Below are 92,016 nucleotides of genomic sequence, written 5' to 3'. Positions count from 1 at the left end.
TTGTTCATGGAATTTCCTTCGGAAAAATGCAGACAATTGCGCGTAAAATAGGGAGAGTGGGGGCACACTTGCAAGGGTGTGAATTCATTCATAGTGGCAGACATGCGCAACAATCATCGCCAAAGCCCGGAAACCAGCGACTCAGAGCTTGAAAAAAAGCCCGCAGGAAACGCGCGCTTTTCCCATCAGCGCGATAAAAAGTCGAAAGATCAGAAGCGCGAACCCAAACGCCCGCGCAAGGTCACCCGCGACTATCTGATGAATTACGCCACCTGGTATCTCGAACGCTTTGCCGCCTCGCGCGCCCGCCTTGAAACCCTGATGCGCGGCAAAATCCGCCTGTCCATCGCCGAATACGGCACCGACCCGGACGAAGCTGTCGAATGGATGAATTCCGTCCTGTCGGCCTGTGAAAAGGCCGGCTTCATCAATGACGATGCCTATGCCAAGGGCCGCGCACGATCCCTGCTTAGGCGTGGGAAGGCGCTACGCGTCATCGCAGCGGACCTGTCCGCGCGCGGCATCGCCAGCGACCAGATCGATGCCGCCTTGACCGCGCTTAAGGCGGAGGCCGATGACGCCGCCTATGAAGAAGTCCGTGGCACAGATCCCAACATCGCCGCCGCTGCGGCCTATGCCCGCCGTCGCCGTCTTGGTCCATGGCGCCGCCCCGACATTCGCGAAGAAAAACGCGACAAGGATATGGCAGCCCTTGCCCGTCAGGGCTTTGGCTATGACACCGCAACCCGCATCATCAATAGCGAGATCGAGGAACTCGAAGACCTGCTCTCGATGATCGACGGGATTTGATTGTGCTCCCAAAGACCGCTATCAAGGAACAAATCCATTTTGATACGGAGACCCAACCATGATGGTCCGCATCTATCACAATCCGCGCTGCTCGAAATCGCGCCAGACCCTCGCCATGATCGAAGAACAGGGCATCACGCCCGATGTGATTGCCTATCTCGACACTCCGCCGACCCCGCAGGAGCTCTCAGGCATCCTTGATATGCTGGGTATGAAACCCGAAGACATCCTGCGCAAGAAGGAAGCAAAGGAAGAAGGCATCGCCGATCTGCGCGGCAATGAGCTGATCGAAGCCCTCTGCGCCCATCCGCGCGCCCTTGAACGCCCGATTGTCGTCAATGGCGACAAGGCCGTTCTCGGCCGTCCGCCGGAAAACGTTCTGGAAATTCTGTAACACCACCATCAACAGGTTCCCGCCTTCGCGGGAACGACGGACAATTGGCGTCATGCCCGCGCAGGCGGGCATCCAAGCAGCGCTAAAAACAAACGATCTCAAACGCCTGTGCCCACCCGGCACGGGCGTTTTTCGTAATTAATAAAAGTCGAACATCCCCAGACGTATTATGTCTTGCGCAGAAAAACATGCATGTACCTGTGGGGAGGTCGTCGATGATTGCTGCTTTTGCCCTGATCCTTGTCTGCCAGCTGTTTGGCGAGGTGGTCTCGGAACTGTTTGATCTGCCAGTACCCGGACCGGTGATTGGTCTGGTGTTGCTCTTTGTCGGGCTTCTGATCAAACGCAACCCACCCAAGGTGCTGACCGATGCGGCTGACAATCTGCTAATCCATTTTTCGTTGCTGTTTGTTCCGGCCGGCGTCGGGGTTGTGACCCAGATTGATCGCCTTAAGGGCGACTGGCTGCCGATTGCAGCGGCCCTGATCGTCTCCACCCTGCTTGCCATGGTGCTGACCGCCCTTTTGATGTCGAAACTCCTGCCCAAGGCCAAACCGGGCGAGACGCTGGAGGACGGGCAATGAACGAGACCGATATCACCCAGCTTTGGGTTTACCTCTCGGCCAAGCCGCTGACGGGCCTGACCATCACCCTTGTCGCCTATGCCATCGGCTTCTGGCTGTATCAGAAAAGCGACCGCAACCCGATCTGCAATCCGGTGGTGATCGCCATCGCCCTGATTGCCATGTTGCTCAAAGTCACCGGCACGCCCTATGCGACCTATTTCGAGGGCGCGCAGTTCGTCCACTTCCTCCTCGGCCCGGCCACCGTCGCCCTCGCCGTGCCGCTGTTCCGGCAGACCGAAACGCTGAAACGCGCGCTCCCCGTAATTGCCTTTGGCGTTCTGTTCGGATCCCTGGTCGCCAGTGCCAGCACGGTCATTCTGGCCTGGGCACTGGGCGCAAGTCCCGAAACGCTCGCATCGCTTGCCCCGAAATCGGTCACCACACCGGTTGCCATGGGCATTGCCGAAAACATTGGTGGCGTCCCAGCCCTGACCGCTGTCTGCGTGATTGCGACGGGGATTGTTGGGGCCACCCTTGGCCCGATGGTGATGAATATGGCCCGCCTCAAAGATTGGCGTGCACGCGGCTTTGCCATGGGCGTTGCATCACACGGCATCGGAACCGCGCGCGCCTTTCAGGTCAATGAAACCGCCGGTGCCTTTTCCGGCCTCGCCATGGGACTGAACACGCTGGCCACTGCACTGACCATCCCGTTCCTGTGGCACTGGATATTCGGATAGACAAAAAAGGGTGGGCCCAGCCAAGCCGGACCCACCCTTTCTGCTCGTATCCCGCCAAAGCGGGTCGTTGTGATCAGCCTGCGCGCAATTGCGACAGGAAGTCCGAAACGGTTTTTTGCAGACCATCGATCTGCTTGGCCAATGCGCCAACATTCTCATCAAGTTCACTGGCGGCAGCACCACTATTGGCAGCAGCTTCATGAATCTCGTTGATGTTGGCGACGACCTCGGTGGATCCGGACGATGCACTGGTCGCACTGTTGGCGATTTCATTCACGGCCGAGTTCTGTTCGCTCACCGCAGATGAAATGCCCGCAGCGATGTCGTTGATCGACGAAATCGTATGCGTGACCTTCTCAATGGCATCGACCGTAACCTTGGTCTCGTCCTGAATGGCCCCGATCTGCTGGGCAATTTCATCAGTCGCCTTGGCCGTCTGGTTGGCAAGGTTTTTGACCTCTTGCGCAACAACCGCAAAGCCCTTGCCGGCTTCACCGGCACGGGCCGCCTCGATCGTGGCGTTCAGCGCCAGAAGGTTGGTCTGGGCAGCGATATCGTTAATCAGGCTGACGACCTGACCAATACGTTCTGCTGCCTCGGCCAGACCGCCGACCATTTCGTTGGCACGCGATGCTTCACCCACAGCGGTTTCTGCAATCGCAGTCGATTCACGAACCTGATCACCAATGCCGCTGATCGACGCGGTAAGCTCCTCGGTCGCGGCTGCAACCGTCTGAACGCTTTGCGCCGAATTGTTTGCCGCTTCGGACACACGCTGGCTCTGGCTCAGCGAATGGTTTGCCGACTGACGCATCAGTTCGGTCGATTTCTGCATGCCGCTGGAAGACTGGCGCACAGAAGCCACGATTTGACCAATCGACTGTTCAAGTTCATGAGCCAGACGGTTGCGCTGATCGATACGCTCTTTTTCAGCACGCTTTTCGGCTTCGGCACGCGCGGTTTCTGCCTCGCCGATTTTCTCGGCCGTTTCACGCCAGCGCAAAAGACCATTGGCGATCAGGCCAATCTCGTCCTTGCGTTCGGTAAAGGAAACTTCCTCGGAAAAATCACGTTCCACAAAGCGCGAAATGGTCTGGCCAAGTTCATTTAGCGGACCAAGCTGCCAACGCAGCAACAGGAACAGCAGAACCGCAGAAACGATGGCAACGATCACACCGACAATCGCGATACGTGTTTCAATCTCGCCCGCAACCGCAGCGACCTCAGCCTTTTTGATGCCGACATAAAGAATACCAAGCGTATCACCTGACGGCGATTTAATCGGCGAATACTGGGTTACATACTGCGTGCCAAGAATAAGCGCTTCGCCGCGGAACGTATTGCCCGACATGATCGGCTCATAAGCGGCACTGCCCTTGCCCAGCATCGTACCCACAGCACGCTGGCCGTCCGGCTTGATGATGTTGGTTGAAACGCGGACAAAGTCCTGCTCTGCCGGGACGAAGGCAAACACGGTTGCCGTCTGGCCGGTGGCAGCCCCGATGGAATCGATCAGTTCGTGTGACGACAGATCGGGAATTTCCGGGATCACCAGATTGGTGGTTTCACCATCTTCGGAAATTTTCATGGAAAATTCGGGATGATTATCCTGCAGGATCGTTGCGGCGACACGCAGGTTCAGCTTCTGGGACTCCAGGCTGTCGCTTGCGACCTTGTCGTCGATGCTCTGCATGATCAGCAAGCCCAGAAGCACGATGCCGCCAATCAAAATGGCGACGGCGGCCAAAGCCACCTTCAAAATCAAACTCTTAGACATTCTCTCTCCCTTCGACCTGGCCCGGTGACACAATCATCGGCCGTCCCGAATAGCTCCCCTAAGAACGCGCGCGGGCTGCCCGAACTTAGAACGATTATATTGTATTAAATACCACAAATTGAACTTTCGTATATAGGGAAACTTTGACCCGCGTTTTAACCCTATCCGATTAGAACAAAAGGGAACTCCAGACATCTGATACCGGAACGTAGGAATTCCAGTTCAAACACGCCTATTCTTTGGTGGTGCTTTTGATTGATATGGTGATTGTCAGAAGATTTACGCGAATATTTTTCGGCCTCCTTTCAACATCACCACAACCTTACATAGAACATCTTTCATTTTCGTAAACCTCGTCAAATAAACTAAACCCGCCAAACATCACTTTCGTGTGTTTGACGGGCTTCTCGGGGAAACTGGCAAGCGGCGTTTCAGGCCGACATTGGCTTTGGGACAGGTTTGCGCAGGCGCAATCCGTCACGGATATTCAGACCGATCAGACCGATATTAACCGCACCAGCCAGAAGCTCGATCCCCTGGATGGCGGCGAACAAGCCATCAAACCGGCCATGCTGCGCGAAGACGGCAAGGCTGATGGCTGCGGGCACCAAGATCAGGATGCCGTTGGCCGCGATCAGCTTCATGCGGCGTAATTTTGTCTGCAAAATTCCCGTCGGTTTTCCGCCAGACAGGGCAAAACCCGACCCGCCCGTGGTGATCAGGGCGGGCACCAGCCCGAAAAGGCCCCAGGCAATCGCGGTTTTCACCAGCACGATCTCGCTGATGTTGCCGCGCAGTTCGACGATGATCGTCGCCAGCCAGAAGCTGGCGATAAAAACAAGGGCGGCCGCGCCCGCCAAGCGATGCAGGCGTGACAGCAGGGAACGATGGGATGTGGACATCGAAATCTCTCTTTTACGATGGGTGATTACGATGTGGCGCCACACATTGTTTGTGACCTTGGCAAGGACAGTTCAGGTACATGGTGTTTGCGAGAAAACACTCGCGACCATTGATGTCATTGCGTAAGGTACAGGAATTAAATAGCACGCTATGTTTTATATAGCAAGCTATGTATTCTTGATATTGAGAAACCACCATGTCGCTAAATCGCCACCAGTCCGCCGGATACATGACCAACTGGGCCGCCCGTCTGTTTGCCCGGGCGATTGACCAAAAGCTCAAGCCACTGGGGTTCAGTAGCGGCTATTTGCCGGTGTTCTTCGCCCTTGCCGATGGCGGTGCGCGCACGCAAAAGCAACTGGCCCGCGATGCCGGCATTGAACAGCCGACCATGGCCGCAACCCTGAACCGCATGGAACGTGACGGATTGATCACCCGCGAAAAGGATTCTGAGGACCGCCGTGTCACCCATATCCGCCTCAGTCCAGAAGCACGCGAAAACGCTAAGGACATTCAGGCCATCGTTGATCAGGTCAACGAAGCCGCTCTTTCGGGGTTAAACAGTCTGGAACAACGGGTGTTTCTTGATGCGCTGGGCAAGGTGACCACGTCCCTTGCCAAGGCCGAGGACGAGGACGACCCCAAGCCTGACGATCAGTAATCGACCTTGACGAAATAAAGCCCGTCGGCCGGGGCTGTTGGTCCGCCAGCCGCACGGTCGCAGGCCTCAAGCGCATGTTTGACATCAATCGGCTTCCAGCTGCCCTTACCGACCAGCACCAAGGTCCCCACCATATTGCGCACCTGATGATGCAGGAAGGACCGGCTTTCGGTATGCACCCGGATTTCCAGCGGGTTTTCGATGCCGCGCGTGACTTCAAGCTTTTCCAGCGTCTTGATCGGGCTTTTCGCCTGACACTCGGTCGCGCGAAAACTGGTAAAATCAAACGTCCCGATCAGATGCTGGGCCGCTTCATTCATCGCATCAACATCCAAAGGCTTATAGATGCCCCAGGCCAGCCCCGCCTCAAACGTCAGCGGCGCACGGCGATTGATGATGCGATACATGTAATAGCGTTTCTTTGACGAAAAACGCGCATGGAAGTCTTCCGTGACTTCCTCGCATTCCTTGATCGCCACCGGATCGGGTTTGAGGTGATGATTGATCGCGTTCATTACTGCTTCGGCCGGGTAATATTTTGGCAGATCGAAATGCACCACCTGCCCCAGCGCATGCACCCCGGCATCGGTCCGGCCCGAAACATAGACGCGCACAAACGCCCCGACGAATTTTTCGATCGCGGTCTCAAAGACCTTTTGAACCGAAATCACTTCGTCCTGGTACTGCCAGCCGTGATACGGGCGGCCATCATATTCGACGGTACATTTATAGCGCTGCATGGCCTGCTTATAACCGGGCTTTCAAACGAAAACGAGGGGCAATCATGCCCCTCGCTTGTCTCTCCACAATTGCTTGCGGAAACTTACTTCACGCTGTCGCGGTCAAAACCAAGACGCAGACGAAGGGCATTCAGTTTGATGAAGCCTTCTGCATCCCGCTGGTTATAGACGGTGTCGGCTTCGAACGTGACATGCTCTTCGGAGTAGATCGAGTTCGGCGACTTGCGGCCCGTCACGGTCACGTTGCCTTTGTACAGATCAAGGCGAACAACGCCGTTGACGGTACGCTGGGTTTCGTCGATCAGGCGCTGCAGGGCCTGACGTTCCGGCGACCACCAGTAACCGTTATAGATCATCTCGGCGTAACGCGGCATCAGCTCGTCTTTCAGGTGACCTGCGTTACGGTCAAGGGTGATGCTTTCCATTGCACGGTGCGCAACCGACAGGATGGTGCCGCCCGGGGTTTCGTAAACGCCGCGCGACTTCATGCCAACATAACGGTTTTCAACCAGATCAAGACGACCAATGTCGTTCTTGCCAGCAACATCGTTGAGCTTGGTCAGCAAAGTGGCCGGGCTCATGCGTTCGCCATTAACAGCAACCGGGTTGCCCTGCTCGAACTCGATTTCGATCGTGGTGATCGCATCGGGTGCGTTCTGCGGCGATACGGTGCGCTCGAACATTTTCTCGTCCGGCTTGACCCACGGATCTTCCAGCGCCTTGCCTTCATAGGAAATGTGCAGAAGGTTGGCATCGGTCGAATAGGGCGGCTCATCGCCACCAAGCTTGTCGGCCGAGATCGGGATCTGGTGATCGCGTGCGAATTGCAGAAGGGCGGTACGCGAGTTCAGCTTCCATTCACGCCACGGCGCGATGACCTTGACGTTCGGCTTCAGGCCATAATAGCCGAGCTCGAAACGAACCTGGTCGTTGCCTTTGCCGGTCGCACCGTGGGAAACGGCATCTGCACCGACTTCCTCGGCGATTTCGATCTGGCGCTTGGCAATCAGCGGACGCGCGATCGAGGTCCCGAGCAGGTAAACACCTTCATAAAGGGCGTTGGCACGGAACATCGGGAAGACGAAGTCGCGGACGAATTCTTCGCGCAGATCGTCGATGAAGATCTGTTTGACGCCGAACATCTCTGCCTTTTTGCGGGCCGGTTCCAGCTCTTCGCCCTGGCCGAGGTCGGCGGTGAAGGTCACGACTTCGCAGTTATATTCTTCGCGAAGCCATTTCAGGATGATGGAGGTATCCAGACCGCCTGAATAGGCAAGGACGACCTTTTTGACCTGATCGCTCATGGGAGTGACGCCTTTCTTCTTCCGATGTAATGCAGGGCGCGGCACCAAACGCCTGCGTCCTGTCGGGGCTGCAACTCATCTGTCGCAAATCGCCCCTAGACCTTGAGCGCGGAGTATAGGAAAACACTACTAAGGGGCAAGACCCAAGATGGGCTTGGCTCCAAAAAGGCACAAAAAGATCGCACTTTTTGCCAAGCTTTTGGAAAAATCCGCGCCGAATGATCAAAAACATCGAAGAAACCGAGATCGATCTGCCCAAAATCGGCCCGTTGCCGGTCCGGTTGCGGCCAAGTGCGCGTGCGACGCGACTCAAACTGCGCATTGATCCGAGTTTTGACGGGGTGGAGATCGTTGTGCCCAACGGGGTATCGCGCAAAACCGCGATTTCGATGCTCCACCAGCATGGCGACTGGGTGACTGCCCATATGCAACGCCTGCCCGAACGGGTGCAATTTGCCCCGGGCGCGTGGATTCCGTTTCTCGGTCACGATCACGCCATTCGCGCTGTCCCCGATGCCAAGCGCGGAGTCTGGGTCGAGGCCGGTGTCATCTGGGTATCGGGCCAGCCCGAACATACCAATCGCCGGGTGACGGATTTCCTTAAAAAGCAGGCCAAGCTTGAAATCGCCCCACGTGCGCACGCCTATGCCGAACAGATCCGCAAGAAGGTCAATCGCATTTCGCTGAAAGACACGCGGACACGCTGGGGCAGTTGCTCATCGTCAGGCAATCTGTCGTTCAGCTGGCGGCTGGTGCTGGCACCCGAAGATGTGCTCGATTACGTTGTGGCGCATGAAGTCGCGCATTTGCAGGAACTTAATCACTCCGCGCGCTTCTGGGCCGTGGTCGAGGATCTTTATGGCCCGTCGAAAAAGCAGCAGCACTGGCTTAAGAAAAACGGCCCGGCGCTGCATCGCTTTGGTGCTGGAAGCTGAGGCAACGCAAATGATGCTGATCCCCTTGGAAACCCTTGCAATTTTTGTCCCGACGGCCTTGGCGCTGAACATGACGCCGGGCAATGACATGCTGTTTTGTCTGGGTCAGGGGATCAAATCGGGACCAATGGCTGGCAATGCCGCAAGCTTCGGGATTGCAACGGGGGCGCTGATCCACACAGCCCTGGCCGGGCTTGGTTTGGCGGCCCTTGTGGCGGCCCATCCGGTCGCCCTTGATGTGCTGCGCTGGGCCGGGATTGCCTATCTGGTGTGGCTGGCGATCGGGGCGTTTCGAAGTGCTGATCAGCACCTGAAACCCGCACAAACCAAGCGTTCCAGCGCACTCACAGCGTGGCGCGACGGGATTGTGGTGAACTTGCTGAACCCCAAGATCATTGTTTTTGTGCTGGCGTTTATTCCGCAGTTTGTCGATGCGGCGCGCGGGTCGGTTTTGGTGCAGTTTCTGATTTTCGGGCTGATTTTAAATATTGGCGGGACGATCATTAATTGTCTGGTCGGCAGTTTTGCCGGGAAAATCGGGCAGGTTTTGTCGCGATCTGCCAGGATTACCCGCGCCTTTCAGATCGCCACCGGATGCATCTTTTTGGGGCTTGCAGCCAAGCTTGCCTTTGACCGGAAATAATGAACAATAACGGCCATTATTCAAATTCAGTGAATAATGGCCGATTTCCACCCATCGCGGCAAAACCGGCCAAATCAAATCCTCATACAATACAGCCGCTGGCACGGAGATTTGGCAATTCGGCACGCAGGAATGCGAGGAAGCTTTTTTCGACCGCACTCAGTTCCCGTGAGGACGTAAACAGCGCGACATCCCATTCGATGGTGGGCGTCAGGGTGCGGGCAACCACCTTGTCGGTGTCAACCAGAAGGGCTGCGAAGGGATCACTGACCGAAATGCCGACATTGCGTTCGACAAGACGCGAGATCGTGCGGATCGTGCGGGCCTCGACGGCGATTTTGCGCGGCCAGCCGGCAATCTGGAAAATATAGTCGATCTTGGTGCGAAGCGGCGATCCGATGGACAGTTCGACAAAGTCCTCGCCGCGCAGCAAATCGATATCGATGGTTTCAAACTTCGAAAGCCGATGATCGACCGGCATCAGACAGACCGCGCGTGATTGCGCCAAGGGCGTGATCACAACATCCGGGTCCTGCAGATCAAGGGTAATGCCAATGCCAAGATCGCACTGCCGGGTCGAAATCATGTCGAGCATGCCTTCAAGGCCCGTATCGGTAATACTGATCGAAACGTTGGGGTGGGTCTGTTTGAATTTTGCCACAACATCAAGAAGATAGGTGTCGACATAGATCGGCTGGGCGGCGATGCGGATGGCACCGAGCTGATCATTGGCAATCGCACGCGCCTGGGTTTCAACTTCGCGAAAGGCATTAAGCGAGCGAAGCACAGTTGCGTGAAACTGCTGGGCCTCACTTGTCGCGATCAACTGATTGCGCTTGCGGGTAAACAGCTCAAACCCGACGGATTTTTCAAAATTGTTGAGGAGCCGGCTGACCATCGGTTGGCTGATATTCATCGCCTGCGCTGCACCCGTCACAGAACCGTGGGTCATAAAGGCATTGAAGCTTTCGAGTTCGCGCAGTTTCATCGTGCTTTCCCAAATCCGGATTTTGTCGGCAATCGACCGCTCAGTATGTAATTTAGTTATACTGGAATTAATTTTTTGCGTCACCGGTTATGGTTTGTCTATGCAAGAAGGCAGAAAAACAAAAGACAGAGTGAAAACCAGTCTGAGCTTCGGCAATCCTGCCACCACCATCCAGGGAGACATGAAAATGTTTCAACAGCTCAAGAAAGCAGCCGGGATAGCTGCCGCGATCCTTGCGACCACAACCATGATTTCGACCGCCCAGGCTGACGCCTATCCTGAAAAAGCCGTGACGCTGGTCGCACCTTATGGTGCTGGCGGTGCATCTGACCTGGCAGCCCGTGCGCTGGCAGAGACCGCAACCAACTATACCGGCGGTCAGCCGGTTGTTGTTGTCAACAAGACCGGTAATGGCGGCATGAATGGCGCGCGCTTCGTTTCCGAAGCCGACCCGGATGGGTATACCCTGCTTCTGTCGCGTGTTGGCATGGCGCTTTATCCGGCCGTTTACACCGACAGCCCGGTTGGCTGGGATGCCTACACCTTCCTTGGCATGCTTGAAGCAACCCCGATGATCCTTGCGGTCAACGCCAATTCCGACATCCAGACCATCGACGACCTGATTGCCAAAATCAAAGACAGCAATGGTGCCACCACCTATGCCGCATCCGGCCCCACCGCGATTGACGGCTTTACCGTTCAGGCGCTTCTGTCTGACGTTGGTCTGGACCCGCTGACCGCTTCCACCCTCGTGCCATATAAAGGCGGCTCTGCACTGGCCGCTGCCCTTCTTGGCGGTCACGTTGACTTCCTCGCCATTGCCGCGGGTTCGCTGATGCCGCATATCGAAGCCGGTAAAATGCGTCCGCTGATGGTCTATTCGCCGAAACGTATGGCAGCCCTGCCGGACGTTCCGACCGCAAAAGAACTGGGTTATGCCCAGGCCGGTCAGGTTGGCGGCTGGAGCGGTCTGTATGCTCCGAAAGGTCTTCCGGAAGACGTTGTTGCCAAATGGACCGAGATCCTTGGTCAGGTTGCAACGGATGAGCAGTGGCTTGACCTTGCAGCCAAGCGTGGTTCGACCTCGATCATCGGTGATGAAGACCCGGCAGCCTACGTCAAGAGCCAGTTCGAGCTCTATAACGGCATGGCCAAGAAGTTCGGCTACATCCAGTAAGCTGACGCTTTTCTAGCGTCGTTTAATTCAGACTTTTGATGCGAGACGGAACCATGAACCAAAATCGCGATTTTTATGCCGGACTGGTGGCCACGGTGTTCTTTGCCGTCATCCTGTTCGTTCTGATCCCGATCTATGTGAAGGTTCCGTCTTTCATCCCGGGCTTTGCCCCGCCGCCTGACATGTGGCCGCGCGTGGTCGCGATTGTCGGACTGGTGATGGGGGTTCTTGCCCTTGTTCTTTCCTATCCGAAGATGCGTGAGGCCAGCCGCAATCAGGTCGAGGGCCTTGGCAACCGTATCCTTGGCAACAAGACCCATCTGATGCGCTTTGGCGCGGTGCTGATTTTGTTTGCCGCCTTTGTCTATGGCATGCCGCTGATCGGCTTTGTCCCGGCGACGGTTTTGTTGCTTGGCGTGCTGTTCATCATGACGGGCAATTTCGAACGCAAATTCTGGATGATCGGCCTTTCGATCATCTTCCCGGTCTTGCTTTATCTGCTGTTTACCAAAGTCACACACACGCCCTTCCCCGAAGGCAAGCTGTTGTCTTTCAGCCTTTCTGACCTCGTAACACTTTAACCGAGAGCCCCAACCGTTATGTGGAATGAATTGCTTTATGCCTTTGAGGCGGTCGCGACCCTTCCCAACTTTCTGGCGATGTTTGCCGGGATCTGGGCCGGTGTGATCATTGGTGCCATTCCGGGCATGACCGGAACCATGGCCGTGACCCTCGCGCTACCATTCACGTTCTATCTGTCGCCGGTCACCAGCATCCTGCTTCTGGTTGCGCTTTATAAGGGCTCGACCTATGGCGGGTCGATTTCGGCCATTCTGATCAAGACGCCGGGGACTGCATCAGCCGCCTGTACCGTCCTTGATGGTTATCCGCTGGCACGGGCCGGCAAGGGTGGCAAGGCGCTGAACATGGCGCTGATTTCAAGCTGCATCGGCGACTTTATTTCAAACATTTCGCTGTTCTTCCTGGCCATTCCGCTGGCGACCTTTGCGCTGCGGGTTGGTCCGCCGGAATTCTTCATGCTGATGGCGTTTTCACTGACCATCGTTGCAAGTATTTCCGGTCGTTCGCTGGTTCTGGGGATCATTTCGGCCTGTCTTGGTCTGCTTCTGGCAACCGTTGGCGAGGATATTTACGGCTCCTACCGGTTTGCGCTTTCCGAGGACATGAAATCGGGTCTTGGCATGGTGCCGGTTCTGATCGGTCTGTTTGCCCTGCCCGAACTGATCAAGATGGTGGTGTTCCGCCCGGAAGATAATGCAGATGCGATGAAGCTTGGCGATAACCGCCTGACGCTTTCGGAGTTTCGCGGATCAATCAAATCGATCTTTCGCGGGTCCCTGATTGGCGTGATCCTGGGCGCGATCCCGGGTATCGGCCCGTCGACGGCTGCGTTCTTTTCCTATAGCGAAGCGCGCCGGACTTCGAAAAATGGCGACAAGTTCGGCGAAGGCGAGATCGAAGGTATTGCCGCATCTGAATCTGCCAATAACGGGGCGTGCGGTGCGACCATGATCCCGCTTCTGGCGCTTGGCGTGCCGGGCGATGTGATTACCGGTGTGATGCTGGGCGCGTTTATGATCCACGGCCTGACGCCGGGACCGCTTCTGTTCCAGAATAATCTGGGCGATGTCTATGCGCTGTTTATCGGCATCCTGTTTAGCTCCGTCTTCCTGTTTGTTGCTGGCAAGGCGACGGCGGGGGCGTTTACCAAAATCTCGCGCATTCCCCAGACGCTGCTTTTGCCCTGCATTCTGATCCTGTGCGTCTATGGCATCTATTCGATCGGGGCGAGCCCGTTTGATGTCACCGTCCTTCTGGTGATGGGTGTGGTCGGCTTTGTCATGATGTTGCTGAACATCCCGGCAGCGCCCTTCCTGATCGCCTTTATCCTTGGCCCGATGTTTGAAGACAATATGCGCCGCTCGCTTGCGATTTCGCGCGGTGATCTTGGCGTCTTCTTCCAGTCATGGATTTCCTGGGGCTTCTTTGCCCTGACCATTCTGTTCGTCACCCTGACCATTCGTCGCGAATGGAATAAATGGCGCAGCAACCGCAATGCCGATACGGCATCTGCGTCCTAATTCGAGCAAAAAAGAAGATAATAATGTCCAAGCCAAACATGTCCCGTCTCCACAATGCCATTGATCTGCTTGGCAAACTAGTGGCGTTCGACACGACCAGCAAAAACTCCAATCTTGGTCTGATCCATTTCGTCCGTGACTATCTGGCCGATTACGGCATTGAGTCGATCCTGATCCATGACGAAACCGGACAGAAGGCCAACCTTCTGGCGACCATCGGTCCCAAAGGGGTGCCGGGCATCGCGCTTTCGGGTCATACCGATGTGGTGCCAGCGCTTGAAACCACGTGGGAAAGCCCGGCGTTTGAGCTGACCGAGCGTGATGGCAAGCTTTATGGTCGTGGTGCGGCAGACATGAAGGGCTTTTCGGCCTGTGCGCTGGCGATGATCCCGGAACTGGTCAAGCGTGACCTTGAAATCCCGTTCCATCTTTGCCTGTCCTATGACGAGGAAGTCGGCTGCATCGGTGTCGGATCGATGGTCGACCATCTGGCTGCGATGGATACGCCACCGCGTCTGGCGGTGATTGGCGAGCCGACCAACATGAAGGTTATTAATGGCCAGAAGGGCAAATATTCCATGCGGGTTGGTGTCACGGGTACGGCCGGACACAGTTCCTTTGCGCCCAATCACGTCAATGCCATCGAATATGCATCGCGTGCGATTAACCTGATTGCCGAGCAGGCCCGAGAATTTGAAGAAAACGGCCCGTTTGATGAAGACTTCACCGTGCCGCACAGCACGATGCTGACCACCACCATCAGCGGCGGAACCGCGACCAACGTCACCCCGGAATATTGCGAATTCACCTTTGAAATTCGCCATCTGCCCGACCATGACGCAGAAGCGGTGATTGCAGGCCTGCAAGCCACGATCATGGACACGCTTGATGCCGAAATGAAGGCCAAGGCAGATGACACCGGCTTTAGTTTCGAGAAGATCTTTTCCTATCCGGGCATGGGTGATTGCACCGATGCCGAAGCCTTTTCCTATGTCAGCAACATCATCCCGGAAATTTCGGGCAAGGTGTCATATGGCTCCGAAGGCGGCGTATTTGAAAAGCAGGGCAACATCCCGTCAATCATTTGCGGCCCGGGCAGCATCCGGCAGGCCCACAAGCCCAACGAGTTCATTGAAATTTCGCAGATCGAGGAATGCCTTGAGTTCCTTGACGCGCTCACCAATCAGGCCATCGCGGCCTGATATCTCACCATGACGAAGCGCCACCCGCACCGTCAGTCGGAATCCTGCAGCCCGTCTCCCTTACCGATGCTGCGTCCCGAGGGTTCTGACAGGTGAGAAACTCCCGACCACATCCCCCCCCCGATGTGGTCAAAGCAAGCCAAACTTGAAGACCGGCTCGATTTTCGATGCCGGTCTTTTTTTGTGCTGTTCTGAAACGTCATTCCGGGCGAAGTGGAGCGTAGACCCGGAATCCATGCAGCGTTGCAACCGTCGTGGATTCCCGCATTCGCGGGAATGACGGATGGGGCGGCGCTGAGCAATCGGTAGAACGAAAACAGGCGGTCCGAAGACCGCCTGTTGTTTTGCCAAAGACACTTGAGGTGCCTTACTGCTTGGTATTGCCCGAACTGTAGCCGGCGGTGAAGTCGCGCCAGCTGTCGTCTTCGCCGATCTTTTTGGAGCGCGCGAGGGCTGCCTTGCCAAGGGATCGGACCGGGATGTTCTGGTGGGCGTGCAGCATGAAGTCGCGCCACAGGGCGGCCGGAAGGCCGCCGCCGGTGACCTGTTCATCCATCGGGCTGCCATCGTCATTGCCCATCCAGATGCCCGCGACCAGATCGGAGCTGTAGCCGATGAACCAGGCATCGCGGTAGTCGGATGTGGTGCCGGTTTTACCGGCCGAGGGGCGGTCGATGATGGCGTTGCGGCCGGTGCCCTTGGAGACAACGGCGGCCAGCATGTTGTTCATTTCCCCGGCATGGAGCGGGTTCATCAAACGGACCGGGAAGTCGTCAGAGCGTTCATAAAGCACTTCGCCGCCCTTGCCGGTGATCTTGCTGACCGCGTGCGGGAAGACGGCAAAGCCGCCATTGGCAACAATCGCATAGGCACCGGTGAGTTCCAGCATCGAGACTTCGCTGGTGCCGAGCGCAAGGCTTGGTTCCGGTTTGAGTTCGGACGACACACCCATGTCGCGCGCCTTTTTGATGACCTTATCGAGGCCGACTTCAAGCGAGAGCTGAACCGCGATCGAGTTGTTCGAGGTTGCCACCGCATCGCGGATCGACATGGTGCCATGATGCTTGCGATCGAAATTGCGCGGCTCCCAGCCGTCAATGACGATCGGTCCGTCGCGCATCCAGTCGTTCGAGCTAAAGCCGTTTTCAAGCCCGGCGAGATAGACAAACAGCTTGAAGACCGAGCCCGGCTGACGGCGGGCCTGTGTCACGCGGTTATACTGGCTTTCGTAGTAATCACGACCGCCAACCATGGCACGCACTGCGCCATCGGGCGTCATGGCAAGCAAGGCCGCCTGACCGACATGGTGTTCCTTGGCGCCGTTACTGGCGAGTGCACGCAGAAGGTTTTCTTCGGCAATGGCCTGAAGGCGGGAATCAAGGGTGGTGTGGACCAGAAGATCCTGATCGACATAGCCGACATAATCACGCACCCGGTCGAGCACCCAATCAGCGAAGTAACGCACACCCGGCCCCGACTGGGCCGAGCGGGCGGTGCGGACACGGGTCTGTTTGGCGCGTTCGGCGCGCGCCTTGGTCAGCGCGCCGGTTGATGCCATTGCTTCCAGCACGATATTGGCGCGTTCGGCCGAAAGCTTGGGATCGACCATCGGGTTATAGCGACTTGGTGCCTTGGGCAGGCCGGCCAGTACGGCAGCTTCATAAAGGTTCAAGCGCCGCGGGTCGGTGCCGAAATAATGGCGCGCGGCGGCATCGATGCCATAGACGCCCGAGCCGAAATAGATGCGGTTGAGATAAAGCGACAGGATTTGCTGCTTATCGAATTTGAATTCCAGCCAGAAGGCCATCAGGACTTCTTCGATCTTGCGGCCAAAGGAACGTTCGGGTGACAGGAACAGGTTCTTGGCAAGCTGCTGGGTGATGGTGCTGCCGCCCTCGGCAATGCGGCCAGCGGTCAGGTTGGCCCAGGCCGCGCGCATGATGCCGAGAATGTCGATCCCGAAGTGATCATAGAAACGGCGGTCTTCGATCGAGACAAAGGCCTGTCCGACATATTCGGGAAGATTGCGGACCTCGACCGGATTGCCATAACGATCGCCATAGGCCGCCAGGTTCTGACCATCGATGCTGATGACACGGATGGAGGGTTTGCGTTCGCTTGCGACGTTGAAGCTGACCTTGTCAGGCAGTCCATAGCCATAATAGGCGATGACACCGCCGCCCATGACGGTGAGCCAGATGGTGCTGAGCACAATGAATTTGGCGATGGCTTCGGGCCCCGGGATCATATCCCCCAGGCGGGCAAAAAGACTGCCGCCCTTCTTGCCCGAGCTGCTGACGCGCTTTTTGGGCTTTTTGGAGCCTTTTGATCCCTTACGGACACTTTTTTGTCTTTTGAATTCTCTTTGCGCCACAAACGCACCTATCGGTCTGGTCCGGTCTTAGCGCACGCCAACCTGCCCGTCATCGAGTCCGCAACCCCAATTTGCGTCCGACAGGCGTTCGCGCCGCTTTTTCCGGCGTATTTAAACTTTTATGTCCCAACCGAGGAGGGAGTCCCCCGTCTCCCCGTTTTGCGACGGTTTTATCCGTTATTATCAGTTTGCATTTTCACGTAGCCCCATCTTCCACAGGTCCTTGACGCCATCGCCTTCGCGGCGGCGTTCAGACGATGCACGGACCATGGAACGGATGGGAAGACCATCATGCGCTTCCAGCATAAATAACCGCCACAAAGACGCAAGTTCTACCTCACCGCGCACGTCCATTCGCGAGTAGTCGTCATTACCCGACCAGACGGTGGTGATCAGATCAGACGAGAAGCCGGTATACCAGGCATCGGTACGCCCACCGGCAATCGTGCCATAACCGGCAAAGGGCCGGTCGAGACGCACCTGCGGGTCGGTGACACTGGCAAACAGAACGTAGGATCCCTGAATGGCCTCGTCGGTCAGGCGTTTTTCCTGAACGGGATCGACGCGCTGATAAAGTGGCTCGGCATAGTCATCACCGGTGTAGGAGACCTTGTTGATCAGGGTCATGAAGGCCGGTTTGCCGGAATTTTGCGGCAGGGCATGGATTGCTGTGACATCGGCGATGGTCACCGGGTCAAGGCCGACGACGGTTCGGATATCGGTCGAAAGCGGGCTTTTGATGCCGATATTGTGGGCAAACTCGCGAACATTCAAAAGACCGAAATGATCGGCCAGACTGGTCGGCACCGTGTTGACATCACGCACGAAGGCTTCGCGCAGGGAAATCATGCCCTGATATTCATGATCGGGGTTGATCGGCCGCCAGCCACCCACCGCCATGCGGTTATCACGCACCCATTGCGACGGATCGCTGTTTTCATTCATCGCATAGTAATAGGTCGCGATCTTGATCATCCGCCCGGCAGAACGGCGGACTTCGGTCACGCGGTTGCGCTGAAACGGTGAATAGCTTGATCCGCCGATAAGGGCGCGAATGCGGCCCTCCGGGCTTATCGACAGAAGGCCGGTTTGATCGGCCCCGCGCGGCTCCATACGGAGTTTGGCGACTTCGGGCACGATTTCCTGGGCCAGATTCTGGATCGTCCAGTCGATGCTGGTGAGCACATCAATATCGCGGCTGCTATAGCCGACAATGTCGGCGACTTCTTCGAGCACCATGTCAACGACATAGCCCGACAGGACGTTTTCCTCGTACTGGACGTCGAGTTTCGGTTCCAGCAAGGTCAGGGCGGAAACGCGGTCGGCCTCGATAAACTTGTGCTGCCCCATCCGCGCCAAAATCTGGTTGGCTTCTTCGGCGGTTTCGCGCGGATAATACAGCGGATTGAAAGTTTCCGGATCGCTGATGGCGGCGGCCAGAACGGCGGCCTGATGCAGGCTCATGCGTTCGGCCGGGCCGCCATACCAAAGTCGGGATGCCGCCGAGATGCCAAAGATGCCGCGCCCGACATAGCTGCGTTCAAGATAGCTGCGCAGGATGGTTTTTTTGCTAAAGCTCCAGTCCAGCCACAGGGCGACGAGGAATTCCTGCATGTGGCGGCCGGGGCCGCTATCCTTGCGCTTAAAGAAGCTGCGCGCGACCTTCATGGTGATGGTCGAGCCGGGTGCCTCGCCGGTGCTGAAAATGCGGGCGAAATCAGCGCCCGAGACGCCGAAATGATCATAGAATTCCGGATCGGCGGCGGCGACAAAGACGTTCTGCACCCGTTCGGGCAAGGTGGTCAGCGAGACGTCCTGACTATAATGGCCCTTGATGGTTTCAAGAAGCGCGCCGTCATAACCCAGAATGCGGACTTCGGGGCTTCGGACCATATTGCGGCTGAGATCAAGGTTGGACTTGATCGAAAAGATGATGCCAAAAAGGGTAAAGAAGACGACCGCGAAGCTCAGCCCGTAAATCGCCATGCGCTTGCGGCGCTGCCATTTGCGGAGCTCGCGCAGTTCCTTTTCGGCGATGCGCTTCATTGCCATCTGGGCGGCTGTTCTGCCGCCTGAGCTGTTTTCGCCGTCTTCGTTTTCTTCTGCCACGCCGCGTGTCCGTCTTTTAACCGTGTTTGTCGTGTTCTCTGACAGTAAAGCGCCAAGCTGTTAAGAAAGTCCTTTTAACCATACAAACGTATGGTGATTTAAGGCCTGTCGTTTGTTTGCCCCTGTCAGGTTATCGCGACCATAGCGAAGCAAAAGGGGTGGTGCTGTGATGTATGATATGGCTGCGCAAATTTTGCTTGCCAATTTGATCGCCGAACGCCAATAGTTTTTCCACGGGCAGGCGATGGCGTCGCCAGCGTGGCATTGATTGAAGCACGCGCCCAACCATCACCACACATATCCTGAACGCCGGGATCTTGCTTTGTCGCTGTTTGCACAAGGGGAGGTCTTCGTCCCTTGTGATACGCAGCGCGTAAAAGAAGGAACGCGCTTATGGATCGCCCAGAATTTTACCGTTTCCACCAAGGTGACCGCGTGCTGCCGTTCGAGGCAGCGGAATATGATGCCCGTCTTGCGGGTCTGCGCAAGATCATGAATGACACCGGCGTTGAGGCCTGTGTTTTCACTTCCATGCACAACATCGCCTATTACTCGGGCTTCCTTTATTGCGCCTTTGGCAGGCCCTATGCGCTTGTCGTCACTGCCTCTGAAAGTGTCACCATCAGTGCCGGGATTGATGCGGCCCAGCCGTGGCGGCGCTGCCATGGCGACAACATCACCTATACCGACTGGGCGCGAAACAATTACTGGCGCGCCATCCTGTCTGTGACCGGGCCTGGCAAGGTGATCGGCTTTGAAGGCGATCATATCAGCCTGGCGCAAAAGGCGCTTATGGATGAGTTCCTGAAACCCGCCAGCAGCAAGGACATTGCACCGGCCACCATGCGCCAGCGCATGCACAAGTCGCCTGCCGAGATCGCGCTGATCCGTCATGGGGCGCAGGTCGCCGATGTCGGTGGCTATGCCATCAGGGATGCGATCAAGGAAGGCGTGCGCGAAATTGACGTTGCCATGGCCGGACGCGATGCGATGGAACTTGAAATCGCCAAGCGGTTCCCGAATGCGGAATATCGCGATACCTGGGTCTGGTTCCAGTCGGGCATCAATACCGACGGGGCGCATAACCCGGTGACTGCAAGGAAGCTTGAGCGTGGTGATATCCTGTCACTCAATACCTTCCCGATGATTTCGGGTTATTACACTGCCCTTGAGCGTACGTTGTTCGTCGGCGAAGTCGATGACGCCAGCCTGAAAATCTGGGAGGCCAATGTCGCAGCCCATGAATATGGCATGAGCCTGCTCAAGCCCGGTGCGTCCTGTGCGGAGGTCACGCAAAAGATCAACGCCTTCTTTGCCGAGCGTGATTTGCTGCAATATCGCACCTTCGGCTATGGCCACAGCTTTGGCGTGCTGTCGCACTATTACGGCCGTGAGGCAGGGCTTGAGCTGCGTGAAGATATCGACACGGTGCTTGAACCCGGCATGGTGATCAGCATGGAACCGATGCTGACGATTGCCGAAGGCAACCCGGGGGCCGGCGGATATCGCGAGCACGATATTCTTGTGATCACCGAAGACGGCAATGAAAACATCACCGGCTATCCGTACGGGCCGGACTTCAACGTTGTTGGATAAGATCAAACAAGGAAACGGGTCCATTTCGGACCCGTTTCCGGATTGAGCACGCCTCGGACAGGGAGACGAGACGGGTAAAACCGAGCGCACCCAATCCAGTCACTGTGGATTGGCGCTTAAAGCCGTAACACTCGTCCTGAGCGCCCCGAAATCATGGCTTGGGGGCATCTGACCAAGGGTTTCAGGCCCGACATCAGCCAGTTTTGGCTGTTTTCTGTCCTTGTCAGAAATTACCGCCTGCTGACCATAGAGTTGCCAGTCAATGGCAAGATCGGGATCGTTCCAGGCGATGCCGCGATCATGTTCCGGGCTGTAATAGTTCGACGCCTTGTACATGACGTGGGTGTCGGGCTGCAGGGTTTTGAAACCGTGCGCAAAGCCATCGGGGATCCAGAGCTGGTACCAGTTTTCTGCGCTCAGCTCGATCTTGATGTGCTGGCCAAACGTTGCTGATCGTGGCCGGATGTCTACTGCGACATCAAGGATCGCCCCCTGTGTCACACGGATCAGTTTGCCCTGGGCATAGGGGCTGGTTTGGAAATGCAGGCCGCGAATGGTGTTGATCGGGATGCTGATCGACTGGTTTTCCTGCACAAGATCGATATCCCCGACAACGTCGCGAAAATCATCATGGCGGAAGGTTTCGGCGAAAACACCGCGCTTGTCCCGATGCCGGGTGGGGATAAACAGAACCGGACCTTCGATATCAAATTCGTCAAATTCCACAGGCATTGTTCATTACTCCTTGATCGAGATCGGAACACGGATCAGCTGGCGCGGCACACGCCACCGGTCCTTGTAGGGTTTGGGCACAAGACGGACGAAAACCAGTGATGCATTGTCATCAACCGTGCCAAACAGACGATCGGTGCTGTCTTCATCAATGATGGAGGGATAGGCGACAAAGGGGTCGCCATCGCCGGCATCGCGCCTGAGCGGTTGTTGATAGAGCAGTTTGGGCTCTGACCAGTTTTTCAGATCCGTCGAGGTCGAATAGAAGAACCCGGCAATGTCGGGTTCGCCCTTTTTGCGAATTCGGTGGAGGTAAACCGTGATGAAGCTGTTGGTGGCTTCATGGCGCACCAAGCCGCGGATCGATGACACACCAGCCGGCCCGACCCGGGCACATTCGGTTTGGCGCACCGACCATCCCTGATCGGTCAGGGTTGCGGCCAGCTCGAAATCCGAGCCGTTCCAAACATCCCATTGTTTGGGGTCATCAATCGGGGCGCGCACCAGACAATTGCGCGAGCCTTCCCAGTTATCCGCGCGACGCCAGACAATGGCGTAATAGTAGTTCTGCCAAGGGATGATGTTGGTCACGGTGACATAGCTTGGCGCACGTTTGCGATCATCGCGATAGGGTTCAGGTGGTGGAAACGGCGCGTGATGGGGCGGATTACCGAGATACTCAAAGGTCTTGCCACCATCAGAGGATTTCAGCGTCACCAGACCGTTGATCCAGCAATCGGTGCGTTTGGTGCGGCCCTTGCACGGCATGTCATGGCGATAGGGCATGAAACTGGCACTGCCCAAGGCATAGACATTGCGCCCGTCGCGGGTATAGATCGCCTGAAGCCAGGTGCGGTCATCAAGAAGTTCCGGCACCGCCTTGCCCGCCGCCTTGAAGCGGCTGTCGCAATCGGGCTTGAGGCTGTTAAAGCCATAGCCGACAAAGGCGCGGTTCTGAAAGTTCGGCGCAAACAGAACCATTTGGCCCTGATCATTGCGAAAGGCACGTGCTGGCGAGTCAGGCAGATGATGGTGGTCGCACCCGGTGACGTCACTATCAAAAATGATGGTTTCCGGGCCCGAGACAGTGACCTCGGCGGCCCATAAATCCGGGTTCCAGCCAAACATTCCGCCGACCGACAAACCGATCAGGAATGCCGACAGTCCTGTGATGCGTTTTGATAAGTGCCACTTTTGCAATATCTCGCCCGCCACGGTTGGTAGTGGAATGTGGAAATTTGGTGCGTGGCGTTACTGGGGGTTCCGCCACGCACCAGACAGCAAGGTCACGCCGCCTCTGCGACGTATGGGGCCGGGGTACTGCCCAGACGGTGTGCCATGCTGTTTTCTTCAAGGAAGTTTTTCAGATCGCCAAAACGCTGCTGATAGCTTTTTTCGAACAGGTCGAAATCAGCATTGTCCCAAGCTTCCTCGAAGGAGAACTTGTCCATATAGCGCCCGTCGACATGGGGAATACCCAGCGTCTTGACGAATTCGCGGGTCCGCGTGTCATAGGTAATGTAAAGCGCTGGAACCTCGTTGGCCAAAGCCAGCAAATTGCCATGCAGGCGATATCCCGTGACCGCATCAAGGCATTGTTCGGCGCGTTCAAAACCAGCGACACTTTCAAACACCGAAAGCGACGATTTATAAAGCGACAGCAACGGGTCCCTTGGCCCGTAAAGCCATTTTTCCGCGATCAGTTTCTGAACCGCCTGATCCATGATCTGGTCATAGTTTTCGACCTGTTTGGAACGTGCGTAATAGATCTGCTTTTCTTCAAGCTCGCCCGCACAGAGGATGTCGGTGTCATAGCGTTCGGCAAGCGTGCGGAGCACGAAACGTTGCTGGGTATGGAACCCGTGGGTCTTGCGGCGCAGGGTAAAGCCAAGTTTACCGATCGAGGCTGCATCGACCCGGCGCAATTTCAGTTCCGGTTTGCAATGACGGAACGCGGTCGGACAGCCAAAAATACGGACATTCTTGATGCCGATCGAATTCAGCGCCTTTTTCGACAGATTGCCGCGCACACCAATGGATGCGGAGCGATCGGCAACCAGTTGCAAGAACCGACGGGTCGATTCATTGACATATTCGTCGGAATTGTCTGGCACCTGAACACCGATGCCAAAGGCGATTACCGGCACCTTGGTCTTTTCNAGAACNGCNGTNATCGGNTCCCATTGNCCATTGGTGTTGATATAGTTCGACCCGCGCAAAAAGATGTAATCAAGCNGNTTNATCTNTTCGATCNGGGTTTCCGANANATTGCCGTCTGCNGGCACATANATCGGGAANAGNTCCGANTANTCAAGGATGCGCAGNGACGAGTCATAGACAAAGCAGTCACCAATATTGGTGAANANCGTCTTTGCCTTTTCNGGNNCATTATAGGTGTGGGTGACNACACCCAGATTGCCTTCGACGCGGCCCGCAGGCATCAGCACGCCAATGNGCGGCTTGCGCCCCNCGGTTGGGAGTTTCGGTTCCATCATNNATCTCCTGCTGGTGGTTCGNGTCATTTTTGACGTTGGTTCGAACCNTTGCTCGTGTTTGGNAATGCAGGTCTTGCGATNTGTGCCTAAGCCGCNNTGACTTCGCGGGTTTTAAGGCTTTGTTCCCAATCAAGNGCNTGGCGNACGATGNCNTCNAGATCATCATGAACCGGGACCCAGCCCAGTTTTTCNCGAATNCGATCNGCACCNGCNACNAGNGNNNNCGGATCACCCGGGCGGCGTTCNGCCAGATCNACGCTGAAATCNACACCGGAAACCTTTTTGACCGCACCGATCACTTCACGCACCGAGAAGCCGCGACCATANCCGCAATTCATCACGTCGCTTTCGCCACCNCGNTCNAGATATTCAAGNGCNAGGACATGGGCATTGGCGAGGTCGGANACATGGATGTAATCGCGAATGCAGGTGCCATCCGGGGTTTGGTAATCNTCGCCATAAATGGCCATTTGCGGGCGGACACCTGTTGCGGTCTGGCTGGCGATCTTGATCAGATGGGTTGCCTTGCGCGATGTTTGNCCNGCACGNCCTTTGGGATCGGCCCCGGCAACATTGAANTAGCGCAGCGCGACATANTTNAAATCATGGGCAATNGNNGCGTCAGCCAACATCTTTTCGGTCATCATTTTTGANGTGCCNTAAGGCGAGATCGGNTTGAGCGCGAANTCCTCGTTAATCGGGGTGGCNTTTGGTTCGCCNTAAACNCCNGCNGTCGAGGAAAAGATGAANTGCNTNANGCCGCTATCNACNGCCGCCTGCAAAAGCGCNCGCGAATTGACCGTGTTGTTGCGGTAATATTCCAGCGGATAGATGACCGAGTCCGGTACNATGATCGANCCGGCGAAATGCATGATNGCTGTNACGTCATGTTCATCGATNANGCGNCGNACCAGATCTTCGTCGCCGCAATCACCTTCAACAAANGCNGCCCCGGCNGGTACNGCCCATCGATGNCCCTGNNTNAGATTATCNAGCACNACNACATCGCGCCCACCATCGAGAAGGGCCAGTGCTGCGTGACTACCGATATATCCTGCGCCACCTGTTACAAGTACAGTCATTGCCGTGTCTCCTTATNGATGTTGCCTGTTGCTCNTCAGGCTGATCTTTGGAAGTANCNGCGTCTGNCNNNTCCGATCCGGAACAGCCAGACGGCAGTACCGGATGTGATCACGCGACCTTNCGTTGCGGNTGCGTGTCAGCTTTCATGACATCGANCATCTTGTGGTCGATATTGTTCTCGGTCAGGAACNGCGCCATTTCGCGATAGGTCTGGAACCAGGCGCGGTTGAACTTGTCGAACAGGTCCTGATTCCAGTAATCCTCAAGCACGAATTCCTTTTNNGAGAACACGTCATAGGACGGGATCTGATAGGTTTCGGCGAATTCGACGGTGCGGCTGTCATAGGTGAAGTAAATCGACGGAACACCGTTTGACAGCGCCATCAGNTTGCCGTGCAGNCGNTANCCCAGCACGCAATCCTTGGTGCGCACCAGNTCNTCGTAATCNGANACNACATCGGAATAGAAAAGNTTCTCGCGATAGAGNCGTTCCATCGTGTCNTCGAGATACCAGTTCTTGACCCAGTCGTTGTTTTTNAGCGCCTGCATGGCTTCTTCACGCTGGNTGTTGCTGCCAAAGACCAGTTTCTTTTCTTCGGGNTCGCCCTGCGCCATCAGGGTGATGTCATCAAACCGGCCNGCCAGATGTTTGACCAGATCGCGATGGAAGGTCAGNTANCGNTTGATGTCCTGCGCNTAGGCNGGGGANACTTCACGACGNAGGGTAATGCCGACATTCTTCACNCTATCAAGGGATGGCAGTTTGATGCGCATGTCGGGATTGTTTTGCCGGAACGCGGTCGGGCANCCGACAATACGNACATTGGTAATGCCAAGNTCCCAAAGAACCTGTGCGGTATANGCNCCGCGCACACCGATGGATGTGGTGGANTCGGCCATCATGCGCANAACCGTNTTGGTNTGTTCNGANAGCTCGATCTTGCCTTTGACCGGCGCCTGCGCNCCGATNCCAAAGCCCAGAACCGGTAATTTCAACCGTTTGAGGACATCAATGGTGTTGCGCCAATCCATGTCGGAATGGATGTAGTTCGANCCGCGCAGGAAGACATAATCATATTCNTCGCGAAGGCGNTCGATGTCTTCCATNTTGGGATCGGCAATCGGCAGAACGCCAAGTTTGTCGTAATTCATCAGCTTGAGNGATGAGTCAAAGACAAAGGCATCACCNATATTGTGGTAGTGATTGATGCTCTTTTGAACATCCTGATANTTGTACCATCGGACGCAGTCGTGGTCGTAGACTTCGCCNGACGGGATCATTACGAGAACGCGCGCCATGTTGTCTCTCCTTGGTTGANCACGTTTTTGTTCTGAATTCATGCCGTGCTNGCCACGGTTTGCGGGCGCGCNGCCTTTGCAGACATNCGGCGCNCTTCCAGAACCTCCCGATACTGCGCGAGATGTTGCTCGGCGCATTCCTGATAGGTCNTCACGCTNGGTATTCCCTCGCGCATCNGATCCCANATCTTGTTGTCGCTAAGNACTTCGATCATCCGNTCGGCAAGGTCTTCGGCACTTCCGACCCGGAAATGCAGACCNTTCNCGCCATCGGTGATTTTTTCGGCCATGCCGCCAATGTTNGANCANATCATNGGCCGCCCGTGGAAGAAGGCTTCCTGGATCACGACNGGCGAGTTTTCCCACCAGATNGATGGAATGATTGTCCAGTCGGCGAGCTCCATCAGCTTGGGCATTTCGGTATTCTGATAGGCGCCNTAAAANCGCACNCGNTCGCCNGCCTTTTCNATCAGGTCATGGACCTTGTCCTGATANTCCTTGGGTTGGCGATCAAGGTTGCCGCCAAAGATCATNAGCCNCGCATCATCNCCCCAGATTTCATCAGGNACNCGNCCGACNGCATCNAGAAGNATGTCAGCNCCNTTGAACATCGTGAGCTGCCCGAAAAAGGCAAAGCGCGACCGNCGNGGCTGGGTTTTGGANAGCGGGCGNTCNTTGGCNCGNTGATCGATGTCGAGACCATTTTCGATCACCGACATNTTTTCGGCCTTCATGCCCCAGTCNATGAAACGGTTGGCAAGGAATTCACTGGGCGANACATAGTGATCNGCCAGTTCCAGCATNGCCTTGATGAAGCGTTCGCGCCGAAGNAATGATGCNGGNGAGATATTCGGGAANCAGCCNTTGCAATCAATCGGGCTTGCNCGGTTNCACAGCTTGGTTCCGCCGCTTTTGATCATCTGCCCGTGATTGTGGCAGATCGTCAAAAACTCGTGGAAGGTNAAGAAAATCGCGGTTTCCGGCAGTGCTTCNCGNATGGCATAGATGGTTTCNAGCCCAAGCCCGAGATAGTGNTGGAAATGCACCACATCNGGTTCGTAATCCTTCACAAAGCGCAGGAAATCNCGGTCAATTTCATCGGTNCTGCCNTTNGACAGNAGGAAATGATCNTAGTTTTCCGCGTGATANAGGATTTCNTTNTCCTTTTGACGCAGGCTCATCAGGGCCGAGGCCCCNTGACGCGGNACNGGNTTGCCAACGCGNGCCAGATAGAAGCTTTCGACCCCNTCAAGNGCNTTCANCCCTTTNTGCAGGTTNTAGGAGGCCACTTCGGCCCCGCCCAGCGAGATGCTGGGATGGCCGTGCGAAATAACGAGGACNCGTAAATCAGTCGACGGCATTGTTGTGGCTCCGCAANTTTGAAACGACCAANGACCAGCGGCGATCAAACGCCCAGCGGTCAAGACGATTGGAAAGTTCCTCCCAGGCAGGGGCTNTGCTTATGGATTGTTCGCTGCCCAGTACTTCGACATCGGGGATCCAGTAGGATGGNGTGCCCGCCATGCGCAGTTTGAGCGCAAGGTCGAGGCTTTTTTCCGCCGGCCCGATATAGCCACGGGTAAAGCCGTTGCTGTCCTTGAAGGCCTTGCGCGGCAGAATGCAGCATTCCAGAGTGCCGGCGCTGACTTCGCTGGGTTCGGCATCGGCAAGCACCGCACACGGATAGCCGACATAGCGGTCCGACAGATATTGTCCGCCATTGGGATCGCTGTTGATCCAGGTCCCGGCCCAGCGAACAGAATCGTCTTCAAACAGAATAGTTGGCGAGACGAGAACCTTGCTGCCGCGTTTGGTGTAGGCCGCAAGCAACTGATCAAACCAGCCATCATCGCGCGGCAGAATATGTGCCGACACCAGCCCGACTGTTTCGGCGTTGGTCGCATCCACACCGACTTCGAGCGCGTCGCAATAATCTTCGACCCCTTCGGCGAAAACGATCCGGGTATTGAGTTTATAAAAGGCCGCAAGGCGCAGGATTTCGCTGCCGACCTGATCAAAGCTTTCGACCGGACCGGCAATGACGATCGGCAGATGACGGGTCGCGCTATCAAGCCCAAGAAGGGCAATGGTGACGCCGATATCATTGATCGTGTCATCCACCCCGACCACAAGTGTTGCCGGCGCGTCTTCGTCAAAATCGCCGATATCGTGAATATCGACCGCATAGGGACGCTGTGTTGTCATGGCCTGCAACATCGGGCCGAATTGACGTTCGATGCTGTTTGATGCCGTCACCGAGCGCGGATCAAGCGAGGGCAAAACCCGTGACAGGGCCTGACGGGCTGACGCCCGTGTGGGGTTCAGCGGACAGTAGGCCGGGAAAGCATCCGTGATGCCCAGTTCAAGATAGGTTGCCTGATCGGATGGCGGGGTGGCTTCCAACGGACAAAACACCAGAAAGCCGTGATTATTCCGGGCCGGGTTCATGGCCGAAAACATCGGATCATTGGCAAAGGCATTGGTCACATCGGCGCGTGACTGCCGCGTCCAGTGATCGTCAATGCGCACGAATTCACCGCCGACACGCAGCGACACATTTTCAACAGCGCGGTCAGGATCAAGCATCCAGCCGGAAATCAATATTCCGCTGCCTTCGATCAGGAGAGAAAAATCAATTCCGATGCGGACCGGGCGATCAAGCTCCGACACCGTGTCGCGGCCATCAAAACGATGTGCGGCCATTTTAAGGGTATGCAGGATTTTTTCCGGTGCCCGCACACGATCAAGAACCGAGCGAATATGGGCTGGCACATCGGGTGGCGCGACCAGAACGCGTTGCTGGTAAACTTCAATCGAGTACCAGGTTTCGCGCCCGCGGAAGTAAACCCGTTTGAGTTTTTTCGGATTGATCTGCTTGTTCCCAAGCAACAGGCCAGTGACACCGGACGCCTCGTCGCCGAGGTCATCGCGCTGGAAATCCGCACTGGTCAGTTCCGCCAGCACGGGTGCTTCTTCCAAGGCGATGACACGGGTGCGCCCGGTGGGGAAGCCGCTTGACCAGCCCTGAATATAGACATCGCCTTCTTCAAGCCCGCCCAACACTTCGATGAAGCCGTTGCTGCGCGCTGCACTTTGCACAAGTGCGGCCACCTTGCTGAGGCGTTTTTTATCCGGGTCACCGGCAAGCAAAGCTTCGATCAAGCCATCAATCACGGTGGCAAATGCCGGGCCGGACTGATCGGCGACAGCGGACAGGACCGCTTCGATGCGTTGCTGACGGTTATCAATCCGGTATTCACGCGGTTTGCCAGCCCCGCTAAACAGGGCGGTTTTCAAACGGCGCGCGGTGACATCCTTCATCGGCAAAAGGGCAACAAAACCATAGGTATTGTCGGGTTCCGCATCGTGGCGGCGCCATGAAATGATGGATGCCTGAACTTTGGCGTCGGACTGGCTATTGAGGTAAATATCAATCGTCGCTGGCAGGGCATTTCCCACCCCGACCATCAGTGCGAGACCATCATCGACCAGGGCGGCGACAACAGTTCTGCCATCGAGTGGCATTGCATTTTGTTCTGTCATAGCCGGGCCTCCTTGAATTTACGCATGTGCTTTAACGGGACTGCTTGCCACATCACGGGGATCACCAGACAAAGGCGCCGATTGCCAATCCGGCCGTCACACCGATCAGGCAGGACAGGACCAACAAAGGCGTTTTGAGTTCATTGGTGTGGCGCGCAGTCAGGACCGAAAGCCGTTCGTCAAACCCGCCCAGCGATTTGTCAAAGCGCACCAGAAAGACTTCGAGTTCATCGACCCGGCTTGAGAGTTCGTCCTGACCGGAACGCACCAGTTTCACGCCGGCTTCGATGCCATCATCGGCGGATGCCAATTCATCCATGCGTTTTGATGCGCTGACCAAACGTTTGGCGGCTTCGCGCTGACCGTTTTGCAAGATGTGCTGTGCGGCAAGCAGGCGATCCAATCGGTCCAGAATCTTACCCAGCGGGGCGTTGAGTGCGGTGTGCGCTTCCTGTTCGCTTTGGGTCGGGATGCGCAGCGTGATTTCATCCTTGGTGCCGGGCATGACGGCACAGACCGACAGGCTTTCGACACTGGCAACCGCGGCATCGGGCAATTCGACCTCAAACGCGTGTTTGCCATCGCCAATACCATTGCGGCGCAGATCGACGCGTTCATTTTCAGCCGTCTCGCGCAGAAGAGCATGACCGTTCAGGCGAACAACCACCTCGATCCTTGCATCCGGGCTTTGCGGCGACCAGACCCAGCCATAGAGGCGGTTCTGATCAATCGCATCGACCCGCCCTTCGAGGGTTGGCGCCGGTTGTTCTGCGTCTTGCGCACCTGTTGACGTCGGAGTCGGCGTCGGGGTTTCTTCCATCGTCTGTTTTTCGGCAACAGCCATAGCGGCCTCCTTGTTCAACGTCAGGCGGCAACAAAATCAGGGCGAACCATCCGGCGGATCATCGCCAGATATTCCTGGGCGACATCATCGATCCCGGCCGGAGGGCGGACATGGCCGGACAGTTTTTTCCAGAGTTTCGGATTGGTTGCGCAGTCCTTCATGACGCGGGCAAGCTCGGCCGGGTCATCGGGGCGGACATGAAGGCCGTCATGGCCATTGCGCACCATTTCGGCCATGCCGCCGATTGAACTGGTGATCACCGGGCGGCCATGCTGGAAGGCTTCCTGAATGACCAAAGGCGCGTTTTCCCACCAGATCGAGGGCACAACGACCCAATCGACCCGGGCCATCAGATCGGGGATATCTTCGCGTTGATAGGCGCCGATGTGGCTCACCTGCGGGCCGCTTTGTTCGACCAGATCAGCAATGCGGGTGGTGAATTGATCGGTCTGATACAGGGCGGCACCATGGATGCGCAGATTGAAATCGACCTCGCCTGCCGCAAGGATACGTCCGGCTTCAAGCAGGACATCCGCGCCCTTCCACGGGTTGAGATTGCCGAAATAGCCAAAGACATTGGGCATCCCGGCCGACCCGATATCGCGTTTGGGCGCGGCGGGCACAGTTGGCCGACCATTGTGGATGACCGAGATCCTGTCAGGATCGATGCCCCAGTCGATATAGCGATCACGCAAAAACTCGCTGGGCGAGATGAAATGATCGACCACGCGCAGGTGATTGCGCAGATTGACCGCACGCATCGCGTGCTGATCAGGGGTAAAACCATCAAGCCCGGACAAACGCCCGATGGCGTCGGCCTTGGTGTAGCGGGTCTTGGTCGCGCGATGGATCATCAGACCGTCATTCGGGCAGATCTGATAATAGTCATGCAGGGTCATGACGATCCGGCAGTTCGGCAGAACACGGCGGATCAGCATCGGCAATTCGATGCCCCACAGCACCAGATGATGAATATGCACCACATCCGGGGCCCAGCTTTTCAGAAGGCGTGCGAAATCCGGGGCCACCGCATAAAGATCGGTCTGCGACATGTTGAAGCGATCAAAATGCCCGGCCCAGAACAGCATTTCATCACCAGCATCATTGATCGCCTGGAAACTCGTGCCCGGGCGGCGTTCACGATGAACATCGTTGGTCGCGCCGATGAAAAGCGCATCGCATTCCGCACGCTTGTAGGCATGAAACAGGTCATGGGCGAAGATTTCAGTCCCACCCGGATGCAGATCGGGATGATTGTGGGCAAGCACCATTATCCGCGGGTTCATGAGCTCCTCCGTGGTTTCTGGGCAATCAGGAAATCCTGGTAATGGGCAGAAGCAACACCACGCCATGCGCCAAAGCTTTTGGCGTGGATATCGAACCCGGCATTCGTCAGGGCACCATCCAGAAAAACATCATCAATGCCGACGGCCGCCATCGGGTTTTCACCGCGCAGATGCCAGCAAGGCTGGCCTTCGGCCTTTTCGAAGCCCTTGAGGCGGGCATCGCGGTCAGGATGCGAGGGATCGTCATCTTCGCGGATGACAAAAGCGGTCAGAAACAGCCGCCCGCCCGGGCGCAGCACACGAAAGACCTCGGAACAATAGGCTTCGATTTCGTCTGGCGGCAGGTGGGTTGCCACCGAGATCATTGCAGTGAAATCGAATGTTCCGTCCTGAAAAGGCAGTCGCATGCTGCGCCCGCTGATTTCGCCTTCGGGGTTGTAGAGTTCATTGCGGATGTCCGAACATTCAAACCGGAAATTCGGATAGGCAGGCGTGATGGCACGTTTGCACCAGTCAATGCCGCCGCGCACCGGATCCATGCCGCGATAGATCGCCTTTTCGCGGTTCAGGAACTGTGTCAGCGGGACGGCAATGCGGCCGATGCCACAACCGATATCAAGAACATCCTCGGTGGTTTTAAGCCCGCCCATGCGGACAAAATGATCCAGGAATTCCGCCCCGATGGCGCGGTAATCGCCATCGCCGACAAAGACGTCTTCTTCGGGCGGGATCGGCAGAAAACGGTTAGCAATGACCTGTTGGCACAGCCATGCAAGATGGGTGTCGGCCATATCGGATGTCAGTGGGGATTGGTGGTCGGACAATGCAAGAACCTGACTCATGCCGCTTCTCCGTCAGGGTTTTTTTGCGATCGGTATTGCGGCACACCGTTGGTGTGAAGGTCTTCGAGCGCATCCGCCCAACGCGACGCATGCAGCCAGGCGTTATATTCGGCAGCGACACCGCGCATGTAGTCGACATGGGTGAAGATGGATTTGCGCTCAAAATGATAGAGGCTGACATCAGGGACGTATTTGATGTCGAAATCGGCCTTGCGAATTTTCAGGCAAAGATCGCTGTCTTCGTAATCGCCAATGACATAGTCCTCGGTAAAGCCGCCGACCGCGTCAAAGGCATCGCGATGGATCATCATGCAGGCGCCGGTGACACCGGGGACCGAGCGTTCAATATTGGCGTCCCTGAACTGGTCGGGCATGCCTTTGTGATAGTGGTAGTTCAGCCATTTGCCGCTTTCATTGCGAGCAAAATACATCCCGGCATGCTGGATCGAGCCATCTTCAAACAGAAGTTTCGGACCGACGACTGCGACCTCGTCCGCGCCACCGAGTTTGGAGGCCATGCCTTGCGCCCAGCCGGGTGTGTGGGGGATGACATCGGAATTGAGCATGGCCAGAAAATGACCATGCGCCTGTTCTGCCCCGGCATTGCACGCCCGGGCGTAGCCACCATTGCGCGTCATCACCACTAGGCGCATCGGGATGCCATAGAGAACATGCAGACCGCGCAGCAAATGTTCGCATTCTTCGGCCTGTTCGGGGGAATCAAGGACAAAGACCAATTCACAATATTTCGCGACCCAGTCGTCACAGGCAAAGGCACCCACTTGGGCGCGCAGGAACCCCAAAACACGATAAAGCGGCACAATGATCGAGACGTCCGGATCGTCGTGCGGGGTGCCGATTTCAATCACCCGGTCAACCTTGGCCGATGCCATCAGTTTTTGCTGCAGATCCCCAATCACAGGTGCGAGGCAGTGTTCGATAATGTCGGCGGTCAGGTGTTGTGGGGGGACGGCGCGCAGGATGCGTGCGCGCGCCTCGGCCGGGTCAATCGGCTGGGCCGGCGGGACCATCAGATGCCGGTTACCTGATTTCAGGCGCATCAGGCTTCTGGGCTGCAGGATCGGCACCGGGCTTTGGATATCCTGATAGAAGCCGACAAAGCCGGTCGCCGGAACGGTGCGGTCATCATCCTGCACATTGCCCTGATAGCGATAAAATCCATCCCCGAACGGATGAGCGATACCGTTGCTATCAAGAAGATCGATGCTGGCAATCATATCGACCGGATCGCGATACCAGCCCCCAATCAAGGTGCCGCGTGCGGTCGTGACCGCAAGATCGACTTCACCACTGGGAAGCGATCCGCCACCCGATACACGCTGGCTTGAGAGCGGACAGCGCAGCTGGAATTCAATCGCAGCCTTGCTGGACTTCATGTCAGAACGTGCCAGCGCACCAATGATGTATTCGCGCAAATCGGCATCCGACTTGCCCTGTTTTTGCCACCAGCGGGCCAGCGATGGCAGGCTTGATGCATCGGGCAAATGGCGCACAGCAAGGGTGCGCACACCGGTCACAACCAGATAGGCCCCGGCTTCGGTGCTTGCCCGATCGGCAATCATATAAGCAAGCTTTTGCCCGCGCGGCCCGGTCTGACTGATATGGGGGAGCTGTGTCAGACGCTTGAACCCGGACGGGGCACCAATGAAGACCGCCTCGATATCGTTAAAGGCATCGGGCAATGCCGCGGCCAGCAGTATCTTTTCATCGGACAGTTTTGCGACCGCCTTGGCCGGCTTTGGCCGGTCGATAATCTCGGCGACGAGTTGACGCAGGAAGCTGTTGTAGCTTTTGGACAAGCGCAACCGGAACAGGCTTGCCCACATCCCCAGAAGGGTCGACACCAACGACAAGCGCCCGGCAGGCGTCACGCCGTTCAAAAGCGTTGATGCACTGGCGAATTCAAAATCGCCATCGGGGTCAATTGTGATCTCGTCCTTGCGGCCAAGCGTTCCGGCCTCGGCCAGGATTGTGACCGGTTCATCTACCGGGCGGCGGATGACGCGCAGCAATCGGGTTCCGCCCCCGTCAAGCGGCAGCCGCAATGTGGCCTGCGGCGAAATCGCAGCACCATCAATCGTTTCAAGCTTGGGAACTTCCCACAAACGGGTGGGCGTATCCCAACTCAACAACAACGTATCAGGGTTCAGCAGGCAAACACCGGGCGCTTCGCCGGTCGTCCGCACTGCATCGGACGAGGCAAATTCAAGCATGACATTCTTTCACTTACTTGAAGATCAGGACGGGTCGCCCGCAGCCGAAGCTGCGGACGTCCGCATTGGATTACTGAACGCTAAAGAAGCTGTCCGGATCGTCCTGGATGTCTTCTGCATTGACATTGTTCAGGGTGATGGAATCCCCATTCCCAAGGTCAATGACAGTGTTGGCGCCAACTTGCGTTGCACGTGCAGCAACGTCATCGGCACTTTCGATGCCGGTGTCGTTGATATTGCTGCTAATGGAAAGCATGTCCTCGCCAGCCTGGAAGTCGAGCACGACATCGTTGCCGCCGCCGCCAGAGAAGACAAAGGTATCTGCGCCGGAACCACCGGACAGAACATCGTCCCCTGCACCGCCTTCGAGGACATCATCCCCGGAGCCGCCCAAGAGAACGTCGTCACCTTCGCCACCCTGGAGAACATCGTTTCCAGAACCGCCAAGCATGACATCATCACCGGCACCGCCGAGCATGATGTCGTCGCCACCGCCGCCGATCATGACGTCATCGCCAGAACCGCCGTCGAGAACATCGTCACCAGATCCGCCAAGCATGATATCGTCACCCGATCCACCTGACAGAACGTCTTCGCCAGAGCCACCTGACAGCAGGTCGCTCCCGGCACCTCCGATCAGTGCATCGTCACCCGATCCACCAAACAGAAGATCATCACCTTCGCCACCAATGGCAACATCGTCGCCTGATCCGCCGAACAAGGCATCATCGCCTTCTTCGCCGAACAGAACGTCGTCATCACCTTGTCCGAAGATTGTGTCGTCTCCGCCACGTCCAAAGATGACGTCACTGAAACGAGATCCGAGAAGCGCATCATCAAAGGCGCCGCCTTCGAGAGTTGCCATGTAATCCTCCTTCGTGTCCCAACATTAATGACATCGCGGGGATGTTTCCCTCACGAGAGGATGGCCGTTCCCTCTGGACGTTCTGAGTCCCGTGGAAAACGGCCACTCAGAAATCCTATATTTTTTTACTTTCTCATTGGAGGGTATTGTCGTGTTTTTATTTTGTCAACATTATGACTTAGTTTGATATTTATTGTATTTACTACGAAAATACTAGTTCTACTTTATTTATTATTTACTTCAAAATTCGATCTATACTTGAAAAGAAAAGGGCCAACCCGGCGAAAAACCGCGATTGGCCCTGAGTTGGATCCGCGTTACGCGGGGGAGGATTACTCTTCGCGGAAGGCCTTTTCCATGCTTTGGGTGATCGGATCGATCAGGTAATCGATCGCCTTGCGCGGTGTTTTCAAAACCAGAATATTGGCCGGCATACCCGGACGCAGATTGATGTCGTCATGTTTTGCCAGCTCGGCCGGATCAATGGCCGCACGCACGATGTAATAGGATGCATCGCGCTGTTCATCGACGGTTTGGTCCGCCGCAACATAGCTTACCTCGCCATTCAGGGGTGCCAACCGGCGCTGGCTATAAGCCGTCAGACGAATTTGCGCTTTTGAGCCGACCTGGACCGAGTCGATATCCTGTCGGTTGATGCGGGCTTCGATCACCAGTGGTTCGTCTTCGGGGATGATATCCATGATCGGTTCAGCCGGACTGATCACACCGCCTGGCGTTCTGATCTGGATATTGGCAACCGTCCCGGCCTGTGGCGCGCGGACTTCAAGACGATCCAGAACATCCTGACTTGCGCGAATACGTTGCGTGACATCATTCAGGGCAAGCTGGGCTTCCTGAATTTCGGTTGCGATGTCGCTTTGCCATTCCATTTCGATCGAGGCCAGATTGATCTCGGCTTCGGCTTTTTGTTGTTGGGCGGCCGCACGTTGGGCTTTGAATTCGCCCATATCCCCAACCAGATCCGACCAGTTATTTTCGATCTCGACCAGTTGGGTGCGGGTGGCAAAGCCCTTGTCGGCGAGCTCCCGGATGCCTTTGAGTTGCTCGGCGACGAGCTTTTCCTGACGGGTCCGGGCATTGATCTGGGATACCAGTGCTTCTGCTTCGGCGTCAAACTGCTCGATCTGTTTGGCCTGGGCGTCGCGTTTGGCGGCATAGACTTCCTTGCGCTTGGCAAACAGCCGTTCCTCATCGCTCAGGATATCGCCGACATACCCTTCTTCACTGGCCAGAAGTTCCTGCGGGAACGCGATGTTTTCCTGCCCACGCTGTTCTGCACGCAATCGGGAAAGCTTGGCCATCAGACCAAATCGTTCACCGCGAAGCTGACCCAATTCCGACTCGCTCCGTGTTCCATCAAGAAGCGCCAGAGCCTGACCAGCAAGGACATGTTCGCCTTCTTCGACCAGAAGCTTTTTGAGGATGCCGCCCTCATAGTGGTTCACGACGCGCTTTTTGGAATCGACAATCACCGAACCGGTGGCGACAGCAGCGCTATCAAGTTTGGCGGTAAAACCCCATGTCAAAAAGCCGCCAAATCCCAACACGATGACGAACAATCCAGCCAGAACCGGCTTGCGCAGGCTTTGGCGCGATGCGTCGCGTTCTTCTGACAGGATCTGATGCCAGGCGACTTGTGATTCTTCGGTGGGCAAAGCCCCACCGCCACCTTCGAGGTTAAGGACACGGGTCATGCTGCACCTCCGTTTTCGTGTTTGCGCTTTACCGGGGGCAGGCTTTTGATGTCGTCGCTTTCATTGGACAGATTGCGGATCACGTCCGTTCGTTCACCGAACTGTTTGACCCGCCCGTCCTGCATCACCAGAAGCTTGTTGGCGTATTGCATGATGCTTTGACGATGGGCGATCAGCACGACCATTGCACCGGACTCGGCGGCCTGGCGGACGGCACGTATCAGGGATGCTTCGCCTTCGGCATCAAGGTTGGCATTGGGTTCATCAAGCACCAGCAAGCGCGGCCAGCCATAAAGCGCACGCGCCAGCGCAATGCGCTGCTGTTGCCCACCCGACAGGGTATGGCGCCCGGCACCAATCGGCGTGTCATAGCCCAGCGGCAATCGCCCGATCATTTCATGAACGCCCGCCGCACGGGCGGCCTCGATCACCTTGCGCGGATTGGCGTCACGCATGCGGCTGATATTGTCGCGGATGGTCCCGTTCAGAAGCGATACCGACTGCGGCAAATAGCCGACCATATCGCCGAACGATCCGCGCTCCCACAGATAGGCGTTGTGCCCGTCAAGATAGACACCCCCTGTCGCAGGCTTTGCGGTTCCGACCAGCAATCTTGACAGGGTTGATTTGCCGGCTGCTGACGGCCCGACAACACCAAGGATGTCACCTGGCACCAATTCAAAATTGATCCCGCGCAGAACCGGCACATTTGATCCCGGCACCGCATAGACCAGATTATCAACAATAAGCGGTCCTTCGGAACGCGGGGTGGGTTTGATTTCGCGCTCGGACTGGCTTTCTTCAAGCATCAGGCGAATGCGCTTCCATGATGAAGCAGCCCCGACCCATGCCCGCCAGTCGCGGGTAACGTTATCAAAGGGCAGCAGCAACCGCCCCATGATCACCGTACCGCCAATCATGGCACCGGGCGTGGTTTCACCGCGAATGACAAGGTAGGCCCCCATCGCCAGAACAATGATCTGCATGCCAAACCGCGCAGATCGGGTCATGGAATACATGCCCTTGCTGCGCATGTTGCCAACATCAAGCAACTCGCTTGCGTGGATTTGTGCCTGTCGCCAGCGCAGGGCAAGGGCTGGCATCATGCCCATTGCTTCGATCACTTCTGCGTTCGAGACGGTCGATCCGATATCGCCGATATTGCGCAGATTGGCGTCGGTTCCTTCCTTGGTGACCTGACGAACCATCAAATCGCCCAGCAAACTCAACCCGATCAGGGTCAGAACCGCCACCAGTCCGGCGATCCCGTAATAGGGATGCAGGGCAAACATCACGAAAAGAAAGATTGGTGCCCAAAGGGCCTCAAGCGGGGCGGCGATGGTGGTGCCGGTGATGAAATTGCGCAGATCGGACAGATCGCGCAGGACCTGAGTTCCATGCAGAGACCCCTTTTCAAGCGCCACCCGCATGGCCGCCGAGATTGCCGGCAGGTTCAAGCGCCGTAACAGCGATTTCGCCATTTCCTGAAAGACAAGTGCTCGCAGGAAATCAAGGATGCCATAAAGAATGATCGCCCCAATCGCGATCACCAGAAGCAAAAGCAGGGTATCGGTGCTTTGGCTGTTGATCACCCGATCATGCACCTGAAGCATGAACAGTGGCACGGTGAGTTGAAGAATATTGATAAAGCCGCTCATGACACCGGCCCAGCCCAGACCGCGCACGAATGTAAAGCGGGCCTCGCGAATGACCGATCTTGTATCAAGTTCGGGCCGGGCTTCCTTCGAATTCACCGGTTTTGCCAGCTTTTCGCGACGAAATTGCATCAAAAATCATCCAAATAAGCAAAAGTCATAGTTTTTCCGCAATCTAATCACATAGTTGCGATGACATGATGATCTACAATAAATTTAAATATGTCGATCTCATGTTGATGATTAGACAATGTAAAAACATCAATATTGAAAGTAATTCGAAAATAAAAATACTTTAGAATTACTTTCCAAAAAACGAGCAAACTGCGGGAAGTAAAAGGCGTTCGGAAAAATCGTTCAAGAACAACGTCTTGTTATCTTCCCCAATACGAAAATTGTGTCTAGGCAAACCCACCTTGGCATCAACTCTCGCTTGGGACCAGATAACGGATCGAAACTTATGACCGTCACTCATCTTGAACTGGCAAATACCGTCGAGCGTATCTATCGGCGGTTTGTGGACTTGTTACGGGTAGACCTTATCCGACTCGGAAAGGATGACATCAGCCCGGCACAAGTGGCGCTGCTTTTTAACATCGGCGAAGATGAACTCTCGGTGCGCGACCTTCTGGATCGTGGCCACTATATGGGCTCAAACGCGTCTTATAATCTTAAACAGCTCGCAGAATCAGGCTATGTCGAACGCCAAGTCATGGCACGTGACAGGCGCTCTGCCCGTCTGAAATTAACCGAGAAGGGCCATGAACTCTGTCAGGCATTGCATGAATTCCACGAGGAATATCACGACGCCCTGACCAGTAATCTTGAAGATCAGCAAGAGATGGAAACAGCCCTGCGCACCTTGCGCAGGCTGGAAGAATTCTGGACGCAGACGCTTAGGTACGGGGGTGCTCCCATCAATGGGTCCATCGCCGCGCAGGAGGTCCGAAACAGAAGATGAAAATTGTCCTCGTTCATCGTCATGGACCTGGACAGTTTGTGCATCTTGCCTGCCATCTGGCCAATGCCGGATGGCAGGTTTCGTTCCTGTGCGAAGCCATGAATGTGCAACTGCCCGGCATCCGGACGCTCCGTCAGCCGGTCACACCCCCACCGCCTGCCACACCCTTTGCGCAATATCATCAGGATGTGGGTCTGAAGGCGGCCAGAACCCTTGAAAGCCTTGTGCGCGAAGAAGGCGCGCCAGACATTGTTTACGGCCATATCGGCTGGGGCAGCATGATGTTTGCCCGCGATGTGCTGCCACAAACGCCGCTGATTGGGTATTGCGAGCATTACTATCACGCCAGCGGGCGCGATGTCGGGTTTGATCCCGATGATGACGTCACACTGGCAAAGCGCACACAGCTTCGTTTGCGCAATGCTGCGCAACTGAGCACCCTTGATCAGCTTGATGCCGCCATCAGCCCGACCAGATGGCAAAAATCAGCATTCCCGGTTGCCTATCACCACAAGATTGGCGTGTGCCACGAGGGTGTCGACACCTATCGGTGTCGCCCCAATCCGAACGCGTGCCTGACCTTGCCCAATGGCAAAACCCTTGGCCCGGACAATCAGGTGGTTACCTATGTTGCCCGCGATCTTGAGCCTTATCGCGGCTTTCCGACCTTCATGCGTGCGGCGGCCAAACTGGCAGAGCGCTGCCCGGATGCCGAGTTCGTCATCGCCGGGGGCGACGGGGTCAGTTACGGCCAACCGCGATCAGATAGCCGCACCTGGCGCGATGCCATGATGACCGAAACCGGCATCAATCCGAAACGCATCCATTTTCTTGGCCAGATCCCCCATGACCAGCTGATCAAGCTTTATCAGATCAGCTCTGCCCATATCTATCTGACATATCCGTTCGTCCTTTCCTGGTCGGTGCTTGAGGCCATGTCCTGCCGGGCACCTGTCATTGCGTCCAATACCGGGCCCTGCCAGGATGTCATTCGTGACCAGCAGAACGGCTTGATGACCGATTTCTGGGACAGCGAAGCCCTTGCCGACAAGATGCATTTCTGCCTGACAAACCAGAGCAGACTGGACCCCATGCGCGAGCAAGCCCGCGCAACCATCACCGCAAATTTCGACCTTAAACAGTGCCTGGAAAAACAGACCAACCTTCTTGAACGCCTGGCTGCTAACAAGCCGAAAGCACGGCAGGTCGTTTAACCAGACAGGTTGGCATTACCGGAGCGCCATGGTTCGCCGTGATCAACACCTAAAGCAGATTCTGGTGCCAATCAGGCTCCTTGAATGACAAGTTTGCGTTGGCTGCGGCGACGCGCAGCCCAAACGAGGCCAACCCCGCCAAAGGCCATAAAACCAGCCGCGACGGGCAAGGCCGCATACCCCAGTCCGGCGGTGATCACACCCCCACCAACACTGGCCCCGACGGCATTGCCAAAGTTGAAGGCGGCGATATTGATCGCAGCCGCCAGACTTGGCGCGTTGGCGGCTTCCTTCATGGCGCGAATTTGCAAGGCCGGGACGATGCCAAAGGCAATAGCTGCCCACAGAAACAGGCTTAGTGCCGCGGTTGCCAGATTTCCCATCGCAAAGGCCATGATGATCGAAATCGTTCCCATGCCGGCGAGAAACAGGAAAGTGGCTCCGTCAAGCGACCAGTCGGCGACCTTGCCGCCGGTCCAGTTGCCGACCGTGAAACCCAGCCCGATCAAGATCAAAGCCATGGTGATGAAATCGCCACTGGCCCCGGCAAGCGTTTCAAGCATCGGGGCGACATAGGTGTAGATCGTAAAGATCCCGCCCGCGAACATCACGGTGGTACCAACCGCAATCAACAGATCGACATTAGCAAGGGCGGCCAGTTCGCCGCGAATGTCGGGCCGGGTTGTCAGGTGATCTTTGGGCAGGGCGAATTGCAAAGCCAGAATGGCCAAAACGCCCAGCATGGCTGTGCCGCCAAAGGCCGCCCGCCAACTGACATATTGCCCCAGCCAGGATGCAGCCGGGACGCCGCCAATATTGGCGATGCTCAGCCCGAGAAACATGGTAGCGACTGCACTGGCCTGTTTTTCACGCGGCACGACACTGGTCGCAACCACCGCGCCAAACCCAAAGAATGCGCCTTGCGACAGGCTGGTCACAACCCGCGATACCAGCAGGGTCAGATAGCCCGGTGCTGCTGCGGACAACAGGTTGCCGATGACGAAAATCCCCATCAGCAACAGAAGGGCGTTTTTCTTGCTAAAGCGGCCAAACAAAAGCGTGATCACGGGTGCGCCAATCATCACGCCGACCGCATAGGCGGTCACAAGTGTTCCCGCCGTTGGGATCGAGACATCCACACCATCGGCCATGGCGGGCAAAAGCCCCATCGGTGCAAATTCGGTGGTGCCAATGCCAAACGCACCAACACCAAGCGCAAGCAACGGCCAGTTCAGACCGCCCTTGCGGCCTGGATTTTCGCTATCCATTCTTCTTCCTTTGCAAGGCATCAACCAATCAGGGTGATTCCGATCGAACCGGCGACGCCATTTTTATGAGAAACAGGAGAAAATCAGGCCCGTTTTCATAGGCATCCGTTCGCACACGACGCGCTGGGCGCGACGGGAGCTCTGAACTTTCCAAATTAGGAACAGTTTAAATTGGTTTATCCGCAGGCATTAGCCCGGATAATTGACTTAGACTGATGAGCTGAAATCATGATTGGTCGATGAAGGCCTAGACGTAAGCAATCATGCGACCTGCAAATATGACACCTAGCCACAAAAGTATGGAGGCGAGAGCCGAGAGTTTTTGTGGGAGGGTTGGCGCTTTCAAGGCTGTGCCTGTAAGTCTCTGGCGTTTTTTGTCTGCGTGAAAGATCAGCATGTTGATGCCCGCAACGCCGATCAGGGCGAATTTCCAGGGGGTGGCAGCGCTTTGGGTGATGGTTGATGCGATGCCAATGAACATGGTGAGGCCGCTGAGCGCGGCACAGGCAAACCCGACCCAGGCAAAGGGAACCAGAAAGCGCATAATCGCTTCAAACGGCAGTGACGTCCGGGCAACGCCCAAAATTCTGAGATCGAGCGCGATGATGCTGCCAAACAGCAGGCTGATGCCGATCAGGTGCACGGTTTCAAGCACCGGGTAAAGCCACGGAACCATGCGAATGGCAATCGCAAAGTCCGTGGCCTCCAGAGTGCGGGCAGCTTCAAGGAGCCAGTCTGACATGTCAGCCAACGAAATCAGTTCGCCGGTTCAGGCGGCGTTGAAAAGGCGGTCAGTTGTTGCCACACACCTTGCCCGTCACCGGTCCAGAACATCACCGGACGCAAGGCGTCAGGTTGTTCGTTGGAGATAAAGCCAAGCACCTCGATCACTTCGCCTTCTTCAAGCGGACGATCAAGACCCCAGCGTTCCATCCATCCCGGACCAGCAAGCACCAGGTGAATGCGATCCTCATCGCCGTCATAGGGGCGGGCCGAAGCAAGTGTCGCCGCACCATTGTCCGGATTTGCACCGGGCGGCAGGTCACGCGTGCGCAGATCATCCGGCAGAGCGACCATATCAACGCTCATCTCGACCTCGCTGTGCGGATTGCCCCAGCGGACATATTGAACGGTGCCCTTGATGTAATAGGCCTTGCTGGAGTCAAAAGTGCTCCAGCCGTGATGGGCCTGTGCCATCGATACTGGCAGGATCATGAGCAGGGCTAGAAGGCAGCGTCGGATCAGTTGCATGGCAAATCCCTCGTTCCGGATGAGGTGAACGGCACTGTAAATGTGTGAACAAGGTTACGTTGCCAGCCTTGATCAGAGTAGTCCCGTTTGAATGATAGTAGTTATGAATCCCCCTCATCCACCCTTAGGGTCCCAGAATACCGGGGTTTTTTCGGTTTTTGCTGTCCACTTATGATTTGAGCTAATGGGTCTTATCGAATTGGGTAGCCTAGTTTTTGAGTGGGGCTGGCGTATCTCTGTTCGCAAGGCTTCCGGCACAGGAAGTTTTCCGCAACGCAAGCAAACAGGATGATCCAGATGAAAAAGCAGATTGTATCGACGGTATTCGCCCTTTCGCTCGCAGCGCCCGCAGTTCAGGCTCAGGAAAGCAGCGTTTCAGCGCCCGATCTTTCGGCACTGTCGCGTGTGGCACCAGCGCTTTCGAACTATACGCAGGATGCGCTGTTTGACACCCTTTGGCAGCAGAACGATCTTTCGGCGCGTGACCGTGGTCTGATTACGGTTGCCGCCCTTGTCACCCGTCATGACACCGAAGACCTTGGCACGTACGTTAATGTCGCACTTGATGCCGGTGTGACCCCGGCCGAGATTTCCGAAACCATTACCCATCTGGCCTTCTATACCGGTTGGGGCAATGCTACGGCTGCCGCCGAAGTGATTGCACCGATCTATGAAGAACGCGGTATCGAGGTTTCCGAACTGCCGGCCGTCGATCCGGAATTGCTGCCGCTGAACCAGGAAGCAGAGGATGCCCGCCAGACCTTTGTTCAGGACACCTTTGGTGATGTGTCCCGAGGTGTGGTCGATAACACCGAACAGCTTCTGTTCCTTGATCTTTGGCTGCGCCCGGCACTCGCACCGCGTGACCGCAGTCTTGTGACCGTGGCCGCCCTGATTGCGGCAAGCAAGGTCGAACAGATGCCATTCCATCTGAACAAGGCGATGGATAACGGGCTTTCGAAAGATGAGGCCTCGGCCGTTCTGTCGCATCTGGCATTCTATGCCGGTTGGCCGAACATCTTTTCCGCGATGCCGGTTGCCAAGGACGTGTTTGAGTCCCGCGCGAACTAAAATCGCAAACTAAATTCAAAGTCCCCCGACCCCGTGTCAAAGCCCCCTTTCGCCACCGTGCGGGAGGGGGCTTTGTCCTTGGGCAAAGATCAAATCACTCCGGCAACGAGAAGATCGCGACCTTCGTGCTATGGCCGCGCACGGCAACTTCACCCATGGGCTTAAGCGCTGTGTCGGGAAGCAGAGTCGCCGTTGCTTCGGTCAGAAGCAGGGAGGTGCTATAATCCTTGTTCATGGCTTCGAGCCGTGCGGCGAGATTTACGGTATCGCCATGCACCGTATAGCTTTGTCGTCCACCACCTCCGACATTCCCGGCAATCACCGGACCGCTATTGATGCCAATCCGTACCGCAAGGGTTTCCCCGGCAAAGGTAGTTTTGCCAACGAGGTCCAGAATGTCGCAGGCGGCATCAAAGGCGCTTTTGGCGTGATCATCATTGGCAATGGGAACATTGAAGACCGCAAGGATCGCATCGCCCTGAAACTGTGTGACCACGCCATCATGCTTGCCGATGACATCGGTGGTGGCATCGAAATAGGCATTGAGGATATCCACGGTCGCTTTCGGGCCGCGGTTTTCGGTCAGTTGGGTGAAACCGGCAATATCGACAAACAGGATGGTGGCATCACGTTCGACCGGATCAAGCATGCCACGATCCTTGATCATGGTATCGGCAATGCTTGCGGGCACGAACTGACCAAAGATTTGCGAAACAGTGTTGCGATCGCGTTCGGCATCGAACTGGCGATGCACCGTTTGACGCGCACGCTGCATGACAAGGGCGATGAGACCGGCAACAACCAGATAGATCAGTGCTTCCTGAACCCGGCTGCCGGTGCCGACGAACCGGTCGCTGAGGAAGACGGAAAGAAACTGATCGGTGCTGGTGCTTTGGATGGCATCGCCCCATTCCAGCGGCATTTGGACCTTTGAGCGCACCCAGAGGAAGGCTGTCATCCAGCCTGTTGCACCGATTGCTCCCGCCCACAAGACCAGCCCGGGTGAGAAGCTGAAGGCCGCGACGGCCAGCACGATGTAGTAATAGTGAAAGACGTCGAAGCGGAACGTAAAGAACTGTGGCAGGTCAAAGGACGGTTCCGGTGGAAAGATTGTCATCGCGCCGGAAATCAGAATGTAATCGACGGTCAGGAACGCATATTTGACCCATTTGCGATCCCAAACAGAGCCGATAATGGCGAAATGCAGAAGGCCGAAGATCGCCAGAACGGCCATGGCAAAGATGATATCAAAGGATCTTTCCGGCGGTCTGGTGATCACCATCCAGATGCCCAGAACCAGAATGGCGACCAGCCGTCCCTTGATGGCAAGGCGCAGCCCGGCCTGCTCGACGGCAAAGAACATGGATTTCACGTCGCTATAGGCGGTCTGGCCTGAAGGAGCGCGCATGGTTGTTGCCCGGTTATGAATGATCCCTGACAGGGTAGCTCACGACGAAACCAAAGGCAGCAATTTTAGCAGTAGGCGCGCATCATGACTTAGTCATCCAGCATCAGGTGATGGGTGAAGACAAAGTCGTTTTCAGCCTGCGAGGTATGACAGGACTGGCAGCTGGTGCCGTCTTCGGAGGCCTTGGCGACCCGATTGGCATCCCATTCACGAAACAGCCACGATCCCGAAACGCTGTACTCATCCCATTCGGCACGCTTTTCCATGGCGATATAGCGATATAGTTTTCCGTCGCGATGATCTTCCATCATGATCACGGTGCCGTCGGGAAACGGTTCACCGGCCTTGGCAGCCGCAATCGCCGCAGGAGAGGTATAGAGTTCCTCGGTAATGCCGCCGCGCTTGAAGGTGCCGTAATGCACACCGTTTTCGTAGCCTTCGGGGAAGGCAACCTGTTCATTGGGGGACTCATTGGATGACTGGGCCAAAGCCGGTGCAGCCGCCAGCGTCATGGCAATGCAAAGTGCCGGAAGGATCAGGCGTGAACGTGCATAGGTCATGGGCAAGGCGTCCTTCTGCGGGATCATGGCAGTAAAATCATTTTTGATCCCGCAAGCTTAGTGGCCCAAGTGATCGATGATTAGTCAGGCTTCCCCGAAAGGTTTCATGAGCACGGCTCACATATCGCTCTAGTCACGATGGCGAAGCGCATCGACAATCACGCCGAATGCCGGCGAGGATTGCCGACGGTGCGGGTAATACAGATAATAACCGGGGAAAGGCGGGCACCAATCGCCGAGCACGACCTGCAGGCGACCAGCAGCGATGTGATCATTGACCAGATCTTCGGGCACGTAGCCGATGCCGTAGCCGGCAAGGGCAGCATCAACGATCGGGTTGATGGTATTGAATGTCAGCTGACCATCGACATGAACGCGAATTTCGCGGTCATCCTTTTCAAATTCCCAGGCATACAAGCCGTCATGGGTCGGCAGGCGCAGGTTAATACAGCTATGTTCGCCAAGTTCGCTGGGGGTTTCCGGGGCCGGGTGACTGGCAAGATAATCCGGTGATGCCACGGCCAGCATGCGGAAATCCGGGCCGATGCGAACCCCGATCATGCCCTCGGACACCTGTTCACCAAGGCGGACCCCGGCGTCATAACGTTCGGAAACGATGTCGGTCAGGCGGTAGTCCGAATTCACTTCGACCTTGAGTTCGGGATAGTCGCTGATCACGTCTTTGAGCTTTGGCCAGATGACGGTATCGGCAGCATGATCGGTTGCCGTCAGGCGGATCAGCCCGGCCGGGCGATCGCGCATTTCGACCAGTGCGCGCAGTTCTACATCGATCTCGGCGAAGTGCGGCTCGATGCGTTCCAACACGCGTTCACCGGCTGAGGTCGGGGCGACCTTGCGTGTGGTGCGTGACAGAAGTCGCATGCCAAGCCGTTCTTCAAGACCGCGCACCGTGTGGCTGAGTGCAGATTGCGAAACGCCGATCTGGGCGGCGGCGCGCGTGAAACTTCCCGCACGGGCAACGGCGATGAAGGCCAGCAGGTCGACAACATTTTCACGCAACATGTTTTGCGCTCCGTTTGGTTGCAGGGTCGGTTGCAGGGTCGGGCGAACGGTCGGTCTTGGCATGGGTCAGCATCGAAACATCAACAAACCGATACGTTTAGCAGACCCTTGGTCATATAGGTATTGTTACATCAATGAGCCAAATTCATAAGAGCAATCTGTGGATTTGACTGGTTTCATGAGAACCAAGTCACAATCTTTAGCGTTAAGACCCCATAAGATCATTCAGGTCGCAAGCAGGAGAATTGAATTGAAAATTGGAATTCTGGGTTCCGGCCTGATGGGCGCGAAGCTTGGCACATTCTGGGCCAAGGCCGGGCATGACGTGATTTTCAGCTATGCCCGTAGTGATGCAAAACTGAAGCGTCTGGCCGATGGTGTCGAAAACGGCCAGTCCGGTTCGGTCGCCTTCGCGGTCGAGAATTCCGATGTGCTGTTGCTCGCCGTGCACTGGTCGCGGATTGATGATGTGTTGTCCCAGGCAGGCGATCTTGCTGGCAAGGTGGTTGTAAATTGCTGTGTGCCACTCGATCTGCAAAACCGAGATCTGGTGGTTGGCACGACGACATCCGGTGCGGAGCATCTGGCAAGCCTGCGCCCCAAGGCGCGCTGGGTATCGGCATTCAACACCACGCCAAGCGAGGTGTTTGAGACCGTCTTTGCCAACAAGGGCAAAGGTGAACGCGCCGATGTTCTGTATTACGGCGATGATGCCGCTGCCAAATCGGTGGCCGCCGATCTGATTACCGATATGGGATTTTCGCCCTGTGATGCCGGCGCCCTTCGAACTGCGCGGTTCTGTGAGCCGTTCGCCATGATTACAGCCGAGCTCGCCTATGGGCAGCCCGGCGGGCCGAAACTGACTTACCGGTTCGACAAGCATTGATCAAAAGCCCTTTCATGAGCGCTGCTCATAATTGCTTGTTGATTTTCCGGGCTAGTGAAATCGGCTGACAGGAATAGGTTTAGGATATGCCCGACCAACCGATCGCCGGGCTCAAAATTTAGGAGATCGAAAATGAAAATCACGCGTGTTGGATCAAACCCGTCGGGCAAGGGCCCGGCAGACTGGTTTACCGGAACTGTCCGTGTCGATCCGCTGTTTGCCGCCGAAGAACCGGGCCGCGCATCGGGGGCACATGTGACCTTTGAGCCGGGCGCACGTACCGCATGGCACACCCATCCGGCGGGTCAGACCCTGATTGTGACGTCTGGTAAAGGCCGCGTGCAACGTGAAGGTGGCCCGATCGAGGAAATCTTCCCGGGCGATGTTGTCTGGTTCCCGGCCGAGGAAAAACACTGGCACGGTGCATCCCCGGAAACCGCGATGTCGCATATCGCGATCCAGGAAAGCATCAATGGCAGCCCCGTCACCTGGATGGAGCATGTCAGCGACAAGGACTATGAGGGCTGATTGCCAGCCCCATCGGAAAGTTTGGAAGACACATGCGCCCCACGATTGTTTGTCACATGATTACCTCGCTTGACGGGCGGCTTTGGGCCGAACGTTGGGGTAATCCCCATGGTGGCACCATCGATGATTTGATCGAGCGTCACTATGACCGTGTGGCAGAAACCTTTGGTGCGGATGGCTGGATGGTCGGCCGCCGCACCATGGAACACTACGCCGCCGGGATCCGTGAAAAAGCCGTACCCGAAGCATCGCGCAACCGCCCGAACCATCTGGCGGCACGCACGTCTGAAACCGTCGGGGTCGCCTTTGATCCGTCTGGCCGGCTGCTTTGGGACGGGGGCGAGATTGATGGCGATCACGCGATTGTCGTTCTTGCCGATACGGTCGAGGAGAGCCATCTCGAGCATCTTCGCGAGCAGGGTGTTTCATACCTGTTTGCCGGGCCGGATGGTATGGATCTTGACCGTGCGCTTTCGGTGCTGGCGAGCGAATTTGGTTTGAAGAAGCTGCTGCTTGAAGGTGGTGGCAAATTGAACGGGGCGTTTTTGCGTGCCGGTCTGATTGATGAAACAAGCACGCTGATCTGCCCGACCATTGATGGGCTTAAGGGTGTGCCATCGATCTATGACTATCACGGAGACGGCCAGGAATTTCCCGCTGCCAATCAGGAATTATCCCTGATCGGTAGCGAAACGCTTGAGGGCGGTGTTGTGTGGTTGCGCCACGCGGTTCATCGCCTTTGACGGGTCCTTGACCCGGCGTCTGGGCCAGACAGGCAGAAGACTGCTTTGACATGTTGCCGATGATCGTGGTGCGCACGCGATCACCGGCAAAACAGTCGGGGTTCTGGCAAGGATTACCTCCCGAAAAGACCGCGTGCGGGTATTCGGGCAGCATTTCGGCTGCCCGGAATGGATGCCTGCGCCCAATTGATATGACCAATGGAGATTTTCGAGATGTTCAGAACGCTTATGATCGCTTCCGCCATGACAGTTTGCGCCACCGGCGCGATGGCCGAAGGCATGGAAATTACCAAAAACGGCACCAATGCCGGCATGATGGGCTCCCCGGACCTGTTCACCGGTGACGTCTATGTCGAAATGGTTTTCGAAAACAAAGACCCGTTTGTCGTCAATAGCGGCAAGGTCACCTTTATGCCCGGCGCACGTTCGAACTGGCACACCCATCCGGCAGGTCAGATGCTGATCGTGACCGAAGGTACCGGTTGGGTGCAGGAAGAAGGCAAGGAAAAGCACGTGATGCAGCCGGGTGATGTTGTCTGGTGCCCGCCGGGTGTCAAACACTGGCACGGTGCGACCGACACCACTTCCGTCACCCACTATGCTGTTCAGCAATTTGAAGACGGCAAGAATGTCGAGTGGCTGGAACCGGTTACCGATGCGCAGTTCACGGAATAAACATTCATGACGGCAGACCAATCTGCGGCGGGGGCATCCAGTGCCCCCGCACTTCTTGTTATTGCGTTGGCAACGTTGTTGTCGCTGGTGGTGTTTACCCTGCCACTGACGACGATCATCGCCATTGGTGAAAACTTTGCCATCAGTGCCGGCGAACAGGCCTGGATCATGAGCGGCATGCCTCTTGGTGCAGCGGCCGGGCTTCTTGGTGCCGGGGCATTGGGCGATAATTACGGCTATAAACGCACGTTTCAGGGCGGGCTTGTGGTTTTGTTTGCCTCCTCGATCCTGGGGGCACTTGCACCTGATGCCTTTGTCCTGATTGTCGCGCGTGTGTTGCAAGGAATTGGCTGCGCGGCGGTGACGGCGTGCGGACTTGGCCTGATCGGGCGGCTTTATGACAGCAGTCATGACAAGGCGCGCGCGGCTGCCATCTGGGCGGCGTCACTGGGCGCTGGTGTTGCCATCGGTCCGATTGTTGCAGCCCTTCTTTTGCCCGTTGGCGGCTGGCGCAGTTCGCACTGGATGGTGGTGATTGCAACCGCCTTGCTGGTGATGCTGGGACATCAATTGTTGCCCGGACGCCCGGACAAACGTGCAGCCCGTCCGATTGACGTGCCGGGATCGATCCTTTTGTTCATTGGCATGTCGTGTCTTTTGGCGTCACTGACCGAATTGCGTCTAGGCGCTTATGTCATTGTCGGCATCTTGGCCGTTATCGGCGTTATGGGAACCGCGCTATTTATTCGCACCGAATTGCGATCAAGCAATCCGATCCTGCAGCTTGGTCTGTTCAAGGATGCCGGGTTTGTCGGGGCGACGGTCGCGGCCTTTGCATCTGGCGCGGGTATTTTGTCGCTGATGACACTGACCCCTGTGATGCTAGAACAGGGGATCGGGTTCAGTCCGTTCAAGGCGGCACTTGTCCTGACAGCCTGGTCAGCGATGACGGCGGTGGCGGCGTTTCTGACCCGCTATCTGCCGCGCAGTCTGACACCGGGTTTGTTGTTGTCGGTCAGTATTACCGGCTGCCTTGTCGGGCAGTTATCGCTGCTGTTCATGGCACCGGATGCGGGATATGTCGCCGTTTTGCCCGGCCTGTTTGTGGCGGGGATTTCGAACGGGGTTTTGAACGCATCGCTTGGCCATCAGGCCGTGCATCATGTGCCGGTCGAACGCAGTGCCATGGGCAGTGCCGCGAACAATACCGCGCGTTATCTGGGATCATCCGTCGGGATTACCATCATCGCCATTGTGATCGCCAACGGGGCGGAGCATGGCGGGACAGCTGGCCTGTTTGAAGGATGGCGGCAGGCGATTGCAATCACCGGGGGCTTTACGGTTCTGGGGTTGATTGCGCTGTGGATCCCGATGGGCCGACGCCGGTTTATGAACCGGGCTCATTAGTTCTATTGGTTTACCCGGGATTATCGCACCCGATTTCCCGGGTAGATTAAGGGGAAGCTGATTTCGCGTAAAAGCGAACCCCCACTTCAAATGCCGGAACCCTAGAGATGTTCATGAGAACCATGCCCAAGAGTTTGCGACATATGCCCCACGCCCGAACTGTGCGCTGCTTTGCCCTTGCAGCAGTTTGTGTACTTGGCACATCTGCGACCACAGCATTTGCCAATGACACCAGCTTGACGGGCGAGACGCTATTGGCCGATCAAGCGCGTGACTGGCAGGTGGATGTCATCAGTGATGAGCTTGCCTACCCGTGGGCGATCCGCCCGGTCGACGGGGGCTTTGTCATGACCGAGGGGGAAGGCAATATCGTCCATCTTGTCGATGGTGAGCTGCGTCGTTTTGCCCTGCAAAGCTCGGACCCGGTGGTGCATGAAGGCGGCAGCGGGTTGATGGGGCTTGCCCTTGCCGGTGACTTTGCCCAAAGCGGCAAGGCCTGGCTTTATTACAGCTATCGATCTGATACCGGTGCGCGGCTGAACAAGCTTGTGACGGCAGAATTTGACGGCCAGTCATGGCGTGAAACGGCTGTGTTGCTGGATGGTATTCCCGGTCACCGACTTTATAACGGCGGGCGAATTGCCTTTGGTCCGGATGGATATCTTTATGTCACCACCGGCTGGACGGCTGATCCAGCTTTGCCGCAGGATTTGAACAGTCTGGCGGGCAAGATCCTGCGCGTGACCCCGAATGGCGCCATTCCCGATGATAACCCGTTTCCGGGATCCTATATCTGGTCCTATGGGCATCGCAATCCGCAAGGATTGGCGTGGAATTCGGATGGAGCGATGTACGCCGCCGAGCATGGCCAGTCGGGCAATGACGAGCTTAACCTGATTACGGCTGGCGCAAATTACGGCTGGCCAGAGGTCGAGGGTAATGACAGCCGCGACGGCATGCAAAGCCCGATCATCCATGCCGGGCGCAATACCTGGGCACCGTCGGCGATTGCCATGGTTGATGATGTGGTGTTGATTGCGGCCCTTCGTGCCAAGGCGCTTCTGGCCTATCAGCTTGATGCAACTGAGACGACCGAAGTGCTTTCGACCAATGAACGCTACCGCGATGTCTTGCCGCTTGGGGATGCGCTTTATGTGATTACCACCAACCGCTCCCCGCGAAGCTCCGGCCCGAATGAAGGTGATCGATTGCTGCGCATCACGCCTTAATGGTTTGCGGTCGGACCGTTCCCATATCCAATTAAACTTCAAACAAAGGACGACCCAAATGCCCCATGTCATTGTCAAAGCCTGGCCGGGAAAGACTGAAGACGAGAAGAAGCGTCTGGCAGATGCCATCACCAAACATGTGATGGAAATCTTTGAATATGGCGACGAAGCCGTTTCGGTTGCGATCGAGGAAGTCGGTCCGGAGAGCTGGAAAACCGACGTCTATGAACCCGATATCAAAGCCAAGCCGAACCAGCTTTACAAAAAGCCCGGGTATGAGATGTGACGGGCAAGTACGCCCGCAGGAAATGATAGCTTTCAATTTATGAGCCCTGCTCATCATAGAAAGAAAATAATACCGTCTAATCACTAAGTTTGATGGCGCGTATCTTTCGAATTATGGGCGCGGATTTCGCGCCATGACTTTTACCAACACTATGGAGGTTGCTTTGGCAGTTAAGGCTTTTGGTGCCTATGCAGGTGATAAACCGCTTGAGGCCATGGATATCGAACGCCGCGCGACAGGCGCGCACGATGTCAAAATCGAGATCGCCTATTGTGGTGTCTGTCACTCGGACCTGCATCAGGTGCGCGCAGAATGGGGCGGAACCCGTTGGCCTTGCGTGCCCGGTCACGAGATTGTTGGTCGCGTCACCGAAGTTGGCGGCCATGTGAAGAATTTCAAAGCCGGTGATCTGGTGGGTGTCGGCTGTATCGTTGACAGCTGCGGCGAATGCCCGGAATGCGCAGACGGTTATGAAAACTACTGCGATGGCATGATCGGGACCTATAACTTCCCGACCGAAGATGCGCCGGGTCATACCCTTGGTGGGTATTCGCAGCAAATCGTGGTCAATGAAGGCTATGTGCTTCATGTCAAACATGACGAAGACAAACTTGCCGCTGTGGCACCGCTTCTTTGCGCGGGCATTACCACCTATTCCCCGCTCAAGCACTGGAACACCGGTCCTGGCAAGAAAGTCGGCATCGTCGGCATCGGTGGCCTTGGCCATATGGGTGTGAAAATCGCCCATGCGATGGGCGCACATGTTGTTGCCTTCACGACATCTGAATCCAAACGCGAAGCTGCCCTGGCCCTTGGCGCGGATGAAGTTGTGGTGTCACGCAATGAAGACGAAATGGCAGCCCATGCGCTGAGTTTCGATCTGATCCTTAATACCGTGGCAGCGCCGCACAATCTTGATGCCTATATCAATCTGCTCAAGCGTGATGGCACCATGACCCTGGTTGGCGTTCCGGCCGAAGCACATCCGGCCCCGAATGTCGCGGCCCTGATCTTCAAGCGTCGTTCGCTTGCAGGCTCGCTGATCGGTGGCATTCCGGAAACCCAGGAAATGCTCGATTTCTGTGCCAAGCACAACATCGTCGCAGACATCGAAATGATCCGTGCGGATGAGGTTGATGCAGCCTATGACCGCATGATCAAAGGCGACGTCAAATACCGCTTCGTGATTGATACCGCGTCGCTTGCGGGTTGATCAGACGATTGATCATGCATCTTTGATGATCTGGATGGCCCCTTGCCGGTTGTCGGCGAGGGGTCATTTATTTGCGGGCTTCAGGGCACCGTCTCAAATGGCTCATGCGTTATATTGTGGAAATTATGATTATTATTATCACATTATAAAAACGCAGATGGAGTGGTTTGCGGTCTTCTGTCATGGCTTGGAGATACGTTTTTCATCGTGATCTTTCCAAGCTCCCCACCGGCACAGTTTCAGTTGTTTTGCGTTTGCCGGATGCGGGTATTTCGACAGGACACCGCTATGAGCAAGTTTTCCCCCTTTGAGACAACGCTGTGGTATGCGACCGCGGCAGACGCCCCCGAAACCACCCCGCTTGTCGGCCGCAAGCAGGCCGATGTCTGTGTTGTTGGGGCGGGTTTTACCGGCCTAACCACCGCCCTTGAACTGGCCAAGAAAGGCGTTCGGGTGGTTGTGGTCGAAGCACAGGAAGCCGGGTTTGGCGGGTCTGGACGCAATGCCGGTCATTGCACGCCGACCTTTAGCTATTACAGCCTGCCATCCTTGCGCAAAATGCTGGGCGCGCCCTGGGCGGAACGGTTGATCGCGCGCCAGCTTGGCGCGAATGAGCGCGTCAAGGAGATGATCGCGCAATATGACATCGACTGTAACTGGGTTCAGAACGGCTACGTGATGGGGGCCTTGCGCCCCGGTGCACTGTCCACCCTTCAGGTCAAATCGGAAAGCTATGCCGAGGCGGGCGCAAAGTGCCGGATCATTGATGCCGATGAAGTCGAACGATTGACCGGAAGCCCCCGCTTTTATGGCGGCTGGTATCATGCCGAGGGCGGACATATGAACCCGCTTTCCTATTCGCGGGGGCTTGCGCGTGCGGTGCAGGCCGAGGGCGGTGAAATCTATACCAGTTCACCAGTCTCAAACGTTGTACCTGCAGAAGGCAAGTGGGAAGTCAAAACCCCAACCGGTGAGGTGCTGGCCGATAAGGTGATCTTTGCCACCGGAGCCTACACCGTTGACGGCTGGAAGGGGCTTGATCAGAGTTTCAAGATCATGAAGGTCTTTGTTGCCGCGACCCAACCGCTGGACCCCGAAATCCGCAAGCAAGTCCTGCCGCACAACACGACGATGCATGACGGGCGCGGGGACATCTATGTTTACAAATACAATCACGAAGGCCGCATCGTGGCATCGATGTTCCCGATGGGGCGTCGCGGGGCCGATCCGGCCTACACCCGTCAGGTGATGACCGATCGCCTTAAATTCCTGCATCCTCAAATCACCCAGGACATCCGTTGGGAATATTTCTGGTTTGGCGAGCTTGATATGCAGATGAAAACCATTCCGCGCCTGTATGGCCTTGCCCCGGGCATTGTTGCCTGCACGGGGCTTTCGGGGCGCGGCGTTCCTACCGGCTCAATGTTGGGCGGGATACTTTCCGAATGGGCGCTTGATACGCCCGAGGACCAGCTCGATCTCAAGATCGAGCCACTTCACAAGGCACCCTTCTTTATGTCTTTCGCCCCGAAAATGCGGTTGCGCTATTTCCGTTATCAGGATGCCCGCGCCGCACGACGCGAGGGTGCCGAACTGCCACCACACGCCTGAATGAGGGTTTAGAGTAATGAGTGAGACAAAAACAATTCTGATTTCCGGTGCCAATCGCGGCATTGGCGATGCGACGGCGCGTGCCTTTGCCGATGCTGGCTGGAACGTATCGATGGGCATGCGCAAGCCTGTCATGCCAGCCTGGGCCGATACGGTCGACACGGCCAAGCTGCAGGTCGTTGCCTATGACGCGACCGACGCAGAAGCCCCGAAAAAATGGGCACAGCAAGCCCGCGAAAAGTTCGGTGGCATTGATGCCGTGGTTGCCAATGCTGGCATCATGGTGCGCAAAAGTGCGGTTGATGTCACCGATGCAGAGTTTGATTCGCTGATGGACGTCAACGTCAATGGTCCGCGCCGTCTGGTGCAGGCCTGCTGGGACTCGCTTCTGGAAAAAGGCCATGGCCGGGTCGTGATCGTCTCGTCCCTGTCGGGCAAACGGGTGAAATCGGCGATTTCAGGTGCCTATTCAGTGTCGAAATATGCGGCCCTTGGTTTGAGTCACGCATTCCGTCATGCAGGCTTCGAGCAAGGTATTCGCACAACCGCCGTCTGCCCGGGATTTGTCGCGACCGATATGGGCACCCCGCTTGCCGGCGGTAACACGGACGGACTGACGACGGCAGAAGATGTTGCTGGGTCCATCTTCCACGTTGTCAATCTGCCCAACAGTGCCAGCGTTTCCGAGCTCTGGATGAACTGTTCGCTCGACGACTCTTACTGATCAGATTGATCTGAACGCTATGCGGTGATTTCTGCGATTTCCTGTCGCAGAAGTGCTGCGTAGTGATCAAACATCCCGGGTGTCATTTTCGCGCACAGCAAGGTGAAGCCAAGCGATGCTGTCGGCTTTTCGCCTTCCTGCATGATTGGCATGGCAACGCCTGCGATACCCGGGATCAGTTCACCATCATCAATGGCATAGCCGCGTTCACGGGTGCCGGCGATCAGGTCCTGAATTTTTTCCCGTGTCAGGTTTTTGTAGGGGGCATAGCGCCCCATATTTGCACGAATGATGAAGTCCTGCTCGTCCTCGTCAAGAAAGGCCAGCATGGAAATCGATCCGGGGCCGACGCCGATCGGGACGGAACCGCCAATGGTCCCGGTCAGGGTCGGGACGATGCATTCACCATCGCGACGATCCAGACAGACCGAGTCGTGATTGAAACGCGCCATCAGGTGAATCGTATCGCCAGTTTGACGGCGTAATCGCGCCAACGCCATTTCGCAGCGACTGACGAGTCCCGGGCCGCGTGCAGCACGCGCACCATAGACCGCCATCCGCGCACCCAGGCGATAGGAACGGCGCTTGTCATCGCGGGCCAGAATTTTGTGGCCGACTAACGTATTGAGAATCCGATGACATGTTGCGGTGTTGAGTTCGGAAAGTTCGACCAGCTCCTTGAGCGAGACGCCCTCGACCTTGCCATTGGCAATCAGGTCAATCAGCAAAACGGCCCGATCAAGAAGCTGGGCGCCACCGGATGATGTTGCAGTTTTTTGACTCATTTTCTCACATTATAAAAAATGGAAACTCGTTAGCTTGTATTATGAGAATTAGAAGGGTTCAATGCCCAAAATTAAGTCGCCCTAAAAATCGTGATTACGAAATGAGCGATTTGATTTCGACAGACAAGACTCCTTCCCGGAACTTGTCGCCACCACTAACGCATATTTCGATGTGCAAATTGTCAGGGAAGTAAAAATGACCAAATTTGGAAAGCTCGCTGTTTCGGCTGTTGCCCTTGCATCTGCAGTTGCTGCCAACAGCGCCGTTGCTGATACGCTTGAAGATGTAATCGCACGTGACACGCTGATCGTTGGCGTGAAGAACGATTACCCGCCTTACGGATACCTCAACGATGCTGGCGAAACGGTTGGCTTTGAAGTCGAGCTCGCAAAATACGTTGCCAAAGAACTTCTCGGTTCGCCCGACAAGATCGAACTTGTCCCGGTCGTTGCGGCAAACCGTATCCAGTTCCTTGAAGCAGGTCGTGTTGACGTCATCTTCGCCACCCTTGGTGTTACCGATCAGCGCGATGAAGTCATCGACTTTACCGTTCACTATGTCAGCGCAGCCGGTCCGTCGGTTCTGATGCCCGAAGCAACCACAGTTAATAGCTGGGAACAGCTTAAAGGTCAGCCGATCTGCGGCATTCAGGGTTCCTACTACAACAAGAAAATGACCGAAGAATTCGGCATCAATCTTGTGAACTTCAAAAACCAGGCGGATGCGTACCGTGCGCTGAAAGACAATCGCTGCATCGGTTTCGTCTTTGACGACATGACACTGCAGAAGAAACTCGAAGAAGCGGATTGGTCTGAATATAAAATCGCCGTTGCCCCATACGAATTCCTGCCGATGGCAGGTGGCCTGCGTGAAGACGATGCTGCATTTGCCGAAGCCGTTAACAACGCAATCGTCAAAGCCGAAGGCGAAGGCAAGCTGATCGAATGGGAAACCGAGTTCGGCATGCCGCATTCGGATTACATCGCCAAGCGCGCCGAAGCTGCTGCGGCACAGAACTAAGCAACGGAGTAGCTAGTTGTTCGGACTCGATTATTCCTGGCTCGCCGACCCGGCCTATCAAAACTGGCTGGTCACCGGTGTGATCAATACCCTGGAACTTGCGGCGCTCTCATCGAGCGTCGCTATCCTCATCGGTATGCTCGGGGCCCTTGGGCTTTCGCTGCGTGTCTTCTGGCTTGATGCCCTGATCGAATTTTTTGTCGAAGTGTTCCGCAACACCCCGCCACTTCTGCAAATGCTGTTTGCCTATTTCACCCTGTCGACCCTGGGGCTGAAAACAACTGATCCGGTCACCGGACTTGAGGTGCCATTGCTCAGTGCGTTTGCCTGTGCATGCATTTCGCTCAGTCTGTTTGGTGGCGCGCTTGCGATCGAGGCATTCCGGTCAGGTCTTGAAACCATGCCAAAGGCCATCACGGAAGCTGGTCGGTCGCTTGGATATAGTCGTTGGGCCCGCTTCTGGCGCATCGAAGTACCGATTGCTTCGCGTGTTTGTCTGCCGTCTTTGACAAACATTCTGACCAACCTGTTCAAGACCACATCACAGGCATCGGTGATCACCGTGCCGGAGCTGATGTACTACGCAGGTCAGATTTATAACGACACCTTCAGAACGCTCGAAGTCATGATTCTGATCCTGATCATCTATGTCGTTCTGGTGTCGATCCTGTCTTATGGCATGAGCCGCCTTGAGGCCTATCTGACACTGCCCGGCTATGGAAAGGGACAATGAACATGACATTCGAACTTTCCTATGAGGGCAAAAAACGCCTTGTGATCGGCGGCGTTCTGGCCGCGATTGCGGCCTGGATCGCAGTTGATGCCATGGCTGGCGGGGCAGAACATTGGGCGCGTGTTTTCGTGCGTTTGCCATTGCTTCTGACCGGTCAGGGTGATGGCTGGCCGATCACGGGCGGTTTTGCGCTCAATATCCTGCTGTCGATTGCTTCCATGGCTGTGGCGACTGTTCTTGGCACGCTGCTGGGGATTTCGACCCTGGCGCAATCGCCCTATTTGCGTTTGCCAGCCTTTTTTATCATGAACTTCCTGCGCAACTCGCCCTGGCTTGTCTTGCTGTTTGCCATGCTGTTCATTCTGCCGTTCCAGGTAGAGGTCTTTGGCCTGCGCATTCCGTTCCCGCCCTTTGTCAAAGCGGTGATTGGTCTGGCCTTGCCGACCGCAGCCAACCTTTCGGAAGTTGTGCGTGGTGCTGTGCAGTCCATCCATAGCGGACAATGGGAAGCAGCCCGTGCGCTTGGCTATACGACGCCGCAGATTTATCGCCATGTCATTTTGCCACAGGCGCTGCGTCGCATGATCCCGGGCTGGATGAACCTTTATGCCCTGCTGACCATTGCGACCGCGCTTGCCACCGTGACCGGTATCCAGGACGTGTTGACGATCCTCAACACGTCGCTCGCAATGGAGAGCGAACGCGTGCTGGTCTATTTCTATCTTACAACTCTCTTCCTGTTCTTTGCCTATTGCTATCCGATCGCGATCTTCGCGCGCCGGCTGGAACGTGCTGTGAAAGGTGACAACATATGAAGCGCTCCGAAGCTTTGATCGAGATCGATAACATCCATAAGTCGTTTGGCGACTTCGAAGTTCTCAAGGGCATCTCGCTTTCGGTTAATGAAGGTGAAGCTGTCTGTATCATCGGACCGTCCGGTTCGGGAAAATCGACCGTGCTGCGCTGTATCAACGGCCTGCTTCCGATCGATGAAGGGTTTATCCGCGTTGGCAATCATCGAGTGCATGAACTGCGTTCCGAAAAGGAAATGCGTCCCTTGCGCCACCAAGTCTCGATGGTGTTCCAGCAATACAACCTGTTCCCGCACAAGACGGCCCTTGAGAATATCATGATGGCACCGATCCAGGTGCTGGGCCATGAGCGTGCCGAGGTCGAAGACCGCGCGCGCAAATTGCTCGAAAAGGTTCGTCTTGGCAACAAGGCGGACAGTTATCCCGGGATGCTTTCGGGTGGTCAGCAACAACGTGTTGCGATTGCCCGGGCACTGGCGATGCAGCCGGAAGTCATCCTGTTTGACGAAGTCACCGCCGCCCTTGATCCGGAAACGGTCAAGGAGGTTCTGCTGACCATTCGTGAACTGGTTGATGATGGCCTGACCTGTATTCTCGTCACCCACGAAATGAAGTTCGCCCGCGAGGTCGCCGACCGGGTCTGCTTCACCGATCGTGGTCTTATCGTCGAGAATGCCCCCCCTGCAGACCTGTTCGACAACCCGCAAGACCCACGTACGCGCGAGTTCCTCGGACAGGTTCTCTAAGATCTTTAAGCCGGGTCATTGAGGCAAATTTTGACCCGGCCGTCCTTTCAAGAAATGTGCAGTGCCGTGCGGCGCTGACGCCACCCTGTTATCCCAAGAAAGGCGGGCAACTGCCCGACGCATCATGCCTCGTTTTGACGATATCTACGCCCCGGACTTCAAGGAAAAGCCTTATTGGTGGGAAGTCGGTGAGCCGGAAACCAACATGGATCCGCTGCCGACACGCGCCGATGTGGTCGTCATCGGATCGGGTTATGCCGGTCTGAATGCCGCAACCCATCTTGCCCGTGCCGGGCGCGATGTGGTGGTGATTGATGGTGATCGCATTGGCGAAGGGGGCTCGACCCGATCGGGCGGCATGGTCTCAAGCGGGCAGAAGCTTGTCGTTGGCGGTGCATTGACCGGGGTTGATCCGGAATTGATGTCGCGTCTGATCGGGGAAAGCAACGAAAGCTTCGATTACCTCAAAACCCTGATCGATACCGAGGGTCTTGATGCCGGGCTTTCGGTCACCGGGCGTTTCTTTGGTGCGCATTCGAGTGCGAATTTTGAAACCCTGAAACATCACGGCGCCCTGCTTGCTGACAAGACCGGTGTAAAGGTCCATTTCCTTGATCGCGATCATCAACGCGAAGCCATCGGATCGGATTACTATCACGGCGGCATGGTGGTTGATGATTATGGCGGGTTGCATCCTGGCATGTATCACAAGGCTTTGCGGGAACGCGCCAAGGCAGCCGGTGTCGCACTGCGTTCGCATGCCCGGGCCGGCGTTGTCCGCGAACTTGATAACGGCGAGAAAATGGTGCCGACCGCACGTGGTGAAATTCGCACCCCGCATGTGATTACCGCCACCAACGGTTATACCGGTGCCGATGCAACGCCAAGCGTTGCGCGCCGCGTTGTGCCGGTCAAAAGTTATCAGATCGCAACCGAACCGCTACCGGCAGATCTTTTGGCGGAACTGATCCCCAATGCGCGCATGGTATCTGATACCCGTCGCGATCTGATCTATACCCGCCCGTCACCCGATGGCACGCGTCTGCTGTTCGGGTCGCGTCCGGGCGCGTTTGATATGTCAGACAAGGCTGCTGCCAAGCGCCTTTATGCCCGCATGATCACGATCTGGCCGCAACTGCGCGGCACCAAGATCACCCACGTCTGGAGCGGCCGGGTTGCCATGACGGTCGATAAAATCGCCCATCTTGGGGACCGCGATCAGACCAGTTTTGCGGTTGGGTGTAACGGGAATGGTGTCGCCCTGATGACCTATCTTGGCTATCAGACGGCGCGCAAAATCCTTGGTGAACAGAACCAGCCATCCGCCTTTGACCGGGACAAATTTATGCCGGTTCCATTCTACAACGGCAAACCGTGGTTTGTGCCGGTTGTGGCCGGGTGGTACCGCCTGCGTGATTTCCTTGAACGGTCGCGCGGATAAGCCTGATTTTCCAAACGCACGCCCGAATATGGTGCGTGCGTTTGGCATAAACCCCTTTTTATCAATTGCTTGGTGCCGGGCCGTAATCGTGATTACCATCGCGATCGATCTCGTGACCCCATCGGCAAATGACCACTGCACTTTGGCCAAGGAGTTCTCAAAGTGTCCGTACCTCATCTTCAGGTATTTGAAACTGCCCGTCCGTTCCCTGAAAAAGTCGATGTCGCCATTATTGGCGGCGGCATTGCCGGTATCACCGTCGCCATGTTTTTGGCGGAGGCCGGGATTTCCGTTGCCGTTCTTGAAAAAGGCCGGGTCGCGGCCGAGCAGAGCTCGCGCAATTGGGGGTGGACGCGCCAGATGGGGCGCGATCCGGTCGAGCTGCCCTTGACGATTGAAAGCCTAAATCTCTGGCGCGATCTTGACCGGCGCTTTCAGATCAATACCGGCTACCGTGAAACCGGCATTACCTATGTCTGCCGAACGAAGCGCGAAATTGACGAATTCACCAAATGGGGTGAATACGCCAAGGCGGCCAAAATGCCGTCAAAAGTCCTGAACGGGCCGGAACTGCAAGACTTGATCCCGGGACTGTCGACCGATTTCAAAATGGCGCTGCATACCGCCAATGACGGGCGGGCCGAACCGGGCCAGGCCGTGCCGGAAATGGCACGCGCGGCAGATCGCCTTGGTGCCACCATCGTTCAGGATTGTGCGGTGCGCGGTATCGAAACAACGGCCGGTCGCGTTAGCGCGGTTGTCACGGAAAAGGGTACGGTAAAGGCATCGTCGGTCGTGGTTGCCGGTGGCGTGTGGTCGCGTCTGTTTCTTGGCAATCTCGGGATCAACCTGCCGCAGCTTAAAATCCTTGGTACGGCCTGTCGTGTTGAAGGTGTTGCTGATGTCTCGGAAATGCCGGTTGGCGGTGGCGATTTTGCGTTCCGCAAACGCCTTGATGGCGGTTACACCGTGGCCGAACGCAGTGCCAATGTTTCACAGATTACCCCGGACAGTTTCCGGCTGTTTCGCGACTATATCCCCAACCTCAAAACCAGCTGGCACGAACTGCGCCTTCGCATCGGCAAGACCTTCATCGAGGAATGGAAAACACTGCGCCGTTGGCAGCTTGATGAAGTGACCCCGTTTGAAAAAGTCCGTGTGCTTGACCCGGCACCGCATCAGCCGTTCGTAGATAATGCGATGGTCAACCTGACCCGGGCACACCCGGCCTTTGCCAACGCAAAGCTGACCCATACCTGGTCTGGTGCCATGGATGTCACCCCGGATGCCATCCCGGTGATCAGCAGCATCGAGCGCATACCGGGCCTTTTCGTCTCAACCGGCTTCTCCGGCCACGGCTTTGGCAGCGGACCGGCTGGTGGTCGCCTGATGTCCGAACTCGTCCGCGGCGAAACGCCTTGCGTCGACCCAACCCCGTTCCGACTGACCCGGTTCAGAAATACGAACGCAGAAGCATAACGGTATCTATTTTCGCCGCGATGAAAAGAGCCGCAGCTGTTGAATTCAGACAACTGCGGCTTTTCTGTTTTGAGATCAAAGCGTCACTTGCGGCAGGCCGAAGCCTTGCTCCAAGACTTCGCCGGCAGTCAGGCAGATGTCCTCACGCCAGGGGGCGCTGACGAGTTGGACGCCAGACGGGATGGTGTTTTCAACGCCCGAGCAGATCGAGATCGCCGGCAGGCCCAGAAGCGGGATGGCGATTTGCGGGAGTTGGGATTCCCAGAGGCGGGTCAGGGTTTCGGACCCTTCAAGATCCTCGTCCTTGCGGAAGGGCAGTTCGGCCGAGACCGGCATCAGCACGACCGGATAGTTTTCCAAGAACGCCCGCCAGGCGCGAATGAGGGCCGAGCGGCGCAGGAAGAGTTGGCTGAAGGCGGCTGTATCAATGCCCGCTGCACGGTCGGCATAATGTTCGAGCAGGGCAATCGCGCCCGGATCATCTTCTTCACGCGCTGCGGCCAGTTTTGTCGCGTGATCGTCCGACAGCCAAAGGTCGATTTGCAGCTGTACAGCTTCGCGGATTTCGGGGATGTCGGGGGTATCGACGATCCAGCCCGCCGCGCGGAAAATTTCCGCGGCACGCTCCAAGTCCGCAACAATCCGTGGATCGGTATTGATGCCGCCCGGATGGGTGACAAGCGCAACCCGCTTGGCGAAGTCCGGGCCGCGAAGTGGCATCGGAACACTCCAGGCGTCTTCAGGCGCATAACCCGCCATGCCTTCAAGGCCAAGCCTGAGATCATCAACACGGCGCGCAAGCGGGCCGGATACCGCCATCAGCTGGGCACCAATCGGGCGATCACCCCCGGTCTGGTTGAACATCGGAATGCGGCCATGGGTCGGGCGCAAACCCTGAATGCCACAGGCATAGGCCGGATAACGCACGGAACCGGCGATATCCGTACCATGGCCGATATGACCAAGACCGGCCGAGGTCGCAGCCCCCGCCCCGCCCGATGAACCGCCCGGCGTCAGGGACGGGTTATGGGGATTAAGGGTCGTTCCGTGCATTTTGTTCGAGGTAAACCAGCGGTACGAGAAGGCCGGCGTGTTGGTGCGCCCGATGACAATCGCGTCCTTGGAGCGGAGGTTGCGCAAAAACGGGCTGTCCTGGGTTGCGATCAGATCGGCGGCCAGCATCGTGCCATTGGTGGTGGCATAGCCCGCCTGATCGGAGATCACCTTGATCGTGACCGGCACCCCGGCCAGCGGCCCCACCGGATCGCCCGCGGCAATGCGGGCGTCAAGATGTTCGGCATCTTTCATCGCATCAGCAGCACAATCCTGAACGATGGCATTGATGCCCGGATTGATGCGCGCCACACGATCAAGTGTTGCACGAATGACCGAGGTCGCGCTGAGCTCGCCGGTTTTGATGCGACGGGCCAATTCACGGGCGGAAAGGGAGTTCGGATCAATGCTGGTCATGTGGGGCGCTACCTTTGCTGGTTAAGCCGAGAGGGGCACGATTTGGAGTTGGGTGCGGCGGATGGAAAGGACCGTGGTTTGCGGTTCGCAGATGCTGGCAACATGCGGGGTGACGAAAACCTTGGGGTGGGTCCAGACCGGATGTTCGGGTGGCAAGGGTTCGGGATCAAACACATCAAGCGATGCACCCGACAAATGCCCGCGATCAAGGGCATCAATCAGCGCCACCTCATCAACCTGCCCACCACGACCAAGATGGATCAGGGCAGCGCCCTTGGGCAGCTTTGCCAGTGTTTCAGTGCCAAAGATCCCCTTGGTCTGTTCGGTCAGGGGCAGGACATTGATCAGGATGTCGCTTTGGGCGAGGAAATCATCAAACATGCCCGCGGTGTAATGGATGACACCATTTTCTGCTGGCTGCGGATGGGAGCGAGAATAGCTTGCCACCGGGTAGCCAAGTGCGACCAGCGCCTTGGCCACCGCCCGGCCCATATGACCAAACCCGGCAACCCCGATCCGGCGGGCCTGTGGGGACAGACCCGTCAGATGACGTTCCCAATGGGCGATTTTCTGATTGGCAAGGTAATTGCCCATGTTGCGATGATGCCAAAGCACATGGAAGGCAGCGAAGCCTGCCATCTGGCGCGCCTGATCAGGGTCTTCGACCCGGTGAACCGGCAAGTTTGGTGGCCGCGACGGGCAGGCCATGATCGCATCGACCCCGGCCCCGATGGAATAGACTGCCTTAAGGTTCGGATAGGCGACAAAGGCATCATCCGCCGGGATGAAGGTAACCATGAAGCTGACATCTTCGGGCCGGTCGATTTCGTCTGGCAGGCGGAGGTCAAGCTCAGGCGCCAGGGCCTCGAAATGCGGGCCATAAATGCCCCGCAAATCGAGCCTGCTGCACGATAGAACACCAATCATGCCGTGGCTTCTTCGGGTTCGGCCCAATCAGCCCCCGGCACAGCGGCGAGAAGCTGACGGGTATATTCCTGCTGCGGGTTGAGGAAGATGTCCTCAACCCGGCCGATCTCAACCAAGCGACCCTTTTGCATCACCGCAATCCGGTCACAAAGCTGGGCGGCGACACGCAGGTCATGGGTGATGAACAAGATGGAAAGCGACAGCTTTTCACGCAGGTCGCGCAACAGATCAAGGACCTGCGCCTGAATGGACACATCCAAGGCCGAGACGGCCTCGTCCGCGATGATCAGTTCCGGTTCCATCGCCAAGGCACGCGCAATACCGATACGCTGACGCTGCCCGCCGGAAAATTCGTGCGGATAGCGCATGGCGGCATCCGCCCCAAGCCCGACAATCTCAAGCAATTCACGGGCTTTGGCCTGTGCGTCTTCTTTCGGCACACCACGGTTGATCGGGCCATCGGTCAGCGCCCCCATGATCCGCTGACGCGGATTGAGCGAGGCATAAGGATCCTGAAACACCATCTGGACCTTGTTGCGCTGCTGGCGGAGTTCTTCCTCGGACAATACTGCAAGATCAACACCGCCGACCATGACATGGCCGCCATCGGGCGTTACAAGACGCACAGCCGTGCGGCCAAGGGTGGATTTGCCAGAGCCGGACTCGCCGACCAGACCAAGTACTTCGCCACGCGCCACGGTCAACGACACATCATCCACCGCATGGACTTCACGGACAGGCTTGAACAAACCGCCGCCGGTCCGGAAGTTTTTGCGAAGGTTCTTGATTTCAAGCGCTGATATGTCGCTTAACTGACGTGCGTCCGGAAATTTTCCGGTTGGAATGGCATCAAGCAAGCGTTTTGTGTATTCGTGCTGCGGATTATCAAGAACTTCCGCCGCATCGCCGCGTTCAACGAGCTTGCCTTCACGCATGACGATGACCTGATCAGCAATCTCGGCCACCACGCCAAAGTCATGGGTGATGAACATCACCGCCATGCCGCGACGTTTGCGCAGATCAAGAATGAGCTTCAGGATCTGGGCCTGTGTCGTGACGTCAAGGGCGGTTGTCGGTTCATCGGCGATCAGGAGTTTCGGTTCCAGCGCCAGGGCCATGGCGATCATCGCGCGTTGGCGTTGACCACCAGAAAGCTGGAACGGATAGGCGCGAATGATCTTTTCCGGATCAGGAAGCCCGACCTCGCGGACGAGATCGAGTGCGCGTTTGCGGCGTTCGGACTGGGTATAGAGACCGTGGGCGGCAAAGACCTCGGAGATCTGATCGCCAATGCGCATCAGCGGGTTAAGGGCCGTCATCGGCTCCTGAAAGATCATGGCGATCTGTGCACCACGAAGGGCCTGTTTGTCGGCTTCGGGCAGGCGCAGGACATCGCGGGCTTCAAACATGGCGCGGCCGGATTTGACGTCAACACCCTGGGGCAAAAGCCCCATCAGGGCATTGGCCGTCATCGACTTGCCAGAGCCCGACTCGCCCACAACACACAGGATTTCACCCTTATTGATGGTCAGGCTGACATTTTCGACCGCAAAGGGACGGTCGGCCCCTTCGGGCAGACCAATGGTCAGCCGTTCAACTGTCAGAGTCTCACTCATGCTTTGCCCTTTCGCGACAGATGCGGATTGAAGGCATCATTGAGCCCCTCACCAATCAGGTTGAGTGCAAGAACAGTGATGACGATGGCAATGCCCGGGAAGAAGCTGAGCCACCAGCTGGTCCGAATGACCGTCCGGGCAGCCCCGATCATGTAACCCCACGACATGGCGTTGGGATCACCAAGCCCGAGGAACGAAAGCGAGCTTTCAAGCAGGATCGCGGTTGCCACCATGAGGGATGCCATGACGATGATCGGGGATACCGTATTTGGCAGAACCTGCTGGATCAGGATGCGCGGTTTGGACAGACCAGCCAGACGCGCGGCATCAACAAATTCACGGGCGCGCACCGACATGACTTCGGCACGCACAAGACGCGCGACCGGAGGCCAACTGACAATCGCGATTGCCAGCGTGATCGAGAACAGGGTCGGCTCAAAGATCGCGACCAGCACAATCGCCAACGCGAAGTTCGGGATGGTCTGGAAGAACTCGGTGAAGCGCATCGCACCTTCATCGGCGTATCCGCCGTAGAAGCCAGCCAGCGCACCGAGCGGCACACCAATCAAAAGGGCCACCAGCGTCGAGACCAGCCCGACCAGAAGAGAAACCTGCGCCCCGTAGGCCAGTTGGGCTGCGACATTACGGCCGAGCGTGTCGGTGCCAAGCGGCAAACCATCGACGGCAAAGGGGGCAAGGAACGGGCGCTGGACCATTTGCCAAGGCCCATCGGGGAAGAGCAAGGGGGCGATCAGGGCGATGACGATCACGGCAACCAGCATGACCACGCCGATCATGGCGCCCATATTGCTTCTGAAACGTTTCCACATGTCAGCTACGGGCTCCGATACGGGGATCGACAATGCGATAGACAATGTCGGTCACAATGTTGAACAGGATCACCATGGCGGCAGAGACAAGGAACACGCCCAAAATCGTGTTGTAGTCACGTGCAGCCAAGCTTTCGAACATCAGACGCCCAATACCCGGCCAGGCAAAAACGGTTTCGGTCAAAACAGCCCCGCCGACCAGCTGACCGGCCTGCAGGCCCGCCAGTGTCACCACAGGGAGGATGGCATTGCGCAGGATGTGGCGGCGGCGAATGACCGCGTCCGACAGGCCCTTGGCCTTGGCGGTTTTGACGAAATCAAGCTGCGAAACTTCGAGCATGGAAGCACGCGCCATACGCATGTAAACGGCTGTGAAGAACAGACCCAAAGTCATGGCCGGCAAAATCAGGTGACGCCCAATATCAAGAACGCGTTCCAGACCGGTGTAATTGGCGCCCACGGTTTCATAGCCAAAGCCCGGCAACCATCCAAACCATACGGAGAACACCAGAACGGCCATAAGTGCCAACCAGTAAAGCGGTGTTGCATAGAATAAAAGCGCCATCGTCGTCAGGGCGGTGTCAGATGGCTTACCCACGCGGGCGGCGGCGGCCACCCCGAAGGCAATACCCAAGGCAAGCGAGACGACAAAGGCGGTCAGCGTCAGCAACAAGGTGGCGGGCAGTCGATCGGCAATCAGGTCAACGACAGGCGCGCCCTGACGGAAGGAATAGCCAAGATCAAGTTGCACGATGCCTGCGACGTATTTGCCAAGCTGGACATACATCGGCTGATCGAGCCCGAAGCGTTCGCGCAGCTGTTCGATCATTTGTTCGTCAGCGGCACCAGCTTCACCCGCAAGCACAACAGCCGGATCACCGGGTGCGGCATGGATGAGGAAAAAGTTCAGAATCGCAATGGCCAGCAAGGTCAGAATAGCCTTGGAGAGCCGCGATACGATCACAGCGAAAATGGTCATATGGCCCCGTGGAATCCCATATTTGAAAGCCCCGCGATCTGCGGGGTATCAGAAAAAGGGGCGGGCCGAAGATTGGCCCGCCCGCAGACTCATTTTTCAATCCAGGCGTTACGCGGACCGTCATTGATACCGATGGCCGTCGTCACCAGATCGTTGACGTTGCAACGGTAGATGGTCGGGAAGGTCAGCTCCTGCATCCAGGCAACGGGCACGTCATCGACGATTTCCTTCTGGATTTCGAGGTAGGCTGCTTCGCGCTCTTCCGGGGTTACCATGGTTGCGGCCGCGGCCCATTTTTCATCGAGGGACGGGTTTTCGTAACCCTCGACATTGTTCCACGGGCTGCCTTTCTTGATGCGGTCGGCAGTATAGTTGCGCGATACACCAAGGGCCGGATCACCGTACTGATAGAGATAGGTGAAGGCCATGTCATAGTCCCACTGGGACGTTTTTTCGTTCCAGCCTGCGACGTCGGCACTGTCGATTTCGACATTGATGCCCACTTCGCTGAGGTTCTGACGCACGGCTTCGGCCCAGCGCTGCCAGGTTTCACCGTATGGCAGCGGCAGGATGCTTACCGGTTCGCCGTCATAGCCCATCTCGGCCAGGAGTTCCTTGGCCTTGTCCGGGTTGTGATCATAGATGGTCACATCATCGGAATAAAAGTTGGTGCTTGATGCGATCGGGCCGGTCGCGACCTTGCCATAACCGTTCCAGACCACGTCCTTCATGAATTCACGATCCATGGCGTACATGACAGCCTGACGGAACTTCTCGTTTGCGGTCGGACCTTCGCGGTTATTGAGCCACATCCATGACAGCGGCGCGAGGAATTCCCAGCCCTTTTCGGTGACGCAAACGCCATCCATTTCGGCCAGACGCGGGATATCCCAGTTTTCAACCGAACCACCCGGCAGAACGTCAACTTCGCCGGTTTCAAACGCCACGGCACGGGCCGCCGCATCCGGAATCACGCGATAGAAGACTTCATCGAGATACGGCAGGCCATCAACATAGTAGTCCTCGTTCTTAACAAGGTGGATGTGGCTGCCCTTGACCCATTCGTCAAACTTGAACGGACCGGTGCCAATCGGGGTGGCGTTGGCCGGGTTGTTGGCGAAATCGGTACCTTCATAGATGTGCTTGGGCACGATCGGCATGGTACCGTTTTCAAAGGCGTTGATGAACGGACCAAACGGTTCTTTCAGCTTGAAGACAACCGTCATCGGATCCGGTGCGGTGATGCTTTCAACATAGGCCAGCGACGCACGCAGACGGGCATGGGTTTCACGCAGGAAAACATCGGCCGAGAAGACCACGTCGTCGGCCGTGAACGGCTCGCCGTCATGCCATTTGACACCTTCGGTCAGCTGGAAGGTGTAGGTCAGACCGTCTTCGGAGATGTCCCAGCTTTTGGCCAGACTCGGCATCGGGTTCAGATCGCTGTCATAGCGCAGAAGGCTTTCATAGATGTCACCAGCAACCAGCTGGGTCGGACCATTCTGAATGAGGCCGAGCATCAGTCCCGGCGGTTCGGGCTGAACAACGATGTCAAGACGACCGCCAGCTTCCTGGGCGGCCAAAGGCGACGCCAGGCTGGCAGCGATTAGGAACGTAGTCGCTTTCAGTTTTAGGTATTTCATAGCAATCCCTGATTGTTTTCTGGATTTCAGATTTTTGTTGTTTTTGTTTTTACGTAGTCGGCCTTGGTCCAAAGCCAGCAAGTGCGGCTTCGGGCGCTGGATTACCCGAGGTAACCCGGTGCGCTGACCTCGAGCCTGCGGAGTTGGGCTGCCCATTCCGGGTCTGATTTGCCCTTGTTTTCAAAGGAGTCGTACATCGATTGGTACTGGCCAGCGGTGTGTTCTGCGACATCGTGCGACAGCACAACCGGCGTCAGTCCCATGCCAAGGGCCGCCACCTGCGCCTTGCAGGACCGTTCAAGATTAAGGGCCAGTTTGACGGCCTCGGCCACCGAACGGCCCAGCAACAACGTGCCGTGATTGCGCAGAAGCATGACCGATTTGTCGCCGAGATCGGCAACGATGCGCGCGCGTTCTTCAAGATTAAGGGCAATGCCCTCGTAATCATGGAAAGCGATGCGGTCATAGAACTGTGCCGACCACTGATTAAGCGGTAGCAGGCCTTCCTTGTTTGAGGAAACAGCAACGCCTGCGACGGTATGGGTATGGAGCACACAGGCCGCGTCATGGCGCGCCATGTGGACCGCCGAATGAATGGTAAAGCCCGCGGCATTAACACCCGCGCCATAGGGATCGTCGATCACGGCACCGGTTTCGTCGACCGTGACCAGATTGGCCGCCGTGACTTCGTCAAAGCGAAGGCCATAGGGGTTCAGCAGGAAGCGCTGTTCGCCGCCCGGCCCGGAAGGAAGGCGTGCCGAAATATGGGTGTAGATCCCGTCATCCATGCCTTCGAGCGCAATCAGCCGATAGGCCGCCGCCAGATCGCGTCGAATTTGAGAAACCGATTGCCCACTCGCACCATCACGCATTGATGCCGCCCTTTCGTATTCGTGTTGTCTTTTTTGATTTGTTCAAGGCTGCGGGATGATCCTTGCGCAGTCAAGTAAATTGTCGACAATCTACAATTCGTTCCCTAGACTGATCTCATCATGCAAATTCGTTTGGCATTGTTTTCGCGCTTCCCACATAGAACCCAGACACATCTTTTTCAGGGTCGTACATGACAGAAACACAGCCATCTTCCGGCTTCCAACAGCTTGATCGTGAAGGACTCGTACAGCGCGTCGCCAAACTGCTGAGCAAAGCGATCATCAGTGGACAGCTTGCCCCCGGGGCACGGTTATCCGAATCGGTTGTTGCCCGCGAATTGGGCGTCAGCCGCGCGCCGGTTCGCGAAGCGGCACGGTTGCTTGAAAGCTCAGGCCTTGTGACATCGGAACCCAACCGGGGCTTTTTCGTCCGTCAGGTTTCGGCCAAGGCGCTTGATGATCTTTATGAGTTGCGGCTGGCGATTGAGACCGCCGTGATTGTGCGGCTGGTGCAAAACTGGACGGAAGAAACCGACAAGATGCTTTCCGCGCAGGTGCGCGAGCTGCATCGGGTTGCGATTGAAGACACCGATATCTTCACCCAGGTCGAAGCCGACATGCAGTTTCACCGGCTGATGTGTACGGGCAGCGGCAACCCGAAATTCCTGACCGTGTTTGAACAGATCGCCATCGAGACCGAGTTCAGCATCATGCTGATCGGGCAGCTTTATGATGATCCGACCCGGATCGCCGAAACCCACGAACCGATCCTTGAAGCGCTTCGTGCGCAGGATACCAACCAGGCTATTGAAGCCATCCGCTACCACCTTTCCGAGGCGCAACGCATCGTCACCAAACAGTTCCGCCTCCTCGAAGAAGGTAAGACTTCGATATGAAATGCTTCTACGCCCCCGAAACCGAAACGCATGATCCGCTGTTTCGACTGACCCATGGCAAGCTTCAGCGCAATGCCGAACAGGCCGAACGTGCAAGGCTTCTTCTTGCCGGACTTGATGCGCTGTCGCTTTCCGTAACTGCACCGGCACCTGCCCCACGTGCCGCACTGGAAGCCGTTCACACCAAACGGTTTCTGGGCTTCCTTGAAACCGCCTGGACCGAGTGGCAGAAGCTGCCCGATGCCGGGCCGGAAGTCGTGCCCAATGTCTTCCCTCGCACCACCACCGCGTCCTATCCCGAAACCATCGTTGGCCGTGCCGGTTGGCATATGGGCGATACATCCGCACCAATTGGCGAGCATAGCTGGCGGGCGGCTGTGCGCGCAGCCGATTGCGCGGTTGCCGCCACCGACGCGGTTTTAAATGGCGATGCCTTTGCCTATGCGCTTTGTCGTCCGGCGGGGCATCACACCAGTGCCGAAATTGCCGCCGGTCATTGTCTTTTGAACAATTCGGCGATTGCCGCCGCACGGTTACGCACCGGGTTTGATCGGGTTGCGACACTTGATATCGATGTGCATCACGGCAACGGCACGCAGGATATTTTCTATGACCGCGATGATGTCCTGACGGTATCGATCCATGCCGACCCCACGGACTATTACCCGTTCTTTACCGGCTTTGCCGGGGAAACCGGCGCTGGTGCCGGGACCGGCTATAACCTTAATATCCCCCTGCCTCGCACCACCACTGATGCCGTCTGGCTTTCAGCCATTGATACCGCCCTTGCGCGCATTGACGCGTTCAAACCCGATGCCCTGGTCCTGAGCCTTGGTCTTGATACCCACGAAGACGATCCGTTGATGGGCATGAAAATATCCTGGGACGGATTGCGCATTGCGGGCGAGAAAATCGCAGCGGCGGGCTATCCGACCGTGATCGTGCAGGAAGGCGGTTATCTGTCGCCGGCGCTTACCACCTCACTGAGCTCTTTCCTTTCGGGCTATCTGGGGGCAAAGATACCTGTCCTTGAGCCCAACTAAGCCGCGCTATGTAAAGCCACCGATAGCGCGTTTCGCCACTACCAAGTAACATGCACCAAACAATGGCCGCCCCAGATACGGGCATCCTCATTTAAACGGGAGTTTCACATGAACCATCGGCCGAATTCGCTCCACATGTCGGACATCGCCCACTCGATGCATCCCTATACCAACATGCGCCTGCATGAGGAAAAGGGCCCGATGATCATGACCGAGGGCAATGGCGCGCGCGTCACCGACAGCGAGGGCAAGGAATATATCGAAGGGTTGGCTGGCCTGTGGTCGGTTGCCGTTGGTTTTTCCGAAACCCGTCTGGCCGATGCCGCTTATGCGCAGCTCAAGCGTCTTCCGTATTATCACAGCTTTGCGCACAAGGCGCATGAGCCGTCGATCCGCCTGGCCGAAAAGCTGGTTGAAATGACGCCCGAAGGCCTGAACCGTGTGTTCTTTACCAACTCCGGCTCGGAAGCAAACGACACCGTCGTCAAAATGGCGTGGTTCCTGAATAACGGTCTGGGTCGCACGAAGAAGAAGAAGTTCCTGTCGCGCACCAAGGCCTATCACGGGATTACCATTGCATCGGGTTCGCTGACCGGCCTTGCCGGCAACCAGAAGGACTTTGACCTGCCGGCCATTCCTGTGACGCATCTGACCTGCCCGCATTACTGGCGCTATGGCGAAGAAGGCGAAACGGAAACCGAATTCACCGCGCGCCTTTTGAAAGAACTTGAAGACACCATTCTGGCCGAAGGCCCGGACACCATCGCAGGCTTCATCGGCGAGCCGGTCATGGGTGCTGGCGGCGTGATGACCCCGCCGGAAGGTTACTGGCCGGGTGTTGCGGAGATTTGCCGCAAGTATGACATCCTGCTGGTGTCGGACGAGGTCATTAACGGCTTTGGCCGCACCGGGGAGCGTTTTGGCTGCGAGAAATATGGCTTCACGCCAGACATTCTTGTGACCTCCAAACAGCTGACCTCATCCTATATGCCGCTCGCCGCCATTGTGGTGAATGACAAGGTCTATAACGCGATTGCTGATAACACCGCCAAGCTTGGCAATTTCGGCCATGGCTTTACCGCAACCGGCCATCCGGTTTCCTGTGCGGTCGGATTGGAAAACCTCAAGATCATTCAGGAACGCGATCTGATGGGTAATGCCAAACGTCTGGAACCGATGTTCCAGGACGGCTTGCGTGCCTTCTCTGATCATCCGCTGATTGGTGAAATTCGTGGTGTTGGTTTGATTGCCGGCCTCGAGATGGCAGACAAGAAAACCAAACAGCCGTTTGGCAAACCGGGTGCGGTTGCCGCCAAGGTTGTGGCATTGGCCGCCGAAGAAGGGCTTATTGTCCGCAATGTCTATGACACGGTGGCCCTTTGCCCGCCGCTGATCGTGACCGAAGACGATGTGCGTGAAATCCACGCCCGCCTTGGTCGTGCGCTTGATCGCGCACTTGAATGGGCCAAGTCCGAAGGCATGCTCTGATCTGAAAAAGCATTGGCGCAGCGCGATCAAAAATCGTGCTGCGCCAAATGTAAAAGCCGCATTAGCGGCGAAGCTCAGCTGGCGAAAGACAGCTGCACCTTGACCGATTTGCTGCGGTCACGGGCGACATCAAATGCCTCTTTGGCGGTTTCGAGCGGATAGGTCTGGGTGATGACCGGCGCAACATCGATCTCGCCGCTATCAATCATCCGCACGGCATCGCCAAATTCCGTATGGAAGCGGAACGTGCCGGTAACGGTGATTTCCTTGGCAACCAGCGGGTTGAACGGAACCGGCATTTCACCAGCAACACCAACCTGAACAAGAATGCCTTGCGGACGCAGCGTGCTGATGGCTGTGCGCAGTGCCGCCGGTGCGGCCGAACATTCAAGGCAGACATCGAAATGCCCCTTGTCACGTTCATAGGCCGTCAGCTCATCACCCGCCGTTGCAATATTGATGGTGTGGGTCGCGCCCATTTTGCGCGCCACGCCAAGGGCGAAATCCTGCAGGTCGGTAACCACGATTTCAGACGCCCCTGCGCGTTTTGCCGCCGCGGCACACAGGCTTCCGATCGGGCCGGCCCCGGTAATCAGGACTTTCTTGCCACTGAGATCACCGGCACGCGCCACAGCATGCAGACACACCGCAAGCGGTTCTGCACAGGCCGCACGACCGATATCGGTGCTATCGGCAATCGGATAGCATTGCCCCTGACGCACATTGACCAGATCACGGAATGCGCCCTGAATATGGGGCATCGGCATGGCTGAGCCAAAGAACTTCATGTTCAGGCAATGCTGTTGCAGATCCTGCTGGCAATATTTGCAGGTGCCACAAGGGTGGCTTGGATTGATCGCGACCTTTTGTCCAACCGAAAATCCGGTGGCATCCGGTCCAAGGGCGACGATTGTTCCGGCCGCCTCGTGACCAAGAATGATCGGTTCGCGCACGCGGATCTGACCGATGCCGCCTTCGAAATAGTAATGCATGTCCGAACCACAGACACCGCCAGCCCCGACACGGATCAGGATTTCATCACCGACCGGATCGGTGGTTGCTTCGGTTTCGATCCGCAGATCGTCTTGGCCATACAGACGGCAAACACGTGTTTGCATGATTTACTCCATCAGGGACGGCAGCCAGGTTGACAGCGCCGGAACATAGGAAACAAGGAACAGGATCAGGATGTTGGTCAGAAGGAACGGCACCAGCGCGCGGATCACGCTTGTCACCGGTGCCTTGGCAATGTTGGCACAGATAAACATGCAGATCCCGACCGGCGGTGTCGTCAGACCGATCATCAGATTAAGCACCGCAAAGACCGCAAAATGAATCGGGTCGACACCGACATTGGTTGCCAATGTCAGAAGCGGGACAAACAGAATGATCAGGGCGGCAATCGTTTCCATGAACATGCCAACGATGAGCAACACCAAATTGATCAGTAAGATCACGACATATTTGTTGTCAGTGACCGAAAGAACCGCATTGGAAATCATTTCCGGAATGCGTTCGGAAACCAGAATCCAGCCAAACACGTTGGCCAGACCAACCAGCGCAAGGATCGCCGCAGCCGTCACGGCACTGTCGATGATGATTTTCGGCACCTTGCGTAGCGGCAATTCACGATACACAAAGCAACCAACGATCAGGGCATAGAGACTTGCGATCACCGCCGTTTCGGTCGGGGTGGCAATCCCGGTCAGCAAACCGCCAACAATCAGGCCGGTCATTGCCAGCGCCCAGAACGCCCCGATAAAGGACTGGCCCAGTTCGCCAAAGCCCTGCCAGGGTTGATGCGGGAAATTGCGCCGGACCGCGAGAATGTAGCAAGTGACCATCATGGCCAGGCCCATCAGGATGCCCGGAATGGCACCGGCGATGAACATTTTGCCAACCGACACACCCGAAAGCGCACCGACAATGATCATCGGCATGCTTGGCGGAATGATCGGACCGACGGTCGAGGAGGCTGCGGTGACTGCGGCTGAGAAGGCCGGGGTGTAACCGGCACGCACCATGCCCGGGATCATCATGCCGCCAATTGACGCCGCATCGGCAACTGCCGTTCCGGAAATGCCGCCAAACAGCATCGAACCGGTGACGTTGGTCAGGCCAAGGCCCCCGCGCATCCAGCCCACCAATGCGTTGGCAAAGCGCACAATACGCGGCGTAATGCCGCCGCCATTCATCAGATTGCCGGCCAGAATGAAGCCCGGAATACACAAAAGAACAAACACATCCATCCCGGCAAACAGCTTTTGCGGGATCACGACAAGCGGGATGCCTTCAAGCAGCAAATAGCACAGGGACGAGAGGCCAAGCGTTACCGCAACCGGCAGGCCGATGATCAGGCCTAAAACAAAAACACCAAGTAAAACTGCGAGGCTCATGGAAGGTCCTTCGAGGTATCTTCGGGTTTGCCGTCAGATTTACCGGTGATGATCCGGATCATGCGCAGCACGGCGAAAAGGGCAAGAACGGCCAAAAGAATGAAAGCGGTGGCATGGATGAAATCCATCCGCACACCCAATGTCGGCGAGGTTTGAAGCGATCCGATCGAAACAAACATCCAGGCCGGCGACAGCAGCATCAGCGCGAAAATTGCGGTCAGCGCTGCGGCGATGAACATCAGGATGCGTTGCACCCGCGGGGACTGCATTTCACAAACCATATCGACATTGACCATTTCACCATTGCGAAACGACAAGCCGGCCCCGAAAGCCGCCAGAAACAGCAAGGAATGCCGTGTCAGTTCTTCGGTCCAGACCGGTGAGCTGGTCAAAAAGGTTCTTGAAAATACCTGGATCAGAACGGTTGCGATCAGGACGCAAAAGGCCGTCCCGGTTCCGATCCGGCATATTGAAATCAGCAAGGCATATAGTCTGGCAGAAAGCACTTTAACTTCCCCGTCGAGAAAGGTTCGGCCGCACAAAGGCGGCCGAACCGGCAGTAATCAGCGTGCGAACAGGTCTTCGACGATCGGACGGATTTCGTCGGAGACGTTTGCCAACACAGCATCTTTTGCCTTCTGTGCAAAGGCTGCTGTGTCGACTTCGACAAAGGTCATGCCTTTGGACTGAAGCGTCTGGGTCAGGCGTTCTTCGTCAGCAACAAACAGGCCACGCTCATATTCCTGGGCGCGTTTTGCTGCTTCCATGACGGCGTCCTTGTCTTCGTCAGACAGTTTGGCCCAGGTCAGTTCGGAGATGGTCAGGTAAATCCACGAACGGACATGCTCGGTCTTGTTTACGAATTTCTGCACTTCGTTGAAGCTTGCAGAATCGATCAGCGCCAGCGGGTTTTCCTGGGCATCGATGGTGCCAGCCTGAAGCGAGGTAAAGACTTCGGAGAACGCCATCGGGGTCGGCTGTGCGCCAAGGGTTTTCCAGACATCAACGAACAGCGGCACGTTCGGCACGCGCAGCTTCAGACCGTTAAGATCATCCGGGCTTTTGATTTCGCGGTTCGAGGTCAGGTTACGCGGACCACGGGCAAAATAGGCGATCGGACGGATGCGGGCCTTTTCGATGATCTGCTGGGAGATCTGCTGGCCAATTTCACCACTTGCGACAGCGTCCATGTCTTCAAGGGTCGGGTAAGCATAAGGCACTGCCAGAAGGGCTGCCATCGGCGCCCAGTTCTGCAGGCTTTCGCCGGTAATGGTCATATCGACCGAACCCAGCTGCATGCCGTTGATCAGGTCGATTTCCTTACCCAGCGTTTCGTTGGGGAAAACTTGTACTTCGACACGGCCATCGGTCAGGGCAGAGACTTCTTCCCCGAATTTCACGGCAGCCTTGTGCCAGGCATTCTGTTCATTGGCGAGATGGCCAAGCTTGAGCGTCACTTCGGCTGCGATTGCAGAAGTGCTCATCATCATGGCGGCTACGCCGGCGAAAATCAGTTTCTTGGTCGTTTTTTTAAGCATCGTTTCCTCCCTGTTCGGTTGATGCCTCAGGACGACAACGCGGAACTGGCGTCGTCAAATAGCTCCGATCTGGAGCGGGCAATATCAGGCAGCGCATGCAGGATTTCACGAAGGTGCTCGCGCATGGCCGCGCTGGCTGCTTCACAATCACGGTTGGCGATTGCGGAAACAATTCGGACATGTTGCTCGATGATTTCATCCATCGGGAACTGGAAGTAGCTGAGGTAACGCACCCGGTCGAGCTGGGCGCGAACATCCTCGACCACCTTCCAGGCATAGGTCTTGCCGGCTGCTTCAGCCAGACAGCGATGGAAGTCATGATCAAGTTTGAGGAACCACTGCGCATCGCCCTGCATCGCCTTGCGCTGATCGACAATCAGCTGTTCAAGACGGGCGATAAAGTCGCTGTCGGGTTCCTTGGCAACAAAGCGGGCAATGTCGGCCTCGATCGCTTCGCGCACAAAGCGGGCATCCAGGACGGCTGCGACCGAGATTTTGCGCACATAGGTTCCGCGTTGCGGGCGAACCTCAAGCAGGCCCTGATCAGCGAGCTTTATGAAAGCTTCGCGGACGGGCTGGCGGCTGACATTGAAATGTTTGGCAAGTTCGGCTTCGGAAAGACGGACACCGGGCAGCAGATCAGTGCAGACAATCCGCTCGCGAATGATGCGATGGATCTGCGGTCCGACCGCCTGATCATGAGAAATTTCCCAGTCCTTGAGTTGAGGATCATCCATCAATCTCTCCTTGCTTTCCTGATCGTTAATGCATACTACCATACTAGTCAACATAATTGTCGCATGATACTGTTCACACTTGTTATAGTCGGTGTCGAACACACCACGCCAATACAGAGAGAATTACATGAAACAAACCTGGAGATGGTTCGGCCCGCGCGATCTGGTCAGCATTGACGATATTTGCCAGGCCGGGGCGCATGGCGTTGTTTCCGCCCTTCATCACATTGCCAGCGGTGCTGTCTGGACCCCTGATGAAATCGCCAAACGCCATCGCGAAATCGCCACCATGCAGGACGGATCACCATCGGGTTTGACATGGGATGTGGTTGAAAGTCTTCCGGTTTCCGAAGCCATCAAACGCCAGGTTGGCCCGTGGCGCGACCATATCGCGGCCTATAAGGAAAGCCTGCGCAATCTGGCCGATTCCGGGATCAGCATTGTTTGCTACAACTTCATGCCGGTTCTGGACTGGACGCGCACGCATCTGAATTGGCGCCTGTCAAATGGTGCTACCTGCATGCGCTTTGACCTGACCGACTTTGTCGCGTTTGATCTTTTCATCCTCGCGCGCCCCGGTGCAGAAAAGGATTACCCGGCTGAAACGATTACAGCCGCCAAGGCCCGCTTTGCCGAGATGCCTGCTGCGCGCCGCGAAGAACTTGAACGCACCGTTGCGTTCGGCCTGCCCGGTTCGGTCGAGAACCTGTCGCTTGATGATTTGCGCGGGCTTCTTGCCACCTATGCCGAGATTGATGCCGATACGCTCCGCGCCAATCTGGTTGCCTTCCTTGAGGAAGTTGTGCCGGTCGCGCGCGAGGTTGGCATTCGCATGTGCTGCCACCCGGATGATCCGCCCTTTGCGCTTTTGGGTCTGCCGCGCATCATGTCGACCGAGGCCGATTACGCCTTTGTCATGAAGGCGGTCGATATTCCTGAAAACGGCATTACCCTGTGTTCCGGATCGCTTGGCGTGCATCCGGGCAACGATTTGCCGGGCATGATGAAACGCTGGGGCGAACGGGTGCATTTCATTCATCTGCGCAATACCACGCGCGAAAGTGCCGGCCTGCCATGCAGCTTCCATGAGGCCGAGCATCTGGGCGGTGATACCGACATGGTCGCCCTGATCGAACAGATCCTGCGTGAGGAAGCCCGTCGCAAAGCCGCAGGCCGGGAAGACTGGAACATTCCGATGCGCCCGGATCACGGTCAGGACATTCTTGATGATCTTAATCGCAAGGGACAGCCGGGCTATCCGGCAATTGGCCGCCTGAAGGGCCTTGCCGAGCTGCGCGGCGTGATGACCGCCCTTTCAGCCCGACTTGACCAGCTTGCGGAGTAGGACATGACACATTCCGACGCATCGGATCGCAAAGCGGACCTGCCGATGAAAGGTGCGGGTATCGTGCATATCGGTATTGGTGCGTTCCACCGCGCCCATCAGGCTGTCTATACCCATGATGCGATGGCCGCCCAAAGCGGCGACTGGCACATTATCGGTGTCAGCCTGCGCAGTACCGATATTGTCGATGCGCTTAATGCGCAAGGCTGTGCCTTTACGGTTATCGAACGCCATGCCGATGGGCCGAAGGCGCGCAAGATTACCAGCATGACGCACGCCCTTGCGGCTGCGCGCGATGTGGCACCGGTTATTAGCGCCCTTGCCAATCCGGCGATCCGGATCGTGACCATTACGGTGACCGAAAAGGCCTATGGGATTGATCGCGTTTCGGGAAAGGTGCAGCACGACCATCCCGCCATCAAACACGATCTTGAAAATCCTTCTGCCCCATCGGGACTGGTCGGCATTCTGGTGGCCGGGCTTAAACGCCGCAAAGATGCCGGTCTGCGGCCATTTACCATCGTTTCCTGCGACAACCTTCCGGCCAATGGCCATCTGCTGCGCGATGGGGTGATTGATTTCGCGACACAGATCGATGCGGATCTGGGTCAGTGGATTGGTGAAAATGTCACCTTCCCCTCGACCATGGTCGACCGGATCACGCCGGCGGCAACAGAACAAACCTTTGCCGATGCCAAACGCCTGATCGGTCATGACGACCCGGCCGCCATCGAAACCGAACCGTTTTCCCAATGGGTGATCGAGGATGACTTCCCCGATGGACGCCCGGCATGGGAACAGGCGGGCGCCATCCTGGTTCGGGACGTCGAGCCCTATGAGCTGATGAAGCTTCGGATGCTTAATGGCAGTCATTCGCTGATTGCCTATGTCGGGCAGTTGGGCGGGTATCGTTATGTCCGTGACACGATGGCAAATGACATGTTTGCCAAACTGGTCGCGCGGCATATGGAAAATGCTGCCGCATCCATGACACCCCTGCCCGGCATTGATTTTGCCGACTACGGCGCCGAGCTGGTGGATCGTTTCCGCAACCCGGAAATCGCCCACGAAACCCGCCAGATCGCCATGGATGGCACGGAAAAACTGCCGCAGCGCATTTTCGCGCCCGCCTTGCAGATGCTGAATGCACCGGAACAGCTTGGTACGTTTGCGCTGTGCTTTGCGGCATGGCTTGCTGTCATGCGCACATGGGTCAATGGTCCGAAACCGGGTGAGGCCGCGCAGACCCTTAATGATCCGCGTGCAGATGACATTGTTACCACCCTTGGCGATGAGCAGGATGCAGCCGCCATCTATGACCGGCTGGCAAACCTGCAAGGCTGGATGCCAGACGGCCTTAAAGAAAGTGCCGTTTGGCGGGCTGCGGTGATTGCCCGTCTGACGCTACTGCTTTCCGAAGGTGCGGATCACGCGATTGCGCAAGAGCTGAACTCATGACGGCAAAGCGGTTTGTATCCTGCGGCGAATGCATGATCGAAATGGCTGGCGGCTTGGACGGCCAGTGGAAAATGGGCATTGCAGGCGATACGTTAAACACCGCCTGGCATTTCCGAAATGCGACGGACGCTGATGACTGGCGCGTCAGTTATGTCACCGCTCTTGGCGATGATCGCTATTCCGGGCAGATATCGGCCTTTATCCGCGACGCCGGGATTGAGACCGACGATATTCAGGTTATTACCGGAAAACGTCCGGGCCTTTACCTGATTGGGCAGGAAGATGGTGACCGGTTCTTTACCTACTGGCGTGAAAATTCTGCCGCGCGACGGATGGCCGATGATATTTCACGGCTGGCATCGGGATTTTCCGATGCAGATGTGCTTTATCTGTCTGGCATCACCCTAGCGATCCTGTCACCGGACCGTCGCACAGCCCTGATCGAACTTCTGGGGCAATTACCGGCCAAAACCCGGATCGTTTTTGATCCCAACATTCGCCCGGCCCTTTGGGAAGACCCGGATACCTGCAAACAGGTGATCACGGAAGTTGCCAAACGATCCAGTATCGTGCTGCCAAGCTTTGATGATGAAGCAAACCTGTTTGGTGATGCGTCCCCTACCGAGACTGTACTGCGCTATCGCGATCTCGGGGTTTCCGAGGTTATCGTCAAAAATGGCAGCAAGGCCTGTACGTTCCTGAGGGATGGTCAGGCGGCAAGTCTTGAAACACCAAGCGTTTCAAACGTCGTTGACGCCACCGGTGCCGGTGATTCGTTTAACGCGGCCTTTCTGGCAGCGCGGTTTGCCAACAGCACGACCGAGGATGCCATCGCCCAAGGTCAGGCCCTTTCGGCCAGGGTCATTCAGACCCACGGTGCGTTGCTTAGAGATAACTAACACCCGGCACAATTCCAGCCCAAAACAAGAAAGCCGGAGACGCGTGCAATCGCGTCTCCGGCTTTTTGTGATTTATCGCCAGCGCATCAAACGTCGAGGTTGGCGACCTTGAGTGCGTTCGACTGGATGAAGTCGCGGCGGGGTTCGACGACGTCGCCCATGAGGGTCGAGAAGACTTCTTCGGCTTCGTCAGCGTGCGCCACTTTGACCTGCAGGAGCGAGCGGACGTTCGGGTCGAGCGTGGTTTCCCAAAGCTGATCCGGGTTCATTTCGCCCAGACCTTTATAGCGCTGGACCGAGATGCCGCGGCGGCCATATTCCATCACCGCGTTGACCAGATCGACCGGACCATGGATTTTCCAGGTCTTGTCCTTGGCAACGAATTCCGCACCCTTTTCAAACAGCTCACGCAGTTCGCCAAGGATGCCGGCAATGGCGCGCGCCTCGGCCGAGCGCAGGATATTGCCATCAATCACATGGCGCTGTTCAACACCGCGCAGCATGCGCCACAGGACGATTTCATCCAACGGCGCTTCGCCGTGCCAGCCACGATCATAATCCTCTTCGAGGCTGTCGAGATGCTTGGCCAGCGTTTCGGCCGCTTCACGGCGTTTGCCATCGTCATCGAGAAGCGCCGGGTTAAGGGCCCCTGCAAGGGTTGCCTGTTCCAGCACCGAGATCGGCAGCTTGATCGAGAGCGGCTCAAGGAAGCCTTTGGCCTTACGGGCGAGTTCAACTACACGGACCAGATCCGGGCCGGCCAGCTGCTGTCCACCGGCAAGGGTAAGAACGGCTTCTTCGGTGCCCTGTGCGGTCAGGTATTGCTCCATCTCGCGGTCGTCCTTGAGATACTGGACGGAGTTGCCGCGTTTCGCACGATAAAGCGGCGGCTGGGCGATATAGAGATAGCCGCGTTCGATCAGTTCGGGCATCTGACGATAGAAGAAGGTCAGAAGCAGGGTTCGAATATGCGCACCATCGACGTCGGCGTCAGTCATGATGATGATTTTGTGGTAGCGGGCCTTTTCGATGTCAAAGTCATCGCGGCCGATACCCGTGCCCATCGCGGTAATCAGGGTTCCGATTTCCTGACTTGAGAGCATCTTGTCAAAGCGCGCGCGTTCGACGTTGAGGATCTTACCACGCAGCGGAAGAATTGCCTGGAAACCACGTTCACGGCCCTGTTTGGCCGATCCACCTGCGGAATCACCCTCCACGATGAAGAGTTCGGCTTTGGACGCATCGCGTTCCTGACAGTCGGCCAGTTTGCCCGGCAGGGACGAGATATCCAACGCGCCCTTACGGCGGGTAAGTTCGCGGGCCTTACGGGCGGCTTCGCGTGCGGATGCGGCTTCGACCACTTTGGTGACGATCTTGCGCGCATCAGCCGGGTGTTCTTCGAGCCACTGGGCGAGCTTGTCATTGACGATGTTCTCGACCACCGGACGGACTTCGGATGAAACCAGCTTGTCCTTGGTCTGGGAGGAGAATTTCGGATCCGGCACCTTGACCGAGATCACGCATGACAGGCCTTCACGGGCATCATCCCCGGAAAGGGCAACCTTTTCCTTTTTGGCGATGCCGCTTTCCTGCGCGTAGTTGTTGATCTGACGGGTAAGCGCCGCACGGAAGCCCGCCATATGCGTGCCGCCATCGCGCTGCGGGATGTTGTTGGTAAAGCACAGCGTCTGTTCGTGGTAGCTGTCGTTCCACTGAAGCGCAACTTCGACGGTGATGCCGTCTTTTTCGCCTTCGATGCTGATGGATTCTTCGATCTGGCGCGATTTGTTGCGGTCGAGATATTCGACAAAGGCACGAATGCCGCCTTCGTAATGCAGCTTGGTTTCGACCGGATCGCCACTGCGTTCATCGCGGAGCGTCAGGATCACGCCCGAGTTCAAGAAGGCCAGTTCACGCAGACGGTGTTCAAGCGTCGGCAGGTCAAACTCAAGCTGGGTGAAGATTTCGCCATCCGGATAGAAGGTGACTTCGGTACCCGAAAGCGGGGTGCCGTCCTCGGTGATCGGAGCGTCGCCCACGACTTCGAGCGGCTTGATGGCATCACCACCGGAAAACTCCATGTAGTGTTCTTTGCCATTACGCCAGATGCGGAGCTTCAGGAGCGTCGACAGCGCGTTCACCACCGAGACACCCACACCGTGCAGACCACCGGAAACCTTGTAGGAGTTCTGGTCGAACTTACCGCCGGCATGGAGCTGGGTCATGATGACTTCGGCAGCAGACACGCCTTCTTCCTTGTGCATGTCGGTCGGAATGCCGCGCCCGTTATCGCGGATGGTGGCAGACCCATCGCCATTGAGCTGCACCCAGACGGTGTCGCAATGACCAGCCAAGGCTTCGTCGATCGCGTTATCGACGACTTCGTAGATCATATGGTGCAAACCGGTACCGTCATCGGTATCGCCGATATACATGCCCGGGCGTTTGCGCACAGCTTCAAGGCCTTTGAGAACCTTGATCGATTCTGCGCCATATTCCTGCGGCACTTCACCAGTGTTCGGCGTTTCGGTTTCGTTGGTCATAGGGTCACAACCTCGGCATTCACTAAGGGGTTTCTAAGGTCAGTGTGGCATCTTCCACGCGGAAGAATTGCGCACGACCGTCCAAACCTTCAAACAGCGCCCGGTCCGTGCCTGTCATCCAGGCCTGGACGCCAAGCGCCACGATTTCATCAAACAAATGGTTGCGGCGTTCTGCATCCAGATGCGCAACCACCTCGTCAAGCAACAGCAGCGGGCCAGCCCCGCGCGCCTTTGTCTGCAGGCGGGTGTTGGCCATAATGATCGACAGCAGCAACGCCTTTTGCTCCCCGGTGGAGCATTGATCCGCCGACTGGCCCTTTGCATCATGCCAGACCAGCAGATCACTGCGTTGCGGGCCGACCACGGCCCCGCCATAGGTCGCATCACGCGATCGTCCGTCGCGCAATGCAGCCCGCATTTTATCTTCAACCTCGACCGCGGGCAGGCTTTCCAGCCAGTCTTCGAGATCGCCTGTCAGCGCCAGCCGGGCCGCCGGAAACGGCCCGATGGCCATGGTCCCGGCACGGCGCAACCGTTCAAGCAACTCGGCACGCGCGACCGCGACAGCAATGCCATGACGCACCATCGAATCCTCGATCGAGGCCAGCCATTTGTCATCGCCCTTGCCTTCCTTGAGCAGCTTGGCGCGCGAGCGCAAGGAATGTTCATAGGCGGCAACGCGGCTACTGTGGTCGGGATCAAGGCCATAAACCAGCCGATCCAGAAAGCGCCGGCGTGCGGACGGACCATCAAGGAACAGTCGATCCATCTGTGGCGTCAGCCAGACCGCGGCACAGACATGGCCCAAGGCCGCCTGCCCGCGCTGGGCCTGTCCATCAATCTTGACGGCCCGGCGTTCACGCCCCTGTTCAAGGGCGGCCGGATCAAGACCCGTACCAAGTTGAAACGCGCCGTCGGGCGTATCGATATCGGCCGCCACCGCCCAGGCCCGGTGTGCCCCGGTATCAGTCGGCGGCGTGCTGCGTGCGATTTCGCCCAGTTTGGCGCGGCGCAATCCACCGCCCGGTGCCAGAAGCGAAACAGCTTCCAGAAGGTTGGTCTTGCCCGCCCCGTTTGGCCCGGTCAGCACGACCGGCGAGCTGTCGAGCGACAGACGCAGGCCTTCGTAACAGCGAAACTCGCTGAGCTGGATACGGGAAACTGCAAGACGGTTTGTCATCGACGCCCCGTCTTTTGGCATGAGGTTATTGGCAAGAGCAGCCACAGCTTGATCGTGCTACCGTCACACACGCATCGGCATCAGAACGTACAATGCCGAAAGGTCGTCGGTGTCACGCAGGATGGTCGGGCTAGAGCCGTCCGACATCAGAAGGTTAAGCGTATCACCCTTAACCTGCTTGGCGATGTCGAGCAGATAGCGCGAGTTAAAGCCGATTTCGATATCCTCGGCATCGTAGTTGATTTCAAGTTCCTCGGACGCGGTGCCGTGTTCCGGGCTTGAGGCCGAAAGGGTCAGCGTCGTGCCCGACAGAACCACCTTCACCGCACGCGATTTTTCAATCGAGATCGCCGAGACACGATCAACCGCATCGGCGAACGCCTTGCATTCGATATCAAGGGTCTTGTCGTTGCCCGACGGAATGACGCGTTCGTAATCCGGGAAGGTGCCGTCAATCAGCTTGGAGGTCAGAACCGCATCGCCAAAGCCAAAGCGGATTTTGGTATCCGACAGCGCGATGTCGACCGCTTCGCCGGTTTCCTCGATCAGTTTGCGCAGTTCGCCAACGGTTTTGCGCGGCACGATAACGCCCGGCATGTTTTCCGCACCATCGGGAAGCGGGGCTTCGACGCGCGCCAGACGGTGACCGTCAGTTGCGACCGCGCGCAGGATCTTGGTGCCTTCGGCATCAGTTGCGTGGAAATAGATACCATTGAGGTAATAACGGGTTTCTTCGGTCGAAATGGCGAACTCGGCACGGTCAATCAGACCGCGCAGCTCAGCCGCAGCCAAACCGAAGCTGACCGGAAGGTCGCCACCGGACATGACCGGGAAATCATCAACCGGCAGAACCGCCAGGTTAAACTTTGAACGACCGGCAGAGAGCGTCAGGCGGCCTGCGCCCGGCTCAAGCGCGATCTGCACCTGGGAGCCTTCCGGCAGTTTGCGAACGATTTCATAGAGGGTATGGGCAGGGGTCGTGGTCGCGCCCGGTTCGGACACCTCAGCCGTCGTGGTTTCGATGACTTCGAGGTCCATATCCGTCGCGGTCAGCGAGAGACGATCATTCTCTGCCCGGAGCAAGATATTGGACAGAATCGGAATGGTGTTACGTCGTTCAACAACGCTTTGAACATGGGTCAGCGATTTCAATAGCGCCGCGCGTTCGATGGTCAGCTTCATGCCCGTCCTATCCGTCTGTCAGTATTTGTTTAACAAATTGATTTTTAATCAGTTTTCCTACCTGACCCACACCCTTTCGGGTGCGGAAGGCGCATTATAACATGCCAGCCCGGAAATCGAAGGATTTTTACGGCTTAAACCCAAGCAAATAAAAGGAGTCGGCGGACAAAAATACGCCCGAAACGCGCAAAGCGGCGCAAACCGCCCGACTCGCAGTTTTGATGAGTAAAATCAGGTATAAAAACCACCCGATTCAAAAACAAAATCCGCCGAAAATTCCGGCGGATTTCATCAAAATTCACATCGATTTTGTGGCCCCAAAAGCCCCGATCAGCTTTCAAGCATCCGACGCAGAAGATCGATATCTTCACACAGCGATGGATCGGTTCCGTGCAGTTCTTCGATCTTGCGCACGGCATGCATGACCGTGGTGTGGTCACGCCCGCCGAACTTGCGACCGATTTCCGGCAGCGAGTGCGTGGTGAGCTGCTTGGAAAGATACATCGCCACCTGACGCGGACGAGCAACAGCACGCGCGCGACGGGCCGAATGCATGTCGGAAACCTTGATGTTGAAATGCTCTGCCACGCGTTTCTGGATTTCCTCGATCGAAACACGGCGCTCGGATGCGCGCAGAACGTCGTGAAGGACATCTTGAACCATCTCAAGCCCGATCTCGCGCCCGACCAGCTGGGAATGGGCGATCACGCGGTTCAGTGCACCTTCAAGCTCACGCACGTTGGCGGTGATCTTGTGGGCAAGGAATTCCATGACCCGCTGGGGTAGCTCGACACCTTGACGTTCGGCCTTGGCTTCAAGGATGCCCAGACGCAGCTCATAGGTGGTTGCGTGGATGTCGGCAACAAGGCCCGACCCCAGACGCGAACGCAGGCGTTCCTCGATGTCTTCGAGATCGGATGGCGACTTGTCGGCCGAAACAATGATCTGACGACCCTGATCAACCAGCGCATTGAAGGTGTGGAAGAATTCTTCCTGGGTCGAATCCTTGCCCGAGATGAACTGGACATCATCGACCATCAGCACATCGACCGAGCGGAACTGGTCCTTGAAATCGACCGTGTTCTTGTCACGCAGCGCGCGAATGAAGCGATACATGAATTTCTCGGCCGAAAGGTAGATCACCGTGCGATGCGGCTGGGTGCGGCGGATATGCCAGGCAATCGCATGCATCAGGTGGGTTTTACCAAGACCAACCCCGCCATAAAGGAACAGCGGATTGAACGGTACCGATTCGGCCTCTGCCAGACGGCGGGCGGCGGCATAGGCAAACTCGTTCGGTTTGCCCAGCACGAAATTATCAAAGGTGTAGCGCGGATCGAGGGCAGCCGAGATGCCATCATCAGACATGCTGGCAATCGCGGTGCGACCAGCTGCTGTCGGTTGGCACGGCGCATCAGCAACAACGTTGGCGTCCTGAACCTCAGAACCACGCGATGATTTGGAACGGGTGGCCGGCGCAGCATTGGATGTCGGGGCGGGGGAAGACGCGCCGTTTGATGCACTCTTTGATGCACCCTGGGTGCTGCCATTGGCGCCAGATACGATGTTGACTTCAACGAAATGCACATCGGAATCTTCGGCGTGCCAGAATTTCTGGATACGGTCGAGATAGTGCTGAGTCACCCAGTCGCGCATGGCACGGGTCGGCGCGCCCAAACGCGCCACACCGGCCTCAACGGCGATCAAGGCAACCGGCTCAAGCCAGTAGCGATAGGCTGTTGCGCCAAATTCAGCGCGCAGCTTTTCACGTACTACCTGCCAGGTTGCAACTGCATGATCGTCAAGTGCTGCGTGCTGGTCACCCGCAATCCCCCCGCTGGATTGCCCAAGTGCCGACTGTGCGTCCCTCACGGCGTGCTGCACTGTTAAACCTTTCCCCGAATATCCCTATTTTACCATCACAAAGACCGCAAAAGACAAAACGATAGTGCGTCGCGTTCATCACCGCGGTGATCAACACGCTGGCCTTCCACATAATCAGGGAAGTGTACTCGCGCCTTTTGTTTTTTTGGTTCTTCGTTGCCAGTCGCTTTGCGCGACCTGCAAAGTCCAAACACTGTACTGATGTGACCCACATCAGGCAAGGCGATCTTTAACAGAACGTTAAAAGGATTTCGCAACCAAAACGTCCCTTGTTTTCTGCGGTTTCTTGCACCCGCGCAACCAAGGAACAAAAGGTGATTCTGCGAAATCCGGGCAGCGAAAAGGCCGCACCAGAGGTGCGGCCTTCGACTCGCCATCCCGTAAGGGATAAATTAAAGCGC

79 protein-coding genes and 1 pseudogene are annotated in these 92,016 nt (G+C 56.7%); 37 read left to right on the top strand and 43 right to left on the bottom strand.

Features of this window, described 5'->3' with window-relative positions; genetic code table 11:
* The first annotated feature begins 102 nt into the window (after positions 1–102).
* The 4 genes from CMO10_RS07715 (at position 103) to CMO10_RS07700 (ending at position 2,510) form a co-directional block, all read left to right on the top strand.
* On the top strand, positions 103–810 hold the full coding sequence (locus CMO10_RS07715) for a regulatory protein RecX (RefSeq protein ID WP_297020418.1): 708 nt from the start codon (positions 103–105) through the stop codon (positions 808–810).
* Between the two features lie 58 nt (positions 811–868).
* On the top strand, positions 869–1,204 hold the full coding sequence (gene arsC, locus CMO10_RS07710) for an arsenate reductase (glutaredoxin) (protein ID WP_297020416.1): 336 nt from the start codon (positions 869–871) through the stop codon (positions 1,202–1,204).
* A 215-nt stretch (positions 1,205–1,419) separates the two neighbouring features.
* The gene (locus tag CMO10_RS07705) at positions 1,420–1,788 is read left to right on the top strand and encodes a CidA/LrgA family protein (RefSeq protein ID WP_044830160.1); all 369 of its coding nucleotides are present in this window, start codon (positions 1,420–1,422) and stop codon (positions 1,786–1,788) included.
* Positions 1,785–2,510, top strand: a complete 726-nt coding sequence (locus CMO10_RS07700) for an LrgB family protein (RefSeq protein ID WP_044830159.1) — start codon at positions 1,785–1,787, stop codon at positions 2,508–2,510. Before CMO10_RS07705 ends, CMO10_RS07700 begins: the two co-directional genes overlap by 4 nt.
* 73 nt (positions 2,511–2,583) lie before the next feature.
* Here the strand turns inward: CMO10_RS07700 and CMO10_RS07695 are convergent, their stop codons facing one another.
* Positions 2,584–4,287, bottom strand: coding sequence for a methyl-accepting chemotaxis protein (locus CMO10_RS07695; RefSeq protein ID WP_297020409.1), 1,704 nt, complete (start codon positions 4,285–4,287; stop codon positions 2,584–2,586).
* Positions 4,288–4,718: 431 nt separating this feature from the next.
* Positions 4,719–5,189: a hypothetical protein gene (locus tag CMO10_RS07690; RefSeq protein ID WP_297020407.1), complete on the bottom strand. Its 471-nt coding sequence runs from the start codon at positions 5,187–5,189 to the stop codon at positions 4,719–4,721.
* 197 nt (positions 5,190–5,386) lie between these two features.
* Between CMO10_RS07690 and CMO10_RS07685 the strand changes: the two genes are divergently transcribed.
* Entirely contained in the window at positions 5,387–5,851 is a 465-nt protein-coding gene (locus CMO10_RS07685; RefSeq protein WP_297020404.1) for a MarR family winged helix-turn-helix transcriptional regulator, read from the top strand.
* On the opposite strand, the gene truA is transcribed toward CMO10_RS07685, so the two are convergent.
* Complete coding sequence (gene truA, locus CMO10_RS07680; protein ID WP_297020401.1) at positions 5,845–6,591, bottom strand: tRNA pseudouridine(38-40) synthase TruA; 747 nt, start codon at positions 6,589–6,591, stop codon at positions 5,845–5,847. The genes CMO10_RS07685 and truA overlap by 7 nt on opposite strands.
* Positions 6,592–6,674: 83 nt before the next feature.
* Positions 6,675–7,895: an argininosuccinate synthase gene (locus CMO10_RS07675; RefSeq protein WP_297020398.1), complete on the bottom strand. Its 1,221-nt coding sequence runs from the start codon at positions 7,893–7,895 to the stop codon at positions 6,675–6,677.
* A 218-nt stretch (positions 7,896–8,113) separates the two neighbouring features.
* On the opposite strand from CMO10_RS07675, the gene CMO10_RS07670 reads away from it, so the two are divergent.
* Positions 8,114–8,830, top strand: a complete 717-nt coding sequence (locus CMO10_RS07670) for a M48 family metallopeptidase (RefSeq protein WP_297020395.1) — start codon at positions 8,114–8,116, stop codon at positions 8,828–8,830.
* Positions 8,831–8,840: 10 nt separating this feature from the next.
* Complete coding sequence (locus tag CMO10_RS07665) at positions 8,841–9,473, top strand: LysE family translocator (protein WP_297020393.1); 633 nt, start codon at positions 8,841–8,843, stop codon at positions 9,471–9,473.
* Between the two features lie 82 nt (positions 9,474–9,555).
* Here the strand turns inward: CMO10_RS07665 and CMO10_RS07660 are convergent, their stop codons facing one another.
* A complete protein-coding gene (locus CMO10_RS07660) occupies positions 9,556–10,461 on the bottom strand; it encodes a LysR family transcriptional regulator (protein WP_044830151.1) in 906 nt (301 codons plus the stop codon).
* 187 nt (positions 10,462–10,648) lie between these two features.
* Here CMO10_RS07660 and CMO10_RS07655 point away from each other — a divergent pair, with 187 nt between their 5' ends.
* From CMO10_RS07655 to argE, 4 genes are read left to right on the top strand one after another with little or no spacing between them, the layout of a single operon-like run.
* Positions 10,649–11,638, top strand: coding sequence for a Bug family tripartite tricarboxylate transporter substrate binding protein (locus CMO10_RS07655; protein WP_297020387.1), 990 nt, complete (start codon positions 10,649–10,651; stop codon positions 11,636–11,638).
* 53 nt (positions 11,639–11,691) lie between these two features.
* Complete coding sequence (locus tag CMO10_RS07650; RefSeq protein ID WP_297020385.1) at positions 11,692–12,219, top strand: tripartite tricarboxylate transporter TctB family protein; 528 nt, start codon at positions 11,692–11,694, stop codon at positions 12,217–12,219.
* A gap of 18 nt (positions 12,220–12,237) precedes the next feature.
* The gene (locus CMO10_RS07645) at positions 12,238–13,740 is read left to right on the top strand and encodes a tripartite tricarboxylate transporter permease (RefSeq protein WP_297020383.1); all 1,503 of its coding nucleotides are present in this window, start codon (positions 12,238–12,240) and stop codon (positions 13,738–13,740) included.
* A 23-nt stretch (positions 13,741–13,763) separates the two neighbouring features.
* The gene (gene argE, locus CMO10_RS07640; RefSeq protein ID WP_297020381.1) at positions 13,764–14,942 is read left to right on the top strand and encodes an acetylornithine deacetylase; all 1,179 of its coding nucleotides are present in this window, start codon (positions 13,764–13,766) and stop codon (positions 14,940–14,942) included.
* Between the two features lie 367 nt (positions 14,943–15,309).
* Here the strand turns inward: argE and CMO10_RS07635 are convergent, their stop codons facing one another.
* Both CMO10_RS07635 and CMO10_RS07630 read right to left on the bottom strand, forming a co-directional pair.
* Positions 15,310–17,190, bottom strand: coding sequence for a transglycosylase domain-containing protein (locus tag CMO10_RS07635; protein ID WP_297020380.1), 1,881 nt, complete (start codon positions 17,188–17,190; stop codon positions 15,310–15,312).
* A 309-nt stretch (positions 17,191–17,499) separates the two neighbouring features.
* Positions 17,500–19,425, bottom strand: coding sequence for a transglycosylase domain-containing protein (locus tag CMO10_RS07630; RefSeq protein WP_297020377.1), 1,926 nt, complete (start codon positions 19,423–19,425; stop codon positions 17,500–17,502).
* Between the two features lie 393 nt (positions 19,426–19,818).
* Here CMO10_RS07630 and CMO10_RS07625 point away from each other — a divergent pair, with 393 nt between their 5' ends.
* Positions 19,819–21,021: a M24 family metallopeptidase gene (locus CMO10_RS07625; protein ID WP_297020376.1), complete on the top strand. Its 1,203-nt coding sequence runs from the start codon at positions 19,819–19,821 to the stop codon at positions 21,019–21,021.
* A 99-nt stretch (positions 21,022–21,120) separates the two neighbouring features.
* Here the strand turns inward: CMO10_RS07625 and rfbC are convergent, their stop codons facing one another.
* From rfbC to CMO10_RS07555, 13 genes and pseudogenes are all read right to left on the bottom strand, one after another.
* Positions 21,121–21,753 carry a dTDP-4-dehydrorhamnose 3,5-epimerase gene (gene rfbC / locus CMO10_RS07620; RefSeq protein WP_297020372.1) on the bottom strand — a complete coding sequence of 211 codons (633 nt, stop codon included), beginning with the start codon at positions 21,751–21,753 and terminating at the stop codon, positions 21,121–21,123.
* Between the two features lie 6 nt (positions 21,754–21,759).
* Positions 21,760–22,953: a hypothetical protein gene (locus tag CMO10_RS07615; protein WP_297020370.1), complete on the bottom strand. Its 1,194-nt coding sequence runs from the start codon at positions 22,951–22,953 to the stop codon at positions 21,760–21,762.
* A gap of 86 nt (positions 22,954–23,039) precedes the next feature.
* A pseudogene (locus CMO10_RS07610) lies at positions 23,040–24,194 on the bottom strand (polysaccharide pyruvyl transferase family protein).
* Between the two features lie 140 nt (positions 24,195–24,334).
* A complete protein-coding gene (galE, locus tag CMO10_RS07605) occupies positions 24,335–25,330 on the bottom strand; it encodes a UDP-glucose 4-epimerase GalE (protein WP_297020368.1) in 996 nt (331 codons plus the stop codon).
* 109 nt (positions 25,331–25,439) lie between these two features.
* Entirely contained in the window at positions 25,440–26,612 is a 1,173-nt protein-coding gene (locus CMO10_RS07600; RefSeq protein ID WP_472910356.1) for a polysaccharide pyruvyl transferase family protein, read from the bottom strand.
* A 56-nt stretch (positions 26,613–26,668) separates the two neighbouring features.
* Positions 26,669–27,811 (bottom strand): glycosyltransferase family 4 protein, encoded by a 1,143-nt coding sequence (locus CMO10_RS07595; protein ID WP_297020363.1) that lies wholly within the window; start codon positions 27,809–27,811, stop codon positions 26,669–26,671.
* 2,423 nt (positions 27,812–30,234) lie between these two features.
* A complete protein-coding gene (locus CMO10_RS07585) occupies positions 30,235–31,017 on the bottom strand; it encodes a hypothetical protein (protein WP_297020359.1) in 783 nt (260 codons plus the stop codon).
* A gap of 20 nt (positions 31,018–31,037) precedes the next feature.
* Positions 31,038–32,303, bottom strand: a complete 1,266-nt coding sequence (locus CMO10_RS07580) for a glycosyltransferase family 4 protein (RefSeq protein ID WP_297020357.1) — start codon at positions 32,301–32,303, stop codon at positions 31,038–31,040.
* Complete coding sequence (locus CMO10_RS07575) at positions 32,300–33,145, bottom strand: class I SAM-dependent methyltransferase (RefSeq protein WP_297020355.1); 846 nt, start codon at positions 33,143–33,145, stop codon at positions 32,300–32,302. Before CMO10_RS07575 ends, CMO10_RS07580 begins: the two co-directional genes overlap by 4 nt.
* A complete protein-coding gene (locus CMO10_RS07570) occupies positions 33,142–35,379 on the bottom strand; it encodes a glycosyltransferase family 2 protein (protein WP_297020352.1) in 2,238 nt (745 codons plus the stop codon). Before CMO10_RS07570 ends, CMO10_RS07575 begins: the two co-directional genes overlap by 4 nt.
* Before the next feature lie 70 nt (positions 35,380–35,449).
* Entirely contained in the window at positions 35,450–36,244 is a 795-nt protein-coding gene (locus CMO10_RS07565) for a calcium-binding protein (RefSeq protein WP_297020349.1), read from the bottom strand.
* Positions 36,245–36,576: 332 nt separating this feature from the next.
* On the bottom strand, positions 36,577–37,959 hold the full coding sequence (locus CMO10_RS07560; RefSeq protein WP_297020346.1) for an HlyD family type I secretion periplasmic adaptor subunit: 1,383 nt from the start codon (positions 37,957–37,959) through the stop codon (positions 36,577–36,579).
* The gene (locus CMO10_RS07555; RefSeq protein WP_297020343.1) at positions 37,956–39,746 is read right to left on the bottom strand and encodes a type I secretion system permease/ATPase; all 1,791 of its coding nucleotides are present in this window, start codon (positions 39,744–39,746) and stop codon (positions 37,956–37,958) included. The genes CMO10_RS07560 and CMO10_RS07555 overlap by 4 nt, the downstream gene beginning before the upstream one ends.
* Positions 39,747–40,074: 328 nt before the next feature.
* Between CMO10_RS07555 and CMO10_RS07550 the strand changes: the two genes are divergently transcribed.
* Positions 40,075–40,575 (top strand): MarR family winged helix-turn-helix transcriptional regulator, encoded by a 501-nt coding sequence (locus CMO10_RS07550; RefSeq protein ID WP_297020341.1) that lies wholly within the window; start codon positions 40,075–40,077, stop codon positions 40,573–40,575.
* Positions 40,572–41,789, top strand: coding sequence for a glycosyltransferase (locus CMO10_RS07545; protein ID WP_297020338.1), 1,218 nt, complete (start codon positions 40,572–40,574; stop codon positions 41,787–41,789). The genes CMO10_RS07550 and CMO10_RS07545 overlap by 4 nt, the downstream gene beginning before the upstream one ends.
* Positions 41,790–41,860: 71 nt before the next feature.
* Here CMO10_RS07545 and CMO10_RS07540 read toward each other — a convergent pair whose 3' ends face one another.
* From CMO10_RS07540 to CMO10_RS07530, 3 genes are all read right to left on the bottom strand, one after another.
* Positions 41,861–43,057 (bottom strand): MFS transporter, encoded by a 1,197-nt coding sequence (locus CMO10_RS07540; protein ID WP_297020335.1) that lies wholly within the window; start codon positions 43,055–43,057, stop codon positions 41,861–41,863.
* A gap of 247 nt (positions 43,058–43,304) precedes the next feature.
* Complete coding sequence (locus tag CMO10_RS07535; protein WP_297020333.1) at positions 43,305–43,799, bottom strand: DUF6644 family protein; 495 nt, start codon at positions 43,797–43,799, stop codon at positions 43,305–43,307.
* A gap of 14 nt (positions 43,800–43,813) precedes the next feature.
* Positions 43,814–44,308 carry a DUF6152 family protein gene (locus CMO10_RS07530; protein ID WP_297020331.1) on the bottom strand — a complete coding sequence of 165 codons (495 nt, stop codon included), beginning with the start codon at positions 44,306–44,308 and terminating at the stop codon, positions 43,814–43,816.
* Between the two features lie 297 nt (positions 44,309–44,605).
* Between CMO10_RS07530 and CMO10_RS07525 the strand changes: the two genes are divergently transcribed.
* Positions 44,606–45,379 carry a carboxymuconolactone decarboxylase family protein gene (locus tag CMO10_RS07525; protein ID WP_297020328.1) on the top strand — a complete coding sequence of 258 codons (774 nt, stop codon included), beginning with the start codon at positions 44,606–44,608 and terminating at the stop codon, positions 45,377–45,379.
* Positions 45,380–45,473: 94 nt separating this feature from the next.
* On the opposite strand, the gene CMO10_RS07520 is transcribed toward CMO10_RS07525, so the two are convergent.
* The 3 genes from CMO10_RS07520 to CMO10_RS07510 all read right to left on the bottom strand — a co-directional run bounded on the left by CMO10_RS07520 (position 45,474) and on the right by CMO10_RS07510 (position 48,370).
* Positions 45,474–46,787 (bottom strand): adenylate/guanylate cyclase domain-containing protein, encoded by a 1,314-nt coding sequence (locus CMO10_RS07520; RefSeq protein ID WP_297020325.1) that lies wholly within the window; start codon positions 46,785–46,787, stop codon positions 45,474–45,476.
* An 89-nt stretch (positions 46,788–46,876) separates the two neighbouring features.
* On the bottom strand, positions 46,877–47,347 hold the full coding sequence (locus CMO10_RS07515; protein WP_297020324.1) for a cytochrome P460 family protein: 471 nt from the start codon (positions 47,345–47,347) through the stop codon (positions 46,877–46,879).
* Between the two features lie 129 nt (positions 47,348–47,476).
* Positions 47,477–48,370: a LysR family transcriptional regulator gene (locus tag CMO10_RS07510; protein ID WP_044827937.1), complete on the bottom strand. Its 894-nt coding sequence runs from the start codon at positions 48,368–48,370 to the stop codon at positions 47,477–47,479.
* Positions 48,371–48,620: 250 nt separating this feature from the next.
* Between CMO10_RS07510 and CMO10_RS07505 the strand changes: the two genes are divergently transcribed.
* The 10 genes from CMO10_RS07505 to CMO10_RS07460 all read left to right on the top strand — a co-directional run bounded on the left by CMO10_RS07505 (position 48,621) and on the right by CMO10_RS07460 (position 57,672).
* Positions 48,621–49,256 (top strand): NADPH-dependent F420 reductase, encoded by a 636-nt coding sequence (locus tag CMO10_RS07505; RefSeq protein ID WP_472910355.1) that lies wholly within the window; start codon positions 48,621–48,623, stop codon positions 49,254–49,256.
* Positions 49,257–49,388: 132 nt separating this feature from the next.
* Positions 49,389–49,784, top strand: coding sequence for a (R)-mandelonitrile lyase (locus CMO10_RS07500; protein WP_044827939.1), 396 nt, complete (start codon positions 49,389–49,391; stop codon positions 49,782–49,784).
* 32 nt (positions 49,785–49,816) lie between these two features.
* A complete protein-coding gene (locus CMO10_RS07495) occupies positions 49,817–50,527 on the top strand; it encodes a dihydrofolate reductase family protein (RefSeq protein WP_297020315.1) in 711 nt (236 codons plus the stop codon).
* Between the two features lie 213 nt (positions 50,528–50,740).
* On the top strand, positions 50,741–51,202 hold the full coding sequence (locus CMO10_RS07490) for a (R)-mandelonitrile lyase (protein WP_297020312.1): 462 nt from the start codon (positions 50,741–50,743) through the stop codon (positions 51,200–51,202).
* Positions 51,203–51,208: 6 nt separating this feature from the next.
* On the top strand, positions 51,209–52,609 hold the full coding sequence (locus CMO10_RS07485; RefSeq protein WP_297020309.1) for an MFS transporter: 1,401 nt from the start codon (positions 51,209–51,211) through the stop codon (positions 52,607–52,609).
* Positions 52,610–52,752: 143 nt separating this feature from the next.
* The gene (locus CMO10_RS07480; protein ID WP_297020307.1) at positions 52,753–53,838 is read left to right on the top strand and encodes a PQQ-dependent sugar dehydrogenase; all 1,086 of its coding nucleotides are present in this window, start codon (positions 52,753–52,755) and stop codon (positions 53,836–53,838) included.
* A 58-nt stretch (positions 53,839–53,896) separates the two neighbouring features.
* Positions 53,897–54,124: a tautomerase family protein gene (locus tag CMO10_RS07475; protein WP_297020304.1), complete on the top strand. Its 228-nt coding sequence runs from the start codon at positions 53,897–53,899 to the stop codon at positions 54,122–54,124.
* A gap of 133 nt (positions 54,125–54,257) precedes the next feature.
* Positions 54,258–55,337: an NAD(P)-dependent alcohol dehydrogenase gene (locus CMO10_RS07470; RefSeq protein ID WP_472910354.1), complete on the top strand. Its 1,080-nt coding sequence runs from the start codon at positions 54,258–54,260 to the stop codon at positions 55,335–55,337.
* A gap of 288 nt (positions 55,338–55,625) precedes the next feature.
* Positions 55,626–56,948: an NAD(P)/FAD-dependent oxidoreductase gene (locus CMO10_RS07465; RefSeq protein ID WP_297020302.1), complete on the top strand. Its 1,323-nt coding sequence runs from the start codon at positions 55,626–55,628 to the stop codon at positions 56,946–56,948.
* A gap of 16 nt (positions 56,949–56,964) precedes the next feature.
* On the top strand, positions 56,965–57,672 hold the full coding sequence (locus CMO10_RS07460; protein WP_297020299.1) for an SDR family NAD(P)-dependent oxidoreductase: 708 nt from the start codon (positions 56,965–56,967) through the stop codon (positions 57,670–57,672).
* A 17-nt stretch (positions 57,673–57,689) separates the two neighbouring features.
* Here CMO10_RS07460 and CMO10_RS07455 read toward each other — a convergent pair whose 3' ends face one another.
* Positions 57,690–58,457, bottom strand: coding sequence for an IclR family transcriptional regulator (locus CMO10_RS07455; RefSeq protein ID WP_297020295.1), 768 nt, complete (start codon positions 58,455–58,457; stop codon positions 57,690–57,692).
* Positions 58,458–58,653: 196 nt separating this feature from the next.
* Here CMO10_RS07455 and CMO10_RS07450 point away from each other — a divergent pair, with 196 nt between their 5' ends.
* The 6 genes from CMO10_RS07450 to CMO10_RS07425 all read left to right on the top strand — a co-directional run bounded on the left by CMO10_RS07450 (position 58,654) and on the right by CMO10_RS07425 (position 64,689).
* Positions 58,654–59,478 (top strand): transporter substrate-binding domain-containing protein, encoded by an 825-nt coding sequence (locus CMO10_RS07450; protein ID WP_297020293.1) that lies wholly within the window; start codon positions 58,654–58,656, stop codon positions 59,476–59,478.
* Positions 59,479–59,494: 16 nt separating this feature from the next.
* Positions 59,495–60,211, top strand: a complete 717-nt coding sequence (locus CMO10_RS07445; RefSeq protein WP_297020292.1) for an amino acid ABC transporter permease — start codon at positions 59,495–59,497, stop codon at positions 60,209–60,211.
* Between the two features lie 2 nt (positions 60,212–60,213).
* Complete coding sequence (locus CMO10_RS07440; RefSeq protein ID WP_297020287.1) at positions 60,214–61,026, top strand: amino acid ABC transporter permease; 813 nt, start codon at positions 60,214–60,216, stop codon at positions 61,024–61,026.
* Positions 61,023–61,769: an amino acid ABC transporter ATP-binding protein gene (locus CMO10_RS07435; RefSeq protein WP_297020284.1), complete on the top strand. Its 747-nt coding sequence runs from the start codon at positions 61,023–61,025 to the stop codon at positions 61,767–61,769. Before CMO10_RS07440 ends, CMO10_RS07435 begins: the two co-directional genes overlap by 4 nt.
* A 124-nt stretch (positions 61,770–61,893) precedes the next feature.
* Complete coding sequence (locus tag CMO10_RS07430) at positions 61,894–63,210, top strand: NAD(P)/FAD-dependent oxidoreductase (protein WP_297020281.1); 1,317 nt, start codon at positions 61,894–61,896, stop codon at positions 63,208–63,210.
* A gap of 162 nt (positions 63,211–63,372) precedes the next feature.
* Positions 63,373–64,689, top strand: a complete 1,317-nt coding sequence (locus CMO10_RS07425; protein ID WP_297020278.1) for an NAD(P)/FAD-dependent oxidoreductase — start codon at positions 63,373–63,375, stop codon at positions 64,687–64,689.
* A gap of 75 nt (positions 64,690–64,764) precedes the next feature.
* Here CMO10_RS07425 and CMO10_RS07420 read toward each other — a convergent pair whose 3' ends face one another.
* The 7 genes from CMO10_RS07420 to CMO10_RS07390 form a co-directional block, all read right to left on the bottom strand.
* Complete coding sequence (locus CMO10_RS07420; protein WP_297020274.1) at positions 64,765–66,159, bottom strand: amidase family protein; 1,395 nt, start codon at positions 66,157–66,159, stop codon at positions 64,765–64,767.
* 21 nt (positions 66,160–66,180) lie between these two features.
* Positions 66,181–67,086: a 2-hydroxyacid dehydrogenase gene (locus CMO10_RS07415; RefSeq protein WP_297020270.1), complete on the bottom strand. Its 906-nt coding sequence runs from the start codon at positions 67,084–67,086 to the stop codon at positions 66,181–66,183.
* Entirely contained in the window at positions 67,083–68,702 is a 1,620-nt protein-coding gene (locus CMO10_RS07410) for an ABC transporter ATP-binding protein (RefSeq protein ID WP_297020267.1), read from the bottom strand. Before CMO10_RS07410 ends, CMO10_RS07415 begins: the two co-directional genes overlap by 4 nt.
* Positions 68,699–69,532 carry an ABC transporter permease gene (locus CMO10_RS07405; protein ID WP_297020264.1) on the bottom strand — a complete coding sequence of 278 codons (834 nt, stop codon included), beginning with the start codon at positions 69,530–69,532 and terminating at the stop codon, positions 68,699–68,701. The genes CMO10_RS07410 and CMO10_RS07405 overlap by 4 nt, the downstream gene beginning before the upstream one ends.
* A gap of 1 nt (position 69,533) precedes the next feature.
* Entirely contained in the window at positions 69,534–70,511 is a 978-nt protein-coding gene (locus CMO10_RS07400; protein WP_297020261.1) for an ABC transporter permease, read from the bottom strand.
* An 89-nt stretch (positions 70,512–70,600) separates the two neighbouring features.
* Positions 70,601–72,154, bottom strand: coding sequence for an ABC transporter substrate-binding protein (locus CMO10_RS07395; protein ID WP_297020257.1), 1,554 nt, complete (start codon positions 72,152–72,154; stop codon positions 70,601–70,603).
* A 101-nt stretch (positions 72,155–72,255) separates the two neighbouring features.
* The gene (locus CMO10_RS07390) at positions 72,256–73,026 is read right to left on the bottom strand and encodes a class II aldolase/adducin family protein (RefSeq protein WP_297020254.1); all 771 of its coding nucleotides are present in this window, start codon (positions 73,024–73,026) and stop codon (positions 72,256–72,258) included.
* A gap of 191 nt (positions 73,027–73,217) precedes the next feature.
* Here CMO10_RS07390 and CMO10_RS07385 point away from each other — a divergent pair, with 191 nt between their 5' ends.
* From CMO10_RS07385 to CMO10_RS07375, 3 genes are all read left to right on the top strand, one after another.
* A complete protein-coding gene (locus CMO10_RS07385; RefSeq protein ID WP_044830134.1) occupies positions 73,218–73,922 on the top strand; it encodes a GntR family transcriptional regulator in 705 nt (234 codons plus the stop codon).
* Positions 73,919–74,965, top strand: a complete 1,047-nt coding sequence (locus CMO10_RS07380) for a histone deacetylase family protein (protein WP_297020251.1) — start codon at positions 73,919–73,921, stop codon at positions 74,963–74,965. Before CMO10_RS07385 ends, CMO10_RS07380 begins: the two co-directional genes overlap by 4 nt.
* Before the next feature lie 108 nt (positions 74,966–75,073).
* A complete protein-coding gene (locus CMO10_RS07375; protein WP_297020248.1) occupies positions 75,074–76,453 on the top strand; it encodes an aspartate aminotransferase family protein in 1,380 nt (459 codons plus the stop codon).
* A gap of 74 nt (positions 76,454–76,527) precedes the next feature.
* On the opposite strand, the gene CMO10_RS07370 is transcribed toward CMO10_RS07375, so the two are convergent.
* The 5 genes from CMO10_RS07370 to CMO10_RS07350 are packed head-to-tail and all read right to left on the bottom strand — an operon-like array spanning position 76,528 to position 81,124.
* On the bottom strand, positions 76,528–77,571 hold the full coding sequence (locus CMO10_RS07370; protein WP_297020245.1) for an L-idonate 5-dehydrogenase: 1,044 nt from the start codon (positions 77,569–77,571) through the stop codon (positions 76,528–76,530).
* Positions 77,572–77,574: 3 nt separating this feature from the next.
* Entirely contained in the window at positions 77,575–78,849 is a 1,275-nt protein-coding gene (locus tag CMO10_RS07365; protein ID WP_044830130.1) for a TRAP transporter large permease, read from the bottom strand.
* Entirely contained in the window at positions 78,846–79,355 is a 510-nt protein-coding gene (locus CMO10_RS07360; protein WP_297020240.1) for a TRAP transporter small permease, read from the bottom strand. Before CMO10_RS07360 ends, CMO10_RS07365 begins: the two co-directional genes overlap by 4 nt.
* 57 nt (positions 79,356–79,412) lie before the next feature.
* Positions 79,413–80,387: a TRAP transporter substrate-binding protein gene (locus tag CMO10_RS07355; protein ID WP_297020237.1), complete on the bottom strand. Its 975-nt coding sequence runs from the start codon at positions 80,385–80,387 to the stop codon at positions 79,413–79,415.
* A gap of 26 nt (positions 80,388–80,413) precedes the next feature.
* On the bottom strand, positions 80,414–81,124 hold the full coding sequence (locus CMO10_RS07350) for a GntR family transcriptional regulator (protein WP_044830127.1): 711 nt from the start codon (positions 81,122–81,124) through the stop codon (positions 80,414–80,416).
* 127 nt (positions 81,125–81,251) lie between these two features.
* Here CMO10_RS07350 and uxuA point away from each other — a divergent pair, with 127 nt between their 5' ends.
* The 3 genes from uxuA to CMO10_RS07335 are packed head-to-tail and all read left to right on the top strand — an operon-like array spanning position 81,252 to position 84,826.
* Complete coding sequence (gene uxuA, locus CMO10_RS07345; protein WP_297020233.1) at positions 81,252–82,469, top strand: mannonate dehydratase; 1,218 nt, start codon at positions 81,252–81,254, stop codon at positions 82,467–82,469.
* 3 nt (positions 82,470–82,472) lie between these two features.
* The gene (locus CMO10_RS07340) at positions 82,473–83,927 is read left to right on the top strand and encodes a mannitol dehydrogenase family protein (protein ID WP_297020231.1); all 1,455 of its coding nucleotides are present in this window, start codon (positions 82,473–82,475) and stop codon (positions 83,925–83,927) included.
* On the top strand, positions 83,924–84,826 hold the full coding sequence (locus CMO10_RS07335; protein ID WP_297020228.1) for a sugar kinase: 903 nt from the start codon (positions 83,924–83,926) through the stop codon (positions 84,824–84,826). The genes CMO10_RS07340 and CMO10_RS07335 overlap by 4 nt, the downstream gene beginning before the upstream one ends.
* Before the next feature lie 86 nt (positions 84,827–84,912).
* Here CMO10_RS07335 and gyrB read toward each other — a convergent pair whose 3' ends face one another.
* From gyrB to dnaA, 4 genes are all read right to left on the bottom strand, one after another.
* Entirely contained in the window at positions 84,913–87,369 is a 2,457-nt protein-coding gene (gene gyrB / locus CMO10_RS07330; protein WP_297020225.1) for a DNA topoisomerase (ATP-hydrolyzing) subunit B, read from the bottom strand.
* A 22-nt stretch (positions 87,370–87,391) separates the two neighbouring features.
* Positions 87,392–88,549 (bottom strand): DNA replication/repair protein RecF, encoded by a 1,158-nt coding sequence (gene recF, locus CMO10_RS07325; RefSeq protein ID WP_297020222.1) that lies wholly within the window; start codon positions 88,547–88,549, stop codon positions 87,392–87,394.
* Positions 88,550–88,612: 63 nt separating this feature from the next.
* A complete protein-coding gene (dnaN, locus tag CMO10_RS07320; RefSeq protein WP_044830120.1) occupies positions 88,613–89,731 on the bottom strand; it encodes a DNA polymerase III subunit beta in 1,119 nt (372 codons plus the stop codon).
* Between the two features lie 330 nt (positions 89,732–90,061).
* Positions 90,062–91,615 (bottom strand): chromosomal replication initiator protein DnaA, encoded by a 1,554-nt coding sequence (dnaA, locus tag CMO10_RS07315; RefSeq protein WP_297020218.1) that lies wholly within the window; start codon positions 91,613–91,615, stop codon positions 90,062–90,064.
* Positions 91,616–92,016: the final 401 nt, after the last annotated feature.

Origin of the sequence: Thalassospira sp. (assembly GCF_002709775.1) — a bacterium.
Taxonomy (GTDB): domain Bacteria; phylum Pseudomonadota; class Alphaproteobacteria; order Rhodospirillales; family Thalassospiraceae; genus Thalassospira.
This window is presented reverse-complemented; position numbering and strand designations above follow the sequence as displayed.

Coding starts and splice junctions, on each gene's coding strand:
- CMO10_RS07715 (WP_297020418.1), top strand. CDS start 103: ATGCGCAACAATCATCGCCAAAGCCCGGAAACCAGCGACTCAGAGCTT.
- arsC (WP_297020416.1), top strand. CDS start 869: ATGATGGTCCGCATCTATCACAATCCGCGCTGCTCGAAATCGCGCCAG.
- CMO10_RS07705 (WP_044830160.1), top strand. CDS start 1,420: ATGATTGCTGCTTTTGCCCTGATCCTTGTCTGCCAGCTGTTTGGCGAG.
- CMO10_RS07700 (WP_044830159.1), top strand. CDS start 1,785: ATGAACGAGACCGATATCACCCAGCTTTGGGTTTACCTCTCGGCCAAG.
- CMO10_RS07695 (WP_297020409.1), bottom strand. CDS start 4,287: ATGTCTAAGAGTTTGATTTTGAAGGTGGCTTTGGCCGCCGTCGCCATT.
- CMO10_RS07690 (WP_297020407.1), bottom strand. CDS start 5,189: ATGTCCACATCCCATCGTTCCCTGCTGTCACGCCTGCATCGCTTGGCG.
- CMO10_RS07685 (WP_297020404.1), top strand. CDS start 5,387: ATGTCGCTAAATCGCCACCAGTCCGCCGGATACATGACCAACTGGGCC.
- truA (WP_297020401.1), bottom strand. CDS start 6,591: ATGCAGCGCTATAAATGTACCGTCGAATATGATGGCCGCCCGTATCAC.
- CMO10_RS07675 (WP_297020398.1), bottom strand. CDS start 7,895: ATGAGCGATCAGGTCAAAAAGGTCGTCCTTGCCTATTCAGGCGGTCTG.
- CMO10_RS07670 (WP_297020395.1), top strand. CDS start 8,114: ATGATCAAAAACATCGAAGAAACCGAGATCGATCTGCCCAAAATCGGC.
- CMO10_RS07665 (WP_297020393.1), top strand. CDS start 8,841: ATGATGCTGATCCCCTTGGAAACCCTTGCAATTTTTGTCCCGACGGCC.
- CMO10_RS07660 (WP_044830151.1), bottom strand. CDS start 10,461: ATGAAACTGCGCGAACTCGAAAGCTTCAATGCCTTTATGACCCACGGT.
- CMO10_RS07655 (WP_297020387.1), top strand. CDS start 10,649: ATGTTTCAACAGCTCAAGAAAGCAGCCGGGATAGCTGCCGCGATCCTT.
- CMO10_RS07650 (WP_297020385.1), top strand. CDS start 11,692: ATGAACCAAAATCGCGATTTTTATGCCGGACTGGTGGCCACGGTGTTC.
- CMO10_RS07645 (WP_297020383.1), top strand. CDS start 12,238: ATGTGGAATGAATTGCTTTATGCCTTTGAGGCGGTCGCGACCCTTCCC.
- argE (WP_297020381.1), top strand. CDS start 13,764: ATGTCCAAGCCAAACATGTCCCGTCTCCACAATGCCATTGATCTGCTT.
- CMO10_RS07635 (WP_297020380.1), bottom strand. CDS start 17,190: ATGATCCCGGGGCCCGAAGCCATCGCCAAATTCATTGTGCTCAGCACC.
- CMO10_RS07625 (WP_297020376.1), top strand. CDS start 19,819: ATGGATCGCCCAGAATTTTACCGTTTCCACCAAGGTGACCGCGTGCTG.
- rfbC (WP_297020372.1), bottom strand. CDS start 21,753: ATGCCTGTGGAATTTGACGAATTTGATATCGAAGGTCCGGTTCTGTTT.
- CMO10_RS07585 (WP_297020359.1), bottom strand. CDS start 31,017: ATGGCTGTTGCCGAAAAACAGACGATGGAAGAAACCCCGACGCCGACT.
- CMO10_RS07580 (WP_297020357.1), bottom strand. CDS start 32,303: ATGAACCCGCGGATAATGGTGCTTGCCCACAATCATCCCGATCTGCAT.
- CMO10_RS07575 (WP_297020355.1), bottom strand. CDS start 33,145: ATGAGTCAGGTTCTTGCATTGTCCGACCACCAATCCCCACTGACATCC.
- CMO10_RS07570 (WP_297020352.1), bottom strand. CDS start 35,379: ATGCTTGAATTTGCCTCGTCCGATGCAGTGCGGACGACCGGCGAAGCG.
- CMO10_RS07565 (WP_297020349.1), bottom strand. CDS start 36,244: ATGGCAACTCTCGAAGGCGGCGCCTTTGATGATGCGCTTCTCGGATCT.
- CMO10_RS07560 (WP_297020346.1), bottom strand. CDS start 37,959: ATGACCCGTGTCCTTAACCTCGAAGGTGGCGGTGGGGCTTTGCCCACC.
- CMO10_RS07555 (WP_297020343.1), bottom strand. CDS start 39,746: ATGCAATTTCGTCGCGAAAAGCTGGCAAAACCGGTGAATTCGAAGGAA.
- CMO10_RS07550 (WP_297020341.1), top strand. CDS start 40,075: ATGACCGTCACTCATCTTGAACTGGCAAATACCGTCGAGCGTATCTAT.
- CMO10_RS07545 (WP_297020338.1), top strand. CDS start 40,572: ATGAAAATTGTCCTCGTTCATCGTCATGGACCTGGACAGTTTGTGCAT.
- CMO10_RS07540 (WP_297020335.1), bottom strand. CDS start 43,057: ATGGATAGCGAAAATCCAGGCCGCAAGGGCGGTCTGAACTGGCCGTTG.
- CMO10_RS07535 (WP_297020333.1), bottom strand. CDS start 43,799: ATGTCAGACTGGCTCCTTGAAGCTGCCCGCACTCTGGAGGCCACGGAC.
- CMO10_RS07530 (WP_297020331.1), bottom strand. CDS start 44,308: ATGCAACTGATCCGACGCTGCCTTCTAGCCCTGCTCATGATCCTGCCA.
- CMO10_RS07525 (WP_297020328.1), top strand. CDS start 44,606: ATGAAAAAGCAGATTGTATCGACGGTATTCGCCCTTTCGCTCGCAGCG.
- CMO10_RS07520 (WP_297020325.1), bottom strand. CDS start 46,787: ATGCGCGCTCCTTCAGGCCAGACCGCCTATAGCGACGTGAAATCCATG.
- CMO10_RS07515 (WP_297020324.1), bottom strand. CDS start 47,347: ATGACCTATGCACGTTCACGCCTGATCCTTCCGGCACTTTGCATTGCC.
- CMO10_RS07510 (WP_044827937.1), bottom strand. CDS start 48,370: ATGTTGCGTGAAAATGTTGTCGACCTGCTGGCCTTCATCGCCGTTGCC.
- CMO10_RS07500 (WP_044827939.1), top strand. CDS start 49,389: ATGAAAATCACGCGTGTTGGATCAAACCCGTCGGGCAAGGGCCCGGCA.
- CMO10_RS07495 (WP_297020315.1), top strand. CDS start 49,817: ATGCGCCCCACGATTGTTTGTCACATGATTACCTCGCTTGACGGGCGG.
- CMO10_RS07490 (WP_297020312.1), top strand. CDS start 50,741: ATGTTCAGAACGCTTATGATCGCTTCCGCCATGACAGTTTGCGCCACC.
- CMO10_RS07485 (WP_297020309.1), top strand. CDS start 51,209: ATGACGGCAGACCAATCTGCGGCGGGGGCATCCAGTGCCCCCGCACTT.
- CMO10_RS07480 (WP_297020307.1), top strand. CDS start 52,753: ATGCCCCACGCCCGAACTGTGCGCTGCTTTGCCCTTGCAGCAGTTTGT.
- CMO10_RS07475 (WP_297020304.1), top strand. CDS start 53,897: ATGCCCCATGTCATTGTCAAAGCCTGGCCGGGAAAGACTGAAGACGAG.
- CMO10_RS07470 (WP_472910354.1), top strand. CDS start 54,258: ATGACTTTTACCAACACTATGGAGGTTGCTTTGGCAGTTAAGGCTTTT.
- CMO10_RS07465 (WP_297020302.1), top strand. CDS start 55,626: ATGAGCAAGTTTTCCCCCTTTGAGACAACGCTGTGGTATGCGACCGCG.
- CMO10_RS07460 (WP_297020299.1), top strand. CDS start 56,965: ATGAGTGAGACAAAAACAATTCTGATTTCCGGTGCCAATCGCGGCATT.
- CMO10_RS07455 (WP_297020295.1), bottom strand. CDS start 58,457: ATGAGTCAAAAAACTGCAACATCATCCGGTGGCGCCCAGCTTCTTGAT.
- CMO10_RS07450 (WP_297020293.1), top strand. CDS start 58,654: ATGACCAAATTTGGAAAGCTCGCTGTTTCGGCTGTTGCCCTTGCATCT.
- CMO10_RS07440 (WP_297020287.1), top strand. CDS start 60,214: ATGACATTCGAACTTTCCTATGAGGGCAAAAAACGCCTTGTGATCGGC.
- CMO10_RS07435 (WP_297020284.1), top strand. CDS start 61,023: ATGAAGCGCTCCGAAGCTTTGATCGAGATCGATAACATCCATAAGTCG.
- CMO10_RS07430 (WP_297020281.1), top strand. CDS start 61,894: ATGCCTCGTTTTGACGATATCTACGCCCCGGACTTCAAGGAAAAGCCT.
- CMO10_RS07420 (WP_297020274.1), bottom strand. CDS start 66,159: ATGACCAGCATTGATCCGAACTCCCTTTCCGCCCGTGAATTGGCCCGT.
- CMO10_RS07415 (WP_297020270.1), bottom strand. CDS start 67,086: ATGATTGGTGTTCTATCGTGCAGCAGGCTCGATTTGCGGGGCATTTAT.
- CMO10_RS07410 (WP_297020267.1), bottom strand. CDS start 68,702: ATGAGTGAGACTCTGACAGTTGAACGGCTGACCATTGGTCTGCCCGAA.
- CMO10_RS07405 (WP_297020264.1), bottom strand. CDS start 69,532: ATGTGGAAACGTTTCAGAAGCAATATGGGCGCCATGATCGGCGTGGTC.
- CMO10_RS07400 (WP_297020261.1), bottom strand. CDS start 70,511: ATGACCATTTTCGCTGTGATCGTATCGCGGCTCTCCAAGGCTATTCTG.
- CMO10_RS07395 (WP_297020257.1), bottom strand. CDS start 72,154: ATGAAATACCTAAAACTGAAAGCGACTACGTTCCTAATCGCTGCCAGC.
- CMO10_RS07390 (WP_297020254.1), bottom strand. CDS start 73,026: ATGCGTGATGGTGCGAGTGGGCAATCGGTTTCTCAAATTCGACGCGAT.
- CMO10_RS07385 (WP_044830134.1), top strand. CDS start 73,218: ATGACAGAAACACAGCCATCTTCCGGCTTCCAACAGCTTGATCGTGAA.
- CMO10_RS07380 (WP_297020251.1), top strand. CDS start 73,919: ATGAAATGCTTCTACGCCCCCGAAACCGAAACGCATGATCCGCTGTTT.
- CMO10_RS07375 (WP_297020248.1), top strand. CDS start 75,074: ATGAACCATCGGCCGAATTCGCTCCACATGTCGGACATCGCCCACTCG.
- CMO10_RS07370 (WP_297020245.1), bottom strand. CDS start 77,571: ATGCAAACACGTGTTTGCCGTCTGTATGGCCAAGACGATCTGCGGATC.
- CMO10_RS07365 (WP_044830130.1), bottom strand. CDS start 78,849: ATGAGCCTCGCAGTTTTACTTGGTGTTTTTGTTTTAGGCCTGATCATC.
- CMO10_RS07355 (WP_297020237.1), bottom strand. CDS start 80,387: ATGCTTAAAAAAACGACCAAGAAACTGATTTTCGCCGGCGTAGCCGCC.
- CMO10_RS07350 (WP_044830127.1), bottom strand. CDS start 81,124: ATGGATGATCCTCAACTCAAGGACTGGGAAATTTCTCATGATCAGGCG.
- uxuA (WP_297020233.1), top strand. CDS start 81,252: ATGAAACAAACCTGGAGATGGTTCGGCCCGCGCGATCTGGTCAGCATT.
- CMO10_RS07340 (WP_297020231.1), top strand. CDS start 82,473: ATGACACATTCCGACGCATCGGATCGCAAAGCGGACCTGCCGATGAAA.
- CMO10_RS07335 (WP_297020228.1), top strand. CDS start 83,924: ATGACGGCAAAGCGGTTTGTATCCTGCGGCGAATGCATGATCGAAATG.
- gyrB (WP_297020225.1), bottom strand. CDS start 87,369: ATGACCAACGAAACCGAAACGCCGAACACTGGTGAAGTGCCGCAGGAA.
- recF (WP_297020222.1), bottom strand. CDS start 88,549: ATGACAAACCGTCTTGCAGTTTCCCGTATCCAGCTCAGCGAGTTTCGC.
- dnaN (WP_044830120.1), bottom strand. CDS start 89,731: ATGAAGCTGACCATCGAACGCGCGGCGCTATTGAAATCGCTGACCCAT.